This is a genomic window from Myroides sp., assembly GCF_032073645.1.
Classification (GTDB): domain Bacteria; phylum Bacteroidota; class Bacteroidia; order Flavobacteriales; family Flavobacteriaceae; genus Flavobacterium; species Flavobacterium odoratimimum.
The window spans coordinates 1-115,343 of record NZ_DAMANB010000004.1 but is presented as its reverse complement, the minus strand read 5'-3'; the positions used below and the strand labels follow the sequence as shown (position 1 = coordinate 115,343).

At 33.5% G+C, this 115,343-nt stretch carries 89 protein-coding genes and 4 tRNA genes (1 of these 93 running past the window's edge); 33 read left to right on the top strand and 60 right to left on the bottom strand.

Features of this window, described 5'->3' with window-relative positions:
* The 6 genes from RT228_RS04485 to RT228_RS04460 form a co-directional block, all read right to left on the bottom strand.
* Positions 1-2,838, bottom strand: partial view of a glycoside hydrolase family 3 N-terminal domain-containing protein gene (locus RT228_RS04485; RefSeq protein WP_286393440.1) — the 5' portion only. Its footprint begins 33 nt before the window's first position; only the first 2,838 of its 2,871 coding nucleotides appear in the window; its start codon is at positions 2,836-2,838; its stop codon lies beyond the left edge, outside the window.
* Positions 2,839-2,923: 85 nt separating this feature from the next.
* Positions 2,924-3,409, bottom strand: coding sequence for a hypothetical protein (locus tag RT228_RS04480; protein ID WP_006260980.1), 486 nt, complete (start codon positions 3,407-3,409; stop codon positions 2,924-2,926).
* 3 nt (positions 3,410-3,412) lie between these two features.
* Positions 3,413-4,204 carry a (Fe-S)-binding protein gene (locus RT228_RS04475; protein WP_006259199.1) on the bottom strand — a complete coding sequence of 264 codons (792 nt, stop codon included), beginning with the start codon at positions 4,202-4,204 and terminating at the stop codon, positions 3,413-3,415.
* A 51-nt stretch (positions 4,205-4,255) separates the two neighbouring features.
* Entirely contained in the window at positions 4,256-5,581 is a 1,326-nt protein-coding gene (locus RT228_RS04470; protein ID WP_006259200.1) for a (Fe-S)-binding protein, read from the bottom strand.
* Positions 5,582-5,646: 65 nt separating this feature from the next.
* Positions 5,647-6,612, bottom strand: coding sequence for an MlaD family protein (locus RT228_RS04465; RefSeq protein WP_286406924.1), 966 nt, complete (start codon positions 6,610-6,612; stop codon positions 5,647-5,649).
* Between the two features lie 56 nt (positions 6,613-6,668).
* The gene (locus RT228_RS04460) at positions 6,669-7,814 is read right to left on the bottom strand and encodes an N-acetylmuramoyl-L-alanine amidase (protein WP_006263371.1); all 1,146 of its coding nucleotides are present in this window, start codon (positions 7,812-7,814) and stop codon (positions 6,669-6,671) included.
* A 121-nt stretch (positions 7,815-7,935) separates the two neighbouring features.
* Between RT228_RS04460 and RT228_RS04455 the strand changes: the two genes are divergently transcribed.
* Entirely contained in the window at positions 7,936-10,635 is a 2,700-nt protein-coding gene (locus RT228_RS04455) for a putative LPS assembly protein LptD (RefSeq protein WP_025125614.1), read from the top strand.
* A gap of 60 nt (positions 10,636-10,695) precedes the next feature.
* The gene (locus RT228_RS04450) at positions 10,696-11,076 is read left to right on the top strand and encodes a RidA family protein (protein WP_286385270.1); all 381 of its coding nucleotides are present in this window, start codon (positions 10,696-10,698) and stop codon (positions 11,074-11,076) included.
* 75 nt (positions 11,077-11,151) lie between these two features.
* On the opposite strand, the gene RT228_RS04445 is transcribed toward RT228_RS04450, so the two are convergent.
* From RT228_RS04445 to RT228_RS04420, 6 genes are all read right to left on the bottom strand, one after another.
* The gene (locus tag RT228_RS04445) at positions 11,152-12,207 is read right to left on the bottom strand and encodes a linear amide C-N hydrolase (RefSeq protein ID WP_286385269.1); all 1,056 of its coding nucleotides are present in this window, start codon (positions 12,205-12,207) and stop codon (positions 11,152-11,154) included.
* A gap of 658 nt (positions 12,208-12,865) precedes the next feature.
* The gene (locus RT228_RS04440) at positions 12,866-13,240 is read right to left on the bottom strand and encodes a methylglyoxal synthase (protein ID WP_006259206.1); all 375 of its coding nucleotides are present in this window, start codon (positions 13,238-13,240) and stop codon (positions 12,866-12,868) included.
* Positions 13,241-13,248: 8 nt separating this feature from the next.
* Positions 13,249-14,094: a BadF/BadG/BcrA/BcrD ATPase family protein gene (locus RT228_RS04435; RefSeq protein ID WP_006259207.1), complete on the bottom strand. Its 846-nt coding sequence runs from the start codon at positions 14,092-14,094 to the stop codon at positions 13,249-13,251.
* Between the two features lie 13 nt (positions 14,095-14,107).
* Complete coding sequence (gene gap / locus RT228_RS04430; RefSeq protein WP_006263367.1) at positions 14,108-15,109, bottom strand: type I glyceraldehyde-3-phosphate dehydrogenase; 1,002 nt, start codon at positions 15,107-15,109, stop codon at positions 14,108-14,110.
* Between the two features lie 26 nt (positions 15,110-15,135).
* Entirely contained in the window at positions 15,136-16,122 is a 987-nt protein-coding gene (gene pfkA, locus RT228_RS04425; RefSeq protein ID WP_006259209.1) for a 6-phosphofructokinase, read from the bottom strand.
* A gap of 71 nt (positions 16,123-16,193) precedes the next feature.
* A complete protein-coding gene (locus RT228_RS04420) occupies positions 16,194-20,639 on the bottom strand; it encodes a translocation/assembly module TamB domain-containing protein (protein WP_286395812.1) in 4,446 nt (1,481 codons plus the stop codon).
* Positions 20,640-20,832: 193 nt separating this feature from the next.
* Here RT228_RS04420 and tsaD point away from each other — a divergent pair, with 193 nt between their 5' ends.
* The 7 genes from tsaD to RT228_RS04385 all read left to right on the top strand — a co-directional run bounded on the left by tsaD (position 20,833) and on the right by RT228_RS04385 (position 26,765).
* Positions 20,833-21,855 (top strand): tRNA (adenosine(37)-N6)-threonylcarbamoyltransferase complex transferase subunit TsaD, encoded by a 1,023-nt coding sequence (gene tsaD / locus RT228_RS04415; RefSeq protein WP_286395810.1) that lies wholly within the window; start codon positions 20,833-20,835, stop codon positions 21,853-21,855.
* A 9-nt stretch (positions 21,856-21,864) separates the two neighbouring features.
* Positions 21,865-22,569, top strand: coding sequence for a 16S rRNA (uracil(1498)-N(3))-methyltransferase (locus tag RT228_RS04410; RefSeq protein ID WP_073029034.1), 705 nt, complete (start codon positions 21,865-21,867; stop codon positions 22,567-22,569).
* Between the two features lie 11 nt (positions 22,570-22,580).
* On the top strand, positions 22,581-23,672 hold the full coding sequence (locus RT228_RS04405) for an AI-2E family transporter (protein WP_131540786.1): 1,092 nt from the start codon (positions 22,581-22,583) through the stop codon (positions 23,670-23,672).
* Complete coding sequence (locus tag RT228_RS04400) at positions 23,673-24,851, top strand: class I SAM-dependent methyltransferase (RefSeq protein ID WP_286395806.1); 1,179 nt, start codon at positions 23,673-23,675, stop codon at positions 24,849-24,851.
* Between the two features lie 174 nt (positions 24,852-25,025).
* The gene (locus RT228_RS04395; protein ID WP_006259215.1) at positions 25,026-25,604 is read left to right on the top strand and encodes a hypothetical protein; all 579 of its coding nucleotides are present in this window, start codon (positions 25,026-25,028) and stop codon (positions 25,602-25,604) included.
* Positions 25,605-25,892: 288 nt separating this feature from the next.
* Entirely contained in the window at positions 25,893-26,333 is a 441-nt protein-coding gene (locus RT228_RS04390) for a hypothetical protein (RefSeq protein WP_006260972.1), read from the top strand.
* Positions 26,334-26,549: 216 nt separating this feature from the next.
* Positions 26,550-26,765: a hypothetical protein gene (locus RT228_RS04385; protein WP_006259218.1), complete on the top strand. Its 216-nt coding sequence runs from the start codon at positions 26,550-26,552 to the stop codon at positions 26,763-26,765.
* Positions 26,766-26,870: 105 nt separating this feature from the next.
* On the opposite strand, the gene RT228_RS04380 is transcribed toward RT228_RS04385, so the two are convergent.
* Entirely contained in the window at positions 26,871-27,335 is a 465-nt protein-coding gene (locus RT228_RS04380) for a copper resistance protein NlpE (protein WP_006259219.1), read from the bottom strand.
* 817 nt (positions 27,336-28,152) lie between these two features.
* Here RT228_RS04380 and RT228_RS04375 point away from each other — a divergent pair.
* From RT228_RS04375 to RT228_RS04360, 4 genes are all read left to right on the top strand, one after another.
* Positions 28,153-29,220, top strand: coding sequence for a sensor histidine kinase (locus RT228_RS04375; protein ID WP_286395803.1), 1,068 nt, complete (start codon positions 28,153-28,155; stop codon positions 29,218-29,220).
* Positions 29,211-29,954 (top strand): LytR/AlgR family response regulator transcription factor, encoded by a 744-nt coding sequence (locus RT228_RS04370; RefSeq protein ID WP_286395801.1) that lies wholly within the window; start codon positions 29,211-29,213, stop codon positions 29,952-29,954. Before RT228_RS04375 ends, RT228_RS04370 begins: the two co-directional genes overlap by 10 nt.
* A 178-nt stretch (positions 29,955-30,132) precedes the next feature.
* Complete coding sequence (locus tag RT228_RS04365; protein ID WP_230456718.1) at positions 30,133-30,255, top strand: type II toxin-antitoxin system ParD family antitoxin; 123 nt, start codon at positions 30,133-30,135, stop codon at positions 30,253-30,255.
* Complete coding sequence (locus RT228_RS04360) at positions 30,233-30,361, top strand: hypothetical protein (protein WP_006259222.1); 129 nt, start codon at positions 30,233-30,235, stop codon at positions 30,359-30,361. The genes RT228_RS04365 and RT228_RS04360 overlap by 23 nt, the downstream gene beginning before the upstream one ends.
* A 139-nt stretch (positions 30,362-30,500) precedes the next feature.
* Here the strand turns inward: RT228_RS04360 and RT228_RS04355 are convergent, their stop codons facing one another.
* Positions 30,501-31,409 carry a DUF6268 family outer membrane beta-barrel protein gene (locus RT228_RS04355; protein WP_286395799.1) on the bottom strand — a complete coding sequence of 303 codons (909 nt, stop codon included), beginning with the start codon at positions 31,407-31,409 and terminating at the stop codon, positions 30,501-30,503.
* An 815-nt stretch (positions 31,410-32,224) separates the two neighbouring features.
* Between RT228_RS04355 and RT228_RS04350 the strand changes: the two genes are divergently transcribed.
* From RT228_RS04350 to RT228_RS04340, 3 genes are all read left to right on the top strand, one after another.
* Positions 32,225-33,229 (top strand): DUF6266 family protein, encoded by a 1,005-nt coding sequence (locus RT228_RS04350; protein ID WP_286395824.1) that lies wholly within the window; start codon positions 32,225-32,227, stop codon positions 33,227-33,229.
* 210 nt (positions 33,230-33,439) lie between these two features.
* Positions 33,440-34,549, top strand: a complete 1,110-nt coding sequence (locus tag RT228_RS04345) for an enoyl-CoA hydratase/isomerase family protein (RefSeq protein WP_039329243.1) — start codon at positions 33,440-33,442, stop codon at positions 34,547-34,549.
* Positions 34,550-34,551: 2 nt separating this feature from the next.
* Positions 34,552-35,199: a DUF6891 domain-containing protein gene (locus RT228_RS04340; RefSeq protein ID WP_039329241.1), complete on the top strand. Its 648-nt coding sequence runs from the start codon at positions 34,552-34,554 to the stop codon at positions 35,197-35,199.
* Positions 35,200-35,772: 573 nt separating this feature from the next.
* Here RT228_RS04340 and RT228_RS04335 read toward each other — a convergent pair.
* The 9 genes from RT228_RS04335 to RT228_RS04295 form a co-directional block, all read right to left on the bottom strand.
* Positions 35,773-36,525 (bottom strand): helix-turn-helix domain-containing protein, encoded by a 753-nt coding sequence (locus RT228_RS04335; protein WP_039329239.1) that lies wholly within the window; start codon positions 36,523-36,525, stop codon positions 35,773-35,775.
* A gap of 447 nt (positions 36,526-36,972) precedes the next feature.
* On the bottom strand, positions 36,973-37,980 hold the full coding sequence (gene galE / locus RT228_RS04330; RefSeq protein ID WP_039329237.1) for a UDP-glucose 4-epimerase GalE: 1,008 nt from the start codon (positions 37,978-37,980) through the stop codon (positions 36,973-36,975).
* An 8-nt stretch (positions 37,981-37,988) separates the two neighbouring features.
* A complete protein-coding gene (locus tag RT228_RS04325; protein ID WP_006259229.1) occupies positions 37,989-38,498 on the bottom strand; it encodes a DUF1573 domain-containing protein in 510 nt (169 codons plus the stop codon).
* Between the two features lie 6 nt (positions 38,499-38,504).
* Complete coding sequence (locus tag RT228_RS04320; RefSeq protein WP_286395797.1) at positions 38,505-40,658, bottom strand: DUF4838 domain-containing protein; 2,154 nt, start codon at positions 40,656-40,658, stop codon at positions 38,505-38,507.
* Positions 40,645-43,434: a hypothetical protein gene (locus RT228_RS04315; protein ID WP_286395794.1), complete on the bottom strand. Its 2,790-nt coding sequence runs from the start codon at positions 43,432-43,434 to the stop codon at positions 40,645-40,647. The genes RT228_RS04320 and RT228_RS04315 overlap by 14 nt, the downstream gene beginning before the upstream one ends.
* A gap of 12 nt (positions 43,435-43,446) precedes the next feature.
* Complete coding sequence (locus RT228_RS04310; protein ID WP_286395792.1) at positions 43,447-44,895, bottom strand: glycosyltransferase; 1,449 nt, start codon at positions 44,893-44,895, stop codon at positions 43,447-43,449.
* A 175-nt stretch (positions 44,896-45,070) separates the two neighbouring features.
* A complete protein-coding gene (locus tag RT228_RS04305) occupies positions 45,071-45,859 on the bottom strand; it encodes a HEAT repeat domain-containing protein (RefSeq protein WP_131540776.1) in 789 nt (262 codons plus the stop codon).
* On the bottom strand, positions 45,843-46,112 hold the full coding sequence (locus RT228_RS04300) for a hypothetical protein (RefSeq protein ID WP_225581900.1): 270 nt from the start codon (positions 46,110-46,112) through the stop codon (positions 45,843-45,845). Before RT228_RS04300 ends, RT228_RS04305 begins: the two co-directional genes overlap by 17 nt.
* Before the next feature lie 995 nt (positions 46,113-47,107).
* Positions 47,108-47,941, bottom strand: coding sequence for a universal stress protein (locus RT228_RS04295; protein WP_006259235.1), 834 nt, complete (start codon positions 47,939-47,941; stop codon positions 47,108-47,110).
* Positions 47,942-48,260: 319 nt separating this feature from the next.
* Here RT228_RS04295 and mnmE point away from each other — a divergent pair, with 319 nt between their 5' ends.
* Positions 48,261-49,652: a tRNA uridine-5-carboxymethylaminomethyl(34) synthesis GTPase MnmE gene (gene mnmE, locus RT228_RS04290; protein WP_071307309.1), complete on the top strand. Its 1,392-nt coding sequence runs from the start codon at positions 48,261-48,263 to the stop codon at positions 49,650-49,652.
* A gap of 58 nt (positions 49,653-49,710) precedes the next feature.
* On the opposite strand, the gene RT228_RS17965 is transcribed toward mnmE, so the two are convergent.
* From RT228_RS17965 to RT228_RS04250, 9 genes are all read right to left on the bottom strand, one after another.
* On the bottom strand, positions 49,711-49,950 hold the full coding sequence (locus RT228_RS17965; RefSeq protein WP_326367084.1) for a hypothetical protein: 240 nt from the start codon (positions 49,948-49,950) through the stop codon (positions 49,711-49,713).
* Positions 49,937-50,188 carry a hypothetical protein gene (locus RT228_RS04285; protein ID WP_225581876.1) on the bottom strand — a complete coding sequence of 84 codons (252 nt, stop codon included), beginning with the start codon at positions 50,186-50,188 and terminating at the stop codon, positions 49,937-49,939. Before RT228_RS04285 ends, RT228_RS17965 begins: the two co-directional genes overlap by 14 nt.
* A 442-nt stretch (positions 50,189-50,630) precedes the next feature.
* Positions 50,631-51,689 carry an NAD(P)-dependent alcohol dehydrogenase gene (locus RT228_RS04280; protein ID WP_016649580.1) on the bottom strand — a complete coding sequence of 353 codons (1,059 nt, stop codon included), beginning with the start codon at positions 51,687-51,689 and terminating at the stop codon, positions 50,631-50,633.
* Positions 51,690-51,719: 30 nt separating this feature from the next.
* Positions 51,720-52,286 (bottom strand): sugar O-acetyltransferase, encoded by a 567-nt coding sequence (locus RT228_RS04275; RefSeq protein WP_006259239.1) that lies wholly within the window; start codon positions 52,284-52,286, stop codon positions 51,720-51,722.
* Positions 52,287-52,381: 95 nt separating this feature from the next.
* Positions 52,382-53,203 (bottom strand): helix-turn-helix domain-containing protein, encoded by an 822-nt coding sequence (locus RT228_RS04270; RefSeq protein ID WP_006259240.1) that lies wholly within the window; start codon positions 53,201-53,203, stop codon positions 52,382-52,384.
* 138 nt (positions 53,204-53,341) lie between these two features.
* Positions 53,342-53,698, bottom strand: coding sequence for a topoisomerase C-terminal repeat-containing protein (locus RT228_RS04265; RefSeq protein ID WP_006259241.1), 357 nt, complete (start codon positions 53,696-53,698; stop codon positions 53,342-53,344).
* A 143-nt stretch (positions 53,699-53,841) separates the two neighbouring features.
* Positions 53,842-54,969, bottom strand: coding sequence for an FAD-dependent monooxygenase (locus RT228_RS04260; protein WP_286399722.1), 1,128 nt, complete (start codon positions 54,967-54,969; stop codon positions 53,842-53,844).
* A gap of 128 nt (positions 54,970-55,097) precedes the next feature.
* Entirely contained in the window at positions 55,098-56,747 is a 1,650-nt protein-coding gene (locus tag RT228_RS04255; RefSeq protein ID WP_006263297.1) for a mechanosensitive ion channel family protein, read from the bottom strand.
* A 178-nt stretch (positions 56,748-56,925) separates the two neighbouring features.
* Positions 56,926-57,282, bottom strand: a complete 357-nt coding sequence (locus tag RT228_RS04250; RefSeq protein ID WP_016649584.1) for a DUF4377 domain-containing protein — start codon at positions 57,280-57,282, stop codon at positions 56,926-56,928.
* 94 nt (positions 57,283-57,376) lie between these two features.
* Here RT228_RS04250 and RT228_RS04245 point away from each other — a divergent pair, with 94 nt between their 5' ends.
* The gene (locus RT228_RS04245) at positions 57,377-57,940 is read left to right on the top strand and encodes an NADAR family protein (RefSeq protein ID WP_313138478.1); all 564 of its coding nucleotides are present in this window, start codon (positions 57,377-57,379) and stop codon (positions 57,938-57,940) included.
* 35 nt (positions 57,941-57,975) lie between these two features.
* On the opposite strand, the gene rlmF is transcribed toward RT228_RS04245, so the two are convergent.
* Both rlmF and RT228_RS04235 read right to left on the bottom strand, forming a co-directional pair.
* Positions 57,976-58,884 carry a 23S rRNA (adenine(1618)-N(6))-methyltransferase RlmF gene (gene rlmF / locus RT228_RS04240; protein WP_006259246.1) on the bottom strand — a complete coding sequence of 303 codons (909 nt, stop codon included), beginning with the start codon at positions 58,882-58,884 and terminating at the stop codon, positions 57,976-57,978.
* A gap of 65 nt (positions 58,885-58,949) precedes the next feature.
* Positions 58,950-60,683, bottom strand: a complete 1,734-nt coding sequence (locus tag RT228_RS04235; RefSeq protein WP_286406995.1) for an SWIM zinc finger domain-containing protein — start codon at positions 60,681-60,683, stop codon at positions 58,950-58,952.
* 174 nt (positions 60,684-60,857) lie between these two features.
* On the opposite strand from RT228_RS04235, the gene RT228_RS04230 reads away from it, so the two are divergent.
* The 3 genes from RT228_RS04230 to chrA all read left to right on the top strand — a co-directional run bounded on the left by RT228_RS04230 (position 60,858) and on the right by chrA (position 64,313).
* Positions 60,858-62,216: a hydroxymethylglutaryl-CoA synthase family protein gene (locus tag RT228_RS04230; RefSeq protein WP_131540773.1), complete on the top strand. Its 1,359-nt coding sequence runs from the start codon at positions 60,858-60,860 to the stop codon at positions 62,214-62,216.
* Positions 62,217-62,305: 89 nt separating this feature from the next.
* Positions 62,306-63,094, top strand: coding sequence for an AraC family transcriptional regulator (locus tag RT228_RS04225; protein ID WP_131540772.1), 789 nt, complete (start codon positions 62,306-62,308; stop codon positions 63,092-63,094).
* Positions 63,095-63,173: 79 nt separating this feature from the next.
* Entirely contained in the window at positions 63,174-64,313 is a 1,140-nt protein-coding gene (gene chrA, locus RT228_RS04220) for a chromate efflux transporter (protein ID WP_006259250.1), read from the top strand.
* Here the strand turns inward: chrA and RT228_RS04215 are convergent.
* From RT228_RS04215 to RT228_RS04195, 5 genes are all read right to left on the bottom strand, one after another.
* Positions 64,310-64,978, bottom strand: coding sequence for a phosphatidylserine decarboxylase family protein (locus RT228_RS04215; protein WP_006259251.1), 669 nt, complete (start codon positions 64,976-64,978; stop codon positions 64,310-64,312). The two genes, chrA and RT228_RS04215, sit on opposite strands and share 4 nt — an antisense overlap.
* Before the next feature lie 294 nt (positions 64,979-65,272).
* Positions 65,273-65,343 (bottom strand) — tRNA-Cys (locus tag RT228_RS04210).
* Between the two features lie 22 nt (positions 65,344-65,365).
* A tRNA-Cys gene (locus tag RT228_RS04205) sits at positions 65,366-65,436 on the bottom strand.
* Between the two features lie 22 nt (positions 65,437-65,458).
* Positions 65,459-65,529: transfer RNA gene (locus RT228_RS04200), tRNA-Cys, on the bottom strand.
* Between the two features lie 20 nt (positions 65,530-65,549).
* Entirely contained in the window at positions 65,550-66,674 is a 1,125-nt protein-coding gene (locus RT228_RS04195) for a DegT/DnrJ/EryC1/StrS family aminotransferase (RefSeq protein WP_006259252.1), read from the bottom strand.
* Positions 66,675-67,275: 601 nt separating this feature from the next.
* Here RT228_RS04195 and RT228_RS04190 point away from each other — a divergent pair.
* A complete protein-coding gene (locus RT228_RS04190) occupies positions 67,276-67,929 on the top strand; it encodes a hypothetical protein (RefSeq protein ID WP_230486145.1) in 654 nt (217 codons plus the stop codon).
* Here RT228_RS04190 and RT228_RS04185 read toward each other — a convergent pair whose 3' ends face one another.
* The 7 genes from RT228_RS04185 to RT228_RS04155 all read right to left on the bottom strand — a co-directional run bounded on the left by RT228_RS04185 (position 67,930) and on the right by RT228_RS04155 (position 73,198).
* Positions 67,930-68,391 carry a GNAT family N-acetyltransferase gene (locus RT228_RS04185; protein WP_006259254.1) on the bottom strand — a complete coding sequence of 154 codons (462 nt, stop codon included), beginning with the start codon at positions 68,389-68,391 and terminating at the stop codon, positions 67,930-67,932.
* A gap of 12 nt (positions 68,392-68,403) precedes the next feature.
* Entirely contained in the window at positions 68,404-69,210 is an 807-nt protein-coding gene (locus tag RT228_RS04180; protein WP_006259255.1) for a PhzF family phenazine biosynthesis protein, read from the bottom strand.
* A 323-nt stretch (positions 69,211-69,533) separates the two neighbouring features.
* Positions 69,534-69,797 (bottom strand): helix-turn-helix domain-containing protein, encoded by a 264-nt coding sequence (locus tag RT228_RS04175; protein WP_006259256.1) that lies wholly within the window; start codon positions 69,795-69,797, stop codon positions 69,534-69,536.
* Positions 69,798-69,985: 188 nt separating this feature from the next.
* Positions 69,986-70,585: a Crp/Fnr family transcriptional regulator gene (locus RT228_RS04170; RefSeq protein WP_006259257.1), complete on the bottom strand. Its 600-nt coding sequence runs from the start codon at positions 70,583-70,585 to the stop codon at positions 69,986-69,988.
* 158 nt (positions 70,586-70,743) lie between these two features.
* On the bottom strand, positions 70,744-71,949 hold the full coding sequence (gene hmpA, locus RT228_RS04165; RefSeq protein ID WP_006259258.1) for an NO-inducible flavohemoprotein: 1,206 nt from the start codon (positions 71,947-71,949) through the stop codon (positions 70,744-70,746).
* Positions 71,950-72,109: 160 nt separating this feature from the next.
* Positions 72,110-72,658, bottom strand: coding sequence for a chromate transporter (locus RT228_RS04160; RefSeq protein ID WP_006259263.1), 549 nt, complete (start codon positions 72,656-72,658; stop codon positions 72,110-72,112).
* A gap of 3 nt (positions 72,659-72,661) precedes the next feature.
* The gene (locus RT228_RS04155; protein ID WP_006263287.1) at positions 72,662-73,198 is read right to left on the bottom strand and encodes a chromate transporter; all 537 of its coding nucleotides are present in this window, start codon (positions 73,196-73,198) and stop codon (positions 72,662-72,664) included.
* Positions 73,199-73,501: 303 nt separating this feature from the next.
* Between RT228_RS04155 and RT228_RS04150 the strand changes: the two genes are divergently transcribed.
* The 7 genes from RT228_RS04150 (at position 73,502) to lgt (ending at position 92,733) form a co-directional block, all read left to right on the top strand.
* A complete protein-coding gene (locus RT228_RS04150) occupies positions 73,502-73,969 on the top strand; it encodes a hypothetical protein (protein ID WP_071307301.1) in 468 nt (155 codons plus the stop codon).
* A gap of 271 nt (positions 73,970-74,240) precedes the next feature.
* The gene (locus tag RT228_RS04145) at positions 74,241-86,408 is read left to right on the top strand and encodes a T9SS type A sorting domain-containing protein (RefSeq protein WP_313138475.1); all 12,168 of its coding nucleotides are present in this window, start codon (positions 74,241-74,243) and stop codon (positions 86,406-86,408) included.
* A gap of 1,049 nt (positions 86,409-87,457) precedes the next feature.
* A complete protein-coding gene (locus RT228_RS04140; RefSeq protein ID WP_071307299.1) occupies positions 87,458-88,474 on the top strand; it encodes a DUF6266 family protein in 1,017 nt (338 codons plus the stop codon).
* Positions 88,475-89,047: 573 nt separating this feature from the next.
* On the top strand, positions 89,048-89,719 hold the full coding sequence (folE, locus tag RT228_RS04135) for a GTP cyclohydrolase I FolE (protein ID WP_006259271.1): 672 nt from the start codon (positions 89,048-89,050) through the stop codon (positions 89,717-89,719).
* 17 nt (positions 89,720-89,736) lie between these two features.
* Complete coding sequence (cysS, locus tag RT228_RS04130) at positions 89,737-91,215, top strand: cysteine--tRNA ligase (RefSeq protein ID WP_006263282.1); 1,479 nt, start codon at positions 89,737-89,739, stop codon at positions 91,213-91,215.
* 199 nt (positions 91,216-91,414) lie between these two features.
* Complete coding sequence (gene yidD, locus RT228_RS04125) at positions 91,415-91,639, top strand: membrane protein insertion efficiency factor YidD (RefSeq protein WP_006259273.1); 225 nt, start codon at positions 91,415-91,417, stop codon at positions 91,637-91,639.
* A gap of 161 nt (positions 91,640-91,800) precedes the next feature.
* On the top strand, positions 91,801-92,733 hold the full coding sequence (gene lgt / locus RT228_RS04120) for a prolipoprotein diacylglyceryl transferase (protein ID WP_283839575.1): 933 nt from the start codon (positions 91,801-91,803) through the stop codon (positions 92,731-92,733).
* A gap of 40 nt (positions 92,734-92,773) precedes the next feature.
* Here lgt and RT228_RS04115 read toward each other — a convergent pair whose 3' ends face one another.
* Complete coding sequence (locus RT228_RS04115; protein WP_016649600.1) at positions 92,774-92,962, bottom strand: DUF4177 domain-containing protein; 189 nt, start codon at positions 92,960-92,962, stop codon at positions 92,774-92,776.
* A gap of 370 nt (positions 92,963-93,332) precedes the next feature.
* On the opposite strand from RT228_RS04115, the gene RT228_RS04110 reads away from it, so the two are divergent.
* Positions 93,333-95,465 carry a class I SAM-dependent methyltransferase gene (locus RT228_RS04110; protein ID WP_071307297.1) on the top strand — a complete coding sequence of 711 codons (2,133 nt, stop codon included), beginning with the start codon at positions 93,333-93,335 and terminating at the stop codon, positions 95,463-95,465.
* Positions 95,466-95,574: 109 nt separating this feature from the next.
* Here RT228_RS04110 and secDF read toward each other — a convergent pair whose 3' ends face one another.
* The 8 genes from secDF to RT228_RS04070 form a co-directional block, all read right to left on the bottom strand.
* On the bottom strand, positions 95,575-98,565 hold the full coding sequence (gene secDF, locus RT228_RS04105; RefSeq protein ID WP_058699507.1) for a protein translocase subunit SecDF: 2,991 nt from the start codon (positions 98,563-98,565) through the stop codon (positions 95,575-95,577).
* A 143-nt stretch (positions 98,566-98,708) separates the two neighbouring features.
* Positions 98,709-99,638, bottom strand: coding sequence for a malate dehydrogenase (locus RT228_RS04100; RefSeq protein ID WP_006263279.1), 930 nt, complete (start codon positions 99,636-99,638; stop codon positions 98,709-98,711).
* Positions 99,639-99,714: 76 nt separating this feature from the next.
* The gene (gyrB, locus tag RT228_RS04095) at positions 99,715-101,655 is read right to left on the bottom strand and encodes a DNA topoisomerase (ATP-hydrolyzing) subunit B (RefSeq protein WP_006259279.1); all 1,941 of its coding nucleotides are present in this window, start codon (positions 101,653-101,655) and stop codon (positions 99,715-99,717) included.
* A gap of 153 nt (positions 101,656-101,808) precedes the next feature.
* On the bottom strand, positions 101,809-102,204 hold the full coding sequence (locus tag RT228_RS04090; protein ID WP_225582003.1) for a hypothetical protein: 396 nt from the start codon (positions 102,202-102,204) through the stop codon (positions 101,809-101,811).
* A gap of 226 nt (positions 102,205-102,430) precedes the next feature.
* Positions 102,431-104,194, bottom strand: a complete 1,764-nt coding sequence (locus tag RT228_RS04085; RefSeq protein ID WP_006263278.1) for a TonB-dependent receptor — start codon at positions 104,192-104,194, stop codon at positions 102,431-102,433.
* Positions 104,195-104,216: 22 nt separating this feature from the next.
* Complete coding sequence (locus tag RT228_RS04080; protein ID WP_071307644.1) at positions 104,217-107,240, bottom strand: tetratricopeptide repeat protein; 3,024 nt, start codon at positions 107,238-107,240, stop codon at positions 104,217-104,219.
* Between the two features lie 272 nt (positions 107,241-107,512).
* Positions 107,513-108,211 (bottom strand): LrgB family protein, encoded by a 699-nt coding sequence (locus RT228_RS04075; protein WP_071307296.1) that lies wholly within the window; start codon positions 108,209-108,211, stop codon positions 107,513-107,515.
* A complete protein-coding gene (locus RT228_RS04070; protein ID WP_006263275.1) occupies positions 108,208-108,552 on the bottom strand; it encodes a CidA/LrgA family protein in 345 nt (114 codons plus the stop codon). Before RT228_RS04070 ends, RT228_RS04075 begins: the two co-directional genes overlap by 4 nt.
* A gap of 448 nt (positions 108,553-109,000) precedes the next feature.
* Here RT228_RS04070 and RT228_RS04065 point away from each other — a divergent pair, with 448 nt between their 5' ends.
* Positions 109,001-109,690 (top strand): cell division ATP-binding protein FtsE, encoded by a 690-nt coding sequence (locus RT228_RS04065; RefSeq protein WP_006259285.1) that lies wholly within the window; start codon positions 109,001-109,003, stop codon positions 109,688-109,690.
* 93 nt (positions 109,691-109,783) lie between these two features.
* Here the strand turns inward: RT228_RS04065 and RT228_RS04060 are convergent, their stop codons facing one another.
* The 5 genes from RT228_RS04060 to thrS form a co-directional block, all read right to left on the bottom strand.
* Positions 109,784-110,305, bottom strand: coding sequence for a class IV adenylate cyclase (locus tag RT228_RS04060; RefSeq protein ID WP_071307295.1), 522 nt, complete (start codon positions 110,303-110,305; stop codon positions 109,784-109,786).
* 114 nt (positions 110,306-110,419) lie between these two features.
* Positions 110,420-110,764, bottom strand: a complete 345-nt coding sequence (rplT, locus tag RT228_RS04055; protein ID WP_006259287.1) for a 50S ribosomal protein L20 — start codon at positions 110,762-110,764, stop codon at positions 110,420-110,422.
* Positions 110,765-110,869: 105 nt separating this feature from the next.
* On the bottom strand, positions 110,870-111,067 hold the full coding sequence (rpmI, locus tag RT228_RS04050; RefSeq protein ID WP_016361612.1) for a 50S ribosomal protein L35: 198 nt from the start codon (positions 111,065-111,067) through the stop codon (positions 110,870-110,872).
* Between the two features lie 54 nt (positions 111,068-111,121).
* Positions 111,122-111,676 carry a translation initiation factor IF-3 gene (infC, locus tag RT228_RS04045; RefSeq protein WP_198032310.1) on the bottom strand — a complete coding sequence of 185 codons (555 nt, stop codon included), beginning with the start codon at positions 111,674-111,676 and terminating at the stop codon, positions 111,122-111,124.
* 45 nt (positions 111,677-111,721) lie between these two features.
* The gene (gene thrS / locus RT228_RS04040; protein ID WP_025125185.1) at positions 111,722-113,674 is read right to left on the bottom strand and encodes a threonine--tRNA ligase; all 1,953 of its coding nucleotides are present in this window, start codon (positions 113,672-113,674) and stop codon (positions 111,722-111,724) included.
* A gap of 497 nt (positions 113,675-114,171) precedes the next feature.
* Between thrS and RT228_RS04035 the strand changes: the two genes are divergently transcribed.
* Both RT228_RS04035 and RT228_RS04030 read left to right on the top strand, forming a co-directional pair.
* Positions 114,172-114,256: transfer RNA gene (locus RT228_RS04035), tRNA-Ser, on the top strand.
* 438 nt (positions 114,257-114,694) lie between these two features.
* Entirely contained in the window at positions 114,695-115,330 is a 636-nt protein-coding gene (locus tag RT228_RS04030; protein WP_313138474.1) for a hypothetical protein, read from the top strand.
* Positions 115,331-115,343 lie beyond the last annotated feature (13 nt).

Here is a 115,343-nt window from a genome sequence, read left to right as displayed (position 1 = left end):
AATATCTTCTCTAATATTAGCCTTAGATAGATTATTCACATTACTATCAGGATAAGTTCTATTTGATAAAAATACAAATACTAAATCTTTATCAGGATCAGCCCAAGCCATTGTTCCAGTAAACCCTGTATGTCCAAAACTAGACATTGAAGCACATCCACATGTTGGACCAGGAGAACCTGGCTTTTGCGGTTTATCGAATCCTATTCCCCTTCTACTACCTTTACTACAATAAGCACACTCATTAAATGTATTAAAAGTATCTTCCGAGAAGAAACGATCTCCTCCGTATTCCCCTTTATTCAGATATAACTGCATCATTTTAGCTACATCTAACGCTGATCCAAACAACCCTGCATGTCCAGCAACTCCACCTTGCATAGCTGCTCCCATATCATGCACATATCCTTGTACAGTAGTGTAACGGTAATAATTATCTATTTCAGTAGGAGGAATTACATTCAAGTCAAATTTACGCAATGGTAAATAAGTTAAACGCCAAGCTCCCATCTTATTATAATACTCACTTTCCACTACTTGATCAAGTGTCTTGTGATATTTACTCTCCACAAATTCCTTCATCATAATAAACCCTAAATCACTATATTTATACTCCTTTTTAGATAATTTAGAATCTGCTATTTGTTGTAGGATTTCATTTGTATACCCTTTTTTAATATATAAATTCTCTGACACTTGAGTAGGATACTCTGGAGTGTAAAAGAAACTATATAAACTCGGATCAGGTCGATTATTCTCTGCTAGTGTACGTTTATAAAAAGGAATCCAAGCTGGTAAACCTGACTGATGTGTCAACAAATCTTTAAAGGTAATATCTTCTTTATCTGTATGTTTAAACATCGGTAACATCTGTCCTAGTTTAGTCTCCATTCTCACTTTATGATCATCATACATCTTTACCAATACTGGCAACGTTCCTAAGATCTTAGTTAAAGAAGCTAAATCATATAAGTCTGTATTTAAGACCTTTGTACTACCATCATAATTATGATGTCCGAAAGCTTTTTGGTATACTACTTTGCCATGACGAGCCACTACTACCTGAATACCTGGTGTATATTGTTTATCTATTGCTCCTTGAGCAATGGCATCAATTCCCTTTAACACATCAGGATCCATCCCTTCATTTGCTGCAGTAGAAAAACCTAAGCGATCAATAGCTTTCGTTTTAAGTCCTGTACCAACAGCGAAAGAACCACTGATAGAAACTGGTAACTTTCCTTTAGCTCCTATAGCCCCAAATAATACTTGAGCGGCAGCTTGCTGAGCAAATTTATTATTCTGATACCCTACTAACACAGTATTTACTTTATCTAAAGGCATTGACTCAAGCGCATACGGTTTAGCAAAAGATACTAACACAGTATTCTTTCTAGCGACTAAATTACGTAAAGTTGCCTTCTCTGTGTCTGACATATCGTGCTTACGCCATGGATTATCAACCTTGTGGTATCCTACAATAATAGTTGTAAACGCAGAAAGGTCTTCTAAGCTATCTCCTGTAATTTCTGTTACATCATCATAATTTTGTAACATATTTAAGAAGTGACTACCATCATCATCTCCTAACTTTACATAAGCTATCTTTTGTTTTTCTAAATGTTTAAAAGGAACTAACCTATCTTCATTCTTCGTTAAAGTCATTGCTTCTTCGTACAACTTCTGATTTAAATCATCGTAAACTGGAGCATTCAAATCCTTAACTAAGCTACCTGTTTCAATAGCAGAGAACTTCGTCATACCTGACTTGTACTTATATGCCAAAACCTTCTTTACTGAATGAGAAAGGCGTTCTTCTGATATTTCTCCTGCATTATAAGCAGCTAATATATTCGTTAGAGCAGTAGGTACATCTTCAGAGAAAAGTAATAAGTCATTTCCTGCTTTAAAAGCGGCTAAATCTACTTCTCCAGGTTTTAAAAAACTTGTTGCTGCTTTCATATTTAAAGCATCAGTAAAGATCAGTCCTTCAAAACCTAACTCCTCTTTCAACAACTTCGTTACAATATTATGAGATAACGAAGTAGGAATATCATTAGGTTCATAAGCGGGTAAATTTAAGTGACCTATCATCACACTAGACAGCCCTTCTTCAAATAACTTTTTATACGGATAAAATTCAACTCTATTTAAGCGCCCTTTATCAAAGTCTATTACAGGCAATTTGTGATGTGAATCTGTAGAAGTATCACCGTGTCCAGGAAAGTGTTTTCCTGTTGCGAAAATATCTTGACTCTGATATCCCTGCATAAAGGCACTAGCGCGATCTGTTACTATCTCTCTCGTCTCCCCAAAAGAACGCACTCCGATAATAGGATTCTTTGGATTAATATTAATATCTAATACAGGCCCAAAGTTAAACTGCATACCTAAGCGTTTGGTTTGTTTAGCCATCGCTTCTCCCACTTGATAAATCAAGTCCATATCTTGAACAGCACCCAATGTCATATTATAAGGGAAACGATAAGTATCTTCTAAACGCATACTCAGTCCCCACTCTCCATCTATACCCACTAACATAGGTACCCTACTTAAAGTCTGTAAACGATTAGTCATTTCTGCTTGACGAACAGGTCCACCTTGAAAGAAAATTAATCCTCCAATATGCTGTTCTTGCACAAGTTTCTCTAAACTCTGTACATGAGCCTCATTTTTATTAGAGTAAGCTGCAACCATAAACAGCTGTCCTATTCGCTCCTCTAAATTCAACGTATTATATACACTATCTACCCATTGTTTCTGTCTAGCTTGATTAAACTTAACCTGTCCAAACGCACTAGAAGCCACAAGAAGTAGTACAACAGTCAATCTTTTCATTAGTTTTTATTTTAGGTCAAAAAAAAATCACCATCAAAAGTCTATTTGATGGTGATTTTGATATCGTAAATATAAATATTAGAATCTATTTAAAAAAACGTGAATGCCAACTTTCAGATGCTGGAACTTCCCAAAATTCTCTAAACTCTCCTAAATCATTCACTAAATTATTGAATACAATCGTATTAGCTGATACAGACTTAGACTTTACTAAATCTTTAAATTCTAATAAAGTTTTAAAAGCAATGAATTCTCCTGTTTTATAAGTAACATTCATCTTATCTAGTAAGTCCACATTATACTTTTGTTCAATATCTTGAATCACACGAACTGAAGCATCTATTGAACATCCTGAAGCAGGGTGTATATCTTGATCCACTGCTAGCACTATAAATCTATTGTAAAAAATCTTATAAGAAGATGCTAATGGTGTAGCATGGGCAGCCCATTCTTCTGTAAAAGCTGCTAACTCCTTATCTATATCTTGAACCTCTTCATCTGAGAACTTACGATTAGATTGGTAAATCCAAACTCTCGAATGATCAGGCATTTCTTCAAATGGTTTAAACATATTTTATAAATCTTCTGCGTTTGCAATTAACTCAGCTACATCTAACACTTTTACTGAGCTTTCTTTTTCTTTAAACTTAACCCCATCTGTAAGCATTGTGTTACAGAAAGGACATCCAGCAGCGATAATCTCTGCATTAGTTCCTATAGCCTCCTCTGTACGCTCTACGTGTACTTCTTTATCACCGTGTTCTGGTTCTTTAAAAAGTTGAGCACCTCCAGCACCACAGCAGAAACCATTTTGTCTAGAACGCTTCATTTCTACTAACTCTGCATCTAATTTTTCAATCAATTGACGCGGAGCTTCATAAACTTGATTAGCACGTCCTAAATAACATGGATCGTGGAAAGTAATTCTCTTTCCTTTAAATTGCCCACCTTCTATAGTCAATCTTCCATCGTCTAAAAGTGATTTCAAAAATTGAGTATGGTGTACAACTTCATATTTACCACCCAAATCAGGGTACTCATTCTTAAGTGTATTAAAGCAGTGAGGACAAGCAGTTACGATTTTTTTAATTTCATATCCATCTAATACTTGGATATTCATCATTGCTTGCATTTGGAATGCAAATTCATTCCCCGCTCTCTTTGCTGGATCCCCAGTACAACCTTCTTCTGTACCAAGTACAGCAAATGATACGTTTGCTTTATTTAATATCTTTACGAATGCTTTTGTAATCTTTTTTGCTCTATCGTCAAAACTTCCTGAACAACCTACCCAGAATAACACTTCTGGTTGTTCTCCTTTTGCCATCATTTCCGCCATGGTAGGCACTACTAAATTTGCTGACATAATCTTGTGTTTATTGAGATAATCCTAAAAAAGGATTATGATAGTTAATGTTTAGTTTTCGTCTTTCCAGTTTAATCTGTCCATTTGGCTATATTGCCATGGAGCAGCATTATTCTCAACATTTTGCATCATGTTGTTTAACTCTACAGGAGCGGCACTCTGTTCCATCACTAAGAAACGACGCATATCCATAATAATAGAAAGTGGACTAATGTCTATAGGACATTCTTCAACACATGCATTACATGTATTACAAGCCCACAATTCTTCTGGTGTAATATAGTCATTTAATAATGTCTTACCATCATCAACAAACTGACCATTATTCGCATCTAATATCTTACTTACATCCTCTAAACGATCACGAGTAGACATCATTATCTTACGCGGAGATAGTTTTTTACCTGTTATATTCTGAGGACAAGAAGAAGTACAACGACCACACTCAGTACAAGAATAAGCATTTAATAACTGTACCCAATTTAAATCCATTACATCTTGAGCACCAAATTTCTCTGGCTCTCCTACAGGTTCTGCTGGTGCAGCGTATGGGTCTGCATTAGGATCCATCATTAAAGAAACTTCTTTCTTAACAGACTCTAAGTTATTAAACTCTCCTTGAGGTTGTAAATTAGCATAATATGTATTTGGGAATGCTAAGAAGATGTGTAAGTGTTTTGAATAATATAAATAATTCATGAACAACATCACCCCTACTATGTGTCCCCACCAACAAAAACGCTCAATGAATGCAACTGTTGCAGGATTAACTCCGTCAAATATAGGGCTGATAAAACTAGAAATAGGAAATGATCCTACTGCTGTATAATGTGTATAACCAATACTCTGAAGATAATAATCTGCAGCATTCATGATTAAAAAGAAACACATCAACACGGTCTCAATGTAGATAATATTATTCGCATCGCGCTTAGCCCAACCTTCCATTTCTGGTTGATTAAAACGTCTAAGTTTAATTATATTTCTACGAATCCAGAATACAACAACTCCAAAGATAACTAAGAAAGCTAGTACTTCAAAAATTCCAATTAATGCATCATAGCCTACACCTAAGAAGCTAAACACTCGATGTGTACCAAACAAACCATCAACGATGATTTCTAACATCTCAATATTAATAATCACAAAACCTACATATACAAAAATATGTAAGATAGCTGGGATAGGTCTTTTCACCATCTTAGACTGTCCTAAAGCTACGCGGATCATGTTTTTCCAACGAGCTGAAGGATTATCTGTTCGATCGATATCTCTTCCTATTTTGATGTTGCGGATTAGCTTCTTTATATTTTTGATAAAGAATCCAAACCCAACAACTAAAAGAAGTAAAAATAATACTTGGCCTAAATACTCCATAGTCGTAATAATTGTTTTCAGTAATTGTTAGTTTTTCTTGTTAGTTGGTTTAGCTGTTTAGTTTATTATTCCTTAACCTCTGCAGTTTTCTCTTCTTCTGTTGCTTGATAAGGTGTCGCTTTCTTACCAAATAAAGAGAAATGTACATAACGTTTTGGATGTTCTTTTAAGTCGCGTAATAAAGCTTCTAATTCTTTACTTGCTCCTTCTAAGTTACTATATAATTGTTCATCTTTCAATAATTTACCAACAGACCCCTTACCGCCTTGGATATCTCCCATGATTTTCTCCATACTTGCAGTAGCGTTATCTAAGTTAGTAAAAGTAGATTTGATATCCAAAGCCTTTAAATCTGTAGAAATAGAAGCAAAGTTGCTACTCATCGTGTTTAAGTTAGTCAACGTACCGTCTAACTTAGGCTGAGTCGCTGCAACCATCTGATTAGTAGCTGCCATTAACTTATTAGCACCTGCTAAAGTACCATCTAATTGAGTCATTGCGCTTTTTAAACTCTGCTGTGTATTCTCATCCATTATATTATTAACAGAAGCTAACATTGTATTTAAATTGGCTAAAGCCTCTTCTACTTTTAACTGTAAAGGTTCAATTTGTTTTGTCAACTTCTCAGTCATATCTAAAACTACCTCTCCTTTAAGCGTTTGTCCAGACTCAGCGAAATTTGTATCTCCAAATAAAGGATCTATCATAATTCCTTTACCTCCTAATAATCCAGGAGAGTAAATCTTAGCTACACTATTCTTAGATATATTTATTTTTTGAGTCATCAATAACTCAACTTTTAATTTTCCTGAAGTATTATCTAAATCGATCTTAGATACTTTCCCTACGACTAAACCATTAATGGTAACCGTTGAAGAAGTAGTCAATCCTTCTACATTATCGTATTCTACATAAAATCTAGTACTGTTATCAAATATGTTTCTCCCTTTTAAAAATGAGTAACCCCAAATGAACAAAGCAATAGCTCCTAATACTAAAATCGCTGTTTTAATTTCTCTTGATATTTTCAAAACTTTTCATTTTTATAACACGCAAAAATAAACTTTTATTTCTAAAGCGCTTGATATTATTTTAATGCTTCCTCTACTGTAATCACTTTACCATCCTTGAATGCTACAATAAATGCAGAACTGTGTCCTTTATCCTTTGCTACTTTCTGATTTTGTTTCGCTGTCTCATAGTCACTTGTCTCCCCGTAATAATATTTACTAAGATTTCCTACGCGCATTGTCGTCACTCCTCTTAGTCCTTTAAAATTCTCAGGTTTTAAAGCTAACACTTTTGATCCTGCTGCAATTTGCACTTTAAAAACAACTTTTTTAGTGTTTGAACTACTTTCTTTTCGAGAATTAGTAATTGTCTCGTTAGTTGTAGTCTTTCTACTATTATCAACTTTAGCCGTTGCTTTATCATTAGAATCTGCTAATACTAGAGTTTTACTACCTCCATAATAAGCTGCTTTATAATCAATAATCCCTTGTGCTATAGAACGTGCTAATTCTTTCTGTCCTTTACTTGAAGTCAAATAATTCCCTTCTGCTGTATTAGAAACAAACCCTAACTCTATCAATATACTAGGCATAAAAGCCCCGTGTAATACCCAGAACGGACCTTGTTTTACTCCTCTATTCTTTCTCTTCAGATCATTTGTAAAACCATCCTGTACTCTACTTGCTAAGTCAATACTCTGATGAATATAATCTTCTTGTAATAGCGTTAATCCTATAATAGATTCAGGCGATGACGGGTCAAAGCCTGCATACTTAGTCTTATAATCATCCTCCATCATAATCACCGAGTTCTCCGTCTTAGCTACATCTAGGTTAGATTTATTCTTACTAAGCCCCATTACATAAGTCTCAGTACCAGAAGCAGATTCACTATTAACACCATTACAGTGAATAGATACAAATACGTTTCCATTGTTATCATTAGCTAATACAGATCTCTCCTTTACTGGAACGAACACATCTGTCTTACGAGTATAGAACACTTCTATATCAGATTGTTTTTCTAATATCTTACCTACCTCTAAAGCTACTGCTAATACAATATCCTTTTCTACATTCTTCTTATGGTTAGTACCAGTATCTTTTCCTCCATGTCCAGGATCTAATACAACTTTAAATTTTTTCCCATTCTGTGCTTGTATAGAGAAACTCAGGAAAAGAATAGCTAGTAAGGCAAACAGTTTAGAACGACTGTAATTCATATAAATGATATTTATAACGTTTTATAATTTAAATAAAAATACATTTTCAAAAAAAATATATGTAAGTTTGACACGTTAAAAACAACGCGCTTAATTTTACAAAAATAGCATATATATAGGTTTGCGAACAAATATTTTTAATATCGTTTTCATTTTATTGGTTTTTGGAGCAACTTTAACACAAAAAGGGATTGCACAAGACAACAATAAGAAATTTACAGCTGTAAATACTACACTAAAAAGAGATTCTATAGTTACCACCTCAGACACTATAGACAAACTTGCTGTACCCTCTATCCAGGATACACTTAAAAAACAAAAAGACACCATAGTTCCTGCTAATAAACCTCTTCTCGAAGAGATGGTTTATAGAAAAGCAAAAGACTACGAAGCTCTAAACTTAGCAAAAAAAGAAATTACGTTATATAATGAAGCTGAAATACGCTATCAAGATTATGAACTAACTGCAGGTAAAATCATTTTCAATTATGAAAAAAACGAAATCTATGCAGGAGGTATTAAAGATAGTGTTGGTAATATGTCGCAATATCCTGTTTTTAAACAAGGGTCACAGATTGTAGAGCCAGATTCTATCCGCTTCAATACAAAAACTAAAAAAGCATTAGTCTTTAAATCTCGTACTTCACAAGGTGAATTTAGAATTAAAGCAGAAGTGAGTAAAAAGGAGAATGACTCTGTTTACTTCATGAAAGATGTAATCTTTACTACTGCTAAAGATTTAGATGATCCAGAATACTACTTCCGTACCAATAAGGTTAAGTTAGTTCCTGGCAAAAAAGTAGTTACAGGAGTTACCAATATGGTGATTGCTGATGTACCTACACCTCTAGGATTGCCTTTCGCTTTTTTCCCTATGTCAGAGAAAGCCGAATCAGGATTTATCATCCCAAGCTTTGGTGATACCAATCAACAAGGATACTATATTCAGAATGGTGGTTATTACTTTGCGATAAGTGATAAAATGGATTTAAACGTATTAGGGGATTATTATACCAATGGTAGCTGGGGATTGAGACTTAACAGTTCTTATGCTCAACGTTATAAATATAACGGACGTGTTTTAATCCGTTATGAAAACAATATCTTCTCTGAAAAAGGACTTCCAGATTACGCATCTAGTAAGCTATATAATATTCAGTGGAATCACAGTCAAGATGGTAAAGCTAATCCTAACTCGCGATTCTCTGCGTCTGTTAACTTAGGTAGTAGCCAGTACTTCAGACAATCAAACAATACCTATAACGTAGGAGCTTCTATGAATAACACCATGAGCTCATCTGTTAGTTACCAACGTACTTTCGAAAGTGTACCGCAAGTGAATATGTCACTTACTGCTACTCACTCTCAATCAACAAATACGAAGGAGATTAACATGACTCTTCCTACATTACAAGTAAACGTAGATCGTGTATTCCCTTTTGCACCAAAATACGGTTCTAAAAAAGGTATTATTAAGAACTTAAACTTCTCGTATTCTGTACGTGGAGAAAACCGTGTAAAAACACACGAAGATTACTTCTTTAAAAGAGAAATGTTCGACAGTTTAAACACAGCATTCCAACACAGTATTCCGATTGCAACAAACTTTAAAATATTCAAGCACTTCTCTGTAACGGCAGGTGCTTCATATAATGAAGTTTGGTACTTCAATACCATAGAGAAAAAATACAACGCACAAACTAATAAAGTTGATGACATTAGAGTAAATGGATTCGACAGCTTTAGAACATATAATGCTAATGCTAGTATTGGGACAACTATTTATGGTACATTCAACTTTGGAGAAGACAAAAGAATCCAAGCTATACGTCACGTAATGCGTCCAAGCATTGGGTATTCTTATACACCTAGTTTTGAACAGTACTATGACACCTATGCCATAGATGCTACAGGACAAACATTCCAAGATTATACTCGCTTCCAAAATGGTATTTTTGGAGCCCCAGGAAGATATAACTCTAATATGATGAACTTTAACTTAAGTAACACTTTTGAAGCGAAAGTTAGAGATGATGATAATGAAAAAGGTGAGCCGAGAAAAGTAATGCTTTTAAACAGCTTAAACTTCTCTACGAGTTATAATATGTCTGCTGACTCACTGAAGTGGTCTCCTGTACGTGTAAGTGCTGGTACAGCTCTATTTAAAGATAAAATGCAAATTAACTTTGGAGCGACACTTGACCCTTACGCATTAGACAACAACAATAGACGTATAGATACTTACAATATTAACAACGGAGGAAGTCTATTCCGTCTGACAAGTGCTAATATGACTGTAAACTGGTCTCTATCTAGTAAAGATGCCATGTTCGGTAATGCTGAAGACAAAAAGAATCAAAACTCTTTAGACAATGGTGGACGTGCTGATGATTTATTTGGTAGAGCTGTAGAATTAGGAAACCAGAAGAAAAGTACATTAGGTGATGAAGATGAAGACAAACCTTTTGGTGGTTTCTTTAATGCTAAACTACCTTGGGATTTAACCTTTGCCTACTCCATGACTTATAACAACTCATCGAGGCAGAACGAGATAGTCAATAACTCAGTCATGGTATCCGGAAATGTAGATGTCACACCTAATTGGAAAGTAGGTTTCTCTACTGGTTATGACTTTGTTCAGAAAGGAGTTACCTTTACTCAATTAAGATTTGAACGTGATTTGAAGAGTTGGAGAATGGACTTCTCTTGGGTACCTATCGGAACCTATACAAGTTGGGGATTCTTTATTGGTATACGCTCATCAATGTTAAGCGATATCAAATGGGAAAAACGTAAAGCTCCAGACAAAATATACAGATAAAAATAATTCAGAAAGAGGAGGCGTATTTTTACTCCTCCTCTTTTTTTAAAACTATACTTTATGAAGAAAATTATCAATTCAGACAAGGCACCTGCCCCTATCGGACCATACAATCACTCAGTAATGACTGGTGGTCTATTATTCATCTCAGGTCAAATTCCTTTTAATCAAGCAACAGAAACGCTTGTAACAACAGGTATTGAAGACGAAGCAAAACAAGTAATGGCTAATCTACAAGCGATACTAGAAGCAGCAAATATGACATTCGAAAACGTTGTTAAAGCAACTATTTTCTTAACAGATATGAATGACTTCGCTAAAGTAAATGAGATATACGGAAGCTTCTTTACAGCTGCTACAGCACCTGCTAGAGAATGTATTCAAGTAGTAAAATTACCTAGAAATGTAAATGTAGAAATATCTATGATAGCTTCTAAATAAGTAGAAAGCACAGTATTAAAAAGGGGTGATTATTAATTAATAATCACCCCTTTTTAATACTCTTATTTTTTACTTCTAGATTCCCATAAATTGAAAAGCTTTTGCTTTCTCTAATTTATTATTAACCAAACCTGCATATTGTTGTTTTTTAGAAACATCTAACTTCCTAACTCCTGACTTATCACTAAAGTCAATTGATTTTAAATCTAGCCACATTGGAGTTAACGCAATTGGATCCTCATAATAGTATACTAAGTTCTTTTGATCAGATACTGTTCTCCACTTAGTAGAAGACAAATTAGGCTCTCCATCTATATGCACTCCATATGGAACAGAAACATTTCTAATAATACTAAAAGCTGCTCCTATAGATACTTTTTCGTCATCACTTTGTTCTACTGCTTTTGCATAATATGAAGCACGTGCAAAACGATCTTCAGATCTACCTGTACCAGGTAACACTTTATTACCAGGCAAATAGTTCCAATAATCTCTAATTGCCAACTGCTTATCATATGTAGGTGAATTCGCTACCACAGTATAAGAAGAATCGTGATAAATTTTTAACTTTCCATCAATAAACTCAAAAATAGCATTATCTCCTTTTGCATCAGATATTGTTAAGTGTACAGTTGCCAATGAAGTACGCCCTGGTGTATTAGCCGTAACTACAATCAAAGGGTTCTTCTGTAAGTCAGTTACAGCTTCATTTACATCTGCATAATTATCTAACACATACTGAGCCCATGCTGCCAAGCTAATTCCTTTGTCCTTCCCATCAGGATTGTACTCTGGATATTGAGATTCTACTAACCAAAGAATATTAGCCACCAACCCTTTTTCATTCATTCCATCGGTAGTTGCAATATCAAATGCAGAAGTTATAACACTTCCGTACTTAGACTTCCATTTTATTGAAGCCTTCCCTACTTCTCCATTGCGTTCCATCCCTCTTGGAAACACCCATATATTAGGCATAATCTCTTCTTTCCAGTCCATCGAACGCGCTGTGATAACAGTATTATTTGGCCCTTTATAAACAACTCTTGTACATGCATCAGCTTCAGTCAATCCAAAGATAAATGCTCCCAAAACAAAAGCTCCTGTAAACACTCTTTTTATTCTTTTCATAATAAACATAGTTAAGTTCCTACTAAATTAGCTATTTAATTAATCACTCAAAAGCAATTAAACAAAATATAACATCTTTTATCTTCCTTCTTAAATAAATTACTATTTTTAAAATAAACGATTTTTACTTTAAAAATATACTAGGTTGTTCCAAACACCATGCCTATTTATTTTTAGGTGTTCTTTTTAATCTAATACAGACGAGAGTATTCTAATCTTATTGAAATCAATCTTTAGCGAATCTTAGATTCAACCAACAAACGTAACAGTAATTAATATTTTTAAATTAAAACATAAATTACAACTTCGATATTTATGAATAATCAGAACGTTCAGCTTGCACTTTCTAGGGGATTACTAGGGGTTTTCTAGGGCTTTCCTTGCCCAGAAGGTGTCTTTCTCGAAGAAATGTGCAAGAAACCCGCAAGCAAACCCCTAGCAAGTCAATACAAAACTATCTTTAGCATCTCAAGTAATATTGAGAAGAAATGGAGTTCTTGCTAACAACTCTGTAAATGAGCTATTTAAATATTTTTCCCATTTGTAATTGCTAAAAACTAATTGTCACACGTACGCAAGTTTTTACCTACAAAAAAAGGCACATAATACTTATGCGCCTATTCCCTTTATATTTGTCTAGTTTTTTTCTAGAATTTCCTTACTTAATTGTACTGATAGCATTTAACAACAACTGAGCTGAAGCTTCATTTGTTGCCAAAGGTACATTGTGTACATCACATACTCGTAATAACATATTAATGTCTGGCTCATGAGGGTGTTTTCCTAGAGGATCTTTAAAGAATAGCACCATGGCAGTCTTTCCTTCCGCTACTCTTGCAGCAATCTGAGCATCTCCCCCTAATGGTCCAGAAAGCATACGCTTTACCTTAAAGCCTGCATCCTCTGCCATACTTCCTGTAGTTCCTGTACCAATCAATGATATTCCTTCACTTGATAGAATTTCTCTGTTTTTTTTGATAAACTCTAACATTTCTTTCTTCTTAGCATCATGTGCTACAATTGCTATTTCCATACTTGTTATTATTTATGATATTCAATTAATCCGTCTAGTGGCTTTTGAATTATTTTTCCGACCTGAATATTATGTTCAGCCATCACTTCTCTAAACTCATCTTGTAAAAAATATGCCACAGAACCCACAAAGTGTACAGGTACACTAGTATACTCTGGGTTATTCTTTATATAGTGATTTACAAAAAAAGATATTTGCTCTCTAATCATTTCTTGAAAAAAAGCTTTATCCTTATGCTCAATCAAAAAAGGCAAAAAGGAAGCCATATAAGCATTAGGGTTTTCTTTCTTATAAAAATTGTACTTCACTACATCAGCATCTACATCATATTTACTTTTAAATAAATCTGCTAATTCTTTAGGCATCATTTTTAAAAAGAAACTCTTGATCATTAATCTACCAAGTGCACTTCCACTACAATCATCCATAGCCATAAAACCTAAGGACTCTATTCTCTGATATACTTTCTCTCCATCAAAGTAAGAGACATTAGATCCTGTACCATTAATACAGACTATTCCTTTTTCTCCTTTGCCTACAGTCGCGTAAATAGCCGCATAAGTATCTTCGTGAACATTAATGTTTTTACAATTCGCAAAGTAATCTTCAGCAAATCTTTTAACGATATTTTTTGTACGATCAGACCCACACCCTGAACCATAAAAATAAAGTTCTTTAACCTCGTCTTTATTCTTACAGATATCAGGCACTGTATTAACGCGGGTAAAGAACTCATCTAAAGTAATAACTTCGGGATTTAGTCCTAAACTAGTCACCGAAGTTATAACATTATTATTCTGGTCAAAGAAAATCCAATCAGCCTTAGTGGAACCACTATCGACGATTATTTTCATTTAAACTATTTAATTATTTTAAATTATTCATTAAGATAGCCATATCAACCATCTTAGCAGAATAACCATACTCGTTATCATACCAAGCAACAAACTTAAAGAAAGTACTGTTTAATCCAATACCTGCTTTAGCATCTACAATACAAGTATGCGGATCAGATACAAAATCTTGAGACACAACATCCTCTTCTGTATAAGCCATCACCCCTTTTAGTTCGTTCTCACTTGCTTTCTTCAATACAGCTAATACTTCTTCATAAGATGTTTCTTTAGCTACTTTAACTGTTAAATCTACAGCAGATACGTCAGCAGTAGGAACACGCATAGACATCCCTGTAAGTTTTCCTTTTAATTCTGGAATAACTTTACCTACAGCTTTAGCAGCACCTGTAGAAGCAGGAATAATATTATTCATAGCAGAACGTCCACCTCTAAAATCTTTCTTAGAAGGTCCATCTACTGTAAACTGTGTAGCTGTTACAGCATGTACTGTAGTCATTAAAGCTTCTACAATACCAAAATTATCATTAATAACTTTAGCTAATGGCGCTAAACAGTTAGTAGTACAAGAAGCATTAGAAACGATTGTATCTGTAGCTTTCATATCTTTCTCATTCACTCCCATAACATACATTGGAGCAGTTCCTGATGGAGCAGAGATTAATACTTTCTTAGCTCCTGCATCGATATGTTTTTGCGCGCTATCTAATTCTTTAAAGATACCTGTACAGTCAGCTACTACATCTACTTTTACTTCATCCCATTTTAATAAAGAAGGATCTTTCTCAGCTGTTACACGGATTGTTTGTCCATTCACTACTAAATGACCATCTTTTACTTCTACAGTTCCATCAAAACGACCGTGAACAGAGTCAAACTTAATTAAATAAGCTAAGTGCTCTACAGCCATTAAATCATTAACTGCTACTATCTCAACATTAGGATTCTTTACAGCTTCTCTTAACATTAAACGTCCAATACGTCCAAAACCGTTAATACCAATTCTTGTTTTCATAATTCTATTTCGTTTTATTATTTCTTTTAAATTGTGATGATATCAGATACTCTAAGTAGTTCCTGATCTATTGGAGAATGACCTTTTACTGCTTGTTCTAATGGTGTAAGCGCTACTTGATCATTGATTAAACCAACCATATAGTTGCGTTCTCCTGCTAATAACGTTTCAACCGCTTTCACACTCAATCTACTTGCTAATACACGGTCGAAGCAAGATGGCGCTCCTCCTCTTTGCATATGTCCCAATACAGACACACGCACTTCGTATTCTGGCAAATTAGTTTCTACGTATTCTCCTATTTCAAATACATTTTTACCTAATTTTTCACCTTCTGCTACGATAACTATACTAGATGATTTTCCTGATTTTTTACTTTTCTTTAGAGATTCTAGTAGACGCTCCATTCCCATATTCTCTTCTGGAATAAGAATCTCTTCTGCTCCAGCTCCAATACCTGCATTCAGTGCGATATGACCTGCATCTCTCCCCATAACTTCTACAAAGAATAAACGTTTATGTGAGCTGGCAGTATCTCTAATTTTATCTACAGCATCTACTACTGTATTTAAGGCAGTGTCAAACCCAATAGTATGACTTGTACCGTGTATATCATTATCAATAGTACCTGGAATTCCCATTACTGGAATGTCATACTCCTTGCTCAATATCATAGCTCCTGTAAAACTTCCGTCTCCACCAATAACAATCAATGCATCAATACCTGCATTCTTTAAGTTCTCATAAGCTGTTTTACGACCTTCCTCAGAACGGAAAGCTACGCTTCGAGCTGTTTTAAGGATAGTACCTCCTTTATTAATAATGTAATTTACATCACGAGGACCCAATACTTCAAAATCACCTTCAACTAATCCTTGAAATCCTCTAAATATTCCTACACACATTACATCGTGAAAAGAACAAGTACGAACAATTGCCCTAATTGCTGCGTTCATCCCTGGAGCATCTCCTCCAGAAGTTAAGACACCGATCTTTTTAATCGCCTTACTCATATTTTATCGTTTTGAGTAAATTTACGAATAATAGACCATTTTAACAAAAATAGAAGCCCCTTATTCTACCTCTATTTTGTTAAATTATAAGTGTCTGACGGAGCTGTAGATGACTTCCTTCTATTCTCATAAAACTTGATAAAATCCCTATTAAAGTCAGAGTCTGGCAACTCTTCTGATCGGTTAGTATCTTGCTTTTTATTCTTACTTTGGTCTTTTTCTCTTGTTTTAGCTCTATTTAAGATTTTTGAGATCAATTCTTTAAAAGTATCAAAATCTACTTCATAAGACAATCCTACACCTTGCGTATATCCAATCCCTTCACCGATATAGTTAATATCATTTTCGCGATTAAATACTCTTGCACTTAAAGACCCTTCTTCATTAAGGCGTAACATCACCTCTACATCCCCTACGATCACAGACTGCTCTACTCCTCCTACAGGTACACCCAGTTTACCATTGACAGAAATACGATCGTTAACTTTAGTCGAGAAGGTTACCCCTACACGTCCTTCCGTTTGTGTATAAGGATTTCGCTCTCCTTGTGCATAGTTTAACCCTACTTTAAACTTATCATCCTCATCAGAGAATATCTCATCAAAAATACTACTAGCACGCTCAAATAAACTTCCTGCTAATGTAGAAGAAGAGTTATCAGAAGAGAAGAATGCTCCTGTAGCTAACAGAGCCATCGCTTGACGCTCACGCATATCACGTTCACTCAGCCTATAATCTAATTCTGACTTCACTACAGAACTCACTGTTGGGAAGTTGATTTCAAAGTCTACCTCAGGATTACTTAAACTACCATTTAAGACAATAGCAACATCTGTAGGTACTTTTCTATTGATAATAGAGTTATCTATGATTACACTTGGATTTGCATCTGTATGATAAATTGCCTGCAAGTCTAACATTGCATTCATAGGATCTCCATCCCAACGAATCGTACCATACTTCTTCACAACAAATTTCTTATCAATCAATCCACCATATCGGAAGTTATATTCTCCTTCATACGCCTGGAAGTCACCCCACATATTAAACTTACCTAAAGTGTTTATCTCCATCGTGATAAATCCTGCTCCTCTACCTCGCATAGCATGTCCTGACTCACGATCTAATATAATTTCAATCTCTGCATCAGGAGTTAATACAAACTCAAAGTCAAGCTCTATACCACTGTTTCGATACCTATACATATCATACTCTTTTCCTTTGAGACGCAAAGCCTTTTCTTGAGGCGATAAGAAGTGTATAAAGTTATTCTCACCAGTACCTTGCGCTTCTTTCAACGGAATCTTAATAGCGGTTCCTTTATTAGATGTCGCATTAATATTAATAGCTAACATCTCTACAGGTCCACTTAACTTAGCCATTCCATTAATAAAGGCTTTACCATAATAGATACTTCCCTCTTCGAATTTAGTATCTAAGGCTAATAAATTAGGAGAGGAAAGCACTAAATTCAATGCCCAATCATTAAACGCCTTATGAGAAATATCACCGTCTATAATTCCTTCAGTTTTATGTTTTGAATCTATAATACGCACTTTACGCAATATAAACTGACGCTCTGTTAAATCTAAAGCAGCATCTTCTTCAAAATTATAATCTACTCCAGTGAACTTAGACTTCATACCTGCCTTATTTAGGTGTAATCGTCCATTCACCTCAGGTTTCTTCGCTGTACCCTGAATATTAATTTTTCCTGATGTAGTTCCTCTTACATCAGAAACAATTGTTTTAAGTAAAGGTTCTATCGGTTTAACAGAAAAATCTTTAAATCCTGATTCTAGATTTAATTGCATCTGTTTATTGACAATAGCTAAATCACCATTTAAATAGAACTTTTCTTTCTCATTATCCACAATGCTAGACTGAACTTTAAAGTTCTTTAAACGCTCATCTCCGTCAACATGGAAAGCTAAATCTCCTAGCCTAACCTTATTGACAGCTAGTTCATCTATATTGATATTTACCTTAGGTTGGAACACATCTTTAACCTGAGAGAAATGTAAATCACCATCTATATTACCAGCGAACTCTAGATTAGAAATATCAGGGGCAAACTTAGCTAAGTCTACTTGCTTAAACTCTAAATCAAAGTGTTTGTAAGTTGAATCTCTTACTGCGCCTGTCAGATTGACCTCTTGTCCATTATGTGATAATGATAAATCATCAATAGTAAAGTCCTCTAACTTCTTATTAAAAATAACTTTATTCTTCTTATTATCACTTTCATTAATACTCCACAAGAAGTCTTTTAGGAAGATATCTGACTTCTTAAACCCTACTACAGATAAGTTTTCTTCATTAATAGTGTGGTATAAGTTCAGATTAAATTTATCTTTTCCATGCGTCCCTCCTTTAAACTCAGAACGAACAAATAGTGTATCATTATGAGTCAAGTTTAATAAATTAAAATCTGTGATACGATAAAACTTAGATTTCATACTATCCAGTGAAACATAAGTATTATATAAAGGGTTAGAGTTATTTACATCTAACAATACATTGTAAAAATTGAAATCTTCAATACCAATACTTGGTGAAGAGAAGTTCAGTTTAAAAATATTATCATCGTTATCTATATTTCCCTCAACATGTGTTGATGCACTTAAAGTCAATTGTGGCAAAAACACCTCTATTAACCTATTGTGTACTGTAATGTCAAAATCTAGATATTGTTCTTCTTTAATCTTATAAGGTGAGTAGTTAGTATATAAACTTCCTAGTGCATTAGTAAACAATGCTCTTAAATCCTTAAACAAGAACTTTCCTTTAATATACCCCTCTATTGCCTCCTGTGACACAAAAGAAATAAGACGTTCATTCTCTGGATTAAATTCCGAATTTAATGTAAAATGACCGAATACATACTCATCTTTACTATTGATATAAGTAGTATTTCGCATTGTAAATGTACCTGCTAAATCATCAAGAGTATTACCTGAAGCTTTAAACTCAAACTGTCCTTTAAATTTAGAAAGTGTATCATTTACTAAATGTAATGCATATAAATCTGCGTAGTCAACATCTGCAATGAAATCATAGTTCTTAACTTCTGAACTCAAATCTATCATCCCATTAAAGTCTAACTGCAAATTAGGGTCTTGGCTGTGTACTAAACCGCGATAATAAGGCATCTTTAACAATCCATCTACCGCAATATTCGTGTACTTATACTTAGCGAAGTCAAAAGAGAACACATCACCTTTAATACTTGTGTTTAAAGATTTTTGATTAAAACCAACTCCATCAACCTCTAAATCTACAGAAGTCAAACCAAAATTCTGGTTCTTTATAAATTCTCCTAAGTCAAACTTCTCTAAAACAATATCCCCTTTATAAGCAGCTAGATTAGGATTATCAAGATTTACTATATCTATAACAGCTTTTCCTTTTCCAATAGACGTCAATAAATCAATATCTGTTTTTAGGGTGCGCTTCGTCATCTCGATATCTCCTTTGATATCTACTTGTCCAAGATTAGTTAATTCTGTAGGTAGTAGTTCATGCAATAACTCAGGCATTAACCCTACAATGTGATCACGAGTAATGAATAGTCGATCCACATTAGCCTTCATCCAGAACGGCTTTACTTTATCGAATACATTTCTAAAACTAAATACCCCTCTCACATTAGACATATTGTCATCTACTAGATTTACATTTTTCATTGTAAAATCGTTCATCACACCATTAATATGCCCTGTAACATATACCATCTTGTTTTCTGCGAAAATACCTGTAAAGGCATTTAAATCTGAGGAATTCAGCACTGCTTTTCTAATCTCAAAATCCCAATTCACCTTATCTACGAAGTACTTCATATCTCCTAAAGCATAAGTGAACTTAAGATCTCCTTCTATAGCCGACTTTTTCGTTTGTAAATCTAGCTTCTCCATAGAGATACTAGTTTTAGTATGAGTAAAATTACCTGATAGATTTGTCACGCCCATACCCCAGTTATCCTCAAAACTAGATTTCAAAACATTAGCATAAATATCAGGTCCTTTAATAAAGAAATCTTCTACTTCTCCATTAATATTTTTAAAATCTATTGCTACTGGTGTTTCAGCTTCATCGTCAGAAATAATTAAATGAGTATTTTTAATTGTTAGATGAGAAGATTTTAGTCTAAACTTACCTTCCCCCTCTTTTCCATCATCAAATGCATTAATCAACTGATCTAAAGTTGTAAACTCTTCTCCTTTGTATTTATGTATTCTTAAATACAGCCCATCTACCTTAGTTTTACCAAAATATAATCTCCCTTGAATAAGTTCATTAAAATCTGAAATACTCGTTGTAAAGGCTTTTATTTCTATAAAATTAGTATCGTGATTATCCTTTGCAGTAACCTCTTTCAATGTAACTCGACCAAATACACTGACTGCTAGTCTTTCTATCTCTAACTTAGTACCAAACTGGCTATTAATCTTCTCCATAGCTTGCTGAGCCAGAAAGGTTTGAACCACAGGCAAAGACAGTGCCCCTGCAATGATCACAACCAAGCTAAAGACAGCCAATAATAGGCGAAAAAGTATTTTATTAAATTTTTTGATAACTATTAATGTTTTAAATTTGCCCCAATCTACTCGTGGTTTCTTATAAAAACCAAACAATAAGCAAATTTATATAATTTTCCATAGGGTTGGGTAGATTTTACCTTAATAAATTATACAATTATAGAATATTAAAATGTCTTTAAAACCTACCTATATTTTAGCCATAGAGAGCTCATGTGATGATACTTCTGCCGCAATCATGGCTGATAACAAAGTATTGTCAAACATAGTCGCAAGACAGGAAATACACGAAGAGTATGGAGGTGTTGTTCCTGAACTAGCATCTCGTGCTCATCAACAGAACATCGTTCCTGTGGTTGACATTGCTCTTAAAAAAGCAGGAATAACGAAGGATGACTTAGATGGTATTGCCTTTACACAAGGCCCTGGACTAATGGGGTCACTATTAGTAGGCGGATCATTTGCCAAGAGTTTATCTCTAGCTCTTGATATCCCATTAGTGGCTGTAAATCATATGCACGCCCATATCTTATGTCATTTTATAGATGAAGAAGGATATGACAAACCTGAGTTTCCTTTCTTAGCAATGACCATCTCAGGTGGACATACGCAAATCGTGAAGGTAAATAGTTTCTTTGACTTAGAAATACTAGGAGAAACCACAGATGACGCTGTAGGAGAAGCTTTTGACAAATCTGCTAAAGTGCTGGGATTCCCTTACCCTGGAGGTCCTTTAATTGATAAATATGCTAAAGAAGGTAATCCTAAAGCATTTGTTTTTACAAAACCTAAAGTAGACAGACTGAACTTTAGTTTCAGTGGTTTAAAAACACAGTTCCTTTATTTTATTCAAAAAAATGTAGCCACTAACCCTAATTTTATTGAAGAAAACAAAGCTGATATATGTGCCTCTATTCAGTATACCATTATCCAAATCTTACTAGACAAGCTTAAACTTGCAGTTAAAGAAACGGGGATTAAGCAAATCGTTATTGGTGGTGGTGTATCTGCTAACTCTGGTATTAGACAAGCGCTTAAAGAAGGAGAGAAAAAATATAAGTGGAAAGCATTCATCCCTAAATTTGAATATACAACAGATAATGCTGCTATGATTGGAATAGTAGGGTACTATAAATACAAAGAATCTATTTTTGCTGATTCTTCAGTAGTTTCTAAAGCACGTATTGAATTCTAAAACTTAAGTATGCAATTATTTTATTCGCCAGAAATCGAAAAAGGACAAACATCTTTCACTTTTGATAAAGATGAAAGTAAACATATCATCAAAGTACTAAGACGTAAAATGGGAGATCTCCTATATGTTACCAATGGTAAAGGTACTTTATTTACAACCAAAATCACTTTAGACTCAGACAAAAAATGTGTTACTGAGATTATCGATTCTGAAGATCAAGCTCCTACTCCATTTCGCCTACATTTAGCCGTTGCTCCAACGAAAATGAACGAGCGTTATGAATGGTTTTTAGAGAAAGCAACAGAAATAGGGATACACGAGATAACGCCAATTATTTGTGACCATTCTGAGAGAAAAATAGTAAAGACAGAGCGATTTGAAAAAATTATTCAATCCGCAATGAAACAATCTTTACAATATCATTTACCTATTCTAAACGAACCAATAAGCTTAAAAGACTTTTTAAATCAAGATCATCAAGGAGAAAAATATATTGCTCATTGTGAAGAAACCGAAAAAGTCTTACTAAAAGATAGCATAGATATTCACAAAAATTATTTACTTTTAGTAGGTCCAGAGGGAGACTTCTCTACCAATGAAATTAACTTAGCATTAGCAAAAGGATATCGACCAGTATCACTAGGACATACAAGATTAAGAACAGAAACAGCCGCTTTAGTAGCCGTGCATAGTTTCGTATTTACAAATGAATAAAAATCATTATTATGGTGGATGCTAAGACGATTTCTAAAGGAATAATACGTGCAGTTATAATTCTATTTTCTCTTGCTGTATTAGGTCAAATGCTTTTGCAAATTAGTTCAATATTTATATATACTGGATTTGCCTTTGTATTGGCTTTAATTGGCAAGCCTATTGTAGAATTTTTAAGAAGAAAACTTCGTCTATCTAAAGTATTTGCTGTTACTTTGACAGTTATCCTTTTCTTAGCCTTCTTCCTAAGCTTCATATTCATGTTTATCCCTTTATTCACTACACAAGCTCAAAACTTGTCTGTATTGAATACATCACACCTACAAGAAGATTTCAATGGCCTTATACGCAAGATAGACTTCTATTTAGACACAAAAGGATTCAGCTTAGATAAAATAATAGAAGGAGCTAATTTCCGATCTCATTTAAAGTTAGACTTTGTACCTAACCTATTTAATACCATACTAGGTTTGCTAAGTGAATTTGGAATGGGAGTTTTTGCTATTCTATTTATCACCTTCTTCTTTTTAAAAGATCAAGTTTTACTTGAATATCAATTCAAAAAGCTATTTCCTAGCAAGCACGAGATTAAAGTTTTGAAATCAATCGATAAGATAAACAACCTTCTATCACGTTACTTTTTAGGTCTAGTTGCACAGATGTCTATAATATTTGTACTCGCTTTTATCCTATTAGCAGTAGTAGGAGTTAAAGGAAGTCTAATGATTGCCTTCTTAGTCGCTATATTGAATATCATTCCATACATTGGACCTCTTATTGGTAATATATTATCTGTCCTATTTACGATGTTAAGTTTTATAGGTGATAACTTTAGTGAAGTTACCTTACCTAAGGCAATTACCGTAATGCTTGGCTTCTTATTTATACAACTAATAGACAATGTTATCAATCAACCTTTAATCTTTTCTAATAGCGTTAAATCACATCCACTAGAAATATTTATTGTTATTCTTGCAAGTGGAATGTTTGGAGGAATATTTGGTATGATAGCGGCAGTGCCTATTTACACTTGTATCAAAGTAATTGGTAAAGAATTCTTACCAAACAATAAATTTGTACAATTACTCACAAAGAAATTATAATTGAAAACAGAACTATTCTTATCACAAGAAGTACAACAATATATACAAGATCATTTAAATAGTGATCTAACTAAAATAGCATTTAAAAAGAGCCCTTTTGAAGATATCTCTATGAGTGACTTATTAACTCAAATAGAATCAAAAAAGAAAACTAAAGACAAACTACCAACTTGGTTTGAAACAGAAAATATCCTGTTCCCAAAAAAGCTTTCTATAGAACAAACCTCATCCGAACCTTGTGCATCTTATAAAGCTTCACTAATATCTGGTGACACTTTGATAGATCTAACAGGTGGTTTTGGTATAGACTGTTATTATTTTAGTAAAAACATAAAGCAAGTATTGCATTGTGAGATGCAAGAAGACCTTAGCGAAATAGTTCGTCTTAATAATCAGGCATTAGGAGTTGATAATATTAAGTGCCATACTGGTGATAGTTTAGACTACTTGGCTCAACATAATCAACCATGGGATTATATCTATGTAGATCCACATAGAAGAAATGACTCTAAAGAAAAAGTGTTTTTCTTAAGTGATTGCGCCCCTAATGTACCTGAGCATCTAGATTTATTATTTTCTAGAAGTACTAATATCTTGATTAAGACTTCTCCTCTACTAGACATACAGGCTGGTCTAAACGAATTAAAACATGTAAAAAACATTCATATCGTAGCTCTTCATAATGAAGTTAAAGAACTATTATGGATATTAGAAAAAGACTATACAGGATCTGTTGAGCTTAATGCTGTTAATCTTACAAAAGACGATACACAACTATTTATTTCTTCATTAGACGATAATAGTACATCACTATTCAGTGAACCTAAACAATATCTATATGAGCCCAATGCAGCTATATTAAAGACAGGTAGATTTGACGCAATAAGTAAACAGTTTAATTTACACAAACTACACCCACATAGTCATCTCTATACTAGTGATGCATTAATTGATTTTCCTGGAAGAAGATTTACAATAGACCAAATCATTCCATATAATAAACAAGAAGCAAAAAAACACTTGCTAAATACAAAAGCAAATGTCACGACTAGAAATTTCCCTATAAAAGTTGAGGAAATTAGAAAGAAATGGAAAATAAAAGACGGAGGAGATACGTACATTTTTTTCACTACAAATATCAAAAGTGAACGAATCTTTATTATTTGCTCACGAACATAACTCCTCTAAAGGTCATATAGTATTTAATATGGCCTTTTTTTATATCATAAGGACACTTAAATTATTTAAGCAATAGGGATATTTAAAAAAACACATACGTTTATCACACTATTTACAATAATACTATTGCCTTATTAAAAAAATAATGATAATTTGTCACCAAACTAATAACAAATGAAAAAACTAGCACTCTTACTGATCTTTACTCTTGGCATCACCACTTCGATACATGCACAAGAGAGAAATTGTTCTATTGACTATGAAGAAGTTAACGATACAATTAATTACAGAAAAACAAACAATGTACTTGTTTATGAATTTGACAGAGTATCCACCACTAGCTCATTGTTCTTTTCTTTAGTAAATAACAATGGACACCCCTTTCTAAACTTGCAATATCTACAAAAAAGTCCTGACTTTATTCCTATCACTTGTGTAGCTAAAAAAAGTATGGTTTCAATAAAGTTAGTTAATGGAACAACCATTACAGCACATTACCTAGGAGATGATGTTTGCGGAACTTATACCTATGATCAAGAAAAGAAGAATAATATCAGAATACTAGATGCTGATTTCTATATAAAGAAAGAGCACTTAGCACTATTAAAAGCTTCCCCTATATCAATGGTTCAAATACGCTTTCCAGGTACTTCAGAGCTTTTTATTATTAGGAATGAGTTAAAATCAACTATTGTAGATCTTCAAACAAAACCAACACAATTCTTCATTGATAACATTCCATGCATAGAATAAATGTATTTTGCGATTTAAAATCAAAATAAACACACAAAACATCATATTTTAAAAGGTTTTTAGTAAAACTAAAAGCCTTTTTTTATACCTTTATACGTCAGCTTTTGACATTATAATATATTAAGCGATAAGTGATTATAGATACAATACCCCTTCATTTAACTTTAGCATGATATTTTTACTAAAATTTATCAGAATATAATTTGTTTTTATTAATATTTTACCATATTTTTAATTAAAATTACGAGTTTAGACCACCACACTTTACTCAGCTAAATCTAACAAACTATGAAGAAATTTATCGCTTTTTCCGTTGCCTTATTATCGATATTGACGATTACAATACTTCAAGGCTGTTCATCTTCTGATGATAATAACACACTAAATGAACCACAAACTCTAACAGCTACTCATAGTAATATAGAGAGAAAGTGGTTGACTACCTACTATACTTTTACACCGGATATTAATAAAGCTGTGAAAACAGCATATCAAGTATCCTCTGTAGAAATTACTTTAAAGAATGGTGAATACACCTTATTTGATAGATATAGTGAGAAGAGCGACAAAGGCACTTATACACTAAATGGCAGTTCATTAGCTCTAAAATCATCAGTTGTTGATGAAAACATCAATTTCAAAATAAACAAATTAACTCAAAATGAAATTGACTTAACAGTAATTAATCATAAACACTTAACTTCAGTTGAATTAATTGTAATTAAGTAACAACATATAATTGCAAAAAAGACTTGTATTCAAACTATGAGTCTTTTTTTTTGGCCTAATTCTTGTTTTTAAATATATGTATTGAAGAGGTATTTATTAAAAGCAACTACCTAAGAATACACAATATGAACTATTTTAGTCTTTTTAATATGACAAAACTAAAATACTTACATATTTTTAATATATTAGATCATGTAATAAAAAAATAAAAGTACTATGAAACAGAAATTAAAAATCACTAGTAGCTTTATCATTATTGCTTCCTTACTCATTTTAGGCCACCAACTTTATATGTATAACATACATATAGAAACCTTACAACAATTAGAAGCTTTTAAAGTACATGAATACGATAAAGAAATATTCTTTAGTGTTCTAACTTTCCTTATTGGTATAACCATGTATATCAGGTCTAGAAGAATAAAAGAATAAGAAGATATTAAGAAGATAGATTGCTAAGCAATCTACTAAGTATTTAAAATAATGGTATAAAAAAAACCTTTCTTACGAAAGGTTTTTCTTTTTTATCTTATGTTACTATTTTTTAGCTAAAACATATTTATCAGCTAGAGGTCCAGTAACTTCTTTACCTTCTTGGTCTAACATTAAAAGGCTTCCTTCTTGCACTTTATATTGTGTAGATTCACCCTCAGCAACTAAAGTAACGATTGTTCCTTCAGCGTTCCAAGTAAAAGTACCTTTTTCTTCAAACTTCTCTTCTGCTTTGTCTACATAGATTGTAGTCTTAGCGTAAGTTTTATCTTGATTTAAAACTACAGTAGTTTTAATATCACTATTAGCACCTGGTAAAGTTCCTTCGTAAGTACCTGCCCAGTCTAATGAGTTTTCTGAAGTGTGCTCATCCTTAACAGCAGTTTCTGTTTCAGTTGTTGTAGCTGTTTGCTCTGTCTCTGTTGTTTCTGTTGCTTTAGTATCTTTACAACCAACAAATGCAATACCTGTAAGTAATACAGCTAATGCTAACATTTTTTTTCCTTTCATAACTTTGTTTTTATTATTTGAGAGAATAAAATTACAACAAATAATAGAACGAACAAGAACCAATTCTTTTTTTATATAAAAAAGAAAGATATGATAGGTAATTAATATACAATACAAATATTTGCCTCTCAAACCTTATTATTTTTAACATTCTAAACAGCTTGGACTATAAATGTCAATAAGCTAAATCTATAAACTCCCCTTACCTTCTTTTCTATATAGTCAGTAGTAACTAAATAAGCTTTCACTATTTACACAATCACAGCCACCCCCTCCATAAAAGAGAACTTCTACATTATACCTGATATTATTATATTTTTCATTTTCTTGTATCAAAACGAGATGTCATTAGATGTCACTTTTCTTATTTTTAATGTCTTTTTAAAACTTATTTAACATTTATATAATCACTTTATTATTCAAAAACAAGCTATTAGCCCTAACTACTTTAAGATTCTTTTATCACCCTATTATAAAAAAGCTTATATTTGAATTGATTATAATAGTTATTTGTTGTTGCATACATTATACAAACAGTAATTCAAATAAGTTATTTATAACAACTAACGGTAAATAATTTTAATAACGATAAAGAGTATTTTAATTTTCTTACTAGCGCTTTTTAATCCGAGTACACTAATACTCGGATTTTTTTATTTACAAAAATTGGAATAATAATTGTTTAAAAAACGAGGGAGTTTTTTCATTCATCAAAGCTTATCCACCCTTAGTCAAATAAATGAGTATAATCACATAATAAAACTGTATTTCGCATAGTATTAATAATAGACCTTCTAAAATTGATTGTAATTTAACTATGATAAATAAATTTCTTTCTAAGCCGAAACGACTATTCTTTGTCGTTTTTTGGACTACCCTTACTTTCTCAGTTTACCCACAGATACTATCGCCACACGATCACAATATTTGGTTACTACCTACTTTGATTGTTATGACATTCACAATAAGTATTTCCCATTTTGTAAGTGATTTTTTACTACCTAAAGCCCTCAAAAAAGATTCTATAAAGAGCTTTTTACTATTCACTTTATTCTTTATTATTTTGTTATCTATATTATTAGCTACTTGCTTTACACTATTTCCTTATTTTTTGAGTAGTAGTAATTTATTTGTACAAGATGCACTTCTCAACCCAAGAGACTTATTCTTTAACCAGTTATATAAAACCATTCCATCCGCTATGGCTATTATTACCACTACCTGCGGAATACGCTTCTATGAAGAACACCATCGTATAGAGAAAATAAATACGAAGTTGAAACAAGAACACTTAGAAGCACAGATCAAACTGTTACAAGATCAAATCAATCCTCACTTGATGTTTAATGTACTGAATCATATCTATACCTTAATGCAAAACGATGTAGAACTTGCCTCTACAGTCCTACTTAAGTTCTCAGATATCTTAAGATATCAGTTATATGAATGCAATCATAAGATGGTTCTATTATACAGAGAAATTCAATATCTAAAAGATCTAGTCGCTATAGAACAAATTAGATGGGGAGATGAACTAGATGTGAACTGCAAATGGAATATGACCAATCAAAAGTTAGTAATTGCTCCCTTGCTATTAGTACCTCTTATCGAGAATGCATTTAAACATGTTTCGAGATTACCTCACACAAAAGGATATATAATAATCAACTGTACTGAATCAAATAATACACTACATTTATATATCGAAAACTCTAATAGTATAAAGTATAAACTGCCTAAAAATGAAGGAGGTATTGGAGAAAATAACATAAAAGAACGCTTACTTATGCAATACCCTGATATGCATACCCTACAGATAGAGCATACAGATGACAAACATATTGTAGAACTAACCATTCAACTAAAAGAAGAAGTATGTCCATAGATAAAAAGAATTCCCCGTTAAAATGCTTAGTAGTTGATGACGAACCCTTAGCTAGAAAAGCAATTATTGACTATATCGCTAAGATTGATTTCTTAACAGTAGAAGACTCATGCGCATCTGCTATTGAAGCACTAGAGCTAATACAAGATACCTCTTATGATTTACTCTTTTTAGACATTAATATGCCTTACCTCACTGGTATTGAGTTCCTAGAATCTATAAAACAGCCTCCTCTTGTTATTTTTACAACGGCTTATTCAGAACATGCTTTAGACGGTTTTAGACTACAAGTAGTTGATTATCTACTTAAGCCTATCTCGTTTAAACGATTCTATCAAGCAACCTTAAAGGCAAAAGAATTATTCGATTTAAGAAATGCAGATCAGAATGAAACTACGAATAGTATTGACTCTACAGTATATGTCAAACATGAGGATAGTTTCGTAAAAATAGATTGGAAAGATATTATGTACATTGAAGCAATGCAGAACTACCTAAAACTTCATCTAAACCACCGTTGTTTAATCATTCATCAGACCATGATTGCCATAGAAGAATTATTACCTAAAGAACACTTCTACAGAATTCACAAATCCTTCTTGATCAATATCAATCATATCGAATCCATATCTGGTGGTCGAGTATTTATTAAAGAAACAGAACTACCTATCTCTAGAATGAGAAAAGAAGCCTTACTTAATGAAGTAGTATATAAAAACCTACTAAGTAAATAACTCAAAAAAGAACATCAAATATTCCTTGACATACATCCTTCTGTAACCTACACTATGCTAAGAAAAAATCCACATTTGACAGATATCACTTAAATAAATTTGGCGAAATACCAAATTATGGTATTTTTTATACTGATAATTAAATCAATAAGTTATAGCAAAAAACACTTCGATTTTATTGAACGATTATTTCGACAATTTTATTAATTTACAAATTAAAAGTGGAAAATATTCTTCTGCAAGTGAAGTTATAAGAACCGCTCTAAGAATGTTTGAGTATGAAGAAGCTAAAAAAAACTAAATTAATAGAAGAAATCAAAAAAGGAGAGAAATCAGGGTTCTCTTCAGATTTTAACCGTGATACTTTCAAGGAAGACTTACATCAAAAATATGCAACCAAAGAATGAAGTACAAAATCAGTAAACAAACTGAAATTAACTTGGAAAACATTTCACTAAACTCTTTCTTTCCATATCCCTTTAAACAAAAAACGTTTTAAAAGAAGACAAACGATACCCTTCTTTTAAAACGTTTTTTGTTACTCATCTATAAGCTCCACTTCAGAGACATTCCACCATAGAATGTAGTAGAGAATTTAGGATCAGCTACTTTTTTCTCCTTAAAGATACTCTTGATTTTCCTCTCATTATAAGAGAATGACCTTACTAAAGTACTACCTGCTGTAAACGATAAAGTCATATTATCAGAAAACTTAATCACAGGACGCAGACCAGCTACGATTTGCTGAAATCCTAAAATCTTGGTTTCATTATCCTGTTTGACGATAGCGGTCATTCCTTGAAGGTCAACAGCTGCACTTAGTAAGAAATTATCTGTGAACTTATATCCTACCTCTAACCCCTGCGGAAATGCTACCTTCACAAAAAAGTCACCACTCGTCTCCCAGTTTAGATAAATACCAGGTAACACCATAGGTACCCCAAAGCTATTCGTCAATACAGGCCCACCTCCTAGTGAAAAATTAGGTCTAAAATGCTTGATAAAGAACACTGCTCCCTGCCCAAGGATAGCATCTTTATTTACATTCTCCATATCTGTATATACTCCCACAGACCCCATCAACAATAATGACCATGAATCACTTATCGATCGAAAGTGCTTTACACCTACAGAAGCATTTAATAATTCTGTCGGGAACAGCTGTTCTTCATAATCTTTATGATTCATCCTAGCATACCCTCCATAAGCCATCACAGACCATATCCTTGGCTTATCTCGATGATCCATTTTCATAGAAAGAGGGATTTCTAAAGCAAGTTCTACCTTTTTAAAATCACTTTTTGAATCCGTCTTTAAACTATCTATCGGCCTAATATAATTAGACATCGGAACATAATCTACCTTAAATTCCCCTTGTATCTTACTTTGAGCTTGTACAGTATAAATACTCATAAATACCAAACCTAAAGCCATCAAATGTGTTACTATTCTCATCTATTCTATTTTGGCACAAAAAAACAATACCTCCATTAAATGGTAAAAACTATTTGACGACTGACTCGTTACACAGGATATAAATAATGTATTCGATTACTTAAGTATTCAGAATAAGCACCATAGCATTCTCCTACCTCTACTTCTCTACGTACATAATCTCTCCATTACACTAGATAAACAAGCTTTATCTAGTATAAAAAAATCACTTATTCTTCCACAAAAACAGATTAAATAGATCAAAATATTCATTTTAGGAGCCTTATTACATTATTTTTTACCCATATATACTCTAATGAATAGAATTATTAAAAGACAGAACACAAATTTGTATTATTTTTTTATCTACTAAAAAAACATATTCAACTAATAAACAAAACATTGACATCTATTAAGCCATTATAACACATCATAGACAACACCCTCTTAGCTCAGTATATATAGCCTATACATGGTATTCCTTGGACAATTCTAGGAGGATACTAGGACTATAACTGGCTAAAAGCCTCTTTTGCCCAAGAATACTCCTTCTATTCTCTTTTTACTATACTTAGATGTCATAATAATGTTGGTAAAAAATGATTATTTAAACAGCGTTATTTAACCAAATATGCCGTTTTCTACTCTTTACACATACATAAATATATTCTCATATAGCCATGGTCGTATACAGCTACTACCTCCAAGAGCTATTTATTTTCGCACAATACTTAAACATTTGTATTCCTGTATTTTATATCTTGTATAAAGAAATAAATCATCCTAAAAACAGCGTTGTTATGGCAGAGATTAAACAAGGAATATTAAGTTAAGTAATAGGAAAAGTAGGGACCATAGTAGGCGTTAGATGGAGAGGTAGAAATATCATCCGTGCTAAGCCTCATAAATCACGTAAAAAAGCAACAGAAGCACAGTTGAGACAATGGGATAAGATGAGCTTAGTCTCTACGTTTACTGCTAAATTCAAGGACTTTGTGAATATGTACTGCCCTACTATTTTTAAAGAAGGCAAATGGATGACAGGTAAAGAACAGATGATTTCCAGATTAATGAAACAAGGAATCGAACTCTACAATGGTGTACAATATATCAATATAGAACAGGTATTACTCTCTATAGGTACACTAGCCCCTGCTGTAATAAAAAAGATCAATCGCCTCAAAACTGGGAAGATTAAGGTACAATGGGATAATACACTAGTCAATGCCCTTACTCTCCATACTGATACCCTTACGATGATGGCGTATAATGAAGAGCTAGATGTATTCATCGATATCCCAAATATAGGTACACGAGCAGACAGGTATGCACACTTCTGCCTACCTGCCTATTGGGATAAAGGTAGGATATACCTATGGAGCATGTGGAAATCAGCAGACAATAGTATCAACAGTACTAGTTGTTTTCACGGAGTTTTAGAACTTGCTGAGCAAGAGGATACAATAGTGGAGAATAACCAACCTATAGCACAACAACCTAGATCTGTTCATACAGACACTCCTAGCACAAAAGAAGATAAACCAATCACCTCATCTTCTACTGTACAAGAAAAGTCTATATCACAAGCAAAACAAGAGATAGAACCAGCTATGCCTATTCATCCTAAAAACGATGTTATACCTCCTATGGAGGAATATCCTCTCGATAAACAAGTAGAACTAGACAATAGCCAAGTCTGTCCTCCTGGCTATATAAGAAAAGTCAGCAAGGAACTGATCAGAAGAATAAGTGATCCCGATAAGTTACTCATTCCAGATACAATGAATGAAGCTTACTCTATTCTAAAGCTATTACTTCCTGATGACGAACAACGAGAATGAACTAATAAATAAGCAATCTGCTTTATAAAACTCCATAAATAATTAAATTTTATGTACATTATACCTGTTTATAATCTATTGGTATACTATTATAATTTACAGTCCTACCCTATACAGACTCTATTTTATTCTGTGTAGTATGACTATCTTTGTGATATACCTACCGTTTGATTATTATTCATAACTTTAAACAATCAAAACAGGTCAACTATGAGTATAGTACTAACAGACATAAAAGAGAACTTAGGAATTATCACCATTAATTCAGAAAAATCACTTAATGCGCTATCACTTGAAATCGTGAGCGAATTAAAAAGGATTTTAGAACAATGGAGAGATGATAGCAATATAAAATGTATTTTTCTACAAGGAGCTGGTGAGAAAGCATTCTGTGCTGGTGGGGACATCCGCCAGGTAAGGAAAGCAATAGAAGACTATAAAACTATAGACCCTACTCAGGTTCCTCCTATCTGTGAAGAATACTTTATTACAGAGTACAGTGTAGATTACTTAATCCATACGTATCCTAAGCCGATAGTTGTCTGGGGAGATGGTATAGTGATGGGAGGAGGTTTAGGATTATTAGCAGGAGCCTCACACCGCATTGTCACAGAGCGCAGTCTACTAGCTATGCCTGAGATTAGTATCGGATTATATCCAGATGTTGGAGCTTCTTATTTTTTAAATAAGATGCCTTCTGCTTATGGATTATACTTAGGGTTAACGGGGACTCGCTTTGATGGAGCCGATGCCTTATTTCTAGGTATTGCAGACTACTTTATACCTTCTACTGTGAAAGATAATGTTCTGAATGAGTTAGTACAGATTAGTAGTAGTGATCAGCTATCAGATAAGCTTAATACCCTATTAGCACAGCGCAGTACTCCTAGTACAGACTTGCCTATATCACAGGCGATGTTACACAAGTCTCTTATAGCAGCATTAGAACCGATACGCTCTGTAGCCGAATTTATCGCTATCGTAGAGCCAGTAGCTAAATCTGATGCATGGGTGGCAGCAGGGTACTCATTCTTTACTAAAGGTTCTCCTACCTCTGTCCACGTTATCTTTAGACAGCTTACAGAGAGTAAACACTACAGCTTAGAAGAAGTCTTTAGATCAGAGCTTAATCTAACGTGTCAGTTTACAGTACATCCAGACTTCTCTGAGGGAGTAAGAGCCCTATTAATAGATAAAGACCAATCCCCTAAATGGACACCTAGTACATTAGAGCAAGTGAGTAACGAATGGATAGAAAGCCACTTCACTCCTCTGTGGTCTACAGAAGAGCATCCTTTTAAAAATATAAAACAAGCATAATCATGACGGAAGAACAAAAATTCATTGCTGAGTCTATTAGTTATCTCATTAAATCTGGTTTTTGGGACAGTGAAGATGTAGAAGAGTTTATTACTGAAGAAATCAATGAGAATGATTTACAAGGTAAAATCAACGAAAAGTGGGTGAAAGAAACTATTCTAAAAGAGGAAAGAGCACTGCTTAAAGCAAGTAAAAATTGGCATGTACCAACCACAACACAAAAGTTAGTAAAAGCTTTTGACCAACTAGTAGATCAACACATCATTGCACTTCATTATGCTGGATATACTATAGATGATGGATACTATGAGGTAGATCAAATAGAAGAACAACTACAGGCAAAAGGAAAAAAGTCTAAAGGTATCTGTTTTTATAACGAACAAGACCTTCAACGTGCTTTTAGAGAAAAAGAACCATATTTGACTCTTGCTTTCCAAGATATGCACTCTGAAAAAGAGGAAGACTCCATCGCAGTAGGTAAAAAAATTGTTCAAACCTTACAAGAAAATGGGTTTAAAACAGAATGGGATGGTACTGCTACACAAAAGATCACTATCTTAAACTTTGCGTGGCAACAAGCTTATAAACCAGAAAATGCCCTATTATTAGATTACGATTCAGTAGCTGAGAAACTTCTTAAAACGATATAACTTTAAAAATGAGTAGTACGATACGTACTACTCATCTTTTTTACATCTTATCCGTAATAGTCAATTCTTACTCCATTAGCTATAGTAGTACACAGTATGAATATAAGTAAATAATGAGAATGTTTTTTAAAAAACATGTTATTTATCATGTTTTCAACCTATTAAACCACTTAAATTTGTTATAAGAAATAAAACAATAAACAAATAGAATAATTATTACACTAGTAATATAGGTATATTCAGAATAGGTTTGACTATGCTATCTCATAAATAATTGATGACAAAATATGAATCAATATTCTCACTAAGAGAAAAAAGTATATCAATAAATTATCTTTAAAATTACCTTTGTGATAGAAGCAAAGCACCCATATAATCACAAAAAAACTGTTTATTTAGACCGACAGGTAACCTTATAACAATTACCTGTACTTAATCCGACAGATCATAGTATGACAGAACTGTATGATAGCGCACAATTATACAACTTCTCTTTCATTCAAATCTAAATAAGAGTTACAGTTCAATTTTTTCACTCTCTATAACTCCCTTATAGAGAGTTTTTTATTTTCCTTAAGCTGTATCCTTAGCCTTTAGTTTACTGATAAAAACTGACGGAGAATCTCCAGTCACTTTTTTGAAAGTGACAGTGAATCTGCTGTGAGAAGCAAAACCACATTGTTCTGCTAAATAACTGATCTTATACTTTAAAAATTTAGGATCTTGTTTTAAGCAAGAGACGATATATCCTATTCTCAGTTCATTGACATAAGTAGCGAAGTCGCATTCTTTATTCTTATTGATTACATAAGATAAGTATCGATGATTAACTCCTATATTCCCTGCGAGTACATTAAGAGAGATGTCTTTATCTAAATATCCCTGCTCTTTCTCGAAGTAGGTTATCTTATGTAGTATATCCTGCTCTTTCTCTTCTGTGATATATCTCTTTTCTTCTGCATTATCTTCTTCATTACCTTGTTCTTCTAGGTCTTCAGCAGACTCCATAAATTGCTTTACTGTTCTTCTTAATCCCCGAACATACTTTAGATAAAAAACACCTGCAGAGGCCACTAAAAAAAGCGCTATGGCATTAAATAGATAAAAGATATTATACAGTTTGTCTTCTGATCTCTCTTCTGATCTAGTATATACCTCATCATTATTTTCTAATAAAACATCTAAATCCTCTATCTGCCCTAAGACTCTAACCTTAGCTCTGTAAATGTTATTATTTAATTCACTTACGACTTGTTCTTTATTTACTGCTAAAGCTACATTTCCCCCACAAAACATAGCTAAAAATAAAGCTAATATGACATTCATTTTTTTACTCTTAATTTAAATACTGTTTATTAAAACAAAACATTCTAACAAATACAGAAGTATTCATATATAAGCATACCAAATGCTATAGGTGATATATAACCTATTCTTAAAAGGGGGAGAAATCAAATACGACTAAACTTATGGGGGGACTTTAATCTACTTGATATTAAAACACTTCGTATTCTTTATGCTTAATTACTATTTACTTTACTTATATTTTTTACACTTTTATATATTAATTGTATGGAAACTAAAATACAAAGTCCTCTTTAAAAACAGTTAAATATTTATATTATTCTCTTTTACACAATCCTGCAAAAATAACTTTTTTCACCTCTAAAACAAAATCTCAGTTCCTTATAATACGTGAAACAAGCCTATTAATTGCCAAAAAACTTCAATTTGTTTTGCGTATAAATACAGATACACCGCCAAATTATTACATTACAAATTCTGCTGCCAATTCCATGCTGTTCTTAACGATTCTTCAATTGTAGTCCTTGCTTGCCACTGGAGTTCCTGTTCTGCTTTAGAGGCATCTGCATAAGCGATTTCGATATCTCCTGCTCTTCTATCACAGATTTTAAAAGGTACTTTTATATTATTTATTTTTTCGAAACTCTTTACAATTTCTAAAACAGAAGTTCCTTTCCCCGTCCCTAAGTTGAATATATCTAAGACTGTGTTTTCACTGCTTAACAACAGCTTTTTAAGTGCAGCGACATGGGCTTTAGCTAAGTCTATTACGTAGATATAATCGCGAATAGCTGTTCCATCTTCTGTCTTGTAATCATCTCCGAATATATTCAAACATTCTCTGACACCTGCTGCTGTCTGTACTACATAAGGAATTAAGTTATTAGGAATTCCCTTTGGCATTTCTCCTAGTAATCCTGATGGATGAGCGCCTATAGGATTAAAATACCTCAACAAAGTTGCTCTCTTCTGCTCTGCCTCAACATAATCACGTATAATCTCTTCTCCCATTTGCTTAGTCCTTCCATAGCACGATTCTGGCATCTTTAGAGGAGTACTTTCACTGATAGGCATGATATCAGCCTGTCCATATACTGTACAAGAAGAACTAAAGATAAAATTAGAGAGATTCTGTCTCTTCATTTCTTTTAGAATGTTCAGTAGTGAACCTATATTATTACCATAATACTCTAAAGGAAATACTTGGCTCTCTCCTACTGATTTATATGCTGCAAAATGAATAATACCATCAAATCTGTGTTTATCAAATAGCTGAGCTACTTGATGACTATCTTTTAAATCTATACAATAATACTCAGGTTCTACCCCTGTAAGCTTCTTAATATTCTGTAAGACATCTTCTTCAGAATTAGATAAGTCATCCACTATCACTACCTCATAATTATTCTCTAATAACTCCACTACCGTATGAGACCCTATATATCCTAGTCCTCCAGTCACTAATATCTTTTTCATGTTCTATTTTATTGTTTTACATCTAAATAATAATCACGATCTATAGTACCATCTACTAGGTCTTCTGCTGTACTTCCCTTATGTAAGCTATACAACTCTTCATAATCTTTAGTATAATGTGCATCTGGCACTACATTTAAGTCAAAAGTGACTTCTATATTCTCTACGGTATCAAAGTTTCCATATAGTGTGACATAATGCTTTACATAGCCTATGTTTTTAGTCGTATCAAACTTTAATACAAGTTTTCCTTCTCCTCCTGCTGGAATATGTTTTAACGAAGCTGTATGGGCAACTATACAACCACAAGACACTATAATATCTTTTAGAACAAATGGGTTATCTCCTTTATTCACTAAAGGAAATACCATTGTCTTCTCTTCTCCTTGAATAACTGGATAATAATGTCTGTCGTTATCAACAATTTCTAAACTGGTTGTCTCTCCTTCTCCTCCTTTACATCCCACTAATAGTGTAAAGAACAATAGAATGAAGAGTGTATATTTTATTCTACTCATTATATTTTAATTAGTTATTTGTATTTCATCAAGAGCTATAGTAACTCTACTTCCTTCCTTCTTTGTAAAGACAATCTCCATTTTCTCACTTTGATTAAAATCAATATAAGTCGAGAACTCTGCTATACTATCTGTCAGGTGGTAAGAAGCTGAATCAATAGTCTTGACTAACTTACCATCTAGTCGTAACTCTATGAGAGCAGGTGACTCAAACTGATGCTTTTTATGTAATAAAAAGCGCAAAGCAAGTGTCTTCACACCTTCTATATGAGTTGTATTAAACTCTACAGACCACTTGTTCTCTGGAGATATATACCATCCTAAGTGATAATCTGTTCTAAAGCCTAGCAATCCATTACTTAATAGCGTACTCGAGGTTATTACTTTCCCAGTACTGTTTTTAATTGTTATAGGTTTTAGTAGAAGAAAACTTTCTTGTCCTTCTTTAGCTACGATTTCTCTCCAACTAGTTAGATAATTGTCTACATTACCTTCTGCTTCTTTATACTTCAGTATTCCTCGTTCTTTAGCTAGATTTAATACCTCTAAGCCATTTTTGAGTTCTTGTTTAAAGGTGATTGAGTTTCCTTTTACATCAATAGCTCCTAGATGATCAGAGGCACGATAATACGCTAATTGTAAGCGAGTAAAAGTAAGTGCAGTATATAGTTTATCTAACTTCTTTCTCTCTTCTCCACTTGTAAGTAAAACTTGTTTTGCTAAAGACTGATAGAAATGAATAAACTCTTGTGGATCTAAGTAAGCATTAAAGTTTTCTTCTGGGGAACCATACATATTATATGGTTTATTGGCTTGATTATAACGCTTCTCTAGGCGGATATAATAAGTGCTGAGCAAATCTCCACTCTTAGGATATACCTTCTTAAAGTAGCTTCTAATTAACTCTTCTACATCTGCATCAATATCTTTCAATAAAGTAGTTGCTACATAATTCTGCACATCTGAGAAAGAAGAGTAATCATATCCACTAGCATTTAAAAAGATCCCTTGTACACCAAGATTTTTAAAAAACTTTAATTGGTGTTGTAATCCGTAAAGAACTGGTATTGGACTTAGATAGTCGTCAAAATTAGAGCTATAATCCCATAAGAGAACCTTATTGGTCTTCGCACGCCATGTCTTGATATCAGATATAAAACCTTGTACATCCTTCTGAGCTAGGTACTTCTCTTTTAGAGCTACTCCTTTAGGGATATCTATCGTACTTATCATCACACCTACATTAGGCTCTAAAACCATATTAGGTACTGTCTTAGTAGATAAATAAGCTAACATATAGAACTCATACTTCGGAAATCGTCTAGCTAATTTATTAATCAGGTGAGCGACAGACTCTGAAGCCTGAATAGTAGACTTATTCAAATCAAGACATCCTCCACAGCTACACACTATAGCGTTGTCATTAGGTGCAATCACAAAACGATAATGCTCTGAGCCCTCCACCCCATAACCATAGTTATCAATAATATATTCTGATAAATAAGCGTATAAATCCCCTGAAGTGAAACAGAACTGATCTCTGTTTACTTGTTCATTTACTCTCGCGTAGATTATAGATTTAGGCTCAGAAGGAATCGCTTTAGCAATGTTATGCCCCCAAATACCCCAATCTTCTTCCACATTATTATTTCCCAATACACCAGACTGATCTAATAACAAATTCTCTAGGTAATGAGGTTCTCTATAAGTAAAGTCATTTGTACTACACCCTATGACAAAATCTAATATAGCTGGTGGCAAATCTGCTGTTAGAAAACGAGAATCCTCTTCTGATATCGCTTCTATTAGCTGATATATCACCCATTTTATAGTCTGTCCATCTCTAGCCTTAATACGCAAGCCTTGATGATCATGCTGAATGCAATAATCATGCTCTAGAGTCTCATCCATTGTTATATAAATATGTTTGGCACTATCTTGTTCTTCATTCCCTGTAGCCATTTCTACAATGGGATGAGTAGAAGTACGTCTCATCAGATGCTTGTATAAATAATCTGCCCACAACTTGCTCTCAAACACATCATCTGCATGAATAACGTAATATTCACTGCTCAATTTTTCTGAAGTATTCGCCTTACAGCCATATATACAGCATAAGACAGATAACAACGAGTATTTAATTATATTAGAAAACCACATTTATTGCAAAATATAGATTGTAAAAATTCTTATACTTCAACTGATTATCCTTGTAGTTATACCAACTTCCCATCACACTAGCAGTAACATTCTTAAACAATACTGTACCATATCCAGCCCCTACATTCGTATTTAACACATCAAATGTTTCATACAGCTGATAATCGATTAACTCAACATCAGGAGATGATCCCACGCCTGCATTAGCCGCTATAAAATGCTTAGGAGACGATAAGAAATACCTTGCATTTACAGATAGATTATACATCCACTTATGATTACTAAAAAAATTGTTTAGCTTCACATTTAGACTGTATTGATCTGTCTGCTTAGTAGCTCCTAGAACTATATTAAACATATTATCACTAGTATTCGATACCTCTTTATCCTTTTGGAATATTCGATACCCTGCTCCTAGTTCTAATTCTACACCGCCTAAAAAGTTAAAGTCTCTGAACACAGATCCATTAATAGAGAACTTAGGGAAGTAAGCATCTGCAAAAGCTATATTAGCATTACTGCTCCACTTATCACTCCAGGTTCTAGCCCAATCAAAATGACCTTGAATACCACGACCTGCTTCTCTAGCGGTATAATTCGTTCCGATAGTATAACTATTCTTTAGCGCATGATAAGTGTAATGAACTGAAGCTATAGAGTGCTTCTTACTAGACTTATCATCAAAGTGACTGCGCAAATACTCTATACCTATCTCATTTCTCAATGATTTATAAGCTAAGAACTGTAAGTGCTTTTTATACTCTTCTAACTCTATAGGTGATGGGTCATAGAAAAGCTGATAAGCATAAGCCTCTGCATATTTCTTTTGCTTTTCTAATACTAATCCTTTAGTATATTTTATAACTCTACTATTAGGTAAGTATGCTAAGGTTTCGTCTAATACGCTTAGAGCCTGATCAGTCTGATTCTCTTTGATCAACTGTAAAGCATACTTTTCACTGATCTCTTCATAAGTGGTAAGTGCTAGCTCATGATAAGGTTGTTGTATTACTTGCGATAATATAGCATTGTAAATAGGACCATAGTCTGTTGCTACGTTTCCTTGATACTCTGCTAACTTCACCTGAAAGAAGACTTCTTCTGGATACTCCTCTACTCCTCTTTGTAAATAGGCTTCCATTTCTTCTTCTCTCTTTAACTGATGAGATAAGTTAACTGCATACACAAGTGCTGTTTTATTAGTAGGGTCATGAGCTAGCCAACGTTTAACGTAATATAAGCTTTCGCTATACAAAAAATGTTCATTCTGGTCTTTGACAATAGCTGTACACAACTCCTGATAACCTGGCAAATAAGTTCTTCGTTGATCTAAATCTAAAGCAACAAGCTCTTCTTCATAGGCTGCTAAAGCTTCGTTATACTTATGTAGTTTAAAATATAAATCTGCTTTTTTAAAGCCTAGATGAATAGACTCATTCGCGTTTAGTTCATATTGATTCAATGTATGTAGTGCACTAGTATAGTCTCCCTTCGCTACATAAGCTCTATACAGTCCCATATAACCTAATGAGGTAATCTCCTTATCTGATGACCTTAATAGAATATGCCACCTATCAATAGCATATTCATACTGCTCTTCTAGCATAAAACCTTTAGCTTCTTCTAGTGTAATCTGATAATAAGAATCTTGTACTTCCATATCGCCAGGATAACTAGTATATAGTTGTTTGACTAAAGCTTTTGCTTTTGCTGTATTCCCCATACGAGTATAGACTTGTAGTTCTTTTAGTGCTAACTCTTTAGTAGCTCCTGATGCCTTTTTATACTTATTTAGCTGATACAATGCCTCCTCATATTGCTGCTGAGCAATAAGTTGGTTAAATACATAATTAAAAGCTTCTTCATTACGAGGATTACTATTCAATACCTTACTATACAAGTCAAAAGGAGCTGTTAACTTGGCGTGTCTAGCTGCTTCTAAAGTGTAATAATTATATTGCTGAGTCAATTTAGACTGTTGTAAAAATGGCAATAATAGGTCATATCTCTTCTGATCTGATAATACACCTATCTTCTTATTCTGTAGGGTTGTATTATTTGGAAACAAAGTAAGTGCTCTCTCTATTTGAATAAGAGCATTATTCCAATCTGCTGTTTTGATATAATCATTAATCAGTACTAAATGATACTCTACATTTTTTGGGTCATTCTTAATCAATTCTTTATTTAAAGAAATCGCTTTATCAAAATCTCCTAATGTTTGATTCTTTGCTAACTCTAGTTCTATACTATAAGCATATTCATTCTTTAGATTTTGATCAGACGGATATATCTGATACAATCTCTTTCTCAGTCGATCTGCTTCCACATGATTGCCTTGTAGTTCAAATAAGTGTATTTTTCTCTTCCATAGACTTTTTAAATATGGCTGTACTTCCAATATCTCATTGACATAACATATCGCACTAGAATAGCGCTTCGTCTCTGTTTCTACATTGACTAAAATATGTCTAGCGTCTATTTGTCCTGGATCTAATTCGATAGCCTTAACTAACTCATACCTCGCTTTATCATATTGTTTAATATGGTGGTAATACTTTCCTAATAACATGCGCAGATCTGCATCTTTAGGGTCTTCTAGCATCCCTTTATCTACAATCTTCTTACCTGATTCCCATTTATTCTCGTTAAACTCACGATTAGCAAGTAATACATAATCTTCACTCCCTTCTTTAGTTGTCTGTACTTGTGCATAATTATAAGTAGAAACTAACAATACGCTTAACTGTATCAGGTGTCTTTTTATTCTATTCATTTCGTTTACAAATTAAGATAGAGTAGTCTCTATTGGTTCTGCTTTAGTTTCTTGAGAAAAGCCTTGACGTGTCATTTCTCCCCATTTAAAATTCTTTTTAGTCATAAACTGCCAGTATCCTCTAAGGCTAAAAAACACAATGAAAGGATGATAAAAAATAGCTTCAAAAGCAGATAAGAAAATAAGTTTTAGGTAATCTATATAGGAGTCGTACTGTTTCTTGACAATAACATCAAAAGAAATAGATACTAGAGACATCGTCGCCCCTACCATGTAAACAAACAATAACATTAGCCAGAAAGTCTCTAGGTTTACCTGATCTGTAAAAAATAGAAAGATTAGAAACGCTATTCCTATCAGCTCTACGATAGGTGCCATAAATTCAAATAATAAGGCATACGGCATAACTAATAACCCAAGTCTTCCATATTTAGGATTAAGCATTAATCTTCTGTGTACTATAAAAATCTGCAACAATCCTCGTCCCCATCTAGTACGCTGTCTACCGAGTACTTTAAGATTAGGTGGGCCTTCTGTCCAACAGCATGTATCAGCAATCTGTTCGATACGGTATTCTTTCTTCTGGTCACACATATAAGCGATCATTCTAAAAGTCATATCCATATCTTCTGCATGAGAAGAAGAGTCATACCCCCCTGCTTCTACTATAATATTTCTATCAAAAAGTCCAAAACCACCAGATACATTAGGAATCAAGTTAAAACTAGACCATCCCATTTTTGCCAATAAATACGAACGAAGATATTCTGTCTCCTGAAACAAAGGGATTAAGCGATTAGGTGCTTTTACTTTAACAATCTGACCATCTTTTACCTCACACCCATTAGCCATTCTCATGGTAGCTCCTACTGCTATAACAGGAACTTTAGAGTCTAGTACAGGTAATATGATTTTGGTTAGGGTGTCTTTACTTAAAATACAATCGACATCTGTATTGATAAAATAATCATATTGAGCAACATTAATACCAGCATTCATAGCGTCTGCTTTAGTACCTCCATTCTCTTTATCTACTACTGTTAGTCTCTTATAGTCTGGATTAGTAGATTTAAAAATACGTTTGACAGGCTTACTTCTAACCTTCTGAATATAAGGGTAAGGAACTTCATGTAGATCAAAATTGTCAACAAGTAATTCTAAAGTTTGATCTTTACTTCCGTCATTCACAATGATTACCTCAAAATTAGGGTAATCTAGATTTAAAAGAGATTGAACATTAGCAATAATAATTACCTCTTCATTATAAGCAGGTGCTACTACTGAAATAGCAGGTGCTATCTCTGGATGTGTTCTTAAAGTATGTTCTTCTCTAGCCGTATATTTTACTTTATTTTTAATAATCTTAAAGTATCCAAATACTGCTAAAAAGAAGTAAATTAACGTAATTAAACAAGCGTAAAAATAAACGAGGTATTGATAAAAATAGAATAATTCTTCCATATTAATTTTAGTAAGGTTGTGGGGATTAAGCCAATATTTTGCACTCTCTAAAAGCTAAAAAGAAGACAGTCATTCAAATCATCTTCTTCTAGTCTATTGTACAAATAAAATCACAAAGGCGATTAATAAAAAAGTACTTAACCAGTTAGAGGTATATTAACAAGTATATTGCTTCCTAGCGCAACTCAACATACCCAATGATCTGTCTTTCAAAATCAGTAATTGCTTGTTCTTTAATTTTATTATAGGTCACTTTACTCTTATCTAAAAGATAAAGTGTAGAAAGAATATTTACTAACAACTCTTTATTCTCAGTTTCATAATACAACTGTTCTAAAAATGACAAAGCGTCTATACCTCCAATTTTACCAAAGGCAATAACAATTTCATTTTGAATAAGTTGTTCTACATAACTAAACTCCTCTATAAACACAGATATAGCATCTCGATAAGCAAAGTCACCCAATGCTTCTACAATTGCTTTCTTTACCACTGTTGAATTAGTCTGTTTATACAACCTCAACAAATCAGCTGCACTCTCTACTTGTTTAAAGAAAGCTATTTCATAGATCAAGAAGGCTTGATACTTATCATTCTTCGCTACATTCACCCATCTCATTAACAATGGCAAAGGTCTAGTAGATGCTCTTTTCACTAAAGAAGTATGAATACGAACTTCATCAAAAGCATTAAAATCACGATCAAAGTCATTCTCTAAAAACTTAAAAGAATCATGAGACGAAAACTTCATAAAAATGCTCTTAGCATGCTTTCTAATATGTGTATTCTCTGAGTACAATTTCTGAGCAATAGCAGTACCTGATACATTGTCTCCCAAATGCTCTAGCATTCTAAGAGAATGTACGCTCTTCTTATTTACCTTACTCTTTAAACGGTTCTCCCAATAGTTAGGTAAATCTAGAGCTTTAAGAATCTCGTTATAATTATTAGTGTTGTACTCCATTTCCTTTTTTGATTAGATTCACTAATAAGTCTGTTATACAAGCTTTCTCCCAATTCTTAAGCTCATTATTTTCTAAGCCTAAACTCTGTAGTACTTGATTAGATGAAATGTTTTCTTTAGTTTGTAATAAAGCATAAAGAGGTTCTTCATATTTTTCTTTAACTTTAGAGTATCGCTGCTTCTCTACTTTATTTCTATAAGCAACAGCGCCAATTCTCAATAAAGAATAAATATAAACTCCCCCAAGTAGCATAGTTAAAAAAACAGTTAGCCTTACTACTGGGGAAAAGCTCTCAAAATGTGAGCTTAAATAGTAAAAGTAATACAAGAGTGTATCAATAGCTATAATATTTTTATTTCTACAAAGTTTTACCTTTATATTGAATTACAACTACCCAATACTTTTATGTTTGACGCAATAAACTACTCAAAAACTAACTCTTTTACGTAAAACATAAACACCATAAACACCTAAAAACAAACTAGTTAAGCAATTATAAAGCTATATACTGATAAATATCAATTTAAATAATAACTAGTCTTTCGTATATTGCTTTATGAAACATCTAAACTGTACGTTTAAAAAATGAAACGCCCTACTCAAAAGGCTAAATCAGTTTTCTAATACTTAATGATAACTACAATTAAACGGGTCCTAATTTTATAGTTTAGACACTTATATACAATAGATACACTGCATTCCAATACAGTAGAAGTCCTTCTCCATATTTTATAAAAAAGAATGTTTCATTTTCTCATACTCTTGTAAACATTATTCATTCTACTATAATTATTATGTTTTCTTTATCTATGTCTCCTACCCGTTATGGTGAGTAGTAATCTTCCTTTAAGATTGACTTAAAAAGACAAAAACTAGACTTTAATAGTCTTCTATAATTAAACATTCTGCATAAGTTACTAACTAACAAATACTAACAGAGATGTTTATTTTATCCGTTAGTAATCGTTAAAACTATCATTAACCATACTCTATGTGTTTTTAACTATTTTAATTGGTTTTTAGGAGTTAGTTTTAATAAGAACTACACTTATACATGTTTTAGGCTAAAACATCCCGTACGAACCTACTATAGGGTAAAAAAAGCTCACTATCTTTTATGAGGCCATTTAACTATTAAATGATGATCACTCTTGAAATCAAAAAACACGTTATACAGTACTAGATTAACTACAACAAAAAAAGGTGCCCTAAAAGGACACCTCTATATACTTAATAAAGAAAAATTCTTATTCTTCGTGGAAGGCTAACACAGGAACATAGTTGTGGTAACTTAATTTCTTAGTCATACTACTTGTAAATAGTTTTTCGAAGAAACCTCTATTTCTTTTTACTGAAACTAAAAGGTCAATATTCTCTTCGTCTAAGAAATCAAATACTGCTTTTTCTACATCACTGCTTTCTACAATATAGAATTTCACATTGTCATTCTTAAAGTTCTCTTTCCAACTATTAATTACAGCAGGATCTGCTTTATCTTTTGCAGTTGCAACGTGAATACATTTTACAGTTGCATTAAACCCTTTAGCCATTTGAACAATAGTCTCTAAAGTAGTTTTATCTTGTGAACTGAACAACGTTGTAAATGCAATAGAATTAATTCCATCAAAAATAGCATCATGAGGAATACTCAATACTGGAATACCTAAAGAACCTATTGCATTAGCAGTATTAGAACCTAAGATTTTCTTATCTAATCCTGAGTTACCATTTGTACCCATTACTACTAAATCAATCTCTTCTTCTTTAACTCTTTTCTTCAAGATAGTGTTCAAAAAGCCTTCTTCTAAAATGAAGTGCATTGGAACGTGGTCTAAGTTATGTTGTTTTGCTATATCTCTAATTTGAGGTACTTGATCTTTGAAATTTTCAAAATTGCTCAACTCAATAGATTTATATACATCCTGTACCATTACAGGATTAGCTGTTGCAGAAATCACAGGCATCTCATAAGCATGTAGTACAAAAAGAGTTGCATTTTGGTTTTCTGCCATTCTTAACGCATATACTAGAGCATTGTTAGCTGTTTCTGAAAAATCTGTAGGGAATAGTATTTTTTTCATGGTATCCAATTGTTTTATTTGTATAAAGATATGAATAATCTTTATGTTTTTATAGTATTTTAAAGGCTAAAAGTTGTAAAATATGCGATATAGAGCTTAAATAGCATGTAAACACATACTTTTATACCTATTAGGTATAAATAGACAAATTAGGGCACTACTCTACCTTTAATTAGCCTTATAGTGATAAACATTTCGACTTAGATTATACAAGACTAACCACGCTAGTAGTAGCTATACAAAGAACTTCTTAACCCAATAGTAGACATCATTAGATTAAATGAATTAATAGTATCTTTGCCTCATATTTAGAAAAGATATGATATTACAAGATACTATTGTCGCTTTAGCTACTCCTTCAGGAGCAGGTGCTGTAGCTATAATAAGAGTTTCGGGTAAAGATGCAATTACACTAGTCAATGGCATTTTTAAATCGATCAAGAATAAAGATTTAACGACACAAAAAACACATACTTTACACTTAGGTCATATTGTAGATGGAGAGCGTGTATTGGATCAGGTATTAGTGTCTGTTTTTAAAGGACCTAATTCATACACAGGAGAGAATACAATTGAAATTTCTTGTCATGGTTCAACCTTTATTCAACAACAGATCATCCAATTATGTCTGCGCAAAGGTGCTAAAATGGCTCAAGCAGGAGAATTTACCATGCGTTCCTTCTTAAATGGAAAGCTAGACCTATCTCAAGCAGAAGCGGTAGCTGACTTAATTGCCTCTGACAATGAAGCAAGTCATCAAATCGCTATGCAACAAATGCGTGGAGGTTTCTCAAGTGAGATCGCTAAGCTTCGTGAACAATTATTGAACTTTGCTTCTCTTATTGAATTAGAGTTAGACTTCTCAGAAGAGGATGTTGAGTTTGCTGATCGTACACAGTTTAGAGAACTAATCGACCGTATAGAATTTGTTCTTAAACGTCTTATCGACTCTTTTGCTGTTGGTAATGTAATTAAGAATGGTATTCCTGTAGCTATCGTTGGAGAACCTAACGTAGGAAAATCTACTCTACTGAATGCTTTATTAAATGAAGAACGTGCTATTGTATCAGACATCGCTGGTACAACACGTGATACAATCGAAGATGAATTAGTAATAGATGGTATTGGATTTAGATTCATAGATACTGCTGGTATCCGCGAAACAAAAGATGTAGTAGAAAGTATCGGTATCCAAAAGACATTCGAAAAAATCGAAGCGGCTCAAGTTGTTATCTACCTAATAGATGGAGCTAAGCTAAATAGTAGTTCTCTTGATCAGGTTAAAGTTGAGTTAGAGAAACTAAAAAACAAATACCCTCTAAAACCACTTCTTGTAGTATGTAACAAGAGAGATTTGTTATCAGAGGAACAGATTGGTTTATACCAAGCAAATATCGACAACCTTATGCTGATGTCTGCAAAAGAAAATATGGGCGTAGAAGAACTAAAAGAGGCTCTATTAGGCTTCGTTAATACTGGTGCTCTACGCAATAATGAGACAATCGTAACGAATACTCGTCACTACGACTCCCTATTAAAAGCTCTAGAAGAAATCGAAAAGGTTAAGTGGGGACTTCAGACTAACTTATCTGCTGACTTAATGGCCATAGATATCCGCCAAGCATTATACTTCTTCGGTGAAATAACTGGACAAGTTACGAATGATGAATTATTAGGGAATATTTTTGCGAACTTTTGTATCGGTAAATAGAATCCCTTATAAACAAAGACTTTAAAGAGCGTTGTAGTACTTCACTACAACGCTTTTTCTATATAGAACAACTAATAAGTACACCTTCTAATTCATAATTAATGTATGCTACAGGACATAAATCTCTAGCATAAATAGGAGACGTTAAAAATAAATAAACTTTACACACATCTATATTACTGAGTTTATACCATTCACCTAAAACCTTACACTCTTTATAGTTTTGATGTAAAAATCTTTCGAGATAAATTATTTCTTTTCCATAATAATCACTTAAATCTGCCTCAACGGCAAATATATAATGTAATTCTAATGGACAACCAGTTTGTAATTCTCTTTTTCGCTTTTTCTAAATCGTTGGTAATGCCAATTTTATAAAATGAAGAATCTTTCGCTTTTAATAAATATAAAAAGCGAGGAACAATACCATACAATACATTTTTTTCAAAAATTAAAGTAGCATCTCTCTCGTTCTCTACAGAATCTAAAAGATTCGCGATTTCTTGGTGATTCTCCTCTGTAAAATTAATCCTCATCTTAAATCTTAATTTTATAAAAAGCAATAGCTTAATGATCTTTATAATATACACAAATGTAAGGAATAAACTATAATATCTTTCTTTTCACTAGTAACGTATGTTTTACTTAACTAAAATAAGTGTCTTTTAAGTACTTTTGATATCTAAGCTAATCTCTTATTCAAATGAAAACATATCTTATTAGATCAAATTATTGAAGAACAAATAGGCTCTATAGGTACGCAAAAGCGTGATTTATTTGAATCCAAGATTCAATTTGAATTAATTGGTTCAAAAATTAAAGCTTCCTTCAGATTCCAACTCACGATGGACACCCTTGCTGTCGGTTAACATTTCCTGCTGTAATGGCGTGTTCGGGACTTACACCCTAGAGTTATCGCCCATGCTGGGCACACATATAAAAAAGGGAAACTTTATAGGTCTCCCTTTTTACATTATCTTAATTGTTTTTAAGTGATGCCATATCAATTACAAAACGATACTTTACGTCTCCTTTTAATAAACGGTCATAAGCCTTATTGATATCCTGTATTTGAATTAATTCAATATCAGATGTAATATTGTGCTTACCACAGAAATCAAGCATTTCTTGTGTTTCTTTAATACCTCCAATTAGTGATCCTGAGAAACTAATTCTATTTAAAATCAAACTAAAAGCAGATACAGGAAGTGGATGCTCAGGAGCTCCCACAAGAGTTAAAGCACCATCTCTCTTAATTAGTGATAAATATGCATTTATATCATGTTGAGCAGAAACACAGTCTAAAATAAAGTCTAAGGTTCTAGCATTGTTTTTCATTTGATTCTGATCTGTAGATAAAACAACATCATCAGCACCTAAGCGCTTTGCATCTTCTACTTTTGATTGAGAAGTTGTAATAACAACTACATAAGCTCCCATTGCCTTAGCTATCTTAACAGCCATATGTCCTAATCCTCCGATGCCAACAATCCCTACTTTTTTACCAGGACCTACATTGGCGTGTCTTAAAGGTGAAAAAGTTGTAATACCTGCACATAATAATGGTGCTGTTGCTGCTAAATCTAAATTATTAGGAACACTTAATACAAAGTCTTCATCCACTACAACACTCTCTGAATATCCTCCAAAAGTTTGCATATTTAAGTGCTTGTCATGACTATTATAGGTTTGAATATTATCATGTTCACAGTACTGTTCAAGGCCTTCTTTACAGCTATCACACTCGCGACAACTATCTACCATACATCCCACTCCAACTAAATCTCCTACTTTATATTTAGTAACTTCACTACCTACTTTTACTACCTTTCCTACAATCTCATGCCCAGGTACATTCGGATATTGTGTACCTCCCCACTCATTTCTAGCTGTGTGAAGATCCGAGTGACATACACCACAATATAAAATATCAATCTCCACATCTTTTGGTGTCACTTCTCTACGACTTATATTCATTTGTTTTAAATCCGCCTCAGGGGCTTGTGTACCAAATGCTTTTACATTTTTTGTATTCATTTTTTTCAAAATTTTTTAATTAATATAGCTTTAAAAGGTTTTTATAATTTTTGCAGGTATTCCCCCTACAATAGTATTGTCTGCAACATCTTTAGAAACTACTGCTCCTGCAGCTACAATAGCATTCTCGCCAATTGTTACCCCTGGTAATATCGTTGCATTTGCTCCAATCCATGCTCCTTTTTTAATATGAATTGGCGATGGTACTAGTGAACTTCTATCCTTAGGATTAACTGGATGCCCCTCAGATAACAAACTAACCTTAGGCGCAATAAGAACATTATCCTCTATTGTTATTCCTCCCAAATCAAGGAAAACACAATCAAAATTGATAAAAACATTCTTTCCTAATTTTGTGTTCTTTCCATAATTAATATAAAAGGGAGTAAATATCTCTACTGTATCTTCTATTGGGAGATTTGTAATCTCACTTAGCAGTTTTCTTTTTTCAATGGGATCAAGACAGTTATTCAACTTGAGTACTAAATCTTTAGTGATATAACATTCCTCTGTTATTTTATTCCATTGAAGATCATCTGACTTGATAGTTTCTCCACTACGTAATCTTTTAAAAACATCATTATTATTCTCTAACATATACTTGATTTATTTTTGGTAAAATTAAAGCTGATAAAGAATAAAGGTTTTACTACAAAGCTCATTTTACATTACTCTCAAGCTCATTTTTTAATTTATACTTCAGTTGGAGAAACTCCATATTGCTTTTTAAAAGCTGTAGAAAAATGAGACGAGTTTTTAAAACCTACTTCTAAATAAATATCCTGAACTTTACCTCTTTCTTCTTTTAATTTTAAATAAGCTGTTTCTAATCGTTTTTGAATAATCCATTTTTGAGGTGTAAGATTACTTATCTTTTTAAAGTCTCTTTTAAAAGTAGCTAAACTTCGACCTGTATAAGAAGCAATCTCTTCTATACTTAATTCATCCATATAGTGGTCTTTTAGAAACTCTAAAATATCAATTTTCCAAGGCTGAGTAAAATCAAATAACAAAGGATAAAATATCTCTGAGTTATTCAGTAAAGCATAAATCCCCTCTAGTAACTTTAAGTGCACCACATGTTCAGAAGGCTTTACTTTCTCATTGAAATAAGGGGTTAGTGATTCAAACAAACTTGTTATATCTACTTTTTGTTCAATAAGAAATACGTTCTTGTCTGATATAGTAATATCTTTAGGAAGATCACTCTTTTTTAATTTACTATAAAACTCCCTAAGTACATTTCGGTTAAAGGTTAGCGAAATCCCTTTATAGTTCTCTTTTCCTTTACTATTTTTATACATCGTTAACTGATGATTGCGTCTTATAAAAACACACTCTCCCGCATGAACTCTTATTTTCTTATTTCTATCTTCTATAATTTGCTCTCCTGAATATACATAAACAAGTACATGCTCTGGTGTGGCATGAATACACTTCTCATTGTTATCTGTATAACAAGAAAGAAATATACCTGAATAACTAATGGTTTGTAAAGCGTTACTTACTTTCATTTTTCTTTATTTTACTATTTATAAAGATACACAACATCCAATGAACTATTTTGTTGTAAAGCTCATTTATACTTTCTCAAAAGCTCATTTAATAATAAAAGCCACCTATTTGTTGAGGTAGCTTCTATTATTTTAATCCTATTTATTCTTATTAGTACTAAATTCAAACCCTGTTGTATAGTCTTCTTTTAAAATAAGGTAAGCATCATACTTCTTACCTGCTTTACTAATTAGTCCTTTTTGCAGTTTGGTTTCCCCTTGTTCAAGTAAATCAGCAATATCCTCAACTAAGAGTTTAACTCCACACACCTCTTTAAACAAGATCCAATTACAATCCGTATTTAAACATTTGACCACCTTCTCTCTTAGTTGAAGTGTATGTTGTTTACACTTTAGACAAGATAAATGATCTATTTCATTGCTTGATTTAATGGATAGAAGCTCATTTGTTATCTCTGAAGTATAATCTTCTATCTGCCTATGAAAATCTTCCATATCAGTTTTGTTCTCTTCAATGTCTTTAAAGGCTGATTCCCATTTAGCCGTTAATAAAACGTCCGAAATAAGTTTGTCTTTGACTATTTACAATTGTATCGGTAAGTAAAAAAACTAAAAGCGTTATACATCCTATAACGCTTTTATACCTCTTGTAATTCAAACATCATGCTGATCTGTTTATCTTTTAAGAAAGAAGGAGCAAATCGAAAAGCCATATTTCGAACAGAAGTGATGAGTGGATTACTAAACTGGGATACTTGTCCCATACGCCAACTATCACGAACAATCTGAGTTACCTTCTCACGGCGAATAGAAGTAAATTTATGAAAAGCATCGACTAAAGAATGCTTCTCTAATAGTTTGCTGATAATATATACATCCTCTATCGCTTGACAAGCACCTTGTCCAAGATTCGGTGTAGTAGCATGAGCAGCATCTCCTATGATACACACTTTATCCTTAGACCACTCCTGGATAAGAGGCAAATCATATATCTTATTTAAAAAGATATCAGCCTCAGCAGTCTGCATAATCATATCCTTAACTAACGGACTACAATCTTTAATAAGAATAGAAAGATCTTGATTTTTAAGATACTTATCCTCGTTGACTAGAAAATACCAATATACCTGCTTTCCTTCTAGTTTGACAAAACCAAAGCGTTCTCCCCTTCCCCATCCTTCTAATGCTATATGGTCATAATCCGTAGATAAATCTATATCTAATACACCACGCCAACATACCTGCTTAGCATCTCTCAAAGGATAATCACCAAATATCTTTTGTCTCACTTGAGATCGAATACCATCAGCACCTACTACATATTCATGAGTCGCAGTACTTCCATCTGTAAAACGAAGTGTGTAAAATCCTTCTGCATCCAAACTAACATCCTCTAAGCGCTTATTTAATACAACATGCTCCATTCCCACCTCTTCTAACAAAACATGGTGCAAATCGCTTCTATGTATTGCAATATTAACCAACTGATATTTCTGTTCAAAAGCAATCAAATCTGATTGTGTCAGTATATTCAAATTCATATCCGTTAATCTCACTTTAGAGATACGTGTACCTCTTTGAGTTAATTGATCAGATACGCCTAAGTGTCGATAAACCTGCATGGCATTATTAGCGATAGCAATCCCCGCTCCTACAGGTTTAATTTTCTCTGTAGACTCATAGATAACAAAAGGAATATTAGCCTTTTTTAAAGCTATTCCCATAGTCAGCCCGGCTATACCTGCTCCTATTATTGCTACTTTCATATCTTCCATAGTTGCTTATACTTTATCTAACGAATATACAAAAACACTACCTAATCCCCTCTAAACACACTTATAAAAAACAAAAGCACCGAAATAATTATCTCAGTGCTCTTATCTATCATTTACTTTTAATTCTTTGTTTCTGGTTGTTCCTTCACATACTTTGGTGGAACTGTAGAGTCTTCTCCATCTACCACTCTATTTACACTATAATGTGGAGCGACCATCTCAATATTATTTTCTGCAAAAACATCTTGTGCATGTTGACGCAAATCAGAATATACCTTTGCTGATAACTTCGCCTCTTTGATATATACATTCAATTGATAGTCAACATAAAAATCCCTAAACTGATCTTGTAAGATAAATGGTTTCTGGCGTTTTAATACATGTTCTGTTCTATTTGCCACCTCGTATAACATCTCATGAACTTTTTGCCATGGTACATGATAACCAGCCCCTATTGTCAAATAAAGAATCAACCCATGCTCTTTAGCTGACTGCGTATAATTAACCGTTTGAGCGGACATGATATTAGAGTTCGGAATTGTGATCACTTCATTTTTAGGTGTCTTAATTCTCGTCACTAACGCTGTCTTTTCTAACACATCCCCAGTGAACTCACCTAACTTAATACGATCTCCTAATTTAAAAGGTCTCATATAAGTAATTACTAAACCTGCTACCAAGTTTCCTATAACAGATGTAGACCCTAGAGATAACATAATACCTGCAAATACAGATACCCCTTGGAATATCTGAGAATCAGAATTAGGCAGATAAGGGAATATCAAAATAAACATAAAGATAAATAGCAATCCACTGATCAAATTATAAGTAGGAAAAGCCCAATCAGGATAGAACCCTTTAATCGTAATCTTGTTAGTAGCTATCTTTTCTGCTAAAGATCTAACGAACTTCTGCACATACTTAAATATTGCAACAATAACGATAATAGTAAACAGCTTGGGCATATAAGCCTTAATACTTTTTCCTACTGATTTTAAAGGAGTCAATACATATTCTAACAATTGATCAGAAATATGTTTTGTATAAGGAAATAATTTAAATATAGCTAACAACCCAATATATAAGAATATCAACACCACGATTAGCTTAATAACTTTCGCTATTGATATAGTTGTCAGCATAGCTCTTTGATCATCTATGATTCCAAAGATTCCTTTAATTCTCTTCCCTCTCTGCTTCCAGATAGCCACTTTACAGCGTCTATAAATATATCGTATCCCTTTAAGAATAAAATATTCTACGATGATAATAGCTATTGTCCCTGCTACTTGTATTAAGATTTGTTGCCAACTCGTATTGTGTTGTTGTAATTCTACAGCAGAGATAATCTGCTTTTTATAGTACTGTGCAGCTTCTAATTTACTTTTGCTTTCTTGTGCGGCTTGTATACTATCCACACTCATCAGTATCTCATTTTGATACATCAGATTAAGATAGTTTCCAGTATCAGCTAATTTGATAGAATCTCCTTCGAATAAATAATCCTCAGCTAACATAGCGATCTTTCCTTCTATTGATTTAGCACGTTGCTTAGAAGTAAAAGAACCTATATTACCATAAACATTAAATAAAGTATCATTAAAGTTAATCACTGGTGTTTTCTCCATCACTACGACAACAGTACGAACAGTCTCGACTGGTTCAGGAGTTTTAGAAGAGGGCTTCTTATTTTTAGCCCAAGTAGACCCACCCATAATAAGGGCTGTCAATAGTATAAACAAACGAATGTTCATCATATAAAATCGCATAAAAACAATCTATAAAAGTTGAAGTAAATTTAACTTTTAAAATAACAAAAACTATACCGTAGCGAAAATATTGTTTTCTTTATTTTAATAGCGAAAAGAGTACTCCTAACAAAAAAGTTAACTGAACAAAAAAAGGATGCTCTGCGGCATCCTTACTAGTATATCTATATACACTTATTTATTCTTTTTTCTCTTTAGAAATTAATTTGACTAACACATATTCAAAATTACTATCCATCAATTCTTTATTGTGAGTTCTTGTAATATCTAATACATACATATAACCTTCTTCGTAGTTAAATCCTTCTATAGACGGTGTATAATCTAAAATCTCACCAGACATGGTATATAATATTAAATGCTCCACATCTTGCCCTTTAAAAGGCTCTATGGGTTTCATCAGGGTATAAGATTCTACTTTTACACGCTTATTTTCTCTTGTGATAGACGAATTATCATCACTACTACAAGCTACTAAAAAGCTCATCAATAAAGTACATATCGCAAAATACTGTACTACTTTCTTTAATTTCATTTTTTAATAATTAGTTGATTGGATTGCGGCTAAAATAAACAATTTAATAAAGAATAGGATTCTTTATTTTTGCACAGCATAATTCAGAATAACAATGGAGTTTGAACAACAGTATAGCCTAGAGAAACATATAAAAGAGTACCAAAGTGGAAAGAAATCAAAGTACATCTTCTTTTGGGGACATCAAAAAAGCAAAAGTAGAGAGATAACAGCAGCATGTTTTAGCCAATGGTGGCCTAGTCGATTTGAGGTCAATGGACAGTCTTATGCTTCTACAGAGCATTGGATGATGGCACAAAAAGCACTATTGTTCAATGATCACGAAATCTATAAGCGCATTATGAATGCCAAAAGCCCTATGGAGATGAAAGCATTAGGAAGAGAAGTACGAGGTTTTCGAGAAGATATTTGGGTAACTAATCGTTATCGTATCGTGGTAGAAGGTAACTATCATAAATTTACTCAAAACAAAGAACTTCAAACCTTTCTAATCAATACTAAAAAAAGAGTACTAGTAGAAGCTAGTCCAGTAGATACGATATGGGGAGTAGGATTAGCAGCAGATAATGAAAAAATAAATATTCCTGTCAAATGGAATGGATTGAACTTACTCGGTTTTGCCTTAATGGAAGTAAGAGAGATGATAATGAATAAATAAAATAACAAAGGATGCTGATACAGCATCCTTTGTTATTAATACCTCCACGCCAAAATGCGGCTTATCTTATTCCCTTGTTCCATATTTATAATACGAACCTCTTTAGTTTCACTTCGTTTTAATAGTGATTGCAGAGGTTTAAGGTTATCTTTATTAGACACTAAAGTGGTGAACCATACTGCCTGTCTTTTAAAATGCTTACTCTCATAAATGTAATTAGTGATAAAGGCAAGTTCTCCACCATCACACCACAACTCATTGTTCTGCCCACTGAAGTTCTGTACTGGTTTACCCACCACTTCTTTACCTAGGTTTCTCAACTTCTGTGTTGTCTTCGCCAACACCTCAGCTCTTGACTTAAAGAAAGGAGGGTTACAAATCACCACATCGAAGTATTCCTTCTCTCCTATTATATTCTTTAATATATTTCGCTTAGTAGGTTGCTGACGGATACTGATATGACTCTTTAGATGAGGGTTGTGCTCTACGATATGACTAGCTGTCTTTACAGACACTACATCTACTTCAGACCCCACAAATTCCCATCCATACTCAGCCACACCTATAATAGGATATATCACATTAGCTCCTATTCCAAGATCTAATATCTTTACTCCCTTTCCTGTAGGTACTTTTCCATTGTTCCCCTCTGCCAGTAGATCTGCTATATAGTGGATATAATCAGCTCTCCCAGGGATAGGTGGACATAGATTCGTCTTAGGCATTTCCCAATACGTCATCTTATAGTCCTTCATCAGTATGGCTTTATTCAATAAAACCACTGCTTCAGGTTTTGCAAAGTCAATTGTATCTACCCCTGACGGGTTCTTGATAATAAAAGTTGCCAACTCAGGCACCACTTGTTTTAACTTATCAAAGTCATATAAATCCTGATGTTTATTACGTGGGTGTAGTTTCTTCTGCGTTTTCTTTGCTTCTTTCATTATCTTTATATTTCATGCAAAATTAGGGTATTTAAGTGGGTTCTACTACATAAAATCTCAATACTCTAAACTTTATTAAACTCATCTAGCATAGCAGGTCTCTTAGGATACTTCTTCTTCATCTCATCTACTATAGAATCAATAATTCCTACAGCTTGCGGAAACTCTTTTTTAAGAGAAATTAATAGATTACCAATATTCTTATAATCTGAACGATTATTAGCTCTATCTGCTTCTAAAACAATGAGAGGTCTTAAAACATCAAATATTACATCAACAGTATACTCTTTTTTAATGTATTTTAGATAAGGCAATACTAAATCTAATCTACTTACTTTTTTTAACAAGTCAAATAACCTATCTACATACCCCTCTAAAGAATATAGAACACCTACTGAATTAACTAAACCATCATATGGATTACTATTAAACATACTGTGTTGTTTCACTTTACTCTTAGCTTCACTGATTAAACTGTCTATTTTTTCTTCGATGATTACTGTCCATTCTTCTTTTGTAAATGTTGCTTTTAACTTACTATAATAGGTTTTATTGATTTGCCAACCAAAAAAGACTTGTTTATTGTAGAAATAACGCATACGTTCAACATCTTTTTCTGATTCTGCAATCTCTAATAAGATAAGTTCCCATTGGTTAACAGTTCCGGGATGTTTTAATTCTTCTGCTATTTTTATTCCTTCAATAAGTAATATTTTTGCTTTCTCATACTCTCCATGCATCATCTCTCGTTGAACTAAGTTTCTTCTAACTTCTGGAATAGATATATTATCCAACATCTCTTGATTCAACTGTTCTTCTCTTCCTATTTTTCCTAAAAAGGATAATCTAACGTTAGTAAAATGTCTTATTCTATATTCCTCAGAATTACTTTCTTTTATCTTTTTATCTAAAAATGTGAGGTAAAATTCTTCCTTAAATATCTTCAAACACAATAATTCGAAAGAACCTAATAACTCATAACCAAAATCTCCGTAATCAAAATAAACCTCTTTTGCTAATTCCTCTTCAAAGAATGAAATTAAAGACTCTTTAAACTCAATAGTTATATCTGCTTCTATGATACTATCCAATATTTCAATAGCTTTAAAGATTAAATCACTAAAATATCCATTACTATCATCAGAAAAGGTAATCACATCAATAGCTTCTTCTATAAATATTTGTATTATACTACACGCATCTCTATAATTTCTTTCAGCTATAAGTTCATTTACTCTACCTAAGTATATTTCTAATTCTTTACTTAATTTTTTTGTTTCTGTATAACTGACAAAACCTCGTGAAGTATGCTGTTTAATTATTTTTCTAAAAACCTCTTTATACTTCTCTTTTATATCGACTGTATCATCCCTATCTACAAAATAAGCTTCTAAAGACACTTTTAGTCTTGCGTCTTTTTTTGCACTTATAAAAATAAACTCTCTTAAATCTTCTATGCTTAATTGTTCGACTAAATCTTTAAAACTCATCCTTTTTACCTTCTTTGTTTTCTTTGGTACAACCTCTATTGTCATATCATCTCTCAATTGATACAATACAGCAACAACATGTTTACAGACAGCTCCATCATAAGGACAGTCACAATTATAATCTTTGATACTCTGTGATTTATCTAATTCTATAACAACAGTATAATCATCATTCCCCTCTACTTCACCCTCGTAGATATAATCACCTAGTTTAGTAATATCCTTCACCATCCCTTGCTCATAATACTCAAATCCGCGCTTCAAGATAATATTGCTAACATTTGTTTCAAAATTGAATAAATTGTTCATCTCTTCTAAATTAACTATATCGTAAAAATACTATAATCTTTTATAAATAGAAAAACCATGTATTAATAACATTAAACCAATAACATAGCATTATTACATAAATTTTATTCAATTTAGTTAGTTATTTCTAACAAATGACTTTAATTTTACCCTTCATTTAAATTAGTAAAGATTATGAAAGTCGGAATAGATAGTATTGCATACTTTATCCCTAAAATTCACTTACCTATAGAAACATTAGCTATCGAGCGAAATATCGAACCTCTCAAATTAACTAAGGGGCTTGGTTTACAAAAGATGGCCTTATTAGATACTTACCAAGATGTAATCACAATGGCTGCTAATGCTGCGTATAGCTTACTACAAGACAATACTGCTATCGCTCCTCAAGACATTGCTAAAATATACGTAGGTACAGAGAGCGGATTAGACAACTCTAAACCTATTGCTTCTTATACCTTAGGATTATTAGAGCAAATCTATGGACAAGGTACTTTTAGGAATTGTGATGCTGTAGATCATACTTTCGCTTGTATAGGTGCAGTAGATGCTATGCAGAATGCTATTGACTTTATAAAAGCTAATCCGACAAAGAAGGCTATTGTTATCGCAACAGACTACGCTAAGTATGACTTAGCTTCTACAGGAGAATACACTCAAGGTGCAGGTGCTATAGCTTTATTAATTAGTGCTAATCCTCGTATGTTAGCTTTCACAGGGCAGACTGGAGTAGCTACAGAAAGTGTATTTGACTTCTTTAAACCTCATCGTTCGATAGAGAAAAAAAGCATCACAGGAAACTCTACTAATGAGGCATGGCATGGTATAGAAGAAGCAGAAATCTCTATACACAAAGATCAACCTGTATTCGAAGGACAATACTCTAACGAATGCTATATCAATAGAATCACAGAAGCGTACACTCACTTCAAAGAGTTAAACAATAAAAAAGACCAGAAAGTATACCAAGATTGGAAGGCTGTACTAATGCATTTACCTTATTGCTTCCAAGGACGTAGAACTTTCCATGAAATAGTATTACAAGAGAACCCTGAACTAGTAGACAGAACAGCTGCTGATGCAAAAGATCAGATCAAAGCATTTGCTAAGTCAGAAGCGTATATGGAATTGGTTAATAATAAGATTGCCCCATCAGAGATAGCTTCTGGTGAAGTAGGTAATATCTATACAGGGTCTATATTCTTAGGTTTGCTATCTACTCTATCTCACTTTAACGATACAAAAGAAAGTTTAGTAGATACTACACTAGGATTTATTGCTTATGGTTCAGGATCTAAATCTAAAGTATTCGAAGCCGAAGTACAAAGTACATGGCAAGAAGGTATGCCTAAAGTATCTATCTTCGAAACTTTAAAACAGTCAACAGCAATAGACTTCAGTACTTATATCGCCCTTCATAAGAAAGAGCAAAAAACACCAATACAGCCTGCTAATAATGAATTTGTAATAGACTATATCGAGTCGGCAATACCTCATCTAATAGGAGCACGCTACTATAAGTTTGTAAAATAAGAATAAAAGAAATTCACTATACTCACCTCTTTCTAACCAATAGAAAGAGGTTTTTTTCATTATACTTGTATTACCTAAGTAAACACAAAATGAGTATTCCAATCAACAATAAAATAGAAGAACAAAAATTAATCAAAATAGCCATATTTAAAAAAGAAATCAGAACGACAAAACCGCATAAACACCAAGGTTATTTTGAACTCATATATCTAAAGAATACAACAGGATACCACTGTATAGATGAACAACAATACCGGCTTAGTACACACAACCTATTTATCATAAAAAAGGAGCAAGTTCACTATTGGAACATAACTTCAGAACCCTTTGGATATGTAATTTTAATTAAACGAGACTTCTTTTTACAGTGTATGGACAGCACTTTAAAACAATTCTTTTTTGATATTACCCAACTGACTCAAATAGACTTACCTGAAGATACTAACATTGATCTCCTCTTTGCCTTACTACTTACAGAAGAAGATCAAACTGCTCAAGAGGCTTTACTCAAGGCTTTATTTATCAAAATACGCAATTCTACGATAACAGAACAACTCCCTCTTAAATCAGGTATATACAGTGCTTATCTACACTTATTAAACATAGATCACACACCAATCAACAAAGTAAATCACTATGCTAAACTCCTCCATACCACCCCTCAAAATCTAAATGCCAGTTGCCAAAAAAACATTGGACTATCAGCTGCTGCAGTACTAGCGCAACATATCATTGCAGAAGCAAAGAGATTATTAATCTACACAGATTTCTCTATCAATGAAATTAGTTTACAACTCAATTTTACAGATGCATCACACTTTACTAAATATTTTAAAAAGCATACTACTTATACACCAAATAACTTTAGGAAACTTTAATCTCATACCATTCTATTTTCAAATATACCAGATAAACTCCTATTAAATTATCCACCTTTGCTCTTATAGCGTGTACATTATGGAAAACAATACTATTGGATTAAAGGAATTGGCAAAAGTCTTTTTTAAACTGGGTTGCTTAGGCTTTGGTGGACCCGCTGCACATATTGCAATGATGCAACGAGAAATAGTTGAAAAGAGAAAATGGCTAAATCCACAGGAATTTCTAGAATTAATTAGTATCACTCATCTAATCCCTGGACCTAATAGTACAGAGCTTGCCATCCATATTGGTTACACCACCAGAGGCTGGAAAGGACTGTTTATCGCTGGTATATGCTTCATATTTCCTGCAGTAGTACTGACTTGCATACTAGCCTATTTTTATAAACAATATGGACAACTTCCTGAAGTAGAAACCTATTTATATGGATTAAAGCCCTCCATCACTATTATCATCCTTCTACTTGTATTTAAATTAACGACTCAATTTATCACTAAACCCAAATCGATAATACTCACTTGTGGAGTGTTTGTACTTTCTTTAGCTGGGTATAGCGAAATGACCTTACTATTACTTACTTTAGCCTTATCTCTATTATACTATACATACTGCCGAGTAAGTAGAAACCACCTTCCTTCTTTTATCCCCTTATTAGCAATCCCTTACACGGGATATCACGCTGATGTGAATATAAAACTCTTTTGGATCTTTTTAAAGATAGGTAGTGTATTATACGGAAGTGGTTACGTCTTATTTTCGTTTATTGAAACAGAACTAGTTCATAAAGGTTTACTGACAAGAACTCAACTCATAGATGCTATTACAGCAGGTCAGATAACACCTGGCCCTGTCTTTTCTTCAGTAACCTTCGTTGGTTATCAAATAGGAGGTTGGTCAGGTGCTGTTTTTTCTACTATTGCAGTATTTATCCCTTCATTCCTCTTGATTTTGTTAATTACTCCTATCGTGCATTACCTAAAGAGATCTAATCTTTTTCAGCTAATACTAAAAGCAGTGAACATCACCTCTATTGCTCTTATTGCTTCTGTCTGTATTAGTCTAACTTCAGAGAGTATTAGGGATAAAAACGACTTTATAATCGCTCTCACTATATTATCTATCAGTCTTTTTTTCAAAAAGATAAACACTGGCATACTTTTACTCATAGGATTAATTCTAGGAAAGCTACTCCTATTCCTTGCTCCCTACTTCTAGCACGACTCCCACTCTGCTATAGTTGTAATACCACTCTGAGCGATATCTCCTAACTTTACTTTAATCTTAGCATCTAAAGGTAATAGTAGATCAACTCTAGAACCGAACTTAATAAATCCCATTTCCTCACTTTGTTTAGCAATCTTACCTATCGTAAGATAATTGACAATACGATTGGCTAAGGCACCTGCTATCTGTTTAGCCAAGACCTCTCTTCCACTTTTATGCTTATACACCACAGTATGACGTTCATTAGCTGTTGAAGACTTCGGATGCCAAGCCACTAGGTGTTTTCCCTTGTGATACATACTATATAACACCTCCCCTTCTATTGGATTTCTATTGACATGAACATTCAAGACACTCATAAAAATAGAAACTTGAATACGCTTATCTTTAAAATACTCATCTGCTTCTACTTCTTCTATTACAACCACTTTTCCATCACAAGGAGCTAAGACCAAGTTGTCGTCTTGTATCAACACTCTTGACGGGATTCTAAAGAAAGAAATAACCAATGCTATAAGAATCAATGTGACTATAAAAATAGCTAATTGTAACAACCAAAAACGAGGACTAATCAATTCATAAGACAATATATTAACCATGATAAAAGTACATACTCCTATCAGGATAGATCCTTTTCCTTCTTTGTGTATTCTCATAAGTATATTGATTTTTAAAATTGATATTATTGTTTTAATAGATAAAGTACTATACCATATTTATCTAAAAAGAGTACTTGACTACCCAACAGTGTAGTCAAGTACATAACTTCACTTGCGATTAGTAATAATAAAGTTGTAAAGAAAAAATCATTTTGATTATGCTAGTAAACTGTTTTTAAGTAAATACATCTTCATTCCACAAGTAAAATTCAATAATTAGAGAACTAGTATTGTACTAGTAACAACATAACTAATTCACTAATTGACAAAACAAGTTCTATTACTGAGTTGAGGTTCTGACTGGATTCGAACCAATCTAATGACCATTGCGTAGTCATGCCTATCCTCTCGGCCACAGAACCTTTTGTTTACCCTCTTATATTGAGGTTCCGACTGGATTCGAACCAATCTAATGACTATTGCGTAGTCATGCCTATCCTCTCGGCCACAGAACCTTTTGTTTATCCTCTTATATTGAGGTTCTGACTGGATTCGAACCAATCTAATGACCATTGCGTAGTCATGCCTATCCTCTCGGCCACAGAACCTTTAATACTATCAATATATCTTATCTTTTCTTCAGTTTTTCAATTACACTTAATACTCCTTCTGTTATGAAAATCAATTCTTCCTCAGTCAACTCCGTATGTATAGGTAATGACAATACCCTAGAAGTCAAATACATTGTATTAGGTAAATTATATTCTCTATCTTTTAATGTTTTAAACATCTCTTGTTCATGACAAGGCACAGGATAATATATCATACTAGGAATGCCTAACTTTGCTAGTTCTTCATGTACCTCATCTCTATTCACCCCTTCTAGAATCATCGTATATTGATGAAAAACATGGTGACTATAATCTGGTACATAAGGAGTAATGATATTAGAACTAGCCTTAAAAGTTTGGTTATAATAAGCAGCTGCTTCTCTCCTTTTATTGCAGTAGTCATCCAAATATTTTAATTTCACATTTAAAACTGCTGCTTGAATAGAGTCTAAACGACTATTCACTCCTACTATTTCATGATAATAACGTCTCTCCGAACCATGATTACAAATCTTACGCATAGTATGAGCTAATGAATCATCATTAGTCATAATCACTCCACCATCGCCATAAGCACCTAAGTTCTTAGAAGGAAAAAAAGAAATACAACTGATTGTTCCCATTGTTCCTGTTTTATAAGAAGTACTTCCTTGTTTATAACTTCCTCCTATACTCTGAGCGTTATCCTCTATCACTGCAAGATTATACTTATCTGCTATTGGCATAATCTCTCCCATATTAGAACATTGACCATACAGATGAACAGGTATAATAGCTTTCGTTCTCTCAGTTATCGCTGCCTCCAGGCTCTCTTTATTAATAGTAAATGTATCTTTATCTACATCTACGAATACTGGTGTTAATCCTAATAGAGCAACTACTTCTACCGTTGCAACAAAAGTAAAGGATGGAGTTATCACTTCATCACCTGGCTTCAAGCCTAATGCCATCAAGGCGATCTGTAATGCATCTGTACCATTAGCACACGGGATCACATGCTTCACACCTGTATAGGTTGCTAGATTATCTGTAAACTCCTTCACAGCTGGTCCATTGATAAAGGTACTCGTTCTAATCACTTGCTCAATTCCCTTATCTATTTCTTCCTTTATTTTTTCATATTGACGTTGTAAGTCAACCATTTGTATAGCACTCATTGTTTATCCTCTTGCAGCTCCAATCCAATTAAAATTCTATCATTTCAATTGCTATTCTAAGCCTTATTCTGTGATACAAATGTATATTGATAATAACACACCTACCTAGTCCAGTTTTTACAAATACTCCCTATAATCTATCTCTTGGTTTCTATAGATTTTTGAACTAGATTGATTTGGGGTGAGTCCGTACTGTGTCCGTTATGAGTCCGTAGTGAGTCCGTTATTCTAAACAAAACAACGGACTAAATACTGATTCATCTCTTTACCCATTCACTCTTATACAAAACAATACTTGTGTGAAATATTAACTACACAGAATCATCTAACAACTACTATTTACTTCATCTACCTAGCCTAAAGATCAATATTTAGACATTATAACACTTTACCTTACCTACTTCCTTACATAAAAACCTGATTTGATTACAATTCTTCAAAGTTTAATTACACTCCACCTTCTTCTAAAGGGATAAAAACAAATCTTTGTCTTGTTAATTCTAAATCTATAGTGATGACTACTACAAATAATATAAGTTCTATTTGGGTGAATAATCGGCGCAAAAGAAGCCTACTGGATTTCCTTATGTTCTGGAAAAAAAGACCTTGTCCACATGTCAAACTCCCTACTCCCCTACACCTTATAGAGTCGTGTAAAGGATTAGTATTAAACAACCTGAAAGTCAAGTCTATTCTATTTTCAACAGATATTGCCTTAATAGAAAATAACGATGCAGATGCTATTCTTGCAGTGTACCCATTTGCTCCCTCACAGAATATTATTAAAACCTTAATTGAGTTTTCTAAGAAACCTGTTATTTGTGGAATAGGTGGAGGTATTACCCAAGGGGACTTTGCCATTACCATGGCTAAAAAAGCAGAAGCTTTAGGCGCCGCTGCAGTCATAGTCAATCAACCGTTTAAAAATGAAGATATCGCTGAAGTAAAGAAGCATATCAATATTCCTATTATATCTAGCGTATCAACCCTTAATTTTGATTTTAAATCACGTATAGAAGCAGGGGTAAGCTGTTTTAATGTGACAGGTGGAGCAGATACTCTAAAAATAGTAGATTATATTAAAACAAACTACCCTAATATAGCTGTAATCTCTACTGGAGGTAAAACAAATGAATCACTTCAAAATATAGCACAAAAAAAGGTAAATGCTATCATTCTTACTCCTCCATCTAATGGAGAACTATTTCGCTCTATTATGGATGGTTATAGAGAACAGTGATTATTGTGATAAATGAAGTACATAAACCTGTTCGCCATCTTTTACTACACCTGTATTCACAAAGCCACAAGAGGTATACAGTTGGATCGCTCTCAGATTACTCTCATCTAATCCGAGATAAAGCTTTTGTATATCCTCTCTAAGTCGCATTTGTTCTAAAAAGGCTCCAAACGCTTTCTTCCCATATCCCTTACCTTGATGTTGGTAATCAATCATAAATCGCATAATCCAATAATTGTCTTGGTCACGATCATAAGGTCCTGACATAATAAAACCGATTAATTCTTCATCGCTATAAATAGCCTGTGGCTCTAAATTAGGATAAAACTTAGACTCTGCTATAGATACTGCATTGCCACAGATATACTCCTCATCAAAAGTAGGTTTACCATCTTGATTAGTCGTTAGCAGACCTACTTCATAGTAGTTATCTGCTGTTACTTCTCTTAATGTAATTCGCATATATATAGTCTTCTATATTGTAATTATTCCTTCACTAAAGATAACAGCACAACTCTTAATAATCACTTTATCCTCTGTCAACTCTACTTCCATACTACCAGTTCTTTCAGAACACTGAAATGCTTTCAGTACCTTTTTGTCTAATCTGATGTACCAATACGGTGCTAAAAAACTCTGAACAGCCCCAGTCACTGGATCTTCATCTGTACCTGACCAAGGCCAAAAATATCTATACTCATAATCATATCCCTCTATACAAGAGCTCGCAGTGACTACCACTCCATTAATCCCAGTATCAATATTTCTTAATCTATTAAAATCAGGAGACAAGGCTGCTAGTTCTACACCATCTTGTATCTCTACCATGACGATATTATGTTCTTTATTATATCCACAGCTCAACACCTCTTTTATACCTAGTGCATCCACTATCTCTTTTGATAAAGTCGTGTTCTCTACCTCTAGAAGCGGAAAAGACATTTCTATATTCACTCCTTGCTTGCGCACTTCTACTGTATAGCCTGAGTGTGTATTAAATATAATCTTATGTAACTGCTCTTCTCCACTAAAAAGTGCTTTGGCAGAAGCCATAGTAGCGTGTCCACACAGTGGAATCTCCATCTTAGGAGAGAAGTAACGAATACTATATTTATTATCTTCAATAGGCATCACGAATGCCGTCTCTGAAAAACCAAATTCTTTAGCGATAAGGATCATTTTTTCCTCAGAAATAGGTTGTTCTAATAAACATACTCCAGCTTGGTTTCCTTTAAAAAGTTCTGTTGTAAATGCGTCTACTATAAATGATTTTATTTTCATGAATATTGTACTTTCGATAATTAACTAAGAATGAGCCAATAGAGATATAGTCCTCTCTAAGCCTCCTTTCTCCAATAACGCTCATTATGCAACGAAAGTATAAAGTTTCTATTATTCTATATACTAAAAGCTACTGAGTCAACTAAAAAGCTGATTCAATAAGCTTATTGAGTACCTCAAAAAGTCAAAAGTCAAGCATAGATAACAGGAATAGTCTTGTTATAGAAACAAAGTTCGTTAACCTCAACTCTTTCTATACTCATTAGGTATCTGTCCAATATAGCGCGTAAAATACCTACAGAACAAGGATGCATCTGCAAACTCTAGCTGATCACGTGTTTAACAGACAGAAAAGTGGTGTTTAAATACTCTTTAGCTTTGTTTATAACTGCAAAACCTATCCATGACTTAACTGACTCACCCGTTCTCTTCTTGATTAGTGAACTTAGATGCTGTAGTGTTAAGTGTAGATGTGTGGCATAAAAAGAAACATTGCGTTCTACCACTCCATATTCATCGAGAAGTTCAAAGAAACAATCCATAATATCATTAACTCTATTCTTCTGTAAGTTTTCTTTTAAAGTCATAGAATAATACGACTTTGACACTACTGTAATCAAGGAATAAATAAGGTACTGTAGCATCTGTTCTAACAAATAAGTCTTAGGTAGACTATACTGTTTTCTGATAAGTAGAGACAACTCTTCGATTAGTTCATTATCTTGTTTATTAGGATAAATAACAGGTGTATCTAAGACCTCTGTATTGTTCTTGATTAAATTACGACTTTACTATTGATAATTTGTACTTTGCTATCACTCTCTAATCTTTTTAAAGTACGAATAACTGTTTCTACTCTCAACCCGGTCAAATCTGCAATTTGTTGTCTAGTCAGATCAATGGTCAGTGGACGAGAAGTTTCTTCCACAGCTTGTTGATGAGACTTTAGATAGTTTAGCAGGGTCATAATACGATTATCAGGGTCTTGTGAAGCGATATCAGGTGCCATAATAGACTTATAGTATAAGCGTCTAGACAGGCTCTTATTCATAGCTAAAGACACCTCATTATTTTGTCTCATCATTTCATAAAAATCACCTTTGGGCAATTGAATAATCTTCGCATTGCTCACGGCTATTGCATTGGCAGGATAACGCTCTTCTATAAATAGAGGTGGCTCTCCGAAGCTCTGTCCAGATGTAAAAATATTCTGTATAAACTCTCTCCCATCAGCACTAAAGTTATTCATCTTTACCTTGCCTGACACAACTTGATAATAATGACTAGGGTAATTCCCTTCTTGAAAGATAATTTCATTCTTCTTCACTTCTCTTATTTCAGCTCCATATTGCGTTAACAATTCTATCGTAATCATATTGCCTTTTAAATATCTACCTTATATACTTATATTGATATCCAAAGCTACTAATAAACTATAGATGCAAACGCTAAAAAAAAGCGAAAATACACTTAGTATTTTCGCTTAAAAAAAATATAGACTTACATCCAATATTGTCAATTAACTATTTCGAGTTAAACAGATGCTGGTGTAAACTCTTCATAGAAGATCTGATCTGCACTGATATTTAGAGCTTTTAAATCACGAAGTTGCTTCTCTAAGAAAGGATGTGGTCCACATAAATAGTAATCTGCTTCATTCGTAAACTCATATCCCTTAATCGTAGATAAATCAACAACTCCTTGATAAGTTTCTATATCTTCAGCCACCTGATCTAGACTGTCATAAAAGAAGATTGGCTTCACCTGAGAACAGTTATTCGTAATATAGCTTAGTTTATTTCTAAATGCCTGTACCTCTTGATTTCTACACCCGTGAATCCACACAATATTGTGATTTACCACTCCACTTAATTCTAATGCCTCTAGCATTGATAATAAAGGCGTCTGCCCTATTCCTCCACTGATAAACACTTTATCTCTCTGGTTCTCCTTTAGCACAAAGTTTCCTGACGGAGAACTAATTTCTACAGTATCTCCTTCATTAATATGGTCATGCAGATGATTACTAATCATACCATTCATATCGATCTCTTTTCCTAGTTCGCGTTTGATAGATATTCTATAGTACTCGTTATTAGGAGCACATGATATAGAATATTGTCTGATCTGCTCTAGGCCTATTCGTTCTAAAAAGACTTTAATACTGATATATTGTCCTGGTTGATGCTGTACAACAGCACTCCCATCTGCTGGTACCAAATAAAAGGAAGTAATCTCTCCAGACTCTACTACCTTACTCTTCACAGTGAATGCTTTCCACCCTATCCAGTTATTCGCTTCATTCTCCTTAGCTTGATAAATCTTATGTTCGTGTCCTATCATGATATCTGCTAATTGTTGATAAGCCACTGCCCAGGCTTGTACGATATCTTCTGTCGCTGCTTCACCTAGTACCTCTTTTATAGACGCTAGTAGATGAGTTCCTACTATTTCATACTGTTCTGGCTGTATTGATAAGCTGGCGTGCTTATGCCCTATTAGATCAACTACAGGCATTAATCGCTCTGGCTGTGAAATATTTTCTGCATAGCCAAGTACTGCCATCGCTAAAGCCATCTGTTGTTTGCCAGCACGTTGATTCCCCATATTAAATACATTCTTTAATTCTGGGTGATATTCGAACATTCTCAAGTAAAAATGTTTTGTTAGTTCTAATCCCTTCTCTCTTAGCAAAGGTACTGTTGCCAAGATTAATTGTTTTTGCTCACCTGTTAACATGTCTTCGTTGTTTTATAATGTTACAGCCAAATATAGAAGCTTACCTACTACGCATTTTATGACTGCAGTCATAAGAAATAGAGTTTATTCTTTTTCTGTTTATAAAATCAGCAATTTTTAAGGAGTATAACCATATATATTTATTCCGTTATCTAAAATCTCAATAAATCAATATCCCTACGACAGCTGTAACAAAAAGAATAAGGATAGGATGTATCTTAAACCTGATAGAACAGATAAGAGCCAGAATAAACAAGCCTATACTGTAATAATCAGAGAAGCTCTCTCGATCTATTAGTGATACAGCTGCTAGGGCAATCAAAGCTATACTCAATGGCTTAATCCCCATTAAGGCATATGAAAAATACTTATTAGATCGAAACTTTAAATAGAAATATGAAATCAAACAAATCATCATAAAAGAAGGTAGACAAAGGGCAATAGTAGCAATGACAGACCCGAGTATAGCTACCATAGGAGAATATCCCGCACCATGTAATGCACTATAACCAACATAAGTAGCCGAATTAATCCCTATAGGACCAGGTGTCATCTGAGAAACTGCTATAAGGTCTGTAAACTCTCCTCTACTGATCCACTGATTCTTCTCTACAACTTCTTCTTGAATAAGAGACAGCATAGCATATCCTCCACCAAACCCAAAAGTACCGATTTTTATGAATACCCAAAACAATTTTAAAAATATCATATCTTATGCTTTACTTTTTTCTCTTATACTATGATATACAATTCCTCCTACACATCCCCCTATTACAATCCAAATTGGAGACACACCTAATCCCCACATCATGCCTAGAGCTACTAAGGGAAATATCAACGTCTTTGCTGTCATATTATTAGCCTTAATAGCAGTATAACACGGTGCCGCGATGAGAGCTACTACTACAGGTCTGAGGGCTTTAAACGCCTTTATCACATAAACATTTTCTTGAAATCGACTAAAAAAAACTGCTATGAGAAGTATAATAGTAAAGGGAGCTAATATAGTGCCTAGTGCTGCGACTACTCCCCCTTTTACCCCGTTAATCTTAAACCCCACTAAGGCGGCTATATTGGTAGCAAACACACCAGGAAGAGACTCAGTTATAGCTAGAAGTTCATAAAACTCGTCCTGAGTTAACCAATCGCGAGAAACTATTTCTTTTTCGATTAATGGAATCACAGCATACCCCCCACCAATGGTAAAAAGTCCTATTTTAGTAAAGAGATAAAATAATTTGAAAAGCATGATTAAGAAGTTTTTTAATACAAAACAAAGCTTACAATATACAAAACCTCTCTTTTTTCACCTAATAAAACAGTTCTAAATCCCTTCCAAAAACCACTTCATTTAAGCAACAATTCCTTTTTATTACCTTAAAAATCGAATAACAACATCCCTTCTAATCCTGTGTATAAAGTGTAAAAAACACAACATAAAAGCCGTTCATCAAAATAATATTACAGTTTACAGCATTTTTAAGAATATTGCTAAAATTTGACATTTCTTATTTTGAAATTTTTTGTAATTTGCCGACAAACAAAAGAACACATGAAAAGACAATTCCATTATATACTATTTCTTATTCTACTAAGTGTTGGCACCTATGCCCAAAAGCTTGAGTTATATACCAATGATGGTAAAGAAGAATATCTAGGTTGCCTAAGCTGTGATGCCAAAGAGGCTAACTCTATATGGAATACCTATGGAACGTATGGGAACTTATACAGCCAAAAGTCAATCTGGAATAAATATGGTATCTATGGAGACCAGACCAGTAGCTACTCTCCCTGGAATATACATGCAGATAAACCTCCTATCGTAAAGAAAGACGGGATTACATATGGATACTTCAGTACCAATAAACACTTCGTAGGTAAGCGCGTAGAAGTAGAACTAACTAAGATGCTCTATGAATACTACCTAGACTTAAAAGAAGATCCTTCCAAATGGACAAAGGCTAAAGAAGTAGTGAAAGCTAAAGAAGTACAAACACAAAATGAAATTACCAAGAAATAAAAAAAAGCGATGGAGATCTCCATCGCTTTTTTGCTTTAAATCACCTCTTATATCTTATAATTCTCTTTCACGTAAAAACTAAATATTAATAGAAACAAACAAAGTACCTTCTAATACAATTAATCAAACAAATATTTACCTCCTGATAACCTTGACGTAACAACAACTTAATATATTAACTTTTAAACATGTAGGCACTGACTGTATATTTATATATATCCATCTGATATACTATATTTTATATAATAATTTAAGTTAATACATGTTTACTATGGTTAAAAAATTATTCCCCTTGTTGTGTGCTCTATTATGTGTTTTTTCACAACGTTCTTATAGTAATATCTATTCGAAATCTGATAATTCCTCCTCCCATATCTCCCAAACAAATAACTCTAACTACAAATATTATAACTTCGTTTTTAAAGAAAAAACTGTAACCTATACAGGAGAGACATTTTATCATGAACCAACTAATGTTCCTCATAATGTAACGGTGAAGTATGATAAAAATGGCTTCGTTAATGCTGGTTCATATATTGTAAAAGCTTACTTTTACAATGAAAACAATATTTTAATTTCAACAAAATCCGCTAGGCTTAATATTGACAAAGCTAGAATTACAGGTGTTACTTTACGAAAAAAAGAAGTTGTATATGATGGTTCTAAACATTCTCTTGAAATAAGTGGAGAATTACCTGAAGGAGTCACTGCTACTTATCAAAATAACTCTCATACCAATGCAGGAGTGTATAAAATGAGCGTTCGACTAGCAAGAAAAAATCACATTACTAGTACTCGTTCTAACACCCTTACTATACTCCCAATAGATATATCGAGTAAATATACCTTAACTAGTCAGATGTTTGTTTATGATGGACAATCAAAGTCTATTTTCCTAAATCAAAAACTACCTTCTGGTCTTTATATATCTTATAAAGGTAATAATCAATCAGAAATAGGCTCCCACTTAGTGACTGCTACAATAACAGGTAGTAAAAATTACACACCAATTCCTCTAGAACTAAAAGCTACTATAACAATTACTAAAGAGGAAGTATCAGAAGAGCTTCCTGGTATAGAAAATATTACTTTTGAAAACCTTACCACTCCATACACTGGATCAACTATATCTATATTAGCTAATAATCTACCTGATAATGTTATTGTAAAATACAGTAAAAATGACTATCGAGAAGTTGGTCATTATCAAATAAAGGCTTCTTTCTATTTTAAAAACATTCTCCTTGGTACCAAAACAGCTTTTCTTACAATCGAAAAGGCTAGAATTACAGGAGTTACCTTTAATAAAACATCTGTTTTATATAATGGAGAACCTCATACTCTATTACTAAAAGGAGATTTACCTAATGGAGTGACTGCTATTTACTCTAATAACAAACACACTAATGCTGGTACTTACAAAGCAACAGTAAAACTTACAGGAGAAAATTATATTACAAGTACTAGAACAAACACTTTAACAATAACGCCAATTGACTTAACTCAAATTATTGAATTTAAAAGTCAAACTTTTAAATATGATGGGATTGTTAGGTTCTTAAAAATTACCTCTCCTTTACCTAAAGAACTAAAAGTATCCTATAAAAATAATGGACAGAATGCTATAGGAAACCATCAAATAGAAGCTACTATTACTGGTAGTGATAACTACACACCAATGCCATATAGAGTATCTGCAACTTTATCAATTACTAAAGCACAAGAAGAATTACCATCTCTTGATAGTGTAATCTTTGAACATAAAACAGAAACATATACAGGAGAGGTCATCTCGATTGACGCAACGAACCTTCCAAACTTAGTTACTGTAAAATATAACCAAAATGAGTACATCAATACTGGTGTTTATCAAGTAGTCGCTTCATTCTACTATAAAGACATCTTATTAGGAACTAAATCTGCAACACTAACTATCGAGAAAGCACGTATCATTGGAGTCAAGTTTAGTAAAAAAGAAGTAACCTACGATGGCAAAGAGCACGAACTATTACTAGAAGGGGAATTGCCTTTAGGCGTAACAGTTACTTATAAAAACAATATTCATAAGAATGCAGGTACTTATAAAGCTTCCGTTACCTTAACAGGAGACAACTATATCTCAAGTACGAGATCAAACGAGCTAATCATATTACCTGCTGATATCACTCAACTAGTAGAGCTAAAAAGTGAGTCGTTTATATATGACGGTAAACCGAAGTCACTAGCTATTACAGGTGAAATACCTCAAGAACTAACACTTACTTATACTAATAACACACATACAGCAATAGGTAATCACACAGTAACAGCAACATTAGATGATAGTGATAACTATACACCGATGCCTTATACCCTGTCTGCTACTTTGTCCATTACTAAGAAGCAAGAAGAATTACCTTCCCTTAATAATGTAATATTTGAACACAAAACAGAAACGTACACTGGAGAGGCTATTTCAATCGAAGCAACGAACCTTCCTAATAACGTAAGAGTCTCTTATGATAAGAACCAGTATACTGACGCTGGTATTTATCACGTAATAGCTTCTTTCTATTTTAAAGATATCTTACTAGGTACAAAGTCTGCTACACTAACTATCGAAAAAGCACGTATTACGGGAGTGAAGTTTAGTAAAAAAGAACTAACCTATGATGGCAAAGAACACGAATTATTACTAGAAGGTGAACTACCTCTAGGGGTAACTGCTACTTATAAGAACAATACTGGAACTAACACAGGTATCTATAAAGCTTCAGTAAAATTAGAAGGAGACAACTATATCACAAGTACGAGATCAAACGAGCTAATCATATTCCCTGCTGATATCACTCAATTAGTCGAGCTAAAAAGCCAGTCGTTTATATATGATGGCAAGCCGAAGTCACTAACCGTTACAGGAGAAGTCCCTCAAGAACTAACACTTAGTTATCAAAACAACAAACATACAGAAATAGGGAACCACACAGTAACAGCGACATTAGATGGTAGTTCTAACTACACTCCGATGCCTTATACCCTATCCGCAACTTTATCAATTACAAAGAAAGAGGAAGAATTACCTTCTTTAGACAAAGTGATTTTTGAGCATAAAACAGAGACGTATACAGGAGAAACAATCTCAATAGAAGCTACTAACCTTCCTAATAACGTAAGAGTCTCTTATGATAAGAACCAGTATACTGACGCTGGTATTTATCACGTAATAGCTTCTTTCTATTTTAAAGATATCTTACTAGGTACAAAGTCTGCTACACTAACTATCGAAAAAGCACGTATTACGGGAGTGAAGTTTAGCAAGAAAGAAGTAACCTACGATGGTAAAGAGCACGAGCTATTATTAGAGGGTGAACTACCTCTAGGGGTAACAGTTACTTATAAAAACAATATTCATAAGGATGCAGGTACATATAAAGCTTCCGTTACCTTAACAGGAGACAATTATATCACAAGTACCAGATCAAACGAGCTCATCATACTACCTGCTGATATAACTCAATTAGTGGAACTAAAAAGTGAGTCGTTTATATATGACGGTAAACCGAAGTCACTTGCTTTTACAGGTGAAATACCTCAAGAACTAACGCTTACTTATCAAAACAACAAACATACAGAAATAGGCAATTACACTGTCACAGCAACATTAAGTGGTAGCTCTAACTATACGCCGATGCCTTATACCCTATCTGCTACACTATCAATTACTAAAAAACAAGTAGAACTACCATCCCTTGATAATGTATTCTTTGAACACAAAACAGAAACGTATACTGGTGAAGTAATTGCTATAGAAGCGACTAACCTTCCTAATAACGTAAGAGTTTCTTATGATAAGAACCAATATATTGACGCTGGTACATATCAAGTAGTAGCTTCATTCTACTTTAAAAATATCTTACTAGGAACTAAGTCAGCTACACTGACTATCGAGAAAGCACGTATCACGGGAGTCAAGTTTAGTAAAAAAGAAGTAACCTACGATGGTAAAGAACACGAACTGCTATTAGAAGGAGAACTACCTAAAGGAGTAATTGTTACCTATAAAAACAACAGAGCGACTAATGCAGGTACATATAAAGCTTCTGTAAAATTAGAAGGGGACAACTACATCACAAGCACCAGATCAAACGAGCTCATCATACTTCCTGCTGATATCACTCAACTAGTGGAGCTAAAAAGTGAGTCGTTTATATATGACGGTAAGTCTAAGTCACTTGCTATATCAGGTGAAGTACCTAAAGAACTAACACTTACTTATCAAAACAACAAACATACAGAAATAGGGAACCACACAGTAACAGCAACATTAAATGGTAGTGATAACTACGCACCGATGCCTTATACCCTATCTGCTACGTTATCGATTACCGAAGAACAGGAAGAGCTACCATCTCTTGATAGTGTAATATTTGGACACAAAACAGAAACATATACAGGAGAGGTTATTTCAATCGAAGCGACTAACCTACCTAATCTAGTTACTGTAAAATACAGCCTAAATGAGTACATCAACACGGGTGTTTATCAAGTAATCGCTTCCTTCTATTTCAAGGACATCTTACTAGGAACTAAATCTGCTACACTGACTATCGAGAAAGCACGTATTACAGGAGTGAAGTTTAGCAAGAAAGAAGTAACCTACGATGGTAAGGAACATGAGTTACTATTAGAAGGAGAATTACCTCTAGGAGTAACCGCTACTTATAAAAACAATATTCATAAAGATGCAGATACTTATAAAGCTTCAGTAAAATTAGAGGGAGATAACTATATCACAAGTACGAGGTCAAACGAGCTCATCATACTACCTGCTGATATAACTCAATTAGTGGAATTTAAAAGCCAATCATTTATCTATGACGGTAAGCCAAAGTCACTAGTTGTTACAGGTGAAGTACCTCAAGAACTGACACTTACTTATGCTAATAATACACACACAGAGGTAGGCAATCACATAGTAACAGCAACATTTAGTGGTAGCTCTAACTACACTCCGATGCCTTATACGCTGTCTACTACGTTATCGATTACTAAGAAGCAAGAAGAATTACCTTCTTTAGACAAAGTGATCTTTGAACACAAAACAGAAACGTACACTGGAGAGGCTATTTCAATCGAAGCAACTAACCTTCCTAATAACGTAAGAGTCTCTTATGATAAGAACCAATATATTGACTCAGGTACATATCAAGTAGTAGCGTCATTCTATTTCAAGGACATCTTACTAGGAACTAAGTCAGCTACACTAACTATCGAGAAAGCACGTATCACAGGAGTAACGCTTAGTAAAAAAGAAGTAACCTATGATGGTAATGAACACGAACTTCTACTAGAAGGAGAACTGCCTTTAGGCGTAACTGCTACTTATAAGAACAATACTGGAACTAACGCAGGTACATATAAAGCTTCGGTAAAATTAGAAGGAGACAACTATATCACAAGTACAAGATCAAACGAGCTAATCATATTACCTGCTGATATCACTCAACTAGTAGAGCTAAAAAGTGAGTCATTTATATACGATGGTAAGTCGAAGTCACTAATAATTACAGGTGAAGTACCTCAAGAACTAACACTTACTTATACTAATAATACACATATAGAAATAGGCAATTACACTGTCACAGCAACACTAAGTGGTAGTGATAACTACGCACCTATCCCTTATACATTATCTGCTACATTATCGATTACACAAAAAGAGGAAGAGCTACCATCCCTTAATAATGTAATCTTTGAACACAAAACAGAGACATATACAGGAGAAGTAATCTCGATTGAAGCGACTAACCTTCCTAATCTAGTTACTGTAAAATACAACCTAAATGAGTACATCAACACAGGTACATATCAAGTAATAGCTTCTTTCTATTTCAAGGATATCTTACTAGGAACTAAGTCAGCTACACTAACTATCGAGAAAGCACGTATTACAGGAGTCAAGTTTAGTAAAAAAGAAGTAACCTACGATGGCAAAGAGCACGAACTTCTATTAGAAGGAGAACTACCTCTAGGCGTAACAGTTACTTATAAAAACAATATTCATAAGAATGCAGGTACTTATAAAGCTTCTGTAAAATTAGAAGGAGATAATTACATCACAAGTACCAGATCAAACGAGCTAATCATACTACCTGCTGATATCACTCAACTAGTAGAGCTAAAAAGTGAGTCATTTATATACGATGGTAAGTCGAAGTCACTAATAATTACAGGTGAAGTACCTCAAGAACTAACACTTACTTATACTAATAATACACATATAGAAATAGGCAATTACACTGTCACAGCAACACTAAGTGGTAGTGATAACTACGCACCTATCCCTTATACATTATCTGCTACATTATCGATTACTAAAAAACAAGTAGAATTACCTTCTTTAGAGGGGATAATCTTTGAACACAAAACAGAAACGTACACTGGAGAGGCTATTTCAATCGAAGCAACGAACCTTCCTAACTTAGTTACTGTAAAGTACAATCAAAATGAATACATCAATACTGGTGTTTATCAAGTAGTCGCTTCCTTCTACTTCAAAGACATCTTACTAGGAACAAAATTAGCAACTCTTACGATCGAAAAAGCACGTATCACTGGAGTAACATTTAGTAAAAAAGAAGTAACTTATAATGGCAAAGAACACGAACTTCTATTAGAAGGTGAGTTACCTCTAGGCGTAACTGCTACTTATAAAAACAATATTCATAAGAATGTAGGTACTTATAAAGCGTCTGTAAAATTAGAAGGGGACAACTACATCACAAGCACTAGATCAAACGAGCTCATCATACTTCCTGCTGATATCACTCAATTAGTGGAACTAAAAAGCGAGTCGTTTATATATGACGGTAAGCCAAAGTCACTTATGATATCAGGCGAAGTACCTAAAGAACTAACACTTACTTATCAAAACAACAAGCATACAGAAATAGGCAATCATAAAGTAACAGTAACATTAAGTGGTAGTTCTAACTACACTCCGATGCCTTATACCTTATCTGCTACGCTATCAATTACTAAAAAACAAGTAGAATTACCTTCTTTAGAGGGTGTAATCTTTGAACATAAAACAGAAACATATACAGGAGAGATCATCTCGATTGACGCAACGAACCTTCCTAATAACATAAGAGTAACTTATGATAAGAACCAGTATACTGATGCTGGTATTTACCAAGTAATAGCTTCCTTCTATTTCAAGGACATCTTACTAGGAACTAAGTCTGCTACACTGACTATCGAAAAAGCACGTATCACTAGAGTGAAATTTAGTAAGAAAGAAGTAACCTATAATGGTCAAGAACATGAACTTCTATTAGAAGGTGAATTGCCTCTAGGCGTAACCGCTACTTATAAAAATAATAAGGCTACTAATGCAGGTATCTATAAAGCTTCGGTAAAATTAGAAGGAGACAATTACATCACAAGTACGAGATCAAACGAGCTCATCATACTTCCTGCTGATATCACTCAACTTGTCGAGCTAAAAAGCCAGTCGTTTATATATGATGATAAACCGAAGTCACTAGCTGTTACAGGCGAAGTCCCTCAAGAACTAACACTTACTTATGCTAATAATACACATACAGCAATAGGCAATCACATAGTAACAGCAACATTAAGTGGTAGCTCTAACTACACTCCGATGCCTTATACGCTGTCTGCGACTTTATCCATTACACAAAAAGAGGAAGAGTTACCTTCTTTAGAGGGTGTAATCTTTGAACACAAAACAGAAACCTATACAGGAGAGACAATCTCAATTGAAGCTACTAACCTTCCTAATAACGTAAGAGTCTCTTATGATAAGAACCAGTATACTAACATTGGTGTTTATCAAGTAATAGCTTCATTCTACTTCAAGGGCATTTTATTAGGAACTAAGTCTACTACACTGACTATCGAGAAAGCACGTATTACGGGAGTCAAATTTAGTAAGAAAGAAGTAATCTACGATGGTCAAGAACACGAATTATTACTAGAAGGTGAACTACCTCTAGGCGTAACTGCTACTTATAAAAATAACAGAGCGACTAACGCAGGTACGTATAAAGCTTCTGTAAAATTAGAAGGAGACAATTATATCACAAGCACTAGATCAAATGAGCTCATCATACTACCTGCTGATATCACTCAATTAGTCGAGCTAAAAAGCCAGTCGTTTGTATATGACGGTAAGCCAAAATCACTAGCTGTTACAGGTGAAGTTCCACAAGAACTAACACTTACTTATACTAACAATACACACACAGAAGTAGGTAACCATACTGTCACAGCCACACTAAGTGGTAGTAGTAATTATACACCAATGCCATATAGAGTATCTGCGACTTTATCAATTACTAAAGTACAAGAAGAATTACCTTCTTTAGACAAAGTGATTTTTGAACACAAAACAGAAACGTACACTGGAGAAGTAATCTCGATTGAAGCAACTAATCTTCCTGACTTAGTAACTGTAAAATACAACCTAAATAAGTACATCAACACGGGTACATATCAAGTAGTAGCGTCATTCTATTTCAAGGATATCTTACTAGGAACTAAGTCAGCTACACTGACTATCGAGAAAGCACGTATTACAGGAGTGAAGTTTAGTAAGAAAGAAGTAACCTACGATGGCAAAGAACACGAGCTTCTACTAGAAGGAGAACTACCTCTAGGTATAACAGCAACTTATAAAAACAATATTCATAAGAATGCAGGTACTTATAAAGCTTCGGTAAAATTAGAAGGAGACAATTATATCACAAGTACCAGATCAAATGAGCTCATCATACTACCTGCTGATATCACTCAACTTGTCGAGCTAAAAAGTAAATCCTTTATATATGATGGTAAGCCAAAGTCACTTATAATATCAGGTGAAGTTCCACAAGAACTAACACTTACTTATACTAACAATACACACACAGAAGTAGGTAACCATACTGTCACAGCCACACTAAGTGGTAGTAGTAATTATACACCAATGCCATATAGAGTATCTGCGACTTTATCAATTACTAAAGTACAAGAAGAATTACCTTCTTTAGACAAAGTGATTTTTGAACACAAAACAGAAACGTACACTGGAGAAGTAATCTCGATTGAAGCAACTAATCTTCCTGACTTAGTAACTGTAAAATACAACCTAAATAAGTACATCAACACGGGTACATATCAAGTAGTAGCGTCATTCTATTTCAAGGATATCTTACTAGGAACTAAGTCTGCTACACTTACTATTGAGAAAGCGCGTATCACAGGAGTAAAGTTTAGTAAAAAAAAAGTAACCTATGATGGTAAAGAACACGAACTACTACTAGAAGGAGAACTACCTCTAGGCGTAACAGTTACTTATAAAAACAATATTCATAAGAATGCAGGTACTTATAAAGCTTCTGTAAAATTAGAAGGAGATAATTACATCACAAGTACCAGATCAAACGAGCTAATCATATTACCTGCTGATATTACTCAACTTGTCGAGCTAAAAAGTGAGTCGTTTACATATGATGGTAAGCCAAAGTCACTAGCTGTTACAGGTGAAGTACCTCAAGAACTAACACTTACTTATACTAATAATACACATACAGCAATAGGGAATCACACAGTAACAGCAACATTAGATGGTAGTAGCAACTATACGCCAATGCCTTACTCTCTGTCTGCTACATTATCGATTACACAAAAAGAGGAAGAATTACCTTCTTTAGACAATGTAATCTTTGAACACAAAACAGAAACATATACAGGTGAGATTATTTCAATTGAAGCTACTAATCTTCCTGACTTAGTAACTGTAAAATACAACCAAAATGAGTACATCAATACTGGTGTTTACCAAGTAGTAGCTACCTTCTACTTTAAAGATATTCTACTAGGAACTAAGTCTGCTACACTAACTATCGGAAAAGCACGTATTACGGGAGTGAAGTTTAGTAAAAAAGAAGTAACCTACGATGGTAAAGAACACGAACTACTATTAGAAGGAGAACTACCTCTAGGCGTAACTGCTACTTATAAAAACAATATTCATAAGAATGCAGGTACGTATAAAGCTTCTGTAAAATTAGAAGGAGACAATTATATCACAAGTACTAGATCAAACGAGCTAGTCATATTACCTGCTGATATCACTCAATTAGTCAAGCTAAAAAGCAAATCATTTATTTATGACGGTAAACCAAAGTCATTAGTCATTACAGGTGAAGTACCACAAGAATTGACGCTTACTTATCAAAACAACAAGCATACAGAAATAGGCAATCATATGGTAACAGCTATACTTAGTGGTAGTGATAACTATACACCAATACCTTATACTCTGTCTGCTACATTATCGATTACTGAAGAGCAGGAAGAACTCCCTACATTAGATAATATAATTTTTAAAGATATAGTTGCTATTTACAGTGGTCAACCCTACAAGATTATTGCTACAAACCTTCCTCAGGATGTAACTGTAAAATACAGTGATAACTCCTTTACTAATTCAGGTGTTTATATCATCACTGCAGACTTCTATTATCAAGATATTTTATTAGGACATAAAAGAGCAACGCTTACTATAGAGAAAGCTCCCATCACTAGTGTAAAGTTCAGTAAAAAAGAAGTTAATTATACAGGTACAGCACATCAGCTCCTACTAGAAGGAGAGTTACCTCAAGGAGTAAAAGCAACCTATCAAAACAATAAACACATTGATGCAGGAGAATATAAAGCTTCCGTAAAACTAGAAGGAGACAATTATATCACAAGTACTCGTACAAATCTATTGATCATTCGACCAGCAGATCTGACTAGATTAGTGAGCTTAAAGAATCAATCGTTCAAGTATGATGGACAGCCAAAATCTTTAAATATAGAAGGGCATATACCTCAAGGGCTACGTATTACTTATCAAAACAATACGCATACAGACATTGGACACTATACAGTTACAGCCACATTAGAAGGAAGTAGTAACTACACTCCTATGCCTTATACAATGACGGCAATATTAGCCATAAGCCACGAAGGCGAAACTCTACCAATGCTGGACAACGTTATATTTGAGAACAAATCAGTTACTTACAATGGTAACTCTCATAAACTAGAAGCATACAATATTCCTAATGAAGTCAATGTAGAATATGACAGAAACTACTATGACAACGCAGGAGAATATAGTATAAAAGCTTCTTTCTATTATAAATCAATACTTATTGGTACTAAAACAGCCAAATTAACAATAGAGAAAGCTAAACTAACTAATATCACATTTAGCAAACTTATAGTGGATTATACAGGTAAACCTCAGAAGATCTTAATCAAAGGAAAACTGCCTAAAGGAGTGACTGCCACTTACGAAAATAATATTCACACAGACGCAGGCATTTACAAAGCTAGTGTTACACTAGAAGGCGATAATTATATTACTAGCAAACGCACAGCTAATCTTACAATCAAGCCACTTGATATACACAAATTCATTTCATTTCCTAACCAAGCTTTTGTATATGACGGTCAACCTAAAACACTTACCTTGACAGGAAACTTACCCCATCCTCTAAAAGTGACTTATGAAAACAATACACATACAGAAATAGGGAAATATCAAGTAAAAGCGACCATTGAAGGAAGTAGTAATTATGCTCCAATGCCTTATGTAATAACAGCAACTTTGGTCATCAGAAGTGATGATGAAGCAGCTGATATAGTTGAATTATCTATTAATGAACAAGTGTTTAAAAACCCAACCAATAAGATAACATACATCTTGCCTTGTGGAGAAAAATATGCTCGAATAGAGTTTAATGAATTAAGTGCAGGAGCTTTTATCACTAACAACATAAAAGAGGAATACTTATTACATTATGCAGGTACGTTTACAATTCCTGTAACAGTTAAATCTGAATCACAGACACTCACTAGAGAATACACAATAGAACTAATCAGACCCGTACCTTTCGAAAAAGTAGCGATAATGAAGCCAGATAATTCTTTTGTCATAAATATGAACTCAGCCACAAACGGAGGTTTTAACTTCACCTCATTTAATTGGTATAGAGATGATATGCTAGTGAGTACAAATAACTATTATGTAGCAGGAGCGTACAGTGATATCAATAACAATAATCAAGTTCAACATCACTTAATACTGACAACGGATAAAGGAGAAAAAGTCTATACCTGTAAACAAATTATAGAGATCAATAATACAAACAAGGTCAAACTGTTCCCAAATCCAGTAAATCAAAACAAAATAATCAATATTGTTTTTGATATGGATAGAACCACTTTTAGTCCTGCTAGGCTAGAAATATATTCTATACTAGGAAACAAGGTATTAGAGGCAGAACTTCCCAACCGAGAGAACAGTGTTCACCTCCCACCACATTTACAAAGTGGTAAATACATCGCAGTTATTCTAATCAATAACGAAAAGAAAATTATCAACTTCATCATCAAATAATTTTTTACTTTCTGTTTATACTTCCGAAAGGTTGAATCTCATCACTGAGTTCAACCTTTCTTTTTTTAATAATCTCAGTAAATCCTACTACACCTCTTTTGTCATTCTGAGCTTGCGAAGAATCCCATCCTACATGATTGTAGAGTTACGTGTGAGACCCTTCCTATCGTAAGTGTGACATAGATAACGGATTAGTAGTTCCGTGTTATATGATTAACAATTAATATTTCCAGTTGTAATCATTCTGAGCTTGCGAAGAATCCCATCCTACATGATTGTAGAGTTACGTGTGAGACCCTTCCTATCGTCAGGGTGACATAAATAACGGATTAGTAATTCCGTGTTATATGATTAATATTTCCAGTTGTAATCATTCTGAGTCTACGAAGAATACCATCCTATACATCCACTCCTAATGTCCATTCTGAGCCTGCGAAGAATCTCATCCTATAGAGAAATACTAGTGAGATAATTACATACACTACCCTCACAGAATTACCCCAAAACTTAAAAACACTTTTTCTTCTTTTCGTTCTGATTACAGTCAAAAAATAAGAATACCCTCTCTAATTTCTCTTCTTTCCTTCACTTGTCTCCTCTTGAAGAAAACCAATCCTGCTAAAAGGTTCCTTTTTTCTAATTTTTTTTAATTGCACAAAAACATTATAAGTTGTATATCAGTTATTTATTAGAAATCCTAATTATACCAACTACTTGACAAGGTCAGTAAAAATACACTACAAGAGTCTTTCCTTGGACAATAGTTGGAGAATACTAGGACAATAACGGGGTTAAAGCAACTTTTGCCCAATAATACTCCTTTTATACTTCTTCTACTCTTCTTTTATGAAAACTTAATATGATCATACAGCATTAAAAATAAGCTCTATAGAAGGCGAAATCATTCGCTTTGATATTCTTCATTTCATGTCCTCATTTTTATAAAGTGTGATGTACATTAGGACAACTTCTTTTATCGATTGTTTGAACAGTTAAATAATCATATATCAGTATTTTATATCTTGTAATAACCAAAAAACGAGATAATCATGGCAGAAATCAAAGAAGGAATATTAGGTGCTGTAGTAGGAAAAGTAGGAACCGTAGTGGGCGTACTGTGGAGAGGAAGAAATATACTCCGCGCTAAGCCCTTAAAATCAAGTAAAAAAGCGACTGAAGCACAATTGAAACAATGGGATAAGATGAGTCTCGTATCTACCTTCGCTAGTAAATTCAAGGATTTTGTCAATGCGCATTGCCCTGCGGTCTACAACGGAGAGAAATGGATGACAGGAAAAGAACAAATGATTTCTAGACTGATGAAACAAGGCATCGCAATACATGAAGGAGAGCAATATGTACAAATAGACAAGGTGCTGCTCTCTATCGGAACTCTTGCTCCTGCTGTGATTAAGAAAATAAGTAGACTCAAAACAGGTAAGCTAAAAGTACAATGGGATAATCATCTGATCAATCCCCTGACGCTAGATACAGACGTACTAACGATTATGGCGTATCACGAAGAATTAGATAAATTCACGACCATCTCTAATATCGGGCAACGCAAAGATAGATATACTCACTTCTCTTTACCTAAGGAATGGCAAGAGGGGAAAGTCTATCTGTGGAGTATGTGGAAAGCACAAGACAGTAATGTACATAGTACAAGTTGCTTTCATGGAACATTAGAAATGGATATTGAGGGGGCTGGATATGAGGGAACAGGGAACCGAGAAACAGATAACAGGGAAACAGATAACAGGGAAACTGAGAATAAGGAAACTGGGAACAGAGAAACAGATAACATGGAGACTGGAAACGAGGGAACACTTGTTCCTATAACGGATAATGTAAGTGAATCCTCTCTTCCTATCCCACTTATGGAAGAAGAGTCCATAACTAAAAAAGAACTACCGCCTGGACTCATTCGTCAAGTCAGAAAGAAAATCATAAAAGAAATAAAGTCAAGAGAGTTTTCTAGTAGAGATAATACGCATGAAGAGATTATTTATGGAGCGCGGTCTGTCTTAGAAGCATTGAAGGCTGAAAAGGAACAGAGAGAGTGAAATAGCAAAGGTTAATTCACAGCACGTTATTCTTTAAATCTAATGGGATATAATTAGTTTTAACCCAGATTATGCAATAGACATATAAACGAAAAGTAATTATACAAAATAGGTCTGAATTAGTGATTAAAGCATACTATAGTATGGTTTTAGAGCTAATGAAAGAACTATGAAGTAGAATTGCTTTATAGTATTTGGCTAATGCGTAATGTGGGGTAAAAGCACTTACACATTGTCTAAATAGCGAATATCTTCTAAATCAACAGATGCTATTTAAACCATACTTACATATATAAAGTCACTTATAAGCGATGATTTTTAAAGTTACATCATATTGAATTACTATAAATTAGATTTTGTATTGATTCGATTTCTTGTTCTAATTTAGAACTCTTTATTAATAGAGGTTTTACAATCTCTCTCCTCACCTACTCCTTAAAAATCAGAAGTGACAAACTTTAACTAATTCCAGCACTTAGAGGTAGATTATTTATAAATAAGTGTCAGAGTTTATCTATAATTATTATTTATATTTGTAGCGAGTTATAACAATATGTATTAAAAAGAAATAGAATGAATACAGACGAAAAGTTTCACGACGAAATGGGAGACAACCACATCGCATCTAGTGATGCAACTCCACTTAGAAGTGATGCATTTGACCGCACAGATGACGAAAAAATAGAATTGATAAAAAAAGATGTAGAAAACATTCTTAACACTTTAGGATTAGACTTAACAGATGACAGTCTTAAGGGTACACCTAACCGTGTAGCTAAAATGTTTGTGAAAGAGATGTTTGGAGGATTAAATCCTGCTAAAAAGCCAAGTGCTTCTACATTTGACAATAAATATAAATACAACGAGATGTTGGTAGAAAAGAACATTGTAGTTTATTCTACTTGTGAACATCACTTACTACCTATCGTTGGGCGTGCTCACGTAGCGTATATATCTAATGGTACTGTAGTAGGTCTTTCTAAGATGAACCGTATCGTTGATTTTTATGCAAAGAGACCTCAGGTACAAGAGCGTTTAACTATTCAGATTGTAAATGAATTAAAACGTGTATTAAACACAGAAGATGTGGCATGTATCATCGATGCAAAACACTTATGTGTAAACTCAAGAGGAATCCGCGATATCGAAAGTAGTACTGTAACTGCTGAGTTCGGAGGAAAATTCCAAGATGAGAACGTTCGTAAAGAGTTCTTAAACTATATCCAATTAGAGACTAAGTTCTAAACATTACAAATTATATTATGCCTTTATATCAAGAACAGCAATTAAAAATGTACAACTCCATCACTGGAGAGAAAGAAGTTTTCAAACCTATCCATGAGGGTAAAGTGGGTATGTATGTATGTGGACCAACAGTCTACAACTATGTACACCTTGGGAACTGTCGTACTTTTATATCTTTTGACTTGGTATATCGTTATTTAAAACACTTAGGATATGCTGTGCGTTACGTTCGTAATATTACTGACGTAGGACATATGGTAGACGATGTAGATGAAGGAGAAGATAAAATCGCTAAAAGAGCGCGTATTGAGCAGATAGAACCAATGGAGATTGTTCAGAAATATACTTTGAACTTTCACAATATTCTAAAACAGTTCAATAACCTACCTCCTAGCATTGAACCAACGGCTACTGGGCATATCATCGAGCAAATAGAAATCATACAAGCGATCATCAACAATGGTTTTGCTTATGAGGTGAATGGATCTGTGTACTTCGATGTAGAGAAATACAATCAGTCTCATAACTATGGAATATTAAGTGGTCGTAAGATAGAAGATATGTTATCTAATACAAGAGATTTAGATGGACAATCTGACAAACGCAATCCACTTGACTTTGCACTTTGGAAAAATGCAGAGCCTCAGCATATCATGAGATGGCCTTCACCATGGGGAGATGGATTCCCTGGATGGCATCTAGAGTGTACTGCTATGAGTACAAAATACTTAGGTAAGCACTTCGATATACACGGAGGTGGAATGGATTTAAAATTCCCTCACCATGAGTGTGAGATTGCACAGAATGAAGCTTCTACAGGTAACTCACCTGTAAACTACTGGATGCATGCTAATATGCTTACTCTAAACGGTAAGAAAATGGCTAAATCTACAGGGAATAACATTCTTCCTGATGAATTATTCTCTGGCGAGAACAATATCCTTAGCAAAGGGTTTGCTCCTGCTGTAGCAAGGTTCTTTATCTTACAAGCGCACTATAGAAGTATCTTAGACTTCTCTGATGATGCTATCTTAGCGTCTGAAAGAGGATATCAAAGATTAATGGAAGCTATCAAATCTCTAAAAGATTTGAAAACTTCTAGCAACTCTTCTGTTGATATCACAAAATGGAGACAATCGTGCTATGATGCAATGAATGACGACTTTAACAGTCCGATTTTAATTGCAAACTTATTTGAAGCAGTTAAATTCATTAACCTAATTAAGGATAATAAAGAGACTATTTCGGCTACAGATTTAGATACTTTAATTAATAGTATGAGCGCATTTGTATTTGATGTATTAGGTTTAGAAAACACTGAAACAGCAAGTGCTAATAACGAAAAACTAGAAGGTGTAGTCAATATGCTTATCGGAATGCGCAACGAGGCTAGAGCAAACAAAGATTTCGCAATGTCAGACCACATTCGAGATGAACTAGCTAAAATCGGTATTCAACTAAAAGATGGTAAAGAAGGTACTTCTTTCTCTCTATAAATACACAAAAGAGGTTATTCTATGAATAGCCTCTTTTTTTATACATACCTCACCTACAATAGTTAAGTTTATTTTTTGTGATTATAAAATAGTCTTGCTAAAACTAATTCCTTCTACTCATTTCTAACCTAGAATTTCTTACTTTTAGCACTATAATTAAACTCATCGTACATTTGTACACTTTCATATTTCTGTTACTATGCTAAAGAAAATATTAATATTCCCATTTGTAATATTAGTCCGTTTTTATCAGCTGGCTATTTCACCATTCTTCCCTCCTGCTTGTCGATACAGTCCTACTTGCTCACAATACACCTTAGAAGCACTAAAAAAACATGGACTTTTTAAAGGTGGTTGGTTAGCTATAAAGCGAATCGCTAGTTGTGGACCATGGGGAGGTAAAGGATATGATCCAGTGCCTTAATTATTATTTAAGTAAACTAGGAACTGAGGAACACAAAACAGGGAGCTAGTAACTGAAATAGAAAACAAAAAACAATGAAGTACTCTTGGGTGTAAACCACAATTACTCTTTTGAGAATAAAGATTATTTCATACATTTATCATCTAACAGTATAAAAAACTATGATACATTCATTACATATGATTTGGAACCCATCAGAAGGGTTGGATTTAGGATTTATTAAACTGAGATATTACAGTCTTATGTTTGTAATCGCATTTGGTTTAGGGTGGTTCTTAATGAAAAAGATATATGATCGCGAAGGACTAAGTGTTGAGAAACTAGACAAATTATTTATCTATACTGTATTAGCAACTTTAATAGGAGCTCGTCTAGGGCATGTATTCTTTTACGATTGGGATTATTATAAAGATCACTTATTTGAGATTATATCACCAGTGCGTTTCACACCTAAGTTTGAAATCGTTGGTTTTAGTGGATTAGCAAGTCATGGTGCAGCTATTGCTATTATCACTGTTATGTATTTTTACAGTAAAAAGATTATTCAAAAACCTGTACTTTGGATACTAGATAGAGTAATCATCCCTGTAGCAATAGGGGGAGTTTTTGTTCGTTTAGGGAACTTCTTTAACTCAGAAATTATAGGACACGAAACTACAAATGCTTTAGGTATTCGATTTTTAAGAGATAAATTCTCTCCTAGAGAAGCAATGGAGATTACAGGAATTCCTGATTATAACCAAGCTTATGACGCGATAGCTCATAATCCACAGTTTGCAGAAGCTTTAAACCTAGTATTAGCTAAACACCCTACTCAACTTTATGAGGCATTTGGATATATACTTGTGTTCATTATTGTTTACTATATGTATTGGAAGACAGATGCACGCAAAAAGTTAGGTTATATCTTTGGAGTGTTCTTAGTACTACTGTGGATGGTAAGATTTATAGTAGAATATATGAAAGAAAGTCAAGGAGGTTTTGAAGATCAACTAGGCAATATTTTATCAACAGGACAATGGTTAAGTATTCCATTTATCATCGTAGGGATTTACTTATGGGTTACTGCCAAGAATAGAGTATACGAATCATAAATATACAGAGAGCTAATCTAGATTGATTAGCTCTCTTTTTTTATATTTCTCTCTTGAGTGTATAATAGATCCTTTGTGTTGTACTCCCCATAATACAAGGAGCTGTAGACACTAGCTCCCATCCTTGACTTCCTAGATCATTTAGTGTATCATCGGTCTCCTTCATTTCCATTTTTGCAAAGAATCCACTAGTCACTACTTCAATTGTTTTATATTCAAATCGTTTCATAATATTGTAATTAGTTCATTCTAAGATAATCAATTAAACCCAGATTATGCAATAAACATATAAACGAAAAGTAATTATACAAAATAGCTCTGAATTAGTGATAAAAACATACTATAGTATAGTTTTAGAGCTAATGAAAGAACTATGAAGTAGAATTGCTTTGTAGTATTTGGCTAATACATAATGTGGGTTTAACATCACACTTCGAAATAATTCTATATTGTTTTGGCTGATTCTAACGTCCCCTATTTTTAACTAAGGATAAAAATGTTTTAGTTAGTAACATCAATATTATTGGATATTCTTTTCTTTTTAACGAACAATTTCACAGATAAAATCACTACTTTTCTGAATGTAAACAAGGCATTCAATGGACAAGAACTATACGACTCAGGATAGAGGAAATAAAAAAGACTACCAGCAATATTTAGAAGCAATGGACACGATAGCTATCGAGAAGGTGGCTTCTGCAAGTGTGTTCTTTGAGGCCAAAGAGGGAAATGTATTAGTAGATGTAGGAATGGCCTCAGGGACGAGTACAGCTATATTAGCTCAACTATTTCCTAAACTTCAAATAATAGGTATTGATATCAATCCTAAAATGGTTCAAATCGCTGAAGAAACGTATAACCTTCCGAATCTCTCATTCCAAGAAGATGATGGCGAAAAACTATTGACTTTTGAAAAGAATACAATTAGTGGATTCTTTAATTGTTCTGCCATTCACCATATTACTTCATATAACGACTATGACAATAACAGAGCATATAATACACTTCGCAGACAAGTAGAGTTATTGAAAGATAAAGGAGTGCTTGTCATCCGCGATTTTGTCAAAGTAGAACAACAAGAAGTTATACTAGAACTATCTACTCTAACTAAAGAAGGTAATCCTAGTGATGCAGAATTGTTCATTCAATTTTCTCAAACGGCCAGATCATTAGCTAAAGAAAAAGGTTTTCCCATTGAAGAATTAGAGCCTCTAAAACCTAATACAAGGCGATTTCATGCATTTTATACTGATGTAGTAGAGTTTATTCGTCGCAAAGATTATTATGCGAATTGGGACATTGAATTGCAAGAAGAGTATGGATATTATACACAAAAAGAATTTGAAACAATCTTTAAGGAACTGGGATTGCGAATCATTATATCTACTCCTATCTACAATCAATGGATCATTAATAACCGCTATAAAGACCACTTTACAATCTATAATTTAGCTGGAGAAGAAATAGGCTTTCCTCCTACGAATTACTTAATTGTTGGAGAAAAAGTCCCTGGTGGAAAACAATTACAATTAACTAGACATTTACCTAAAAAGGACACTCCATTCTTAACCTTATCTACCTTTAAAAATATAAACACAAATAGGTTATATGATATTGTAAAACGACCAAATAAAGTAATTGACATTATCCCTTATAGAAATAGTGATAGTGGCTTAAAGGTAATCGCTAAACATGGTTACCCTCGTCCATTAGCAAATGTCAAAGCAGATAGTCCTATCTTAGATGGTAAACAATACAGTGGATATATACCTGAAGGACTTGCAATAGCTGAAACAGACAATATAAAAACAGAAATAGAGAACAGATTTAATATTAAACCTGAGGAATATGAAACGATTCGTACTTCCCTAAATTACTACACCTCTCCTGGTGGTATCAATGAAAAGGTAACTTCTATATTCATAGAACTACACTCACCTATTTCATTAAATACTCCATTAAACGAAGGGTATTCAGGCTTTAAAGATTCTGGTTATTTACATGAATACGATGCTGTACAACTCCTTAATACTGCCCAAACAGGTGCATTAGTAGAAGCTAGATTAGAAGTGAATATCTATAATCTATTTTTAAAGTTAGCTATACCATTACCTAAATGGTTAGGACAAAAAACAGCTATACAAAATGTAGAGAAGATTCATGCAACTGATTTAGAAAAACTATTACAGTTAAATACAAAAGAATACATCCATAATGACAGTCAAGCTGGTTTCTTAAAGACACACAGAGCTTCTTTTGAAGCAACAGGTATTGATAAAGACTCTGCGATACTAGAATATGTATCCCCTACTCATTATAGTACTAATACGGTAATAACTCTCCCTGTATTTAAAAACAATGGAGCCTTTTATATAGGTTTAGAAACTAGAAGTCTTCCTGTACCCCAAATATTCACTAACAATAGTACGATTATAACGGTACCAGCATTTCGTCTATCTAAAGAGGTAAGAAACTACTATGACCTAGAACAATATCTAAATACCCTGAAATTTGGAAATAGCAATGTAATTGGATACTCTAAATTAGGAGAAAAGTACTTTCCTAGTATAGGAATTACGCCCGAACAAGTATATCCGTATATTATCCATCTAGATCAGCCTACTGATACACTACATTGGATAAAAATAAATGACCTGATGAATAATCTAGACAAAATAGTTGATACTCATCTTTTAATAGCATTATGTCGATTATATCATAGTCAACAATAAAACTATTAGATTACTAGCCTAAGTAACACTAGTCATTGACTAGTCCTAAAATAAAAAAGCCACTCCTTGCGGAGTGGCTTTTTTTATAAATACAAGTTCTAAGATAGAATTAGTTTTTCTCAACTAACATTTCCTCTTGAGCTTCTCTATGTCTTCTTTCGATTTCTTCTTTATCTTTTCTTGGCATAGTATCCACTAATACTGGAGTAGCTAAGAATAATGAAGAATAAGTACCTACAATAATACCGATTAACATCGCAAAGATAAATCCTCTGATTGAATCACCTCCGAATACGAACATGATTAATAATACTAGGATTAAAGTAAGCGAAGTATTAATAGTTCTAGATAATGTAGTATTTACTGAATCATTAACGATCTTATTGAAATCACCTTTTGTTTTACCAGCGATGTACTCACGTACACGGTCAAATACAATTACAGTATCATTCATAGAATAACCAATAACAGTTAAGATCGCAGCGATGAAGTGCTGGTCAATCTCCATATGCCAAGGCATAAACTTATATGTTAATGAGTAAATACCTAATACAAAGATAACGTCGTGCGCAACAGAAACAATAGCTCCTAATGAATACTGCCATTTTCTAAAAGAAATAACTAAGTAAATAAAGATAGCAGCCATAGACCCTAATACAGCCCAATATGCATTCTGTTTAACGTCTTTTGCCATACTTGGTCCAACTTTAGAAGCTTGGATAACTCCTAATGTTTTTCCTTCTGTAGCATTAACGAACTCTTCATAAGTCATAGGAGATGAATAGTACCCTTTTAACCCTTCGTATAACTTCTCGTTTACTTCTTGGTCTACTGCAGCACCTTCTTCTTCTACTTTATATTTAGTAGTAAGTTTTAACTGTTGTTTATTTCCGAATACTTTCGCTTCAACATTTACACCAAATACTTCTCCTAGCTTATCACTTACTTCGTTAGCTGTAACTTCTTTATCAAACTTAACTTGGAATGTTCTACCTCCTACAAAGTCAGTTCCTTGGTCAAATCCGTTGATTGCAAATGAAGCAAAAGAAACCACTACAATGATTAATGATAAACCATAAGTAGCTTTCTTCATTTTTAAGAAATCAAAGTTGAAGTTTGTAAACCAATTTTTAGTAATACTTGTACTGAATGCTAAAGTTCTACCAGCTTTAACGTCTCTATCCATAAAGATACGAGCGATAAAGATTGAAGTAAATAATGAAGTAGCAATACCGATTAACAATGTCGTAGCAAATCCTTTAATAGGTCCTGATCCAAAAGCGAATAAGATAACCCCTGTTAAGATATGTGTAACGTTAGCATCAACAATTGGACGCATAGCACCATGCCAGCTATAAGATTCTTTAATCGTATCTGCAAGACTCATTCCCTTACGCAAACATTCTTTTGCTCGTTCAGAAATAATAATATTCGCATCCACTGCAGTACCCATCGTTAATACGATACCTGCAATACCTGGTAATGTCAATACAGCACCTAAACTAGCAAGGATACCAAATAAGAATAATAAGTTAGCTAATAAAGCAATATTTGCATACCATCCAGCTCTACCGTAGTAGAATGCCATCCAAGCAGCAACAATAATTAAACCAGCCACAGCAGATAACATACCAGCATCGATAGCTTGTTGTCCTAATGATGGTCCTACGATTTCAGATTGAACGATATCTGCACCTGCAGGTAATTTACCAGCACGTAAGATATTCGCTAAGTCTTTTGCATCAGCAACAGTAAAGTCCCCTGAGATAGATGATCTACCACCAGAGATAGGTCCACTAGTAACACCTGGAGCTGAATAAACGATATTATCTAATACAATAGCAATATTAGAGTGCTCTGTATAAGCTTTTCCTGTTAACTCTTCCCATACTTTAGCTCCCTTAGGACTCATTGTCATCCCTACTACAGGACGGCTAAATTGATCATACTCATCTTGAGCACCAGTAATAACGCTTCCACTTAAAGGAGGAATACCTTCTCTATTTGTTTTTAAAGCATATAACTCAACTAAATCAGGAGCTTTTTTACTTGGTTTACCCCATGCAAAACGAGCATATTTTTGATCTGCTGGTAATAAGTTACGTACATCAGCTCTGTTTAAATAAGCATTTACTTTAACTGTATCTTTCGTTTGGAAATATCCTAAGATTGGGCTTCCTTGTTGTCCACCCATTGCGAATAAGTCTAATAAAGGATTGAATTCTTTATTAGCTGCATTCCCCATAGAGTCTTTTGCTACAGTACCTAATAATGCTTCAACATCTGAGTTAGTTGTTGTATTATCAGTAGCAGTCTCTTTTTGATTCGCTTGCTTTTCAGTTGTTTTTAAGTACTCATTAGCAGCCATGATATAGTTTCCTATTTCATCTACTTTATAAGTTTCCCAAAACTCTAACTGAGCAGTACTTTGTAATAAATTTTTAATACGATCTACGTCTTTTGCTCCAGGAAGCTCAACTAAGATACGCCCTGTATCCCCTAACATTTGAATATTTGGCTGAGAAACACCGAACTTGTCGATACGCTCTCTGAATACACGGTAAGCACTCTCTATAGATTCTTTTACTTTTTTATCTAAGATAGACTTTACTTGGCTATCAGACATTCCAACAGTAATCTCACTTAAGTTTCTGTTTGCAAAAATATCTGCAGATGCTAATTTTACATTCCCTTTTGATTCTTTATCAAAAGCAGTGTAAAAAGCATCTAAGTAACTTTGATTACCTTGTCTTTGTGATTCAGCTTCTGCTAACGCTTTATTAAACGTAGCGTTCTTTGAATTATTAGCTAAACCTTTTAAAATGTCTTTGATTGATATTTGCAACGTAACATTAATACCTCCTTCTAAGTCTAATCCTTTATTGATTTGCTTAGCTCTCACTTCATTGAATGTTTGTCCTAAAAATACCGTTTGGTTACCAATTGAATCAAGGTATTGTAATTCTTTTGTCGAATCTCCACCAGCAAAAGCTTTCGCTTTATCCTCATAATGGTTGGTAACAAAGGTAAATGACAGTTGGTAAATACTTACCAATGCAAAGATAATTGCAAAAAATTTAACGAGTCCTTTGTTTTGCATTATTACTAAAAATTAATTATTTACTTTTTTTAAAACGAGCAAATATATGATATAGACAATGATTAAGCAATTCTTTGACTAAGAATATCAGCAAAAAGAGCTTTTTTCTATTACATATATTTTAACAATTAAACAATCTTTTACTATTCAATTGTTAATTCCTTATTTGTATCCCTAACAGCATTTGCACTATCTACAAATTTCTGAGATTCTTGCTCATTTAATTTTAATTCTACTATCTCTTCTATTCCTCCTTTTCCTATAACACAAGGAACTCCTATACACAATCCTTCTTGCCCGTATTCACCTTGTAAATATACAGAACAAGGGATTAACTTCTTAAAGTCATTTAAGATACTATCCACAACGTTAGCTACAGCTGCTCCAGGTGCATACCATGCAGAAGTTCCTAATAACTTCGTTAGAGTAGCTCCACCAACCATTGTTGATTTACACACTTCTTCTTGTTCTGCTGCTGTCAACATCTCACTTACAGGAATACCTTTATAAGTAGCCAATCTAATTAATGGGATCATTGTAGTATCCCCATGTCCTCCAATAACCATTCCTTCAATATCTCCAACAGGTTTATTTAGTTTTTGAGATAAGAAATATTTAAAACGTGAAGAGTCTAAAGCCCCTCCCATACCTATTACTTTCTTACGATCTAATCCTGATATTTTTAAAGCTGCTAGAGTCATTGTATCAAGAGGGTTAGTCACTATCACAAAAATAGCATTAGGAGAGTATTTTAAAGCGCTTTCCATCACCGACTTTACTACAGATGCATTAGTACCTATTAATTCCTCACGAGTCATTCCTGGTTTTCTTGGAATTCCTGAAGTAACTACTACTACCTCACTATTAGCTGTTAAACTATAATCATTAGTACTTCCCTTAACAATAGTATCAAATTTAGAGTTAGATGCACATTGCATGATATCCATTGCTTTACCTTCTGCATACCCTTCTGCAATATCCACTAAAACTACTTCACTAGCGATTCTTCTATTAGCAATAACATCAGCACATGTAGCCCCAACATTTCCTGCTCCAATAATTGTAACTTTCATAACTTTATATCTTTTTATTAAAAAAAGGTCAAGGCATATAATATGCTTGACCTTTATAATTTTACATATTTAAATACTAAGCATCAATTTTAGCATAAGTAGCATTTTTCTCAATAAAATCTCTACGTGGTGGAACTTCGTCTCCCATCAACATAGAGAATACTCTATCTGCTTCTTGTAAACTATCTATTGTTACTTGTCTAAGAATTCTATGTTCTGGATTCATTGTAGTATCCCATAATTGCTCAGCATTCATCTCTCCAAGACCTTTATAACGCTGAACACTTGATCCACTTCCCATTTTCTCCATTAACTCAAGGCGTTCTTCATCTGTCCATGCATATTCTTTACGTTGCCCTTTTTTAACCATATATAATGGAGGTGTAGCAATATAAACATATCCATTCTCTATTAACCCTCTCATATAACGGAAGAAGAAAGTTAAAATCAACGTTGCGATGTGGCTACCGTCCACATCGGCATCACACATGATTACTACTTTATGATAACGTAATTTCTCAAGGTTTAATGCTTTACTATCCTCTTCTGTTCCCATCGTAACACCTAAAGCAGTAAAGATATTCTTAATCTCTTCGTTTTCGAATACTTTGTGCCCCATTGCTTTTTCTACGTTAAGAATCTTACCTCTTAATGGTAGAATTGCTTGGAAGTTACGATCACGTCCTTGTTTTGCTGTACCACCCGCAGAATCTCCCTCCACTAAGAATACTTCACATTTAGAAGCGTCTTGTTCAGAACAATCAGACAACTTTCCAGGTAGTCCACCACCGACCATAACAGTCTTACGTTGAACCATCTCACGTGCTTTCTTAGCAGCATGTCTAGCCTGAGCAGCTAAAATAACCTTTTGAACAATAATCTTAGCATCATTTGGATGTTCCTCTAAGTAGTTCTCTAGCATTTCTGCTACAGCCTGACTCACAGGGGATACAACCTCTCTATTTCCTAGTTTTGTCTTTGTTTGTCCTTCGAATTGAGGCTCCATTACCTTCACAGAGACAATTGCAGTCAACCCTTCTCTAAAGTCATCACCTGTAATTTCGAACTTAAGCTTATCTAACATTCCTGAAGCATCTGCATATTTCTTCAATGTTCTAGTAAGCCCCATACGGAATCCTTGTAGGTGTGTTCCTCCCTCATGCGTATTAATATTATTCACATAAGAATAAATATTCTCTGCATAAGTATCATTATAAACTAATGCAACTTCAACAGGGATTTCTCCTTTATCAAGTTCCATTGAGATTACATCTTCAATAATTGGCACACGGCTACCATCTAAGAATTTAATAAACTCTTTTAATCCTTCTTTAGAAAAGAATACTTCATGTTTAGGCTCACCATTTTCTTCAATTACTCTTTTATCAGTAAGTGTTATCTTTAATCCTTTATTCAAGAAAGACAACTCTCTTAAACGCCCAGCTAAAGTATCATAAGAAAACTCTAGAGTCTGTGTAAAGATAGTATGGTCGGGTTTAAATGTAACCGATGTTCCTCGTTTATCTGTTTCACCAATAACTTTTACTGGAAATAAAGCTTTACCACGCGAATATTCTTGTTCGTAAATTTTACCTTCACGATAAACAGTTGCTCTTAACAAATCAGATAGTGCGTTCACACACGATACCCCTACTCCGTGAAGACCTCCAGATACCTTATAAGAATCCTTGTCAAACTTCCCTCCAGCACCAATCTTTGTCATTACTACTTCTAATGCAGACACTCCTTCTTTTTTGTGGATGTCCACTGGGATACCACGTCCATTATCTTCTACAGTAATAGAGTTATCCTCGTTTATAGTAACGCTTATTGTATCACAATAACCAGCTAAAGCCTCATCAATTGAGTTATCAACCACTTCATATACTAAATGGTGTAATCCTCTTACTCCTACATCACCAATATACATCGAAGGACGCATCCTTACGTGTTCCATTCCCTCAAGAGCTTGAATGCTATCCGCTGAATAATTATTCTTATTTGTTTCTTGGCTCATAATAATAATCTAAAATATCTAACGTACAAATATAACAATTTTCAAAGACTTTATCAACTCTAAACAAGCCTAAAATACATATATCTCACAAATAAAAACAAAAAAACGCAGATGTTTTCACACCTGCGTTTCATACTTTTTTATAAAGGACTTTTACATTAATTCATGAATTGTAAATTCACAATTGTTAAATGTAAATCTCTCATGTACTTTTCTTCCTAATAACTCCTTGGCGATTGGAGCATCCATAGAAACGGCTAATACAGAACGGTCGTCTAAAACAATTTTTGGCAAAGCTGCTGAGAAAAATAAATACACTGAATTTACTTGTACTAAACTTCCAAATTCTACTACAGAACTCACTTTTTCATCATCTATTTTAGCAACTATATCTCGCATAGCTATATTTTCTAAAATCTTCTTACTCAAGTTTTCTTGTTCTAAATGCATCATTGACAAGCCTGTCTCGTGTTTGTCTCCAGCAGAACTTTTGGCGTCGTTCTGCGCGTCGATTGTCAAATCTTCTACAATTCCTTGCAACGCTTCCACCTTGTCATTTAACCGTTCTAAACAAATTGTTTTTAACTTCTTTTTTAATGTCATCATTACGTCTTTAAAATTTCTTTCTTTGCGAAATCGAAAGAAAATACATGTTTTGTTGTTTGTAACGACAAAAGTAAGTTATTAATCAATGAAAAAAAACAGTATTGTGCACCTTTTAGCGAATTTTAGTCATAAATTATCAGTTTTTAGCTTTTTTTCTGATTACAAAATCTCAAAAATCGAATTTATACATTGCTCCTCCCATTATTTGCACACCTTGCACCTTAAAGTTATCCCATTGATTATATTTCTGATTAAATAAGTTATTGGCTTTTAAGAATAGAGTCCAATTTTTAGTTGGCCTATACCCTACTTTCATATTTAAATCAACATAATCTTTCAATTCTACAACTGATGGATCTTCCCAAGTATTATAGTCTCCTATAAGCCCAGTAGAATCAATTACAAAAACATCTTTACGCTTACCTACATAAAACACATCTACACCTGCAAACCATTGTTCTGTAAAATCAAATTTAAAATCAGCTCCTGCTTTTACTTTTGGTAAATTCCAAGCTTCTAAAGAATTTGTATTATAGTTATTATACTCTCCATGAACTCCTATAGAAACATTCTCTTCGAAGTCAAAACGCAATTCACCAAATAAATTCAATGTTTTAACATCTCCATATTGCACTCCAAATGAGTTTCCAAACATATATGGTATTCTACTTCTATTCAAAGTATATTCATTGTGCAAAAACATCGCTTTGTCTTTCTCTCTTTTGTAAGACCCCTTGATGTTATAAGAGATATTATTATCTAATTTTCCTTTTAATCCAAGATAAATATCATACTTCTTATCAGTAGGCGTAATTAGAATATCTGGGGAAATGAAAGGGTTTTCTTCTGAAAACTGTTGAAAAGAGTTTTGTTGCACCCCTCCCTCTATTCCTGCATAAGTCACTAATAATCCAGGAACTAAATCATAAGATGCTTTAACTTGTGGATAGATATAAAAGTTATTCTCTGATTTACCAGCTAATTCTCCATTGTTAAAGAAAACACCAACTCCTACTTGTACAGAATAGTTGTCATCTCTAAATGTAAGACTAGGTTGAGCTCCAAGGTTTAAATGATTATACTTCGTTGTTTCCCCTATAAATGAGTTTTTATATGATGTTCCTACATAATCAACAACAACCCCAACATTCAATTCTCCAAAGTCCAAAGCTGTTTTTACATTTGGTCTAATCTTAAAACGATTTTCTACTGTTCCAAAATCATCCCAAAAATAATCATATCTAAAATCCAATCCAGTAAAAGGGCTATTTCTAAACTCTAAAGCTCCATTTACAAAAACATTCTTATAGTGTTGAGATTCGTCTATTCCAGAAATATCACCTTGATTGAAGTCGATTTGTTTCGTTGGCAATCCATAATAATTACTCAATTGGTATCTAGCACCTGCTTCTACTGTCCAACCAAAATTCTTTAATTGTCCACCATAAACCAAACCTCCTTTTGTATTAGAGAAACTATCATCTAGAAGTAAATTCTTAATCCCTCCTTGAGAAGAAAAGTGACTAGCATATCCTGCTAAAAAACTATTCTTATTTAAGTGTTGACTTAAGAACACCTCTCCGTTCAGGTTAGTATAATTACCTGCAGAAAAAAGAGCATAATTATTAAAACTTTTCAACCTACTTGTTCTTTCTACCTCTGCTGCTTTTCCTTTCTCAGGTACAAAAGTAGATGCTACAGGAAAAGAACTAATCGTATAAATTACATCTTTCTTGTTACCTGTAGTTTCATCGTCATTATTAGCTGTAGTACGAACTTTAAAAGCATCCGAAATTGTTGCATCATAAGCTCTTACTACATTAACAACCTCTGTACCTAATTTACTTGCTTCCGTATTTTTATCTTGAGCATAACCTGCTATTCCCCCTAGAGTTAAAACAGATAATATCGTATATATATTCTTATTGTTCATTATAATATCTTCTATATTAAAATTATTGAGCAATCGAAGAGTTTCGTTTAGCCTCTTGCGCTGTTATTTTTTGAAGTTCCTCTTTAGCTTCTTTCACCACATCTGGGTAGTCAGTAAAGTTCTTAGTAACGCTTTCTAAAATATAAGTAGCTTGATAACTATCTTTTAATTGATAGAAGTTCTTTGCCATTAATACTAATCCTTTAGCACCATAATACTTATAACCCGAATAGTCTTTTGCTAATTTCTGCACACTCTCATTAGACGCTTCATACTTAGCCTCTTTATTCTTAAAGTAAGCATCATAATACATCGCCTCTGCAGCTAACTCTCCTTTTGCTATCTTCAATACCTCTTGATAACCTTTCTTAGCTTTAGCTTCATCATTAGTAGCCATAGCCGTTCTAGCAATAACTATTTGTGCATCACCTTTTACTTTATTATCTGTTTTAGCCATTTTTAATACAGCTTCAGCATATTGAAGAGCTTCACTATAGCTATTTTGCTCATAGCTCAACTTCATTAGATTAGACTTAGCGAACACTACATTCTGTTCTTGTGCAGCCTCTGCATCTAAACGTTTTAAAGTAGTTATAGCCTTAGCAGTATTTTTATTTTTCAAATAAATCTCAGCCAAACGAGCAAGAGAAATCTCTGAGAACTCATTCTTATCCTTAGAAATTACAACTTCATAATGAGCAGTAGCCTTATCTAGGTTATTCTCTGCAAAATACATTTGCCCTAAATAGAAATGAGCTTGTAACGCCTTTTGTCCCGTTGGGAAACTTTTTAGGTATTTCTCATATCCATCTATAGCCGATTGTGTATTATTTTGAATATACTGTTTTTCAGCCGACTCATAAGTATCTTTATCTAGTTCAGCATCGGTTACTTGAATAAAAGAAAGACCTTTAACCCATGCAGCATATTCATCTACCTTTCCATTTTCCACATAGATTAGTCGTGCATTTTGAACCGCTTCGATAGCCTCAGAAGATTCCGGAGACTCTTTTACCACTTGTTTAAATTTAGCTAACGCTTGATCAGGTTTATTGTCGTTATAGTTAATCAAACCTTGTCTCAAGATAGCTCTAGCCTTATAGCTTGATGTAGGATAATCTTTCAACATCTTATCAAAAGCACTTAACGCCTTTTGACTTTGATTCATAACGTCATAAGTCACCCCTATCTCATATTGAGCATCATCAGCCAAATTAGAAGTTGGGTAATCTTTCACAAACTTCGTTAAGTCTTCTATTTTACGAGGATTACGATCTACGAATCCATAGCTAATTGCCTTTTGAAAACGTGCATATTCTACATCAGCTTTATTTGCCTCAATAACTTTATTATAAGCCTCCATCGCAGGCCAATACTTCCCAGTAACAAAATTACAATCTCCTTGTCTTAGATAGGCATCTAGACGACGCGCCTCATCTTTAGGATTTTCATCTGTGTATTTTTTAAAATAATCCGCTGCTGTAGCATAGTCTTTCAATTTGAAGTATGAATACGCTAGATTATAATACAAATTATTACGTTCAGACAATCCCTTAGACGCTGTATTTTGATCAAATGCTTTGAACTGAGTGATAGACTCGTTAAAGTCATTTAAGTAAAACAATGTCTCTCCCTTCCAATATTGAGCCTTTGCAGTATATTTTAAATTTTGCTTCTCTGCTAGAGATTTATCAAAAAGACTTAATGCTTCCTTATAATTCCCTTCATTGAACAATTCTTGACCACGCAAGAATGTCACTTGTTGATACACCTCTTTATTTCCTACAGAACGATTCTTTTCTAATAGAACTAAAGCCTCTTTATAGTTTTTAGAAGAAACATACGAGTCGATTAAAAGCCCTTCTATCTCTCCGCGATAAGACGAATTAGGATATTTACTAATATAAGCATTTAATACAGCAGGTGTACTCTCATAAGCATTCCCAATATCATAACTAAGTTTTGCATAGTTTAAGAAAGCGTCTTCTTGGATACCTGCGTCAAAACGCATTTCAGAAGCATTCTTAAATGCATTTAGAGCTTGCGTTTTTTTATGTGTTTGCAGATAACTTTCTCCTAAATGGTAATATGCATTCTGCGCAATACCATTATCTCCACTGATAATTTTATTAAACTGCTCAATAGCCTTAGGATAATCTTTTGATTTATAATAAGTGTACCCTAATTGGTAAAAGTCAGTATTACTCCACTTTCCTCCTTTACCTTGATAAGCTAATAAATGAGGTAGCGCTTTATCATATTGCTTTAAGTTAAAATAACTCTCCCCAACTATTTTAGACAACTCTGATTTCTCTTCAGGAGTCGCTTTTGTCATTTGAGAAGTTCCTTGTTCTATAGCCGTTTGAAAGTTTCCTGTCTTAAAGCTCATGTCTGCTTGATAGTACCCCATCTTCTCTTGGTAAGAAGACTTAGTTTCTACTTTGTCAAACAATTTTTTTGCATCGTCAAAATTATCTGAGTCATAAGCAATATATCCTAAATAATATGTTGCTTGCTCCCCCCATTCTCCACGAGTATTTACTTTCTTTAAATAGCGTTCTGCTTCTTTTTTATTCTTTGTATAGAAGTAACTATATCCCTTCTGAAAGTTAAAACGATCTAACTTCTTCTCATTAGTAATTGCGTTTTCTTTCACTTTTACAGCGTACTGCAGGGCTTTAGGAAAATCTCCTTTGCTGAAATAATAATCTGTAACCTCTACATAAGCCTGATTTTGTTTAGAACTAGTAGGATATTTCTTCACAAACTCATCTATCTTATCTTCGGCTCCTTCTTGATTCAATTTAATGGCGCAATACGCGATATAATAAGCACAATCAGCCTCCACCTCAGTATTCTCACCTACATGAGCCTGTTTTACTTTTGTGAATAATAATTGCGCTGCTAAATATTGCTCTTCATTATACAATGCTACAGCATGATTATAATCAGCCAATCTCTCTACATAAGCAGCTGATTGTTGAGCACTTGCAGTTATACTCCCCAGTGCAAGAGTTAATAAAGTTAACCTATTATTTTTGTGCATTTCCATTCAGATTTATATAACGTCAAATATATCATTTTATACTCTTTTAAACTTATTTTTCAGCAATATATTGCCCTAATTGTTATCAAAAATATATTTAAATTGAAATTACACCTCTTCCACAGCAATAAAAAAACATGATAATTTATATCTTTTTGAGATTTAATAAATCGCATTTCACAAGAAAACAGCAAAAAACACAATAAAGAAACACTCCTTGATACAAAAAATCCCAATTCAAAAGAATTGGGATCATATAAAAAAAGTCTTTATCACAAATAAGAGGATAACAATCCTAAGATAATAGGAGCTAATACAGCAGTAAAAATTCCATTAAAAATCATCCCCACACTAGCGAAGGCTCCATACTTATTACTCACCTCCATTGCCTTCATCGTACCCATTGCATGAGAAGAAGTCCCCATAGCTATTCCTTGTGACATTGGATTACTTATACGGGTAAGGTTAAGCACCTTAAATCCCACCATACTACCAAATATCCCCGCTATCATAACAGCAGCGGCAGTTACAGACGGAATACCATTAACTGACTTAGATATCTCTAAGGCTATAGGTGTACTAACTGACTTAGGAGCTAGTGATAAAATAATCTCTTGATCTGCGCCTGTCATCTTAGCTAGTATCACTACTGACACTACCCCTACAACACATCCTATTAATTGACTAATTAAAATAGGAAACAACTGTTTTTTAATTTTTTCCCACTGTACATATAAAGGAACTGCTAACGCTACAATAGAGGGCTTTAAAAAGAAATCAATATACTTACCTGCCTCTTCATAATTTTGATAAGGGATTTTTAAAAAATATAAATACCCCATCAAAACAACCATAGACAAGATAATAGGATTAAATATAATCCATTTTTTCTTTTCACTCAAAGCTATTCCTAAAGCATATAAAGCTAAAGTTAGGAATAATAAAAATGTTGGATTGGCTAAAAAATTCATTTCTTTCTTCTTAATAATTGATGAGTAAATCCAGTTACAAAAATCACTATCACTGTACTTACCAGTGTAGCCACAACAATAGGTACAATCGACTGACTAAGAATTCCGAAATAGTTCAACATAGCCACACAAGGTGGAACAAAGAATATCCCCATGTTTTTAATTAAGAAGTTAGTAATACCACCTATTGATTCTACTTTTACCCACCTCAGTTTTAACATTGTCCATAATGTGATTAAACCGATGATACTTGATGGTAATTTTAATCCTGTGAGATACACCACTAACTCTCCAAAGGCTAGACAACCTATCACGATTGCTACCTGCTTAATTAAATTCATTTTGTTTAAATATTTATCACAAAATTACTAAATACAATCCCCACCAAAGAAACAAAACAGATAAATATAAATTATTTAACAACTACACACCTAACCTACAGACATCACTTCAACAATAAACAAGAAGCAATCACTTAGCTTTTTGGTAACTTTTACTTAATCTTATATTCAAAAAATTAGAGCAACTTTGTCATGTAAACAAAAAGAAAAATATGTAAATAAAATATAGATTAAATTGGTTAGTTAGAACAAAAGGAGAGATCTACAGCAGATCTCTCCTTTTGATTTAACTACTTACTACATCAGTTTATTTTACATTATTTACACTCCACAATAAGACCTCAATCTATTTTTTTCTTAAAAACAACATCCGATATAGATATTTTCAGCTCAACTATACTTTATTATTGTTTATCTTAGTATTTTTACCACAAAATACACGATTATTATGTCTAAAACAGTTTTATCCCTACAAGGAGTTGATATCTACCAGAACAAGCATAAAGTACTTTCTAATGTTAACTTAGAAGTAAATAAGGGAGAATTTTTATATATAATCGGAAAGACAGGTGCAGGTAAAAGTAGCTTTATGAAAACGCTGTATGCAGACCTTCCTTTAGAAGTAGGCGAAGGTTCTATCGTAGACTACGACTTGAAGACCTTAAAAGAAAAAGATATTCCATACCTGAGAAGATCATTAGGTATCGTATTCCAAGACTTTAAACTACTTCCTGACAGAACAGTCTATGGAAACCTACACTTTGCTTTAAAAGCAACTGGTTGGTCAGAAAAAGAAGCGATGGATAGAAAAATACACGAAGTATTAGACAATGTAAATATGCTAGCACATATCGAAAAAATGCCTCACCAACTATCAGGAGGGGAACAACAGCGTATCGCTATAGCTAGAGCATTGCTAAATGATCCTGATCTAATCCTAGCTGATGAACCAACAGGTAACTTAGACCCTCAGACTAGTGCTGAAGTAATGGAACTTCTACTTAAAATTAATAAGAATGGTAGAACCATTATCATGGTAACACATGATTATGCATTGCTATTAAAATTCCCTGCTAAAACATTAAAATGTGACGATGGTACCCTATTCGAAGTAGTACACAGAACATCACAAAATTAATATACAAAAAAGACTATCAGCATTGATAGTCTTTTTTGTTTTATCTTAACTCAATCTACTCCATTTAAATCAAAAGTAAAAGACAAATCACTACTATTCTTTATTTAACTGAAGAATAAGATCACTATACGATACCGCAACTAAATCTTCTTTAGTCAACTCCATTAGATTAAAAAAACAATCACATTGTTGCTTTAAATCAACTCCCTCTTCTACTCCGATATTACAAGCTTCTACTTCCACAAAGCACCCCAATCCGTCTACCTGATCTAAGTGAATACTAACATTCTTATACTTTAAAACCTTACGTACTTTAGACACCTTTACTTTTATACCAAACTGCAATTCTAATATTGCACCTAACGCAACATCTTTCTCATGTTTATAATAAATAACATCCGAACTCTTCGCTTCCTCCCCATTTACACGATTATAATAAATCAAAGAACTATACTCGTCATATTCACGAAGTTTCACCCTTCCAATAGGGACATTATAATAAGTATCCACTTGCTTATATACCCCATCTAGAATGAGCTCTACTCCTTTTAATTTATCTTCTATGCTATCTAAGTCAGCTACACGTGCTTTAAATTCCACATTCTGTAATTCCATCTATCTCTTTTTAGGTTCTAGCAAATATAACCGATTAAAATAAAAAAGCCTCACTGCATACAGTAAGGCTTTTAAATATATTAAGTAAGATAAATCAGATTTGACAAACGTTTATTATTTTACTTTATTAACGATAGCTGCGAAAGCTTCTGGGTGATTCATAGCTAAATCTGCAAGAACTTTACGGTTCAATTCGATATTGTTAGCTTTTAATTTACCCATGAATTGAGAATAGCTCATTCCGTGTAATCTAGCACCAGCGTTGATACGCATGATCCATAATGAACGGAAGTTTCTTTTCTTTTGTTTTCTATCACGGTAAGCATATACCATTGCTTTTTCTACCGCGTTTTTAGCTACTGTCCAAACGTTTTTACGTCTTCCAAAGAATCCTTTGGCTTGCTTCAAAATTCTTTTTCTTCTTGCTCTTGAAGCTACTGAGTTTACTGATCTTGCCATTTCTTAAAAATGTGTTTTTTGTAGTGGGCGGTTATGTTTCAAACACTTCTAAACTTTCATTTGCTCCACTCCAGGGTTATTAAATAATTTTAACCGGAATTAAGATTAGATTAATCTTAATTGATCTTTGATACTGTTTGTATCTGCTTTAGACACTAATCCAGAGTGTGTTAAAGCTAATTTACGCTTTTTAGATTTTTTAGTCAAAATGTGACTTTTGAAAGCGTGTTTTCTTTTGATTTTTCCAGAACCAGTCAACTTGAAACGTTTCTTAGCACTAGATTTAGTTTTCATTTTAGGCATTATTTCCTAGGTATTAATGATTATCTTACTTAACTATCTTAATATACTTAAATACTATTTTTTCTTTTTAGGTGCGATAAACATAGTCATACGTTTACCCTCTAAAACTGGCATAGTTTCCACTTTCCCGAATTCCTCAAGATCTTGAGCTAATCTTAATAATAAGATTTGTCCTTGATCTTTATAAATAATCGAACGTCCTTTAAAGAATACGAATGCTTTTAATTTAGAACCCTCTTTCAAGAATTTCATTGCATTCTTCTTTTTGAACTCATAATCGTGCTCATCTGTTTGAGGACCGAAACGAATCTCTTTTACAGTGATTTGAGTCGATTTAGCCTTTAGCATTTTTTCACGCTTCTTCTGTTCGTAAAGGAATTTGTTGTAATCAGTAATTTTACAAACAGGAGGTTCAGCATTTGGTGAAATCTCAACTAAATCCAATTCTAACTCCTCTGCTAAACGCATTGCGTCAGCAAGTTTATATACACCTGTTTCGACGTTGTCTCCTACAAGACGAACTTCAGGAACGCGGATGGCATTATTAATTCTATGCGCATCTTTCTTTTCTTCGCGAGGATTTCTTCCTCTGTTTTGTCTTATTGCTATGGCTATAAAATTTTATGTGCTTGTTCACCAAGCGTTATACTATTTTTACTCTCCAAATTGTTTAATAGAACTATTTACCTCTTCTTGTACTTGAGCGATAAAATCTTCTATCTTCATTGTCTGATTAGATTTACCAGAATCACCGTGTCTTCTTACAGAAATCGTACCGTTTTTCTCTTCATCTTCTCCTACAATTAACATGTAAGGGAATTTTTGTACTTCAGCTTCTCTAATCTTTTTACCGATAGTCTCATTACGGTTATCTACCAGCGCGCGAATTTCGCTATTTTCTAGCAAATTTAAAACTTTTTCGGCATATTTTTCATATTTCTCACTCAAAGACAGGATTATAGCCTGCTCCGGCATTAACCATAGTGGGAAATTACCTCCTGTATGCTCTAAAAGTATCGCTATAAAACGCTCCATAGAACCAAATGGTGCTCTGTGGATCATCACTGGACGATGCAACTCATTATCTGATCCTTTATAACTTAACTCAAATCGCTCTGGTAAGTTATAGTCTACCTGAATGGTACCTAACTGCCAGCTTCTACCTAATGCATCTTTTACCATAAAGTCTAATTTAGGACCATAGAAAGCAGCTTCTCCACTCTCGATCACATAATTAAGTCCTTTATCTTTAGCTGCATTGATAATAGCATTCTCAGCTTTTTCCCAATTCTCTACACTACCGATATACTTATCAGGGTTACTTAAATCACGTACTGATACTTGTGCTGTAAAGTTCTCGAATCCTAACGAACCGAATACATATAACACTAAATCAATTACTTTTTTAAACTCTTCATCTAATTGTTCTGGTGTACAGAAAATATGTGCATCATCTTGAGTAAACCCTCTTACACGAGTTAATCCGTGTAATTCTCCCGATTGCTCATAACGATACACTGTTCCAAACTCAGCAAAACGCTTAGGTAAATCTTTATAAGACCATGGTTTTGCATTATAAATCTCACAGTGGTGAGGACAGTTCATCGGTTTTAATAAGAACTCTTCTCCCTCTACTGGAGTATGAATTGGTTGGAAACTATCTGCTCCATATTTTGCATAGTGCCCAGAAGTAACATATAATTCTTTTTGTCCAATATGAGGAGTAACTACTTGCTCATATCCAGCTTTCTTCTGTGCTTTACGCAAGAACTGCTCTAATCTATCTCTTAACGCAGCACCTTTTGGCAACCATAATGGTAACCCTTGTCCTACTTTTTGAGAGAATGTAAACAATTCTAATTCTTTACCTAATTTACGGTGATCACGTTTTTTAGCTTCTTCTAATAAAGCTAAATACTCAGTTAAATCCTTTTGTTTAGGGAATGAAATACCATAAACACGAGTTAACTGTTTATTCTTCTCATCTCCTCTCCAGTATGCACCAGCAATAGATAATACCTTAAATGCTTTAATAATTCCTGTATTAGGAATATGACCTCCACGACATAAGTCTGTAAAAGTGTCATGATCACAGAAAGTAATCGTACCATCAGCTAGGTTCTCTATTAACTCAACTTTATAAGGGTTTTCTTCTTTTTTATAAAACTCTAAAGCTTCAGCCTTAGTAGCAGAACGCATTGTAAAATCATGCTTTCCACGCGCTATCTCTAAAACCTTATCCTCTATTTTCTTAAAGTCAGCATCTGTCACTTTATAATCCATGAAATCTACATCATAATAGAATCCATTAGCGATAGCTGGACCTATTGTTAACTTGATTCCAGGGTATAGATCTTGTAAAGCTTGCGCCATTACGTGTGAAGTAGAGTGCCAAAAAGCTTTTTTCCCTTCATCATCATTCCATGAATATAAAACTAGACTACCATCCGTGGTCATAGGTGTCGTGGTTTCGATGGTGGTACCATTGAAGTTTGCAGAAATAATATTTCTAGCTAAACCTTCGCTTATACTTTTTGCAACATCGAAAGGAGTTACGCCCGAAGCAAACTCTTTCACTGAACCGTCTGGTAATGTAATTTTTATCATAATAATTTTAAAAAATAAAATGCAAATATACAGGTTTTACCATAGAATCGCAACATTTAGCACTGCTTAACTCATTTTTTTTAACAGTAAAATAATAAAGTGCATCCAATACTTACCTCACTAAAAAAAGAATACTTTATCAATCTCTTTATTTCAGCCCTACTCTTAATACCTTTAAGCAAAAACAATCACTCATCTTAGCTATCTATAAAGCAGACTAAAGTTCCTTCTTCCCTATCTAAAACATTTGTTTAGATTGACATCAATCCTACTAACACCAATCCTGACACACATCTTCCCTCTCTTATTTAAAAATTGACCATCAAGATTTATATCTATCTCAAATAATATACACTTTTTTTCATTCATTACCAACTCAAAATAAATTAGTTACAAAAACACACTTCAAAAAACTTATTTTTTTCATTCAAAACGCTTGCAAACATCAGACTTTGCAGTATATTTGCACTCGCTATACGGAAGTAATGTAGACCTCTGGAGAAATGGCAGAGTGGTCGAATGCGGCGGTCTTGAAAACCGTTGACTGTAACAGGTCCGGGGGTTCGAATCCCTCTTTCTCCGCTGAAAAGCCCGATAACACTCGTTATCGGGCTTTTTTTATGCACTTGTGCACCTTTTTTGCACCTATCATAAGGTTTACTTCAAAAATAACAACTAGTTATACTTTGAGGTGTTCAAATAAAACTTACAAAAACGATTTGCTTTTGCAGAGGGCTGAAAAACTACTCCGAAGTCGATAGTTTTGCGTTGAAAAATAGATAGACTCAAAATATTGAGGAGTTTACGAATTTCCGTATCTCATATTGAGAATTGTTTTATATGTTTGAAAAGAAAAATATTGTTGCCTTTTTTACAATATTGTATATTTTATTAAGTATTTAATTAATTGTTTTAGTAAAAGAAATATAGAGATAATATTACAAAACATCACCCATTTTTTAATAAAACACTATATTCTATACAATATTAGTAAACACGACTAATTACTAAAAACCAATTATGACAAAATACAATACATTATTAAACATCCTTGATGTTATTAGAAAAGAAGCTCCAGAGAATCATAAGTTTTATCATCCTCTAGAATCTAATCAAATAGATTTAGATAAAGCTCGATCAAGAGCCTTTATACATCTTTTTTTAAAAGTTAAATTTGGTTTACTGACATTTGACGAAAGAAAAGATTTTGTCACTGATGGTACAGACGATGGGGGAATAGATGGATATTTTATTGATATTGACAATAAGAAAATTTATTTTATACAATCAAAATTCAGAAGTAATCAAGGAAATTTTGAAAGTAAAGAGATTAAATATGAGGAATTACTAAATATGGATATTGATAGAATTACAGAAGGTAAAAATACTCATGAAAATGGTAAAGTTTATAATAGTAAAGTTTTAAAGTTAATTTCAAAAATAACTGAAATACCTGATATCGCAAGATTCAAATATGAAATTATTATTCTAGCAAACACAAAAGATGTAGGTAATAACAAACTAAAAAAATTAACAGATGGAAACCCTGTTCAAGAATACAATTTTGAAAAGGTATATAACGAATTAGTTTTTCCTGTTATTACTGGAACTTACTGTTTTGACCCCTATAAACCTAGAGTATTTTTAAATTTTTAAAGTATAATGTTTT

Coding starts and splice junctions, on each gene's coding strand:
- RT228_RS04480 (WP_006260980.1), bottom strand. CDS start 3,409: ATGTTTAAACCATTTGAAGAAATGCCTGATCATTCGAGAGTTTGGATT.
- RT228_RS04475 (WP_006259199.1), bottom strand. CDS start 4,204: ATGTCAGCAAATTTAGTAGTGCCTACCATGGCGGAAATGATGGCAAAA.
- RT228_RS04470 (WP_006259200.1), bottom strand. CDS start 5,581: ATGGAGTATTTAGGCCAAGTATTATTTTTACTTCTTTTAGTTGTTGGG.
- RT228_RS04460 (WP_006263371.1), bottom strand. CDS start 7,814: ATGAATTACAGTCGTTCTAAACTGTTTGCCTTACTAGCTATTCTTTTC.
- RT228_RS04450 (WP_286385270.1), top strand. CDS start 10,696: ATGAAGAAAATTATCAATTCAGACAAGGCACCTGCCCCTATCGGACCA.
- RT228_RS04445 (WP_286385269.1), bottom strand. CDS start 12,207: ATGAAAAGAATAAAAAGAGTGTTTACAGGAGCTTTTGTTTTGGGAGCA.
- RT228_RS04440 (WP_006259206.1), bottom strand. CDS start 13,240: ATGGAAATAGCAATTGTAGCACATGATGCTAAGAAGAAAGAAATGTTA.
- RT228_RS04435 (WP_006259207.1), bottom strand. CDS start 14,094: ATGAAAATAATCGTCGATAGTGGTTCCACTAAGGCTGATTGGATTTTC.
- gap (WP_006263367.1), bottom strand. CDS start 15,109: ATGAAAACAAGAATTGGTATTAACGGTTTTGGACGTATTGGACGTTTA.
- pfkA (WP_006259209.1), bottom strand. CDS start 16,122: ATGAGTAAGGCGATTAAAAAGATCGGTGTCTTAACTTCTGGAGGAGAT.
- tsaD (WP_286395810.1), top strand. CDS start 20,833: ATGTCTTTAAAACCTACCTATATTTTAGCCATAGAGAGCTCATGTGAT.
- RT228_RS04410 (WP_073029034.1), top strand. CDS start 21,865: ATGCAATTATTTTATTCGCCAGAAATCGAAAAAGGACAAACATCTTTC.
- RT228_RS04405 (WP_131540786.1), top strand. CDS start 22,581: ATGGTGGATGCTAAGACGATTTCTAAAGGAATAATACGTGCAGTTATA.
- RT228_RS04395 (WP_006259215.1), top strand. CDS start 25,026: ATGAAAAAACTAGCACTCTTACTGATCTTTACTCTTGGCATCACCACT.
- RT228_RS04390 (WP_006260972.1), top strand. CDS start 25,893: ATGAAGAAATTTATCGCTTTTTCCGTTGCCTTATTATCGATATTGACG.
- RT228_RS04385 (WP_006259218.1), top strand. CDS start 26,550: ATGAAACAGAAATTAAAAATCACTAGTAGCTTTATCATTATTGCTTCC.
- RT228_RS04380 (WP_006259219.1), bottom strand. CDS start 27,335: ATGAAAGGAAAAAAAATGTTAGCATTAGCTGTATTACTTACAGGTATT.
- RT228_RS04375 (WP_286395803.1), top strand. CDS start 28,153: ATGATAAATAAATTTCTTTCTAAGCCGAAACGACTATTCTTTGTCGTT.
- RT228_RS04370 (WP_286395801.1), top strand. CDS start 29,211: ATGTCCATAGATAAAAAGAATTCCCCGTTAAAATGCTTAGTAGTTGAT.
- RT228_RS04360 (WP_006259222.1), top strand. CDS start 30,233: ATGAAGAAGCTAAAAAAAACTAAATTAATAGAAGAAATCAAAAAAGGA.
- RT228_RS04355 (WP_286395799.1), bottom strand. CDS start 31,409: ATGAGAATAGTAACACATTTGATGGCTTTAGGTTTGGTATTTATGAGT.
- RT228_RS04345 (WP_039329243.1), top strand. CDS start 33,440: ATGAGTATAGTACTAACAGACATAAAAGAGAACTTAGGAATTATCACC.
- RT228_RS04340 (WP_039329241.1), top strand. CDS start 34,552: ATGACGGAAGAACAAAAATTCATTGCTGAGTCTATTAGTTATCTCATT.
- RT228_RS04335 (WP_039329239.1), bottom strand. CDS start 36,525: ATGAATGTCATATTAGCTTTATTTTTAGCTATGTTTTGTGGGGGAAAT.
- galE (WP_039329237.1), bottom strand. CDS start 37,980: ATGAAAAAGATATTAGTGACTGGAGGACTAGGATATATAGGGTCTCAT.
- RT228_RS04325 (WP_006259229.1), bottom strand. CDS start 38,498: ATGAGTAGAATAAAATATACACTCTTCATTCTATTGTTCTTTACACTA.
- RT228_RS04320 (WP_286395797.1), bottom strand. CDS start 40,658: ATGTGGTTTTCTAATATAATTAAATACTCGTTGTTATCTGTCTTATGC.
- RT228_RS04315 (WP_286395794.1), bottom strand. CDS start 43,434: ATGAATAGAATAAAAAGACACCTGATACAGTTAAGCGTATTGTTAGTT.
- RT228_RS04310 (WP_286395792.1), bottom strand. CDS start 44,895: ATGGAAGAATTATTCTATTTTTATCAATACCTCGTTTATTTTTACGCT.
- RT228_RS04305 (WP_131540776.1), bottom strand. CDS start 45,859: ATGGAGTACAACACTAATAATTATAACGAGATTCTTAAAGCTCTAGAT.
- RT228_RS04300 (WP_225581900.1), bottom strand. CDS start 46,112: ATGCTACTTGGGGGAGTTTATATTTATTCTTTATTGAGAATTGGCGCT.
- RT228_RS04295 (WP_006259235.1), bottom strand. CDS start 47,941: ATGAAAAAAATACTATTCCCTACAGATTTTTCAGAAACAGCTAACAAT.
- mnmE (WP_071307309.1), top strand. CDS start 48,261: ATGATATTACAAGATACTATTGTCGCTTTAGCTACTCCTTCAGGAGCA.
- RT228_RS04285 (WP_225581876.1), bottom strand. CDS start 50,188: ATGAGGATTAATTTTACAGAGGAGAATCACCAAGAAATCGCGAATCTT.
- RT228_RS04280 (WP_016649580.1), bottom strand. CDS start 51,689: ATGAATACAAAAAATGTAAAAGCATTTGGTACACAAGCCCCTGAGGCG.
- RT228_RS04275 (WP_006259239.1), bottom strand. CDS start 52,286: ATGTTAGAGAATAATAATGATGTTTTTAAAAGATTACGTAGTGGAGAA.
- RT228_RS04270 (WP_006259240.1), bottom strand. CDS start 53,203: ATGAAAGTAAGTAACGCTTTACAAACCATTAGTTATTCAGGTATATTT.
- RT228_RS04265 (WP_006259241.1), bottom strand. CDS start 53,698: ATGGAAGATTTTCATAGGCAGATAGAAGATTATACTTCAGAGATAACA.
- RT228_RS04260 (WP_286399722.1), bottom strand. CDS start 54,969: ATGAAAGTAGCAATAATAGGAGCAGGTATAGCCGGGCTGACTATGGGA.
- RT228_RS04255 (WP_006263297.1), bottom strand. CDS start 56,747: ATGCGATTTTATATGATGAACATTCGTTTGTTTATACTATTGACAGCC.
- RT228_RS04250 (WP_016649584.1), bottom strand. CDS start 57,282: ATGAAATTAAAGAAAGTAGTACAGTATTTTGCGATATGTACTTTATTG.
- RT228_RS04245 (WP_313138478.1), top strand. CDS start 57,377: ATGGAGTTTGAACAACAGTATAGCCTAGAGAAACATATAAAAGAGTAC.
- rlmF (WP_006259246.1), bottom strand. CDS start 58,884: ATGAAAGAAGCAAAGAAAACGCAGAAGAAACTACACCCACGTAATAAA.
- RT228_RS04235 (WP_286406995.1), bottom strand. CDS start 60,683: ATGAACAATTTATTCAATTTTGAAACAAATGTTAGCAATATTATCTTG.
- RT228_RS04230 (WP_131540773.1), top strand. CDS start 60,858: ATGAAAGTCGGAATAGATAGTATTGCATACTTTATCCCTAAAATTCAC.
- RT228_RS04225 (WP_131540772.1), top strand. CDS start 62,306: ATGAGTATTCCAATCAACAATAAAATAGAAGAACAAAAATTAATCAAA.
- chrA (WP_006259250.1), top strand. CDS start 63,174: ATGGAAAACAATACTATTGGATTAAAGGAATTGGCAAAAGTCTTTTTT.
- RT228_RS04215 (WP_006259251.1), bottom strand. CDS start 64,978: ATGAGAATACACAAAGAAGGAAAAGGATCTATCCTGATAGGAGTATGT.
- RT228_RS04195 (WP_006259252.1), bottom strand. CDS start 66,674: ATGGTTGACTTACAACGTCAATATGAAAAAATAAAGGAAGAAATAGAT.
- RT228_RS04190 (WP_230486145.1), top strand. CDS start 67,276: ATGTTCTGGAAAAAAAGACCTTGTCCACATGTCAAACTCCCTACTCCC.
- RT228_RS04185 (WP_006259254.1), bottom strand. CDS start 68,391: ATGCGAATTACATTAAGAGAAGTAACAGCAGATAACTACTATGAAGTA.
- RT228_RS04180 (WP_006259255.1), bottom strand. CDS start 69,210: ATGAAAATAAAATCATTTATAGTAGACGCATTTACAACAGAACTTTTT.
- RT228_RS04175 (WP_006259256.1), bottom strand. CDS start 69,797: ATGACTTTAAAAGAAAACTTACAGAAGAATAGAGTTAATGATATTATG.
- RT228_RS04170 (WP_006259257.1), bottom strand. CDS start 70,585: ATGATTACGATAGAATTGTTAACGCAATATGGAGCTGAAATAAGAGAA.
- hmpA (WP_006259258.1), bottom strand. CDS start 71,949: ATGTTAACAGGTGAGCAAAAACAATTAATCTTGGCAACAGTACCTTTG.
- RT228_RS04160 (WP_006259263.1), bottom strand. CDS start 72,658: ATGATATTTTTAAAATTGTTTTGGGTATTCATAAAAATCGGTACTTTT.
- RT228_RS04155 (WP_006263287.1), bottom strand. CDS start 73,198: ATGCTTTTCAAATTATTTTATCTCTTTACTAAAATAGGACTTTTTACC.
- RT228_RS04150 (WP_071307301.1), top strand. CDS start 73,502: ATGAAAAGACAATTCCATTATATACTATTTCTTATTCTACTAAGTGTT.
- RT228_RS04145 (WP_313138475.1), top strand. CDS start 74,241: ATGGTTAAAAAATTATTCCCCTTGTTGTGTGCTCTATTATGTGTTTTT.
- RT228_RS04140 (WP_071307299.1), top strand. CDS start 87,458: ATGGCAGAAATCAAAGAAGGAATATTAGGTGCTGTAGTAGGAAAAGTA.
- folE (WP_006259271.1), top strand. CDS start 89,048: ATGAATACAGACGAAAAGTTTCACGACGAAATGGGAGACAACCACATC.
- cysS (WP_006263282.1), top strand. CDS start 89,737: ATGCCTTTATATCAAGAACAGCAATTAAAAATGTACAACTCCATCACT.
- yidD (WP_006259273.1), top strand. CDS start 91,415: ATGCTAAAGAAAATATTAATATTCCCATTTGTAATATTAGTCCGTTTT.
- lgt (WP_283839575.1), top strand. CDS start 91,801: ATGATACATTCATTACATATGATTTGGAACCCATCAGAAGGGTTGGAT.
- RT228_RS04115 (WP_016649600.1), bottom strand. CDS start 92,962: ATGAAACGATTTGAATATAAAACAATTGAAGTAGTGACTAGTGGATTC.
- RT228_RS04110 (WP_071307297.1), top strand. CDS start 93,333: ATGGACAAGAACTATACGACTCAGGATAGAGGAAATAAAAAAGACTAC.
- secDF (WP_058699507.1), bottom strand. CDS start 98,565: ATGCAAAACAAAGGACTCGTTAAATTTTTTGCAATTATCTTTGCATTG.
- RT228_RS04100 (WP_006263279.1), bottom strand. CDS start 99,638: ATGAAAGTTACAATTATTGGAGCAGGAAATGTTGGGGCTACATGTGCT.
- gyrB (WP_006259279.1), bottom strand. CDS start 101,655: ATGAGCCAAGAAACAAATAAGAATAATTATTCAGCGGATAGCATTCAA.
- RT228_RS04085 (WP_006263278.1), bottom strand. CDS start 104,194: ATGAACAATAAGAATATATATACGATATTATCTGTTTTAACTCTAGGG.
- RT228_RS04080 (WP_071307644.1), bottom strand. CDS start 107,240: ATGCACAAAAATAATAGGTTAACTTTATTAACTCTTGCACTGGGGAGT.
- RT228_RS04075 (WP_071307296.1), bottom strand. CDS start 108,211: ATGAATTTTTTAGCCAATCCAACATTTTTATTATTCCTAACTTTAGCT.
- RT228_RS04070 (WP_006263275.1), bottom strand. CDS start 108,552: ATGAATTTAATTAAGCAGGTAGCAATCGTGATAGGTTGTCTAGCCTTT.
- RT228_RS04065 (WP_006259285.1), top strand. CDS start 109,001: ATGTCTAAAACAGTTTTATCCCTACAAGGAGTTGATATCTACCAGAAC.
- RT228_RS04060 (WP_071307295.1), bottom strand. CDS start 110,305: ATGGAATTACAGAATGTGGAATTTAAAGCACGTGTAGCTGACTTAGAT.
- rplT (WP_006259287.1), bottom strand. CDS start 110,764: ATGGCAAGATCAGTAAACTCAGTAGCTTCAAGAGCAAGAAGAAAAAGA.
- rpmI (WP_016361612.1), bottom strand. CDS start 111,067: ATGCCTAAAATGAAAACTAAATCTAGTGCTAAGAAACGTTTCAAGTTG.
- thrS (WP_025125185.1), bottom strand. CDS start 113,674: ATGATAAAAATTACATTACCAGACGGTTCAGTGAAAGAGTTTGCTTCG.
- RT228_RS04030 (WP_313138474.1), top strand. CDS start 114,695: ATGACAAAATACAATACATTATTAAACATCCTTGATGTTATTAGAAAA.